This window comes from Microseira sp. BLCC-F43 (assembly GCF_041929235.1).
Lineage (GTDB): Bacteria > Cyanobacteriota > Cyanobacteriia > Cyanobacteriales > Aerosakkonemataceae > Microseira.
In genome coordinates this window covers 1-98,534 of the sequence record NZ_JBHFNP010000246.1, presented here as the reverse complement: position 1 = coordinate 98,534, position 98,534 = coordinate 1, and the positions used below count along the sequence as shown (strand labels likewise).

General features: G+C 46.5%; 85 protein-coding genes, 1 tRNA gene and 7 pseudogenes. 47 read left to right on the top strand and 46 right to left on the bottom strand.

What is annotated here, in order from left to right:
- Positions 1–123: 123 nt before the first annotated feature.
- A pseudogene (gene tnpA / locus ACE1CM_RS33525) lies at positions 124–348 on the top strand (IS200/IS605 family transposase); the annotation flags it as partial.
- Between the two features lie 343 nt (positions 349–691).
- Here the strand turns inward: tnpA and ACE1CM_RS33520 are convergent.
- On the bottom strand, positions 692–913 hold the full coding sequence (locus ACE1CM_RS33520) for a hypothetical protein (protein ID WP_226592857.1): 222 nt from the start codon (positions 911–913) through the stop codon (positions 692–694).
- Between the two features lie 361 nt (positions 914–1,274).
- Here ACE1CM_RS33520 and ACE1CM_RS33515 point away from each other — a divergent pair, with 361 nt between their 5' ends.
- The 9 genes from ACE1CM_RS33515 to ACE1CM_RS33475 all read left to right on the top strand — a co-directional run bounded on the left by ACE1CM_RS33515 (position 1,275) and on the right by ACE1CM_RS33475 (position 7,728).
- Positions 1,275–1,826, top strand: coding sequence for a shikimate kinase (locus tag ACE1CM_RS33515; RefSeq protein ID WP_374883204.1), 552 nt, complete (start codon positions 1,275–1,277; stop codon positions 1,824–1,826).
- Positions 1,827–1,890: 64 nt separating this feature from the next.
- The gene (locus tag ACE1CM_RS33510; RefSeq protein WP_374883203.1) at positions 1,891–2,469 is read left to right on the top strand and encodes a shikimate kinase; all 579 of its coding nucleotides are present in this window, start codon (positions 1,891–1,893) and stop codon (positions 2,467–2,469) included.
- A gap of 308 nt (positions 2,470–2,777) precedes the next feature.
- Entirely contained in the window at positions 2,778–3,674 is an 897-nt protein-coding gene (gene argB, locus ACE1CM_RS33505) for an acetylglutamate kinase (RefSeq protein ID WP_374883202.1), read from the top strand.
- 92 nt (positions 3,675–3,766) lie between these two features.
- Positions 3,767–4,498, top strand: a complete 732-nt coding sequence (gene ubiG, locus ACE1CM_RS33500) for a bifunctional 2-polyprenyl-6-hydroxyphenol methylase/3-demethylubiquinol 3-O-methyltransferase UbiG (protein WP_374883201.1) — start codon at positions 3,767–3,769, stop codon at positions 4,496–4,498.
- Between the two features lie 452 nt (positions 4,499–4,950).
- The gene (locus ACE1CM_RS33495) at positions 4,951–5,175 is read left to right on the top strand and encodes a hypothetical protein (protein WP_374883200.1); all 225 of its coding nucleotides are present in this window, start codon (positions 4,951–4,953) and stop codon (positions 5,173–5,175) included.
- Positions 5,176–5,257: 82 nt separating this feature from the next.
- A complete protein-coding gene (locus ACE1CM_RS33490; RefSeq protein WP_374883199.1) occupies positions 5,258–5,446 on the top strand; it encodes a hypothetical protein in 189 nt (62 codons plus the stop codon).
- Positions 5,447–5,509: 63 nt separating this feature from the next.
- Positions 5,510–6,031 (top strand): hypothetical protein, encoded by a 522-nt coding sequence (locus ACE1CM_RS33485; RefSeq protein ID WP_374883198.1) that lies wholly within the window; start codon positions 5,510–5,512, stop codon positions 6,029–6,031.
- 68 nt (positions 6,032–6,099) lie between these two features.
- Positions 6,100–6,942 carry a DUF3153 domain-containing protein gene (locus ACE1CM_RS33480; RefSeq protein ID WP_374883197.1) on the top strand — a complete coding sequence of 281 codons (843 nt, stop codon included), beginning with the start codon at positions 6,100–6,102 and terminating at the stop codon, positions 6,940–6,942.
- Positions 6,943–7,251: 309 nt separating this feature from the next.
- A complete protein-coding gene (locus ACE1CM_RS33475) occupies positions 7,252–7,728 on the top strand; it encodes a hypothetical protein (RefSeq protein WP_374883196.1) in 477 nt (158 codons plus the stop codon).
- Positions 7,729–7,797: 69 nt separating this feature from the next.
- Here ACE1CM_RS33475 and ACE1CM_RS33470 read toward each other — a convergent pair whose 3' ends face one another.
- The 3 genes from ACE1CM_RS33470 to ACE1CM_RS33460 form a co-directional block, all read right to left on the bottom strand.
- The gene (locus ACE1CM_RS33470) at positions 7,798–8,253 is read right to left on the bottom strand and encodes a DUF29 domain-containing protein (protein WP_374883195.1); all 456 of its coding nucleotides are present in this window, start codon (positions 8,251–8,253) and stop codon (positions 7,798–7,800) included.
- Between the two features lie 222 nt (positions 8,254–8,475).
- On the bottom strand, positions 8,476–9,357 hold the full coding sequence (locus tag ACE1CM_RS33465) for an alpha/beta fold hydrolase (protein WP_374883194.1): 882 nt from the start codon (positions 9,355–9,357) through the stop codon (positions 8,476–8,478).
- A 306-nt stretch (positions 9,358–9,663) separates the two neighbouring features.
- Positions 9,664–10,503, bottom strand: a complete 840-nt coding sequence (locus ACE1CM_RS33460; protein ID WP_374883193.1) for a cyclase family protein — start codon at positions 10,501–10,503, stop codon at positions 9,664–9,666.
- A 373-nt stretch (positions 10,504–10,876) separates the two neighbouring features.
- On the opposite strand from ACE1CM_RS33460, the gene ACE1CM_RS33455 reads away from it, so the two are divergent.
- A complete protein-coding gene (locus ACE1CM_RS33455) occupies positions 10,877–11,215 on the top strand; it encodes a P-II family nitrogen regulator (RefSeq protein WP_226589828.1) in 339 nt (112 codons plus the stop codon).
- Positions 11,216–11,260: 45 nt separating this feature from the next.
- Here the strand turns inward: ACE1CM_RS33455 and rdgB are convergent, their stop codons facing one another.
- From rdgB to ACE1CM_RS33420, 7 genes and pseudogenes are all read right to left on the bottom strand, one after another.
- The gene (gene rdgB / locus ACE1CM_RS33450) at positions 11,261–11,860 is read right to left on the bottom strand and encodes an RdgB/HAM1 family non-canonical purine NTP pyrophosphatase (RefSeq protein WP_374883192.1); all 600 of its coding nucleotides are present in this window, start codon (positions 11,858–11,860) and stop codon (positions 11,261–11,263) included.
- A 170-nt stretch (positions 11,861–12,030) separates the two neighbouring features.
- The gene (locus ACE1CM_RS33445; protein ID WP_374883191.1) at positions 12,031–13,491 is read right to left on the bottom strand and encodes a phosphoglucomutase/phosphomannomutase family protein; all 1,461 of its coding nucleotides are present in this window, start codon (positions 13,489–13,491) and stop codon (positions 12,031–12,033) included.
- An 82-nt stretch (positions 13,492–13,573) separates the two neighbouring features.
- Complete coding sequence (locus tag ACE1CM_RS33440; protein ID WP_374883190.1) at positions 13,574–15,100, bottom strand: RNA-guided endonuclease TnpB family protein; 1,527 nt, start codon at positions 15,098–15,100, stop codon at positions 13,574–13,576.
- Between the two features lie 438 nt (positions 15,101–15,538).
- Positions 15,539–16,039, bottom strand: coding sequence for an NAD(P)H-quinone oxidoreductase subunit J (locus tag ACE1CM_RS33435; protein ID WP_374883189.1), 501 nt, complete (start codon positions 16,037–16,039; stop codon positions 15,539–15,541).
- Positions 16,032–16,760, bottom strand: coding sequence for a photosynthetic/respiratory NAD(P)H-quinone oxidoreductase subunit K (gene ndhK, locus ACE1CM_RS33430; RefSeq protein WP_374883188.1), 729 nt, complete (start codon positions 16,758–16,760; stop codon positions 16,032–16,034). Before ndhK ends, ACE1CM_RS33435 begins: the two co-directional genes overlap by 8 nt.
- Positions 16,757–17,119 (bottom strand): photosynthetic/respiratory NAD(P)H-quinone oxidoreductase subunit C, encoded by a 363-nt coding sequence (gene ndhC / locus ACE1CM_RS33425; RefSeq protein ID WP_226589840.1) that lies wholly within the window; start codon positions 17,117–17,119, stop codon positions 16,757–16,759. The genes ndhK and ndhC overlap by 4 nt, the downstream gene beginning before the upstream one ends.
- A 432-nt stretch (positions 17,120–17,551) precedes the next feature.
- Positions 17,552–17,975: pseudogene (locus ACE1CM_RS33420) on the bottom strand (zinc ribbon domain-containing protein); the annotation flags it as partial.
- Positions 17,976–17,988: 13 nt separating this feature from the next.
- Here ACE1CM_RS33420 and ACE1CM_RS33415 point away from each other — a divergent pair.
- From ACE1CM_RS33415 to ACE1CM_RS33405, 3 genes and pseudogenes are all read left to right on the top strand, one after another.
- Positions 17,989–18,260, top strand: a pseudogene (locus ACE1CM_RS33415) (RNA-guided endonuclease TnpB family protein); the annotation flags it as partial.
- Between the two features lie 87 nt (positions 18,261–18,347).
- Positions 18,348–18,769: pseudogene (locus tag ACE1CM_RS33410) on the top strand (RNA-guided endonuclease InsQ/TnpB family protein).
- Positions 18,726–19,145 carry an RNA-guided endonuclease TnpB family protein gene (locus tag ACE1CM_RS33405; RefSeq protein WP_374883207.1) on the top strand — a complete coding sequence of 140 codons (420 nt, stop codon included), beginning with the start codon at positions 18,726–18,728 and terminating at the stop codon, positions 19,143–19,145. The pseudogene ACE1CM_RS33410 and the gene ACE1CM_RS33405 overlap by 44 nt, the downstream one beginning before the upstream one ends.
- 80 nt (positions 19,146–19,225) lie before the next feature.
- Here the strand turns inward: ACE1CM_RS33405 and ACE1CM_RS33400 are convergent, their stop codons facing one another.
- Positions 19,226–19,804, bottom strand: a complete 579-nt coding sequence (locus tag ACE1CM_RS33400; protein ID WP_374883187.1) for a DUF4360 domain-containing protein — start codon at positions 19,802–19,804, stop codon at positions 19,226–19,228.
- Positions 19,805–20,382: 578 nt separating this feature from the next.
- On the opposite strand from ACE1CM_RS33400, the gene ACE1CM_RS33395 reads away from it, so the two are divergent.
- The 7 genes from ACE1CM_RS33395 (at position 20,383) to ACE1CM_RS33365 (ending at position 24,922) form a co-directional block, all read left to right on the top strand.
- A complete protein-coding gene (locus tag ACE1CM_RS33395; protein WP_374883185.1) occupies positions 20,383–21,555 on the top strand; it encodes an RNA-guided endonuclease InsQ/TnpB family protein in 1,173 nt (390 codons plus the stop codon).
- A 229-nt stretch (positions 21,556–21,784) separates the two neighbouring features.
- Positions 21,785–22,120 (top strand): rubredoxin, encoded by a 336-nt coding sequence (locus ACE1CM_RS33390; protein ID WP_374883184.1) that lies wholly within the window; start codon positions 21,785–21,787, stop codon positions 22,118–22,120.
- 114 nt (positions 22,121–22,234) lie between these two features.
- Positions 22,235–23,242, top strand: a complete 1,008-nt coding sequence (locus ACE1CM_RS33385; RefSeq protein ID WP_374883183.1) for a photosynthesis system II assembly factor Ycf48 — start codon at positions 22,235–22,237, stop codon at positions 23,240–23,242.
- Between the two features lie 818 nt (positions 23,243–24,060).
- A complete protein-coding gene (psbE, locus tag ACE1CM_RS33380) occupies positions 24,061–24,309 on the top strand; it encodes a cytochrome b559 subunit alpha (protein ID WP_226589855.1) in 249 nt (82 codons plus the stop codon).
- 20 nt (positions 24,310–24,329) lie between these two features.
- On the top strand, positions 24,330–24,464 hold the full coding sequence (psbF, locus tag ACE1CM_RS33375) for a cytochrome b559 subunit beta (RefSeq protein ID WP_226589858.1): 135 nt from the start codon (positions 24,330–24,332) through the stop codon (positions 24,462–24,464).
- Positions 24,465–24,473: 9 nt separating this feature from the next.
- Positions 24,474–24,596: a photosystem II reaction center protein L gene (locus ACE1CM_RS33370; protein WP_226589861.1), complete on the top strand. Its 123-nt coding sequence runs from the start codon at positions 24,474–24,476 to the stop codon at positions 24,594–24,596.
- A 206-nt stretch (positions 24,597–24,802) separates the two neighbouring features.
- A complete protein-coding gene (locus ACE1CM_RS33365) occupies positions 24,803–24,922 on the top strand; it encodes a photosystem II reaction center protein J (RefSeq protein WP_226589863.1) in 120 nt (39 codons plus the stop codon).
- Positions 24,923–25,059: 137 nt separating this feature from the next.
- On the opposite strand, the gene ACE1CM_RS33360 is transcribed toward ACE1CM_RS33365, so the two are convergent.
- Both ACE1CM_RS33360 and ACE1CM_RS33355 read right to left on the bottom strand, forming a co-directional pair.
- Positions 25,060–25,179: a photosystem I reaction center subunit VIII gene (locus ACE1CM_RS33360; protein ID WP_226589866.1), complete on the bottom strand. Its 120-nt coding sequence runs from the start codon at positions 25,177–25,179 to the stop codon at positions 25,060–25,062.
- Between the two features lie 148 nt (positions 25,180–25,327).
- Positions 25,328–25,510, bottom strand: coding sequence for a hypothetical protein (locus tag ACE1CM_RS33355; protein ID WP_374883182.1), 183 nt, complete (start codon positions 25,508–25,510; stop codon positions 25,328–25,330).
- Between the two features lie 935 nt (positions 25,511–26,445).
- Between ACE1CM_RS33355 and ACE1CM_RS33350 the strand changes: the two genes are divergently transcribed.
- The 6 genes and pseudogenes from ACE1CM_RS33350 (at position 26,446) to ACE1CM_RS33325 (ending at position 35,963) form a co-directional block, all read left to right on the top strand.
- Positions 26,446–27,444, top strand: a complete 999-nt coding sequence (locus ACE1CM_RS33350) for a response regulator (RefSeq protein ID WP_374883181.1) — start codon at positions 26,446–26,448, stop codon at positions 27,442–27,444.
- A gap of 76 nt (positions 27,445–27,520) precedes the next feature.
- Positions 27,521–27,898 carry a PleD family two-component system response regulator gene (locus tag ACE1CM_RS33345; RefSeq protein WP_374883180.1) on the top strand — a complete coding sequence of 126 codons (378 nt, stop codon included), beginning with the start codon at positions 27,521–27,523 and terminating at the stop codon, positions 27,896–27,898.
- 4 nt (positions 27,899–27,902) lie between these two features.
- Entirely contained in the window at positions 27,903–28,397 is a 495-nt protein-coding gene (locus tag ACE1CM_RS33340) for a chemotaxis protein CheW (RefSeq protein WP_374883179.1), read from the top strand.
- Positions 28,398–28,457: 60 nt separating this feature from the next.
- Positions 28,458–31,349: a methyl-accepting chemotaxis protein gene (locus tag ACE1CM_RS33335; protein ID WP_374883178.1), complete on the top strand. Its 2,892-nt coding sequence runs from the start codon at positions 28,458–28,460 to the stop codon at positions 31,347–31,349.
- A gap of 15 nt (positions 31,350–31,364) precedes the next feature.
- Complete coding sequence (locus ACE1CM_RS33330; protein WP_374883177.1) at positions 31,365–34,493, top strand: response regulator; 3,129 nt, start codon at positions 31,365–31,367, stop codon at positions 34,491–34,493.
- A 260-nt stretch (positions 34,494–34,753) separates the two neighbouring features.
- Positions 34,754–35,963, top strand: a pseudogene (locus tag ACE1CM_RS33325) (RNA-guided endonuclease InsQ/TnpB family protein).
- Positions 35,964–35,981: 18 nt separating this feature from the next.
- Here the strand turns inward: ACE1CM_RS33325 and ACE1CM_RS33320 are convergent.
- Entirely contained in the window at positions 35,982–37,967 is a 1,986-nt protein-coding gene (locus tag ACE1CM_RS33320; RefSeq protein WP_374883176.1) for a hypothetical protein, read from the bottom strand.
- Positions 37,968–38,173: 206 nt separating this feature from the next.
- Between ACE1CM_RS33320 and ACE1CM_RS33315 the strand changes: the two genes are divergently transcribed.
- The 4 genes and pseudogenes from ACE1CM_RS33315 to ACE1CM_RS33300 all read left to right on the top strand — a co-directional run bounded on the left by ACE1CM_RS33315 (position 38,174) and on the right by ACE1CM_RS33300 (position 39,439).
- On the top strand, positions 38,174–38,515 hold the full coding sequence (locus tag ACE1CM_RS33315) for a type II toxin-antitoxin system RelE/ParE family toxin (RefSeq protein WP_374883175.1): 342 nt from the start codon (positions 38,174–38,176) through the stop codon (positions 38,513–38,515).
- A 2-nt stretch (positions 38,516–38,517) separates the two neighbouring features.
- The gene (locus ACE1CM_RS33310) at positions 38,518–38,832 is read left to right on the top strand and encodes a helix-turn-helix domain-containing protein (protein ID WP_374883174.1); all 315 of its coding nucleotides are present in this window, start codon (positions 38,518–38,520) and stop codon (positions 38,830–38,832) included.
- A gap of 28 nt (positions 38,833–38,860) precedes the next feature.
- Positions 38,861–39,193, top strand: a pseudogene (locus tag ACE1CM_RS33305) (DUF6883 domain-containing protein).
- 18 nt (positions 39,194–39,211) lie between these two features.
- On the top strand, positions 39,212–39,439 hold the full coding sequence (locus tag ACE1CM_RS33300) for a DUF4926 domain-containing protein (protein ID WP_374883173.1): 228 nt from the start codon (positions 39,212–39,214) through the stop codon (positions 39,437–39,439).
- Between the two features lie 119 nt (positions 39,440–39,558).
- Here the strand turns inward: ACE1CM_RS33300 and ACE1CM_RS33295 are convergent, their stop codons facing one another.
- The 9 genes from ACE1CM_RS33295 to ACE1CM_RS33255 form a co-directional block, all read right to left on the bottom strand.
- On the bottom strand, positions 39,559–40,167 hold the full coding sequence (locus ACE1CM_RS33295; RefSeq protein WP_374883172.1) for a PIN domain-containing protein: 609 nt from the start codon (positions 40,165–40,167) through the stop codon (positions 39,559–39,561).
- Complete coding sequence (locus ACE1CM_RS33290; protein ID WP_374883171.1) at positions 40,164–40,634, bottom strand: hypothetical protein; 471 nt, start codon at positions 40,632–40,634, stop codon at positions 40,164–40,166. Before ACE1CM_RS33290 ends, ACE1CM_RS33295 begins: the two co-directional genes overlap by 4 nt.
- A 66-nt stretch (positions 40,635–40,700) precedes the next feature.
- On the bottom strand, positions 40,701–41,351 hold the full coding sequence (locus ACE1CM_RS33285; protein ID WP_374883170.1) for a hypothetical protein: 651 nt from the start codon (positions 41,349–41,351) through the stop codon (positions 40,701–40,703).
- 189 nt (positions 41,352–41,540) lie between these two features.
- Positions 41,541–42,131, bottom strand: a complete 591-nt coding sequence (locus ACE1CM_RS33280) for a Uma2 family endonuclease (protein ID WP_374883169.1) — start codon at positions 42,129–42,131, stop codon at positions 41,541–41,543.
- A gap of 6 nt (positions 42,132–42,137) precedes the next feature.
- Positions 42,138–43,424, bottom strand: a complete 1,287-nt coding sequence (gene hisS, locus ACE1CM_RS33275) for a histidine--tRNA ligase (RefSeq protein ID WP_374883168.1) — start codon at positions 43,422–43,424, stop codon at positions 42,138–42,140.
- A 67-nt stretch (positions 43,425–43,491) separates the two neighbouring features.
- Positions 43,492–43,758: a hypothetical protein gene (locus ACE1CM_RS33270; protein ID WP_374883167.1), complete on the bottom strand. Its 267-nt coding sequence runs from the start codon at positions 43,756–43,758 to the stop codon at positions 43,492–43,494.
- Positions 43,759–43,904: 146 nt separating this feature from the next.
- Positions 43,905–45,557, bottom strand: a complete 1,653-nt coding sequence (locus ACE1CM_RS33265; protein WP_374883166.1) for a hypothetical protein — start codon at positions 45,555–45,557, stop codon at positions 43,905–43,907.
- A gap of 187 nt (positions 45,558–45,744) precedes the next feature.
- Entirely contained in the window at positions 45,745–46,518 is a 774-nt protein-coding gene (locus ACE1CM_RS33260; RefSeq protein ID WP_374883165.1) for an RNA polymerase sigma factor SigF, read from the bottom strand.
- A 613-nt stretch (positions 46,519–47,131) separates the two neighbouring features.
- Entirely contained in the window at positions 47,132–47,962 is an 831-nt protein-coding gene (locus ACE1CM_RS33255; RefSeq protein ID WP_374883164.1) for a photosystem II manganese-stabilizing polypeptide, read from the bottom strand.
- A 536-nt stretch (positions 47,963–48,498) separates the two neighbouring features.
- Between ACE1CM_RS33255 and ACE1CM_RS33250 the strand changes: the two genes are divergently transcribed.
- Positions 48,499–49,254, top strand: a complete 756-nt coding sequence (locus ACE1CM_RS33250; protein ID WP_374883163.1) for an MORN repeat-containing protein — start codon at positions 48,499–48,501, stop codon at positions 49,252–49,254.
- On the opposite strand, the gene ACE1CM_RS33245 is transcribed toward ACE1CM_RS33250, so the two are convergent.
- On the bottom strand, positions 49,251–50,063 hold the full coding sequence (locus tag ACE1CM_RS33245; RefSeq protein WP_374883161.1) for a hypothetical protein: 813 nt from the start codon (positions 50,061–50,063) through the stop codon (positions 49,251–49,253). The genes ACE1CM_RS33250 and ACE1CM_RS33245 overlap by 4 nt on opposite strands.
- Before the next feature lie 234 nt (positions 50,064–50,297).
- On the opposite strand from ACE1CM_RS33245, the gene ACE1CM_RS33240 reads away from it, so the two are divergent.
- Together ACE1CM_RS33240 and ACE1CM_RS33235 are read left to right on the top strand one after the other, a co-directional pair.
- Positions 50,298–54,974, top strand: coding sequence for a glycosyltransferase (locus ACE1CM_RS33240; protein WP_374883160.1), 4,677 nt, complete (start codon positions 50,298–50,300; stop codon positions 54,972–54,974).
- Entirely contained in the window at positions 54,964–56,184 is a 1,221-nt protein-coding gene (locus ACE1CM_RS33235; RefSeq protein ID WP_374883159.1) for an FkbM family methyltransferase, read from the top strand. The genes ACE1CM_RS33240 and ACE1CM_RS33235 overlap by 11 nt, the downstream gene beginning before the upstream one ends.
- A 237-nt stretch (positions 56,185–56,421) precedes the next feature.
- On the opposite strand, the gene ACE1CM_RS33230 is transcribed toward ACE1CM_RS33235, so the two are convergent.
- The 3 genes from ACE1CM_RS33230 to ACE1CM_RS33220 form a co-directional block, all read right to left on the bottom strand.
- Positions 56,422–58,641 carry an O-linked N-acetylglucosamine transferase, SPINDLY family protein gene (locus tag ACE1CM_RS33230; RefSeq protein WP_374883157.1) on the bottom strand — a complete coding sequence of 740 codons (2,220 nt, stop codon included), beginning with the start codon at positions 58,639–58,641 and terminating at the stop codon, positions 56,422–56,424.
- 499 nt (positions 58,642–59,140) lie between these two features.
- On the bottom strand, positions 59,141–59,689 hold the full coding sequence (locus ACE1CM_RS33225; RefSeq protein ID WP_374883156.1) for a type IV pilin-like G/H family protein: 549 nt from the start codon (positions 59,687–59,689) through the stop codon (positions 59,141–59,143).
- A gap of 107 nt (positions 59,690–59,796) precedes the next feature.
- On the bottom strand, positions 59,797–61,122 hold the full coding sequence (locus ACE1CM_RS33220; protein ID WP_374883155.1) for a class I SAM-dependent methyltransferase: 1,326 nt from the start codon (positions 61,120–61,122) through the stop codon (positions 59,797–59,799).
- A 352-nt stretch (positions 61,123–61,474) separates the two neighbouring features.
- On the opposite strand from ACE1CM_RS33220, the gene ACE1CM_RS33215 reads away from it, so the two are divergent.
- The 4 genes from ACE1CM_RS33215 to ACE1CM_RS33200 all read left to right on the top strand — a co-directional run bounded on the left by ACE1CM_RS33215 (position 61,475) and on the right by ACE1CM_RS33200 (position 65,817).
- The gene (locus ACE1CM_RS33215; RefSeq protein WP_374883153.1) at positions 61,475–61,693 is read left to right on the top strand and encodes a hypothetical protein; all 219 of its coding nucleotides are present in this window, start codon (positions 61,475–61,477) and stop codon (positions 61,691–61,693) included.
- Positions 61,686–63,056, top strand: a complete 1,371-nt coding sequence (trxB, locus tag ACE1CM_RS33210; RefSeq protein WP_374883151.1) for a thioredoxin-disulfide reductase — start codon at positions 61,686–61,688, stop codon at positions 63,054–63,056. Before ACE1CM_RS33215 ends, trxB begins: the two co-directional genes overlap by 8 nt.
- 897 nt (positions 63,057–63,953) lie before the next feature.
- Positions 63,954–64,943, top strand: coding sequence for a porphobilinogen synthase (hemB, locus tag ACE1CM_RS33205; RefSeq protein WP_374883149.1), 990 nt, complete (start codon positions 63,954–63,956; stop codon positions 64,941–64,943).
- Between the two features lie 370 nt (positions 64,944–65,313).
- On the top strand, positions 65,314–65,817 hold the full coding sequence (locus ACE1CM_RS33200; protein ID WP_374883147.1) for a GNAT family N-acetyltransferase: 504 nt from the start codon (positions 65,314–65,316) through the stop codon (positions 65,815–65,817).
- Here the strand turns inward: ACE1CM_RS33200 and ACE1CM_RS33195 are convergent.
- Positions 65,795–66,598 (bottom strand): sensor histidine kinase, encoded by an 804-nt coding sequence (locus tag ACE1CM_RS33195; RefSeq protein ID WP_374883145.1) that lies wholly within the window; start codon positions 66,596–66,598, stop codon positions 65,795–65,797. The two genes, ACE1CM_RS33200 and ACE1CM_RS33195, sit on opposite strands and share 23 nt — an antisense overlap.
- A 208-nt stretch (positions 66,599–66,806) precedes the next feature.
- Between ACE1CM_RS33195 and ACE1CM_RS33190 the strand changes: the two genes are divergently transcribed.
- Positions 66,807–67,589 (top strand): Uma2 family endonuclease, encoded by a 783-nt coding sequence (locus ACE1CM_RS33190; RefSeq protein WP_374883144.1) that lies wholly within the window; start codon positions 66,807–66,809, stop codon positions 67,587–67,589.
- 24 nt (positions 67,590–67,613) lie between these two features.
- Here ACE1CM_RS33190 and ACE1CM_RS33185 read toward each other — a convergent pair whose 3' ends face one another.
- The 5 genes from ACE1CM_RS33185 to ACE1CM_RS33165 all read right to left on the bottom strand — a co-directional run bounded on the left by ACE1CM_RS33185 (position 67,614) and on the right by ACE1CM_RS33165 (position 71,394).
- Positions 67,614–68,204, bottom strand: a complete 591-nt coding sequence (locus tag ACE1CM_RS33185) for an L-threonylcarbamoyladenylate synthase (protein ID WP_374883143.1) — start codon at positions 68,202–68,204, stop codon at positions 67,614–67,616.
- Positions 68,205–68,345: 141 nt separating this feature from the next.
- Complete coding sequence (locus tag ACE1CM_RS33180) at positions 68,346–68,555, bottom strand: hypothetical protein (protein ID WP_374883142.1); 210 nt, start codon at positions 68,553–68,555, stop codon at positions 68,346–68,348.
- A gap of 25 nt (positions 68,556–68,580) precedes the next feature.
- Positions 68,581–69,396: a class I SAM-dependent methyltransferase gene (locus ACE1CM_RS33175; protein ID WP_374883141.1), complete on the bottom strand. Its 816-nt coding sequence runs from the start codon at positions 69,394–69,396 to the stop codon at positions 68,581–68,583.
- Positions 69,397–69,543: 147 nt separating this feature from the next.
- Positions 69,544–70,515: a peptide chain release factor N(5)-glutamine methyltransferase gene (gene prmC / locus ACE1CM_RS33170; protein WP_374883140.1), complete on the bottom strand. Its 972-nt coding sequence runs from the start codon at positions 70,513–70,515 to the stop codon at positions 69,544–69,546.
- A 3-nt stretch (positions 70,516–70,518) separates the two neighbouring features.
- Positions 70,519–71,394: a Tic22 family protein gene (locus ACE1CM_RS33165; protein ID WP_374883139.1), complete on the bottom strand. Its 876-nt coding sequence runs from the start codon at positions 71,392–71,394 to the stop codon at positions 70,519–70,521.
- An 847-nt stretch (positions 71,395–72,241) separates the two neighbouring features.
- Here ACE1CM_RS33165 and ACE1CM_RS33160 point away from each other — a divergent pair.
- Complete coding sequence (locus tag ACE1CM_RS33160) at positions 72,242–73,579, top strand: ABC transporter substrate-binding protein (protein ID WP_374883138.1); 1,338 nt, start codon at positions 72,242–72,244, stop codon at positions 73,577–73,579.
- Between the two features lie 20 nt (positions 73,580–73,599).
- On the opposite strand, the gene ACE1CM_RS33155 is transcribed toward ACE1CM_RS33160, so the two are convergent.
- From ACE1CM_RS33155 to ACE1CM_RS33135, 5 genes and pseudogenes are all read right to left on the bottom strand, one after another.
- On the bottom strand, positions 73,600–73,728 hold the full coding sequence (locus ACE1CM_RS33155) for a hypothetical protein (protein WP_374883137.1): 129 nt from the start codon (positions 73,726–73,728) through the stop codon (positions 73,600–73,602).
- 10 nt (positions 73,729–73,738) lie between these two features.
- Positions 73,739–74,617: pseudogene (locus tag ACE1CM_RS33150) on the bottom strand (RNA-guided endonuclease InsQ/TnpB family protein); the annotation flags it as partial.
- A 451-nt stretch (positions 74,618–75,068) separates the two neighbouring features.
- Entirely contained in the window at positions 75,069–76,178 is a 1,110-nt protein-coding gene (locus tag ACE1CM_RS33145; protein WP_374883136.1) for a tyrosine-type recombinase/integrase, read from the bottom strand.
- Positions 76,179–76,426: 248 nt separating this feature from the next.
- Positions 76,427–76,500, bottom strand: a tRNA-Pro gene (locus tag ACE1CM_RS33140).
- A 50-nt stretch (positions 76,501–76,550) separates the two neighbouring features.
- A complete protein-coding gene (locus tag ACE1CM_RS33135; protein ID WP_226572474.1) occupies positions 76,551–77,078 on the bottom strand; it encodes a GNAT family N-acetyltransferase in 528 nt (175 codons plus the stop codon).
- Between the two features lie 222 nt (positions 77,079–77,300).
- Here ACE1CM_RS33135 and ACE1CM_RS33130 point away from each other — a divergent pair, with 222 nt between their 5' ends.
- The 3 genes from ACE1CM_RS33130 to ACE1CM_RS33120 all read left to right on the top strand — a co-directional run bounded on the left by ACE1CM_RS33130 (position 77,301) and on the right by ACE1CM_RS33120 (position 81,034).
- On the top strand, positions 77,301–78,020 hold the full coding sequence (locus ACE1CM_RS33130) for a hypothetical protein (protein WP_374883206.1): 720 nt from the start codon (positions 77,301–77,303) through the stop codon (positions 78,018–78,020).
- A 165-nt stretch (positions 78,021–78,185) separates the two neighbouring features.
- Positions 78,186–79,082 carry an alpha/beta fold hydrolase gene (locus ACE1CM_RS33125; protein WP_374883135.1) on the top strand — a complete coding sequence of 299 codons (897 nt, stop codon included), beginning with the start codon at positions 78,186–78,188 and terminating at the stop codon, positions 79,080–79,082.
- 230 nt (positions 79,083–79,312) lie between these two features.
- Positions 79,313–81,034: an EAL domain-containing protein gene (locus tag ACE1CM_RS33120; protein ID WP_374883133.1), complete on the top strand. Its 1,722-nt coding sequence runs from the start codon at positions 79,313–79,315 to the stop codon at positions 81,032–81,034.
- 222 nt (positions 81,035–81,256) lie between these two features.
- Here ACE1CM_RS33120 and ACE1CM_RS33115 read toward each other — a convergent pair whose 3' ends face one another.
- From ACE1CM_RS33115 to tsaD, 3 genes are all read right to left on the bottom strand, one after another.
- Positions 81,257–82,522 (bottom strand): sensor histidine kinase, encoded by a 1,266-nt coding sequence (locus tag ACE1CM_RS33115; protein WP_374883132.1) that lies wholly within the window; start codon positions 82,520–82,522, stop codon positions 81,257–81,259.
- Positions 82,523–82,525: 3 nt separating this feature from the next.
- The gene (locus tag ACE1CM_RS33110; RefSeq protein ID WP_374883131.1) at positions 82,526–90,442 is read right to left on the bottom strand and encodes a PAS domain S-box protein; all 7,917 of its coding nucleotides are present in this window, start codon (positions 90,440–90,442) and stop codon (positions 82,526–82,528) included.
- 195 nt (positions 90,443–90,637) lie between these two features.
- Entirely contained in the window at positions 90,638–91,693 is a 1,056-nt protein-coding gene (gene tsaD / locus ACE1CM_RS33105) for a tRNA (adenosine(37)-N6)-threonylcarbamoyltransferase complex transferase subunit TsaD (protein ID WP_374883130.1), read from the bottom strand.
- A gap of 180 nt (positions 91,694–91,873) precedes the next feature.
- On the opposite strand from tsaD, the gene ACE1CM_RS33100 reads away from it, so the two are divergent.
- Complete coding sequence (locus tag ACE1CM_RS33100) at positions 91,874–92,371, top strand: Photosystem I reaction center subunit III (RefSeq protein WP_374883129.1); 498 nt, start codon at positions 91,874–91,876, stop codon at positions 92,369–92,371.
- A 34-nt stretch (positions 92,372–92,405) separates the two neighbouring features.
- Positions 92,406–92,534 carry a photosystem I reaction center subunit IX gene (psaJ, locus tag ACE1CM_RS33095; RefSeq protein ID WP_374883128.1) on the top strand — a complete coding sequence of 43 codons (129 nt, stop codon included), beginning with the start codon at positions 92,406–92,408 and terminating at the stop codon, positions 92,532–92,534.
- Positions 92,535–92,563: 29 nt separating this feature from the next.
- On the opposite strand, the gene ACE1CM_RS33090 is transcribed toward psaJ, so the two are convergent.
- Positions 92,564–92,728 carry a hypothetical protein gene (locus ACE1CM_RS33090; RefSeq protein ID WP_374883127.1) on the bottom strand — a complete coding sequence of 55 codons (165 nt, stop codon included), beginning with the start codon at positions 92,726–92,728 and terminating at the stop codon, positions 92,564–92,566.
- Positions 92,729–92,974: 246 nt separating this feature from the next.
- Between ACE1CM_RS33090 and ACE1CM_RS33085 the strand changes: the two genes are divergently transcribed.
- Positions 92,975–93,109 (top strand): photosystem I reaction center subunit IX, encoded by a 135-nt coding sequence (locus ACE1CM_RS33085; RefSeq protein WP_374883126.1) that lies wholly within the window; start codon positions 92,975–92,977, stop codon positions 93,107–93,109.
- A gap of 547 nt (positions 93,110–93,656) precedes the next feature.
- Entirely contained in the window at positions 93,657–94,154 is a 498-nt protein-coding gene (locus ACE1CM_RS33080; RefSeq protein ID WP_374883125.1) for a photosystem I reaction center subunit XI, read from the top strand.
- 106 nt (positions 94,155–94,260) lie between these two features.
- Here the strand turns inward: ACE1CM_RS33080 and gmk are convergent, their stop codons facing one another.
- The 3 genes from gmk to ACE1CM_RS33065 all read right to left on the bottom strand — a co-directional run bounded on the left by gmk (position 94,261) and on the right by ACE1CM_RS33065 (position 98,308).
- The gene (gmk, locus tag ACE1CM_RS33075) at positions 94,261–94,824 is read right to left on the bottom strand and encodes a guanylate kinase (protein WP_374883124.1); all 564 of its coding nucleotides are present in this window, start codon (positions 94,822–94,824) and stop codon (positions 94,261–94,263) included.
- Between the two features lie 307 nt (positions 94,825–95,131).
- Positions 95,132–97,168: a ribonucleoside-triphosphate reductase, adenosylcobalamin-dependent gene (gene nrdJ / locus ACE1CM_RS33070; protein ID WP_374883205.1), complete on the bottom strand. Its 2,037-nt coding sequence runs from the start codon at positions 97,166–97,168 to the stop codon at positions 95,132–95,134.
- Positions 97,169–97,420: 252 nt separating this feature from the next.
- Positions 97,421–98,308: a hypothetical protein gene (locus ACE1CM_RS33065; RefSeq protein WP_374883123.1), complete on the bottom strand. Its 888-nt coding sequence runs from the start codon at positions 98,306–98,308 to the stop codon at positions 97,421–97,423.
- Between the last annotated feature and the right edge of the window lie 226 nt (positions 98,309–98,534).

The window sequence follows — 98,534 nt, the reverse complement described above, 5'->3', positions numbered from 1 at the left end:
TCCCCTAATCCTGAAACACCGGAAAGCGGTACACATGACAAGTGCCAAACAAACGAGGAGCCGATGAGGTGAAAGTCTCACGTCCGGTTTTGAAGGAGAGTTCGGGTAGGTGACTACTCGTTCGACTCTAACCATTTGTTTGTCAACGTTCCCCCTACCGTACCAGCGCACAAGGTTGCCAATGCCATTAAAGGTAGAAGCTCCAGGTATTTGCGGCAAGAGTTTCCCCATTTACTCAAGCTTCCTAGCCTTTGGACTCACTCTTATTTTGTTTCCACTGCTGGCAATGTTAGTAGCGAAACTGTGCGAAGATATATTGAGGAACAGCGTCACCACGATGTTACTTGACGGGACTTAAAAGTCAAAGTGAACACTACATCCCCCGCGTGAACGACGGGGGTTTTGTGCTTCTCGTCTTATTTGATAAAACTAACAAGAACGTTGGGCACGATGAGGTTTATCTGAGCGATCAGGTGCCTGTCTAGTTCTCTGACCACGCTGGTTGAGCAGCTGGTAACATCCCTGACCAATCCCATAATTAGTTTTTCCTCAACCGCAGTGCGATTTTTATTTAATCTGGCACCTGTTGCACTAACGTGCTAAGGGGGTCAAACCCCTTAGACTTGGGTCATGGGTCATGGGTGATGGGATTTTTCAACTCAAGTCAAGCTATAGCTTCACCACCGCATTGTCAGACAGTAGAATTGCTCAGGGAAATTTGTCCAGATATTCTTAATTCACGCGACTCTTGCTTCACCAAACCGGACATGGCAGCTTGCTGCAAGTTCACAAAGGCATCGAGATCGTCCAAGTCATACTTTTTCTGCAACAGGTGTCGCAGTTGCTCTTCTGCTTCAACAGTCAGATAGCCAGTGGTAAGAGCCTGTTGGACAACTTCACGGATTAAAAACATGGCGATCACCCACAAAAAGCGAAACATTTAAAAAGCTGATAAGTAAAACTACTGAACTCAAGTCGCTGGCGGGAACATCACTAAGTATATTTGCTGTATTTTAGCTGACTGGGGATGACCCCAGTCAAGCTCTTTTTTTGTTTGAAACTTAAATTTTGATCGAATTGTAGGCAGTTTTTCTGCAAAAATCGATTAATTTTTTATAAAGCTTCTGTAAATAACCGCTCACCAGAGGTTTATACTGAACGTAAAATTACGTAAAATTTCCGGGTTGTTACTGACCGTAAAATTACGTAAAATTAAGCTCGGCTCTAATACCAGGTAAACTAGACGCTAGTTTTGATGCAGATAGCAGATACCGATGCAGATAGCCGACACAGCTCAAAGGGATCTGCCAAGAGGATTCAATCTCTACCTAATTGGCATGATGGGATCTGGTAAAACAACCGTGGGGGGGTTCCTCGCGGCTGAAATGGGTTACGAGTTTCGCGATACAGATGCGGTTATTGAGGAAGAAGCTGGCAAATCGATTAAGGATATTTTTAACAGTGAGGGCGAAAAAGGCTTTCGGGAAAGGGAAAGCAAGGTACTGAGGAAACTGTCGGCATATACGAGATTAGCGATCGCAACAGGTGGCGGTATCATCCTGCGGGAGGAAAATTGGAACTATCTGCGACGAGGTCTGGTGGTGTGGCTGCATGTTCCTCGGGTGGAAATACTGTTATCTCGCTTAGCTGAGGATACAAACCGACCTCTGCTGCAAGTTTCCGACCGAGTGGGCGAGTTAAAAAGGCTCCGGGATCAACGAGAGCCACTTTATGCCCAAGCTGACCTCTGGATCACCGTTACCAAGAACGAAACAGCCGAACGAATTGTAGCACGAATCATAGAAGCCATCGCCAGAATTACGTAAAATTTAGAGCCGCTCTAATTCCAGGTAAACTAGATGCTAGTTTTGATGCAGATAGCAGATACCGATGCAGATAGCGGATACAGCAGAACGGGTAAGGGATCTTTTAAGAGGAATCAATCTCTACCTAATTGGCATGATGGGATCTGGTAAAACAACCGTGGGGCGGTTCCTCGCAGCTAAAATGGGTTACGGGTTTTGCGATACAGATGCGGTGATTGAGAAAGTAGCTGGTCAATCGATTAACGATATTTTTAAAAGTGACGGGGAAGAAGGCTTTCGGGAGTTAGAAAGCAAGGTACTGGGAGAACTGTCGGCATATACGAGATTAGCGATCGCAACAGGTGGCGGTATCGTCGTGCGCCGGGAAAATTGGAGCTATTTGCAACAAGGTTTGGTAGTTTGGCTCGACGTACCCGTGGAAATACTGTTATCTCGCTTGGCTGGCGATATAACCCGACCTCTGCTGCAAGTTCCCGACCCAGCGGGTGAGTTACAAACGCGCCTAGCTCAACGACAGCGACTTTATGCCCAAGCGGACCTCCGCATCACCGTTACCCACGAGGAAACACCCGCACAAATCGCAGCACGAATCATAGAAACCATTCCCACCGTGCTGAAGCCACCCATAAATCCTGAAAACTGAGCGTTTAAGAGGATAGGGCAAGACAAAGAAACCCGGTTTCTAGGAAAAACGACGATCCTAGAAACCGGGTTTCTTGCTGCGATCTTTGGTTCCAAAGCCACGATTTTTCATAGAAACCCGGTTTCTGCCCCCCCGGGCGTAAGTCCATCTCCCATGACCCACGATCAACAAACTTTATTCCTTGTCTTCCCCTCTTGTAGGGGGGTCACCCATTACCAAATCTTGAAACAAGTGGGAAAAACTTCCTCACAGCCAGATTGGTAATTTAAACTACAGTCGTGCCTTAATTATTTTTAACCGAGCTGGTCATGCTCAAAGAGTCCGATTACATCCAACAAGCTGAGGCCATGCGCGTGCGGGTACTCAGCGAAGCACTCCCCTATATCCAACAATTCGCCGGTCGCACCATCGTCGTCAAGTACGGCGGTGCGGCAATGAAAGATAGCACGCTCAAAGATAAAGTAATCCGCGACGTTGTATTCTTATCCTGCGTAGGGCTGCGTCCTGTAGTCGTACACGGCGGCGGTCCGGAAATCAATTCTTGGCTGGATAAGTTGGGAATTGAACCGCAATTTAAAGACGGTCTGCGGGTGACCGATGCCCCCACAATGGACGTGGTGGAAATGGTTTTAGTCGGTCGGGTGAATAAAGAAATTGTCTCCCTAATTAACCAAGCTGGTGGTTGTGCCGTTGGTCTTTGCGGCAAAGATGGCAATTTGATTAAAGCCCGTCCAGAAGGTCGTGAGGGCATTGGCTTTGTGGGTGAAGTCAGCAATGTCAATATCAAGCTTATAGACTCCCTGGTTAAAAGCGGCTATATTCCCGTTGTATCCAGCGTCGCGGCAGACGAAACGGGGCAAGCGTATAACATTAACGCCGATACCGTAGCTGGAGAATTGGCAGCAGCTTTAGGGGCGGAAAAGCTAATTTTGCTCACCGATACGGCAGGGATTTTGAGAAATTACAAAGACCCGTCTACCCTAATTGCCAAGGTGGATATTCAAGAAGCGCGAAATCTAATTTCTTCGGGTGTGGTGTCTGGGGGAATGATTCCGAAAGTAAATTGTTGCGTGCGGAGTCTCGCTCAAGGCGTCCGCGCTACCCACATTATCGATGGTCGAATTCCCCACGCCCTACTGTTGGAAATTTTTACCGACGCTGGGATTGGTTCGATGATCGTCGCCTCTGAGTTTATCAAGCAGTAGTCACGGATTGAGAAACCCGGTTTCTGCGGAGATATCTAGTCACAGAAACCCGGTTTCTTTGCAGAAGCGCTACTACCAAAAAATAACTAAATATGAAAAAAAATAACTTGGAATTTTATGATTTATATGCAGAGCGATGGTGGAATCCCAAGGAAAAAGTTTATACATTATATCATATAAATAAACCCCGATTTGAATTTTTTGATAGATATGTTTCTAATTGGCAAGGCTTAAAAGCCTTAGATGTCGGCTGTGGCGGGGGTTTTTCCTGTGAATTTATGGCAGCGAGGGGTGTATTGGTATCGGGGATAGACCAGTCGGCTAAATGCATTCAAGCTGCTCAAAAACACGCCGAAAGTAGTGGATTTAAAATAGATTATCGGCAGGCTGTTGCTGAAAATATTCCTTACGGCGATGCTACATTTGATGTGGTGGTATGCGTTGATGTTCTAGAACATGTAGAAAATGTAGAGCAAGTTATTTCAGAAGTTTACAGGGTATTAAAGCCAGATGGATTGTTTTTATTTGACACTATTAACAGAACTTTTAAGTCAAAATTGGTGATGATTTGGCTATTGGAAAATATTTTGAGGCAAATCGAGCGGGGCGTTCATGATTGGAATAAGTTTATTCAGCCAGAAGAGTTAACTGAATGGTTACAAGCTGCGGGATTTAAAAATATCGATATTAAAGGTTTTGATATTTTTGGTGATGGTTTGAAGTTAAAGTTATTTAATTACATAAATTATTGGAAAACTGGAGTTGTGCCAATCAAAATAAATGAGGATGATTCAATAAATTATATTGGTAAAGCGGTTAAATAAGCGCTGAAATAAATTTCAGACTGTAGGGGCACGGCACAGTATAACTTTTTGGTAAAAATCAAAAGTTATTCGACGCCGTGCCCCTGGAAAAATAGAGGATTGTAGCTTTCATTGCTCGTTTTGCCCTAACGCTCGTTAGCCTGACTTGTGTTAGGGCAAATGAACCTGAACCTATTACCCTAACAAGCGTCAGGGTAGACATTAAACAAACAATAGTGATACCATTTGACGAAATGAACGGTACAAATAAACGTGGCTTTTTTGCTAATTGCTAAGCGCTGCGAAATCCTACAATTAGCGATTAGCTGTTAGCCATTAGCCGGAAGTATTTGTATCGCGGTTAAACTGGCTTGGTATGAGCAAACTTGCTTTGGCTGGTAGGTTTGCTCACAGAACATCCTGCCATTACAAGGGTATGGCATTTGCAATTGCTGATAAAGGAGTAAAGACCGATGAACAATGAAAAAGAGATTAAAAATCTGAAAAATCAGGTAAATAGTCTGGTTTACCAGTTGCTCAAAATTAATAAAATACTGGCGCGCATGACTACGCAGCTAGAGTTGCAAGAGGTACGCCAGCTAATTGCAGAAAATCTCCAGCTATTACAGAAGCTGCGATCGCAGCAGACCTCGCCACCACCATCCGACCATAGTAAGATATTAAACACTGTTAAGTAATGTTAGGATAGGCGAGAGCTATCCCTACAACGCCGTCAGCACAATGGACTGAACTGAACCTACACAAACAAACCGGGTTTCTATGAAAAATCGTCGGTTTGGCAACGAGAGATATGCATACCCTAGCTGGCGCGAACGCATCAAGAAACCCCGCAAACACCAAAGTTTCTATGAATCGTTGAGCAAGGAAACTAGAGATATGCCTCCCTTCCGCTGCGCGAACGACGAAGAAACAAAGGTGATGGTCTTCTCGCGCGTCAGTCCTAAGTAAGCTGTTCTTCATCTAAAAACTGTTAAGAAAGGTTACGATCTTCACAGTCATTACTCTACCCAGATGAGTCAAGAAAGTTTAGAAATCGTCAAAACCGAGTACCAAGCTGGCAAAGCGGCGTTTGAACGAGGTCAGTATCGCCAGTCGGTGCAATGCTTAGAAAAGGCAGCTGCTTTGGTAGAAAGGAACTCGCGCTTGGGAGGCGAGGTGCAAATTTGGCTGGTGACGGCGTATGAAGCAGCGGGACAAAGACAGGAAGCTATTGCACTCTGCACCCAACTAGAACACCATCCCAGTTACGAAACCCGCAAGCAAGGTCGCCGCTTGCGTTATATCCTAGAAGCACCGCAGCTCAACCGCCGTCCCGAATGGCTGACTCAAATTCCAGATCTGGCGTCTTTGCCAGATAATGCGGCAGAAACTCGCTTAGGACGCGCTGCTGCGCCAGTTAAGTCGAAGCCGCGTAGCCGTCCTCAACCAGAACCTGTGGATCTCAGCCAGGTGAATACAAAGGATAATCTATTTATTTGGGTGGCGTTGGCGGCAATCGCCATAACTTTAGTTGGGTTATGGTGGCTAAGCTAAGCCAAAATCAGCCTAAAATGAACCGCAGAGACGCACGAACCGGGATGAAAAGAAGCGGAGTAAGGCAAATGCTCTTAAAACGAACTGTTTTAGCGGTAAGTCAGGCTATTTTTGGCGTGAGGCGGGGTATTCGCGGCTTTGTGGTGCAAACGCGGCTGCTGTTAATTGTATTGATAGCCTCGCTGTTGCTAGTTGGGTGTGTGGATTACGACCTGGATGTGAGTTTTGATAGTCCAAACCAGGGCGCGATCGTACAATCTATCAAACTGGGAGAACAATTCACTACGTTGAGTCCGAAAACGGCACAAGAATGGTTAAATAGTCTGGAAGTTCGGGCTAAGCAGTTACAAGGGAAAAGCCAGCGGATTTCCGATACCGAATTAACGGTGACGATTCCTTTTTATTATGGTGCCGAATTAGAGCAGAAGTTTAACCAGTTTTTCAACGCGACGGAAAAGGGAAAGAAACAACCTGCTGTCACGGCTAATACAGATTTGCCTGAAATTAAGTCTAACCTTAGCTTAAAACAGAATAACTTATTGCTGTTGCTGCGAAATCGGTTGAGTTACGACTTGGACTTGCGATCGCTTTCCCGTATTGCTTCTGATGGTAGCGTTATAGTCGATCCCGGTTCGCTTTTAGATCTGGAGTTTCACCTCAATACACCTTGGGGCGCGCGCAGCATTGCTAAAGGTGAAAAAGCTATTAAACCAGAAAGCCAAAACCAAGGACATCAGCTAATTTGGCATCTTCAACCCGGTAAAATTAATCATTTAGAGGCAATATTTTGGTTACCCAATCCTTTGGGAATTGGTGCTGTTATCATTGCCCTATTTGTCGCCGCAGGGATTTATTTAAAATACAATCGTGGGCTAGGGGTGGCTAAAAAGCCTACCCGCGCCGCAGCCTAAAATCTCATCGTTGTTGCTCAACCAAAACCCTTAAGAAAACTTAATCCAGGTTTTCACAGGGTTTTCACAACTTTCTACTAACTTGAGGAATAGAGGCTGTAACGCAAGACTAACCTATCACCTTTGTTTCTTGCTGCGATCTCTAGTTCTAAAGCGATTTTTCATAGAAACTTTGGTGTTTGCGTAAGTCCTGTCTACTAACTTGAGGAATAGAGGCTGTAACGAACATCGTGCAAAAGTTAATAGATTAACTCGTTGCACGATCTACAGCAGTGAAAGCCTGAAGAACAAGATACTTGCTGGAATAATATGAATTTGCAATTAGCGAAAACGGCGATTAAAGTGAGTGCGATCGCTCTAATTACTTTACCTATTACCGCTCACCGCACCATTGCTCAACCTTCTCGCACTACTCAACCCAATATTAATGTCCCTCGCAGCCTCACAGGTCAGTGGGTGATGGCTTCTATCGATCCCGATCCAAAAGTGCGACAAAAAAACGGTAAATATGGCATATCTGTTACCCAGAATGGCAATTTATTGAGGATACAGCCGCAAATCGGAATTCCCCTGCTAGGTCAACTATCCGGTCAACAAGTTCGGGTCAGTTATTCACCAAGTCAGTATATTTTAGGGGATATTAGTAACGACGCCAATCGTGTTTTACTGACGGCTTCTGGATCTAGTCAACCAACAGCCATTTTAATCCGAGTTGGCTCATCTGGATGTCCAGATAGAGGCAATTGGACTACCACGCTCTCTAGTTGCACCGTTAGTCAACAGTAGATATTTTTTAAATTAAATCTAAACTTTGATGGCGCGAATCTCGTAACATCTGGTGCAGGATAATTGCTTTCACGGTAACCAACCCTCAGTCAGCACATCCACTTCAGCAAAGCGGCATTCTTCAGGAAAAGTTTTGATTAACAGTCCAGTTTCGTCCCTTGCTTCTCGTCCAGCTTTGGCGTAGCAATCAGCAAAATTTTCGGTCAGGTAATTTTTCCAGCTTGGACTATCTTGTAAAACAAGAACAATTTGCCTTCGCTGTTCGTTGATTGTGGAAAGCCAACTGGTGCTGCGTTTTTCTGGCTGGTATGCGTACTTGAGTAAATGCATTAGCAACACAATCAATCGGTTTTGAATTTCTCGTTTATCACGCTTACCTAATGATTCAACTTCATCTATTAAGTTTTTTAAGTCAATTTCTGCGAACCGTTGTTCTTCCAGCAATTGGACTGTTTTGTCAATCCATTGAGCCAAGTCGGTTTCGTAAAGTTCGGCAAGTTCTTGAGCCATCTTAGTTGGGTTCATAAAAAACCTCCTGATATATTCTCCTGGTTGCCCAAGTAGGGACACGGCATTTTATAATCTTTTGGGATCAACTAAAATTGATTCTCCTGGTTGCCCAAGTAGAGACAAGGCATTTTATAATCTTTTGGTATCAACCAAAATTGATTCTCCTGGTTGCCCAAGTAGGGACACGGCATTTTATAATCTTTTGGGATCAACCAAAATTGATTCTACGCCGTGTCCCTACTTTGAATTAACCAAAAACTCATACAATGCTTGATAAGTTTCTTCTGGAACTTCTTCAGCCGGAAAATGCGCGCAGGGTAAAGCTTTACCCCTGACGTTACTAGCCCTTTCTCGCCAACTTTCCTGGACATCATAACTGCGTCCGACAAAACCTTTTCCGCCCCATAAAGCTAGCAAAGGACAGGCAATTTTTTGATTCATATCTGCTTCGTCGTGAATCAGGTCAATAGTAGCAGCAGCGCGATAATCTTCGCAGGTAGCATGAATCGTTTCTGGGTTGCTAAAACAGCGCAGGTACTCCCCTAATATTTCTGGGGGAAACGCCGATAGGTTGTTACGACTCCACGCCTCTAAAGCTTTGCTTAACCAGTATTCTGGATTAGACCCAATTAAAGTTTCTGGCAAATCGTAGGGTTGAATTAAAAAAAACCAGTGATAGTAAGCCGTGGCAAATTCTTTATTCGTGGTAGCATACATTTTATAGGTAGGCACGATATCGAGAACAGCCAATTTTTTCACTCGGTTAGGATGATCCAAAGCCATTCGGTGTGCTACCCTACCCCCGCGATCGTGTCCGACTAAGTAAAATTCTTCATAGCCTAGTTTAGACATCACCTCAACTTGGTCTTGCGCCATTGCGCGTTTTGAATAATTAATATGATTCGTCCCGCCTTCGGGTTTTGAACTATCCCCATATCCGCGCAAGTCAGGCACAATAATGGTAAAATCTCTAGCTAGGAGAGGCGCAATTTTATGCCACATTAAGTGAGTTTGGGGATAACCATGCAGCAGCAGTAGAGGAAATCCTTTCCCTCCCTTGACCAGGTTAATTGTTGCGCCGCTGGTATCGATTAGGGATTTTTCAAAATTATCAAACATAGAATTTGGTCATGGGTAATTGGTAATAGGTATGATATTATGTCCGGTTGCTTCAGTTTCCTTGGGGGCGGGTTTATTCAAGTTATCTCGCCCCTACAAAACGATAACAGGACTTACGCTTGGGCGACCTAGAAACCCGGTTTCTTTGTGTAATTCCTGGAGCAACTATACGCAACCGATGCACCCTGACTTGAGCTGAATAATCTTTCGAGCAATGTGTTTTTAAAATTAGAAAAACAAAACTTACACAGAAACTGGGTTTTTAGTATAAGTACCAATTACCAATTACCGATTACCCATTACCGATTACGGCAAAATAGCAAAAACTCGTGCTGGAAATCCAGATCCGTTTTTGGGTTTAGGAAATGATACTACTACTAACGCTCCTGCTTCCGGTACTTTATCCAAATTGGTCAGCAATTCAATCTGGTAGCGGTTTTGTTTCAGAATATAAGTTTCCAGGGAATAATCATTTCTGCTCGTTGCAATACCGGGATCTGTATCAGTGGGTTCGTGACCAGAAGCAGTAATTTTTCGCACTTCGTAGAGGTATTTAAGCACCTCCATGCTCCAACCTGGATAGTGCGCGATGCCTTGGGCATCTCGGTTTTGCATTGCTTCCCGATTAGGCCAGCGTTTCGACCAGTCGGTTCGCATTGCTACAAATGCGCCCTCTGGAATCGTACCGTGCTTTGCTTCCCAAGCCTTCACGTCTTCCATCGTAATCGTGTAATCGGGATTTTTGGCAACCTTTTCGTGGACATCGATCGCTACCAGCGGCAGGATCATTTCTTTAGGTTCAAGCTGATCGACGGTACGCAATCCCTTGATAAAATGGGCAGGCGGGTCTACGTGAGTTCCCCACTGTCCGACGTGGCAAAAATACTCAGCCCAGAAGCCAGAACCCAACTTGCCTACACCTGGTTCGTACCAATAAAGCGTTTCGCGCTTTTCGTCGGGAAAGCCTTTCCAACGGGGAATTCCCGGTTCAAAGGCGTGGGTGAGGTCAACAAATTGCTTGCTTTTGATGATTTGGTAAGCTTCTGCCAGACTGGATTGTTGGGTTTGTTTTGTCTGCGCTACAACAGCCACGCCCCCTAATCCTACTATCAGCATTCCGCCCACAGCCATTTTGACGAGTTTCATTCTGCCCTCCAATAAATGGGTTGACAAAAATCATAAGGCATGGCATTGGAGAAAAGGGTAATGCGATCGCATCGCCTTAATCTTTAGCAATCTATCACTCAGTTAAAAAAGTATTAACTGCTACAAAAAACTAACCATTTGCCGTCATACTAAAGGGCGACCCAGGATCGGGTAGTCTCAAACCGTGCGTTCAGGGAGACAAGCAGCAACAGCCAGTGTAGGCACTCGCGTCGGCTCAAAGCTAAAAATATAATATTATTTAACGTTATCTGGAGGCAATTTTTCCTAAAGTGGAAAAGAAAGCTCTCAGATTTTGCCGTTGTCAAACTGTTAAATAGAGAAACGAATAGAACCGAACTGAGGAGTCAGGAAATTGAAGAAAGTTGAAGCAATTATTCGCCCCTTTAAACTCGACGAAGTCAAAATCGCGCTAGTTAATGCTGGCATTGTGGGGATGACGGTTTCTGAAGTGCGAGGATTTGGACGCCAGAAAGGTCAAACCGAACGCTATCGCGGTTCTGAGTACACCGTTGAGTTTCTGCAAAAGCTCAAAATTGAGGTGGTAGTAGAAGACGATCAAGTCGATCTAGTAGTTGACAAAATTATCGCCGCTGCTCGCACAGGGGAAATCGGCGATGGCAAGATTTTCATCTCGCCCGTCGAGCAAGTCGTGCGGATCAGGACTGGAGAAAAGAACACCGAAGCAATCTAAGAATGGTAATTGGTAATTGGTAATTGGTTGTTCTGCCATTACCTATTACCTATTACCTATTACCCAATCTAAAATCTGCAATTGCGGTAGCAAGGCTTTAAAGGCTTGACCTCGATGGCTGATTTCATGCTTGACTTGGGGGGGCATTTCAGCAAAAGTCATTTGCGTTTCGGGTACATAAAATATAGGATCGTAGCCAAAGCCATTGCTACCGCGAGGGGCGTGCAAAATTTCCCCTTGACAAACACCTTCAGCTTGTAGGGCAATAGAACCATCGGGACTCGCGATCGCAATCGCACAAACAAACTGGGCTTGTCGGTTTAATTCGTTACCCAATTCCATCAGCAGCCTTTCGATCCGGTCTGGGTCTGTTTTACCATAACGCGCCGAATATATACCCGGTGCGCCATCTAACGCATCGACTTCTAAACCGGAGTCGTCTGCGATCGCCCACTCCCCGGTAGCCATTGCTACTTGAGACGCCTTCAAACAAGCGTTGGCTAAAAAAGTGTCACCCGTCTCCTCAATTTCCAGTTCATCGGGTTTGAGCGCCAATTCTATATCCAAACCTTCTAAATAAGCCTGGATTTCTAAGAGCTTCCCTGGATTTCCAGTCGCTACGACTAACAATTTAGAATCGGTCATTGGTAATGGGTAATGGGTAATGGGTAATGGGTAATTGGTAATTGGTAATTGTAGATTATAGAAGATTTAAGTGTAATTCTTGTATCCTGGCATCTCAAATCCAACATCACCCATTACCGATTACCTATTACCCTCGTTCCCACGGATCTGCCTGGGAACGCCATTACCAATTAAACAGAATTTGCCCAACTTTTAGCCCAATCTAAAGTCTGATGCACCTGCTCTAAAGTAGCAGCTTCGCAGTATAACCTTAAAAGCGGTTCCGTGCCGCTAAAGCGAATCATCAACCAGCTACCATCGTCTAAACGGAATTTATAGCCGTCAATTTTATTGCAATCAACGACAGCACGTCCGGCGATTTCTGTCAAGGGTTTTGTTTGGAGTTGATCGAGGAGGCGCGATCGCACGTCCATCCCTGCCAAAGGCAGATCGATGCGATCGTAGGCGGCAAAAAAGCCGGTTTGCTCCTGTAAACGGCGATACAGATCGCTCAAATCCAAGCCAGATTCAACAATAGCTTCCAGCACGTATAATGCCGACAGCAAAGCATCTCGTTCGGGAATGTGAGTGCCATAACCAATGCCGCCCGACTCCTCGCCACCGATTAAAACAGCAGTTTCGTTCATCCGATCGGCGATATATTTATAGCCAACGGGCGTCTCGTACACGGGTAGTTTGTATAACGCCGCCACTTTCGGCATCAAATCGGAACCGCTGACGGTTTTGATCACTTCGCCAGTCATACCCCGTCGCGTTGCCAGGTGTGCGATCAAAATCGGGATCAGGATTTGGGAACTGAGGAAATTAGCATTCGAGTCTACAGCGGCGATGCGATCGCTATCCCCATCAAACACAAATCCGACTGCTAGACTATCTTTGTGAGTAGTTTGATGAGTTTGAATCGTTTGGAACAACTTGGATAGGTAACGCGGCAGGGGTTCAGGTGCGCCATCCTCGAATAACGGATCGCGTAAGCTATTAATTTCCTGCACCGGCACTTCCAGAATTTGTCCCAGTCCACTCGCCGCCGCACCGTGCATCACATCTGCAAAAACAGTCAGCTGATCGGCACGAATCGCATCCCGGATCTTCTCGATATCAACCTTAGCCCGCAAACCTTCACAGTAACTAGGCCAAGGATTGAACATTTCTAAACTGCCAGGAGATGCCACAGGCGGCAATTTTTGCTCTAATAACGCTTCAATCTGATGCGTGACTTCCGGCGGCACCGATCCGCCAAATGCACCCTTAACCTTTAATCCCAAATAGATGCCGGGGTTGTGACTGGCGGTGATTACAATCGCCCCCAAAGCGTTTAATTTTTTAGCCGCCCAGCTAAAAGCCGGAGTCGGCGCATAAGTTTCTGTTAAAAGTACATCAAACCCTGCGGCTTGGATCGCCTCCGCCGCCGTGCGGGCGAACAGTTCCGCCATAAAACGCCGGTCGTGACCGACGATAATTGTACGGTTTCCGGTTGTGTCCCCGTATACTTTCAACAATACCTGTGCCGCGAGGGGTGCAACCAGAGCCACACGCTCAAATGTAAAATCTGCTGCAATAACACCTCGCCAGCCATCCGTCCCAAACTTGATCGGATTCACGGCAATTGGCACAGAGGATGGGTGAACCATGATCGGATCTGCCTCACTTGCAATTATGACACCAACGTTCCGATTGAGCCACTCCGCGCACGCTCAGATGCGCGGATTCAGGCTAAGAATTAAAGTTAACTTTTCGCTCATCCATAGCTATCTGGTTAACTGTTCTTAGCTTCATGCAGAACTGCTCCAAGGATGAATGACTCAGCCTACTTTCGGACTCGCTTACTCGTTCGCAGTTTGTTTGAAATTCCTTCCATGCCTGCATTAAGAGCGGCTCCGCCCTCTCCCACTCACTTTGAGCAAGATGCAATAGAAGGTTATCTTCGTCATTAACAAATCTACTCAAATACGCAATGAATAAATCTCGCTGCATAACAATCCCTGTTTGATCAAAATGAACTCTTTGAGACAGGTATTTTTTGATCCGTTGCCCATTCAAATGAATTTGATCCAGGGCTGTTTTTTGAGTAGAAAATTTGATGAATGAACCGCCAGCACTTTCAGCCTTGCGCTTCAATTCGGATTGAACAAAACCTGGATACTTAGCAGAAATAGCTTTACCGTAGCGTTTTTGCCAGCCTTTGACTGAAACATTCTCAGTTTTTATATGTTTTCCATATCTCAGAATCTCATTAACAATTTTCCGGTTTTGAGACTTAGCGTAAGCAACTTTTTTACGTTCAATTTCACGTTTCTTAATAGCTGCTTTTATATAACTTTTCGATTTGTTCCATTTTTGTTTACCTTTTTTAGGTTTACCCTTTTTAGCGACAACTTTACGTCCTACCTTACCAATAAAATCAGGTTCATAGTTTTCTGGATTAGTCCCACGCATTCGACGCTGCATTTGACGCTGCAACGCTTTGATTTCGCGTTCATAACTTGGTACTTTGTCAGCAAAGGGTAGTAATCCAGCTTGTCTGTCACCAACAAAAGCTATGTTACAAATATTCAAATCTAATCCAATGATGCCATCAGATACATAGTTTTTTTCTTTTTGATATGGCACTCCTTCATTTACTAGCTGTACATACCAACGTTTTTGACCGTTAAGTTCTTGCCATAACAGACGGACGTATTTAATTGGCGATTTCAATCCATGTTGTATAACCGGATTATGTTCGTCAATTATGGGATTTAACTTGAGCTTACCCCAAACTAATTGATTATCTTTCCAGCGAAGTCCTTGTTTGTTAGTTTTACCTTCAATGCTTCTGAATCTCTTTGGTGCTTTATATCGGACATTTTTAGCGTTTCCAAATAAAACTCTTTCACTTGCTCGGAAGGCGCGAGTAGCTAAAGTTTGCTGGGTATTAGAATCAATCTTATCAGCTATCCATTTTGATTTATTGCTGACAATTGTGGCATAAGCTTGGATCTCGTAGTCTGAATATCTGTAGTTTTTCCGAGCCTGAGTAAAAGCATCACTCCGTTTTTTCTTCTGTTCTTTAGTTATCTTTCTGGCTGATTGATAGATCTCGGAGTGCCGAACTAAATTCATTCTTACAATTGCTTCTGATAGACAAGCGTTATACAGTTGTCTAGCAGCTTGAAATCTAGATAGCAATTCTGATTCAGAATAGCTATCTACTTTGAGTGGCAATTCTGTAATGAAAGATGTTGTTTTGCTGCGAGGCAATTAAATCACCTCCTGAATTTATTTGTTTTTGGATGTTGGTAAGGTCGGTTGGGTATTATTGATTCTATATAATGATCTGTGTTATTACAAGTGACGGCGGTTAAAACCGCCGCGTCGTCTTTGGGCCCCGATTTAAAAATACGGGGCTACCAGACTCCCGACTTTATTTAGGTGTATCCAATTTATAGGTCGTACCTCCAGCAATAAAATGCCAAAAAACCCAGTGTTTTGGTGCTGTGAGGCAAAAAGAAAGCTTTTACTACCTTCGCCATCCCATATTGCCTCTCTCTTCTTTTCTCTTACCTCTGCGTACTCTGTGCCTGGAGTGGTTCGTTAATTACATTCATCAGCAATAAAAAACCCCCAGATGGGGGATTTGCCGAACGCATTTTTGTCTGGGTGGGGCGAATGATCGGCGATCGCTCTCCCACCCCACCCTTAATAAGCGTCTTGCAACTCGTAGAAATCGGGGGAAATGTAATCCTTTCGTAAAGGCCAACCCACCCAATCTTCCGGCATTAAAATCCGTTTCAGGTTCGGATGCCCTTCGTAAACAATCCCATACATATCGTAGGATTCCCGCTCTTGCCAATCTGCGGTTTTCCAAATCCAGTACACCGAAGGTACTACCGGGTTTTCCCTTGGCAGAAAAACCTTTACCCGCACTTCCTCTGGACGATCTGCATCATCGCTGACTTTGATCAGGTGGTAAAAACTGACCAATTGCTCTCCTGGCCCCTCATCATAACCCCCTTGACACTGGAGGCAATTAAACCCGTAGGCATAGAGAGCAGTAGAAATCGGGATCAGAAATTCAGGAGGAACTTTAATCATTTCCACCCCTAAATGGTCTGGCCCCAAAAACTCGTGTTCAAAGCCGTTTTCCGTCAACCAGCGGGAGATTTTACCCGCTTCTACAATTTGAGACTCTTCAGCCACGGTTGACTTCCTCCTTCTGGGCTGCCTCCAGGGCGGGTACGGGTAAGCCGAAAGCTTCTGCCAATTCTTGCGGCGGTGCTTCGCGAGTCGGCGCTTGTAGGTACTTACCCGTCAAAATATCCGGCACAACTTTCATTTTGTGGGTCGTGCTGTAATAGCGGTGAACTTGCTGTAATTTTGACCGCTCTTGGATCGAATCGTTGGAAATCTTCTTCCGCAGCTTGATAATCGCATCCATAATTGCTTCTGGACGCGGAGGACAGCCAGGGATATAAACATCGACGGGAATTAGTTTATCTACGCCCCGCACCGCCGTTGGCGAATCCACGCTAAACATGCCGCCAGTAATCGTGCAAGCGCCCATCGCGATTACATACTTAGGTTCGGGCATTTGCTCGTACAGGCGAACCAAAGCAGGCGCCATCTTCATCGTAATCGTCCCCGCCGTGATAATTAGATCGGCTTGCCGGGGGCTAGAACGGGGAACCAAACCAAAGCGGTCGAAATCGAATCGCGAACCAATCAAAGCTGCAAATTCAATAAAGCAGCAAGCCGTACCGAACAACAAAGGCCACAAACTCGACAGTCTCACCCAGTCGTAGAGGTCATCAACAGTTGTCAGAATCACGTTTTCCGACAACTCTTGCGTCACCGTGGGGCGTTCTACCGGATTGAAAATTTTTTCCTTCAATTGCTGCTGATAAGCAGCATCAGCGTTCATGACCATTCCAAGGCTCCTTTGCGCCAAGCGTAAACAAGGGCAACTACCAGAATCGCAATAAAGATCAGAGCTTCAATAAAAGCCAACAAACCCAGCCGATGGAAGGCCACCGCCCAGGGGTACAAGAAAACAGTCTCAACATCAAAGACAACGAAAACCAGCGCGAACATATAGTAGCGGATGTTGAACTGAATCCAAGCGCCGCCAATCGGTTCCATGCCTGATTCGTAGGTGGTGCGGCGCTCTGGGCCGCGACGACTAGGCCGGAGCAGTTTAGAAGCTGTAAGAGCAAGGGCAGGCACTAGGCTGCATACCATGAGGAAGCCTAGTAGATACTCATAGCCGCTGAGGACAAACACGTTGATTACTACCGTTTGGGCTAAATAAACTTATTCTTACTTACTTTTACATTTTATAAAAGCCCTTGATTTGCCAACTCGGTTTCGGTTTGCTCAAACTAGCTTATCAGGGGGATTGCTGGAAACGAGGCGATCGCTGCTCGAAACAAAAATAGCGCGCCCAAGCTCAATTCAGTCTCCTTGGGCTGAAAAAGCTTGCCCAAAATGAGCGATCGCCGTGGCTACAAATCTGGGGGCGATCGCCGAGCAAAAACCTTTAGGACTTACGCAAAGAAACTAAGGTGATATGAAAAATCGTTTGTTTGGGAACCAGAGATCAACTCTTCACCTTTGTTTCTGCCAACGCCCTTGCGTAAGTCCTGACCTTGAGTCCCAAACCCCGTCCTTATAGGACGGCTTTACAGCATCAGCGCGTAGTTCACAGATTAAATGCTATAGTGTGAGCTTGACATCCTCGCCGCAAGAGAAGCGCGGCGATTCCCAAACCTCACTTCGGCGCGGTTTCTGCTTCAATGCACCCGCCCTCACAGACTTACTCTGTTCGGGTCTTACGGTCGCTCCACAGACTGACACGGGCAACCCCTGCCGCCAAAATATTCTTACCTGCGTTCACATCAGAGTCATGGTGACTACCACAATTCGCGCCATCCCATTCACGCATGTTTAGGGGCATTTTTTCAACGATATGCCCGCAACAACTACAACGCTTGTTACTCGGAAACCATCGGTCTATTTCGATATAATTCCTACCGTACCAACGACATTTGTAGTTTAACTGACGGGTCATTTCTCCCCAACTCGCCTCGGATATAACCCGCGATATTTTGGGTTTTTTGACCATTTTTTTGACCGCTAAATGCTAACGAGCGTGGAAGAAAACCAAAGAATTGGATTTCCTCAACGAGGTTAGCTGCGTACCATTACAACAGGGATTGCGCCATCTACAAACCCCATTTAATAACTTCTTCGCAGGTCAAGCTAAATATCCAGCTTTTAAGAAGAAGAGAAATGGCGGCAGTGCTGAATTCACGCCTGTCGGCATTCAGGTTTAGGGATGGTCAAGTATTCTGAGCCAAATGGACTCAACCGCTGCCGATTCGCTCTTCGTCGGATGTTGCCCTCTGGCGCCCGACCATCCACTAAGCTGCGGGAGCATTTAAATCCAATAAAGAGGCGGGCAAGTCTGCCCACCCCACAAGAAGAAGGGAAAATTTGGCTCTCAAATTAGGTGCTCTTGCAGCTTATCACTGTCAAGCTTTCCGCTTCTGGTCGTGGTGCGGTGTCTTTACTGGTGAATGTTGAAATCGAAAAACTTCCCGCATCGCCCAACCAAGTTGGAATCGATTTGGGCATCACCAGCTTGCTTGCCCTAAGTACTGGCGAGAAAATTGTCAATCCCAAAGGGTTCAAGGCAAAGTACCGCAACTTAGACGGGCACAAAAAGCTATAAGCCGCAAGCAAAAAGGGTCGAACAATCGACATAAAGCACGGCTATTAGTAGCAAAAGTGCATCAGCAAATTGCTGATGCAACAATTGATTATTTTGACAAACTAACGACTCGATTGGTGCGCGAAAACCAAGTAATTGCCACCCTTGGATTTAGCTGTGAAAAACATGATGAAGAACCGGAAACTCGCTCAGGCCATTAGCGATGCTAGTTGGCGAGAGTTGGTCAGACAGCTTGAGTACAAATGCGACTGGTATCGTCGTACCTTAATCAAGATTGACCGTTGGTTTCCGAGTTCTAAACGGTGTGGCAACTGCGGTCACATCATTGAAAAAATGCCGCTAAATATTCGTGAATGGGAATGTCCGCAATGGGGAACTCACCACGACCGAGATATTAATGCGGCAAATAACATTTTGGCGGCAGAGCTTGCCGTGTCAGTCTGTGGAGCGACTGTAAGACCCCAGGAGAGCTATTCTCCCAAGGCAGGTGCGATGAAGCAGAAACCGCGCATCGTCAGGTTTAGGAATTACCGTGGGTTCACGCCGGTGAGGATGTCAACCTCTCCTGTAGCGTAAAATCCTTAGCCCCTTGACACTCCAGGGTGTGGAATGTGGGTGGAGGAGGCCCCCCACTCTCACAATCGCGTATGAGCAGCTTAGGGACGGCAGGCGCGGTATTTGATGTGATAAACCAAACCGCGGTGAGCCAAATCGAAGGAGTCAACGGTGGCACTTCCAGCGCCTCTGGCTGTCATCGCAGCATTCACGCGCATATTTATGCTGTCACCACAGCGAGACCAAACATCAGCTAAAGTCGCTAAGCTATCGCGAACGTTATAGTTAGTTTCGCCGGTGAAAGTCCGGGAAAAAACTGGGCCGCGGCTGCCTGCAAAAAAGTATTCTGCTCTTAAGTTCCCAGTGGTTCCTGGTGCTACATAACCACGATAATCAGCATCGTAGAGAGAAATTTGGAAGCCTTGGGGTACTTTGATGGGAATGGTCAGATTACAGCTTTTCCGGGTTTCTGCTGCGTTATTTCCCAGGGCTACAAACTTATCAAATAGAATGGTTAATTCTTGACCGTCGGGGCTGACGCTGACACTGGCAGAGCCATCGGGGCAACCAGTACCACCATAGGTTGCGCTTATAATTTGAACTTGCTGCGCCAAGGCGGGGGCAATCGCAGCGGAAGCGGACATTAATATCGCGGCCACTAATACTTTGGCAAACTTCATGGATGTTCTCCTGAATATAATTAAGTGTTCTGTGGAGATTACCCTGACAATAATTTTTCTGTTAAGATTACCCTGAACAATAGAAGCAAAATTGAGGCAATACTTCTCCAAATAGAAGATTGCAAAGCTAGCAAATTCAATATTACGAGCTAAATTAGAGTAACTAGCTCAGGGCTTTTTCGAGCAATGGATTTGAGCGAAAAGCTGGATAACTAAAAGCTTTATTTGCTGCTACTTTTTAAGATACATACCAGTCAAGAAAAGTTCCGCAAAATCTCTAATAAAGTTCTGCCAGATCTCTGAACTTTAGCAGTAGGTAAACGAGAGACCTGAGAAAGTCTTCTCCTACAGTAGTCCGCACACCATCAGGACAAAGGCCACAGATGGCGGGTTCGTTGATGATGAGTGGTGTTGAACCACTGTCAGTACCTGGTTATTTAACTTATACAAGACTTACGCGCATATTCCGGGTTTTTATCAAAAAAATGGGGTCTAAAACCCCGTCCTTCCAGGACGGCTTTACACGGAACTTTGCTATTAGGTGGCACGTCTTACAGGTCAGATGTTAGAATGTAAGCATGACAATAAAAGCATTCAGCTACCGATTCTACCCAACGTCAGAACAGGAAAACCTGTTGCGGCGTACATTGGGTTGCACCCGTTTGGTCTATAACCGTGCCTTAGCCGCAAGGACTGAGGGATGGTACGCAGACCAAAAACGTATCGGCTATGCTGAGACTTCTAGTATGCTGACTCAGTGGAAGAAAACCGAAGAACTCGATTTTCTCAATCAAGTTTCTTCAGTACCATTGCAGCAGTGCTTACGGCATTTGCAAACCGCTTACAACAACTTCTTTGACGGGCGGGCGAAATACCCCAAATTTAAGAAGAAACGGAATGGTGGTAGCGCTGAGTTCACCAAAGCGGCGTTTAAGTTCAAAAATGGACAGGTGTTTCTGGCAAAGTGTGCTGAACCCTTGCCGATTCGCTGGAGTCGAATGTTGCCAGAAGGGGCAGCGCCATCAACTATCACGGTGAAGCTTTCCCCGTCTGGTAGGTGGTCAGTCTCCCTGTTGGTGGATGTTGAAATCGAAGCACTACCCAAAACAGATAGTCAAGTCGGCATTGACTTGGGTATCACAAGTTTGCTTACGCTCAGCACTGGTGAAAAGATTACCAATCCCAAAGGATTCAAGGCAAAGTATCGCAAGCTCAGGAGAGTGCAAACAGCTCTAAGTCGGAAGCAGAAGGGGTCAAATAATCGCCATAAAGCACGGCTCAAAGTTGCTCGCGTGCATCAGGAAATCGCTGATGCAAGGATTGATAATCTTCACAAGCTCACAACTCAATTGGTGCGTGAAAACCAAACGATCGCCATTGAGGACTTAGCAGTGAAGAACATGGTCAAGAACCGGAAACTCGCCCAAGCCATCAGTGATGCCAGTTGGGGTGAATTGGTTAGACAGCTTGAGTACAAGTGCGGTTGGTATGGTCGTACCTTAATCAAGATTGATCGCTGGTTTCCAAGTTCTAAGCGCTGTGGCAATTGCGGTCACATCGTAGAAACGTTGCCACTTGATATCCGGGAATGGGATTGCCCCCAGTGTGGAACGCACCACGATCGAGATATCAATGCGGCAAACAACATTTTGGCGGCAGGGCTTGCCGTGTCAGTCTGTGGAGCGACCGTAAGACCCCATGAGAGCAAATCTCGTAAGGCAGGTGCTATGAAGCAGAAACCTAAATCGTGAGGTTTAGGAATCACCGTGGCGAAGAGCCCGGTGAGGATGTCAATGTTACTTACTGTTACATAGTACAACGCGAGTGCCAGAGCCAGATTGTCTCAAAGCCCCACAGCACCGACGCTTTCATCTTTCAGCAAGCATAGAAGATAACAAGGATAACCATAGGGGACAGTCCATGTCATAATCTGTAACAGAGATTTTAATAATTCGATCCAATTGTTAGTGGGCATGAGCCATGAGCAACCAAACTGTTGATGCGAAAGCGTTAGATAGGTACGAATGCGGCGCCTGTGGCTATGTTTACGAACCCGCCAAGGGAGATAGCAAGCATGACATCGCTGCGGGAACTCCGTTTGAAGAGTTGCCCCCAAATTGGCGCTGTCCGGTTTGTGGTGCGCGCGACAAGGTATTCCAGAACATTGGCCCAGTCGGCAGCGCCTCTGGATTTAAGGCCAATTTTGGCTACGGCTTGGGTGTCAACACCTTAACGCCGACCCAAAAAAATTTACTAATCTTTGGCGGCTTGGGGCTGGGATTTTTATTTTTCATCAGTCTCTATGGTTTACAATAATAAGTTTTGACCGAAACAGGATCGGTGATGGATCGAAGTTCGTTGCTTAGGTTCATCCCTCATAATTGACCCTTTTGACTGACCGTTGACGACTTACAGATAGCTTGAAAAGCAATGCACTCAATCTTAAGAGCCTTACAAAAAGTAGGAGTTTTGTTAGCAGTAGTCCTGCTGTGTATCGGTTGCAGTAAGGTACCTTCTACCAGTTTCAACCCCTGGCAAACGATTAGTTTACCAACCGAGTCGAACTTACAAGACATTGCTTTTACTGGCGATTCCATGCAGCACGGATGGGTGGTAGGCAGCGGCGCCGCCCTATTTGAAACAACCGATGGCGGTAAGACTTGGCAGGAAAAAAATTTGGAGTTAGGCGATCAAAATTACCGCTTTACTTCGGTGAGTTTTTCCGGACAAGAAGGTTGGATTGTTGGAAAACCCGGCTTGCTGTTACATACCGCTGATGAAGGAAAGTCTTGGTCGCGCATTCCCTTAAGTTCCAAGCTGCCGGGCGATCCGAATACGATACTGGCGCTTGGCGCGGATTCAGCTGAGATGACGACTGATGTGGGAGCGATTTACAAAACTTTAGATGGCGGTAAAAACTGGAAAGCGCTGGTACAGGAAGCCGTAGGGGTGGTGCGGAATATTTCGCGCTCGCCTGATGGCAAGTACGTAGCCGTTTCCGCTAAAGGTAACTTCTACTCGACTTGGGAACCAGGACAACAAGCTTGGGTACCCCACAATCGCAATAGCTCCCGCCGCGTGCAAAATATGGGGTTTACTAAAGATGGTCGGTTGTGGATGCTGGCGCGGGGCGGTCAAATTCAGTTCAGCACTCCAGAAGATCCCCAAAAGTGGGAAGAACCACAATATCCAGAACTCTCAACCAGTTGGGGTTTATTGGATTTAGCCTATCGGACGCCTGACGAAGTTTGGCTAGCTGGCGGTAGCGGTAATTTGCTCAAAAGCGGTGATGGCGGTAAAACCTGGCAAAAAGACCGGGAGATAGAAAACGTGCCTTCTAACCTTTACAAGATCGTATTTGTCCAGCCAGACCTGGGATTCATTATCGGGCAAAAAGGCACTTTGCTGCGATACGAACCACCATCTGAAGCGGCTTGAAACGATTGGTTAGATAGCTTTAAGCTATCTCATCAACAAAATCCCAGTGAAAAGTTTCCTCTTGAACTGGTAGCGCAATCGGGTAAAATACTCAATCAGGGCAAGCGCAGTTCACCAATTAAGGTGGGATGAAAAAGCCCCTGGCGACGTGCTACGCGAGACGATAAAAAGTCAAGGTTAAAAGCCTCTGTTATGGATGTCTTTTAATCATATCAATCGTAAGCAGGTAAGCAAGTAGTTCAACTGTGGTATGTTTTCCCAAGTTACGATCTCTTGGGGAAAAAGCGCCCAGTAACGGCAGGGCAACCTTGGCTTGATTGCTCCGAGCAACAACCTTAAAAATGCCCTGCCATTACCCGAATAGGGGTAAGACCCAAAAAAGAAAAACATAGATTATTTTTCTATGTTTTTTGACCAAAAAAATTAGATAAAAACTTCGCCGTTATCCGGCGGCTTTTGATACAATACCAATGGTGAATTCATCAAACCCCTCTAGGCTCAAGACACGTTGAAATAGCTACGGTGAGAGCAGTCGTAGAGAAAGCTGCAAGGGCAATGGTAAAAGTCCAACCCGGAGGCAAAAAGTAAATCATTTTTCGTTGGTTTTAGTTAGTCGCGGGAGGGCATTCCGAGACTTAAAACGGACGTGGAGAACGTGTAAGACCTGCGTGCAGGCTGTGTTCGTTGAAGCGTCAACCCCATTCAGCGATCATCCATAAGGGTGGCGTGGCGAGGAATTTCCGCTCCTTTAGGACGGAGAGGATGTCAAAATATGATATTAATTGAGCTTTTGCAATCTTTGAGAGGAGAAACAGCCAATGGCAGGTACTACTGGAGAGCGTCCGTTTTCGGATATTGTTACTAGCATCCGGTATTGGGTGATTCACAGCATCACCATTCCGGCGTTGTTCATCGCAGGCTGGCTGTTTGTTCAGACAGGTTTGGCATATGATGTATTCGGCACCCCTCGGCCCGACCAGTACTATACTCAACAGCGCCAACAGTTGCCGATCGTGACGAACCGCTACGAAGCCAGTCAACAAGTTAAAGAGTTCAATAGCAAGTAGTTAAAGAGTGGTTTTGAATTATGGATAGCAACAGAATCAATCAGCCGGTTTCTTATCCGATTTTTACCGTCAGGTGGCTGGCAGTTCATACCCTAGCTGTTCCCACCGTCTTCTTCTTAGGCGCGATCGCCGCCATGCAGTTTATTCAACGCTAGGAGTAATCGATGCCAACTCGTTCCCCCAATCCTAATAATCAGCCTGTCGAGTTAAACCGGACTTCTCTGTATCTCGGCTTACTTCTGATTTTCGTTCTCGGCGTGCTGTTCTCCAGTTATTTCTTCAACTAACTGGATAAAATTTCAGAGCTTGAGTACGTGCAAGAAGCGCGGAATTTACGCCTGCTTCCAAGACGGAGCCGACTCCCAAAGGTTGAAGCAGGAAGCTTTCCGTCGAATTAAGCTTGCATACTTGATTTGAGTAAGTTTTGTCTTGCACCGCAATTAATCTGCATATCACTGCGAATGTTTTTGTATTGTTTGAGGAGGTAAAATCTGTGAGTGGAAGCGGAAGAATTCCTTTGTGGATCGTAGCAACTATTGCTGGAATCGGCGTACTCACCGTTGTAGGAATTTTCTTCTACGGTGCTTATGCTGGTTTAGGCTCTGCTATGTAAATCAGTCTGTAGGCTATAATCCTGCAAGAAAGACCGCCTATCCTCGTTTGAGTCGGCGGTCTTTCTATTGGTCATTGGGGTAATAGCTAATAGCAATTAGCCATTAGCCATTAGCCATTAGCTAGCAAATGGATGTTTTAGATCCCGGAGGGGTCTTCCCGTTCAATGTAAATGAACAAGAAAGCCATTGCTACAGCAGGGAAAACCCAGCCGACGATGGGAATCAGGATGGTTGGTAAAAAAGAAGCTGCGTACATGAGTAAATTTCCTATCTGTATTTAGTGCAAGACTTTGAGAAAAACTTTAGCGTGAATTGGCGTCAAGTTGGTGCTTTATAAAGATTTTTAACAAATTGGGTAATTGGTAATGGGTCATGGGTGATAAGTAATGAGGCTTTTCCCCGGATCAGAATTCAAATTCATCCTCGAACGCCGGTAGATCGGGTGGGAGGAGGGTGCGATCGAGGGTGACTTTGTGACTTTCCCGTTTGGTTTGGATTTCCTGGGGGATGATCCCAAGGGAACCGTCACCTGTATCGTCGCCTCGTAGGTTCCCCAGTCGTTGGGGCGGGGTTTCTCGGGCCGACACCCAGCCGATAGGAGCCTCGATCGATCGCAACAGCAGAAGATTCTAAGCTGCTACGTATCTAATTTGACATTCAATTTTTCCCTTTTTCTTGTAGGATGGGTCGGAAATCCCGTCTTTTGATTCGATTTAAATCCATAGCAGCTTAGCAGTTGCCAGAGGCGATCGCTTAGCGTCCTCCCAGGGGAATCGATCTCCTGGTGACGTCCCATTGATTTCGGGCATTTCCACTCAGTAAAAGCACTTATTTTTTATCTGCCAAAGTTTAAGATTGTACCAAATTATTTTGAAGATTAGATAAAAATCCGCAAAAGTGCTGGTAGGGTTTGGGCAAGTATGGTAATTATAATTAAAGTAGATGCAATAAATTGTTCTGCTCTAGGTAGAATACGCAAAAGACTTCAGCTACAGGGTGTAATTGCCCTTCTGGTTGTGTCGAATTAAAGATTTAGATCGGCATATTCTCTCTAGAGTCTGGGACAACTTTTAAGCATCTTTAATTCTGTTTACATCCTGAACGAGCGAAGCCTACGTTACGCCCACGAATATACTCGCGAACCCTGTGGTATAAAGTATGGTCAAAATAGTGAACGTGGGAGTTGGTAAGGGTTGGTTCTGATCGTTGTTCAAAACTTTAACAGGCAAGAACTTTGAGGCAAACGGACATAGAGTCCAGCCACAACTGAACTACCTATAGGGTGGTGTTGTTCAAGCAAAGTCTATTCCAGTAATTGGTTTGAAGCGGAACTCAAATCTACCCAATTAGAGGCAATTGCCATCTAAAAGGATAAAGCGAAGCAACGGTGTTTTAACCTGTTGCGTAGCATCCTGCTTAGAATACCCCGTACTTCAGCCAGGGTGCGAACCGTTCGCCAGAAATCATTATATACACAAGATCTGTACTTGATCCAAACCTGATTATGACGGGCTACCAACCTATGCAGACAATATACCCTCTGAGTTTGTTGGCACAATTAGCCAATCGCCAGCTTAATGGTTGTTTGCAAATATCGAGCGGAGCAGTTACTTGGTCAATCTATCTAGAGACAGGAAAACTGGTCTACGCCTCTAATTCGCTGGAACCTTTTGAACGACTCGATCGCCACCTGACTCGTCTGAGTCATCAAGTTCCGACTCTGGTCGGTGCTGTTCGTTACCACTTGGCAACATTTCCACCTAGTCAGTCTGCTCAAAACTCTGATTACCAAGCGATCTGCTCGTTAGTTCACAACCAGTATCTCAATCCCGCGCAGGCAGCAATTCTGATTGAGGGATTGGCAAGAGAAGTTTTTGAGTCTCTTTCATTGGTTCGTCAAGGGGATTGTGAAATTATAGAGTCTGGAGAATTTACTCAATTTCCTAAATTTTGCCAGATCGATATTTCGCTGCTTACAAACCATCTTCAAAGTCAATTACAGCCGCCTAAATTTTTAGTTTCAACCCCCAAGTTGTCATTGCAGTCTCCTGGATCGCCGTGGCAAAATGAATCGGATACAATCACAAATTCAATTCAAGATACACCGATAGAATTCAATGATTCAATAAACACCAATCATGATTATCCCGTTAATAATAATTATACCATTGCCTGTATAGACGATAATCCCAGCGTTTTAAAAACTATCAATCTATTCTTAGATGCGGAGAATTATTCCGTAGTTATGATTGATAACCCGCTGAAAGCATTGATGCAAATTATTCGATACAAACCAGATCTAATTCTGCTGGATATAACAATGCCGAATATAGATGGCTATGAGTTATGTTCGCTGATGCGACGACACTCGTCATTCAAAAAGACTCCGATTATTATGGTTACCGGAAATTCCGGATTGCTCGATCGAGCCAGAGCAAAGCTAGTCAGAGCAACAGACTACTTGACAAAGCCTTTTACCAAATCAGAATTGCTTAAAATAGTGCAGAAGTACTTACCCTGATGGCAAGTTGAGATGCATCTGAGTTGGAAGATCGTGTCAACAGGAAAAGCGGAATAAATTTTGAGAAAAAACACCTATGAATATAATGTCAATGGTAACAATTTTAATCGTGGAAGATGCCCTCTCCGAACTGGAATTAATCAGTACCTACCTCAAGGAAAGCGGTTACGTAGCCATCGGCGCAGTCACAGGGCAGGAGGGACTTAATCTAGCGATAGAAAAAAAACCAGATGTAATTCTTAGTGATGTGGTTATGCCAGGAATGAGTGGTTTCGAGCTGTGTCGGAAACTCAAGCAAAACCCAGCGACTGAAAAAATTCCCATTATTCTTTGTACCTCAAAAAACCAAGAAATCGATCGCCTTTGGGGGATGAAACAAGGGGCTGATGCTTACATCACCAAACCGTTTACCCGCGAACAACTGATTCGTGCCGTCAAGTGCGTGGTGAGATGAACCGATGAATAATTCAGCTCTTGTCCCCCTAATCAATCCAGAAAACAAACCGCCAGAGGAGCCTTATCTGCGGTTGCGACTAGACCGGCAAAACGGGGCGATTTTGTCGATGCGCTATTTACTGGAGGTGCTAGTTGTTCCCGTGCAACGCCTAACACCCATGCCCAACGTGCCCAGTTGCATGGTGGGATTGTTCAATCGGCGGAGTCGGGTGCTGTGGGCGATCGACCTAGCTGGCCTACTACAGCTCTCATCATCTCGGATGCCATTGCAGCATTACAACATCATTGTTGTGCAAGTTGGCACCAGGCAGATGGGATTGGTGGTGGAAAAAATTGAAGGGATTGTGCGCTTGAGTAGCGATCGCATCCAGTCGCCGATAGAAAATATGAGCGCTGCTTTGGTTCCCTATGTGCGAGGATGCATGTTAGACCAAGCCATTTGGCTGCTGCTAGATGTCCCTGCAATCGCTCATTCCCCCGTGTTCCACAGCTACTAAACTTCTCCAGGACTCGAGGGATTTTTGTCCACCTAATTGCTCTGTTGTTGCATTTACATTATGACCACTCAATTCGAGCGACCGCTGCCAAAAAATACCAGCTCACAGGGGGAAGAAACGGCAAGTGCTGGCTGGCGCCAGAATGGGGAATTACCACAACCATCGGGCCGAACTCATGTTCCTTCATCTCCGACACGGAAGACACCCCTTTTACAGTGGTTCTCTAAACTGCCTGTTAGGAACAAACTGCTCGCTGGTCTGTTCGCCTCTGGAGTTGTCTCTATCGGCGGACTGACGGGGGTAGGCACTGGGATACTCGTGTTACACGAACTAAACCAATTGGAAAAACATGCCAAGACAGAACTGCAAGTTACCAAGATCAATTACCATATCAAAGTCGATCAAATGGCGTTCGACTTCAATGGAAAAGCCGATACTAACACGATTATTGAAGCGGCTCGAAACCATGCCGAAGGTAAACCCCTATCCCTTAAAACCCAAGAGCAGCTGAAGCGACTTCTGCGCTACGCAATCATAGAGCATAACATCGAATATTTGACCCTAGTTGGCAACGACTTGCGAATTATCGCCAACGCCAATGGGAATCGAACCGGGGAAAAGTTCGATCCCAATGGTCTGGTTAGCACCGTCCTGAAATATCCCAGCCAGATTAAGACCAATGCGATCGCTTCCTGGCAAGAGCTACAAACAGAAGCGCCCCCCTTGCCCGAAGGGTTGGGAGCGAGCGACGCCCTGATTCGCTACACCGTGACCCCCGTTCGCGATCCCGACACTGACGCTGTGATTGGGGTGTTGGTGTCCGGGGATATTGTCAATGGCAAGCTGTCCATTGTCCATAAAACGCTACAGATTCTGAATGGGGGTTACAGCGCCATCTACCAGTGGCAATCCCCAGGGAAATTTGTCTTGGCAACTTCTCTGAATCAGGAAGAGGGCAAAGCAGAATTCGCAACAGCCAATCTCGAACTTTCCAACTCATCCATCCTAAAACGAGCCGCTGCTAAGGTAGGCAATCCCGTCACAGACCGCATCAAGGTAGGGAGGCAAACCTACACCGTCGCTGCTGAAGCTTTGCCAGATTTTAACGGCGAACCGACTGCCATTTTGGTGCGGGGAACTCCAGAAGATGAACTCAATTCCATACTGAGGAAAGACTTGATATTAGAGGGAATTGTCATAGCGATCGTCGCGCTATTAAATTTCTTCTTAGCTAGGATACTGGGGCAATTGATTGCCGATCCCCTGAAGCAGCTACAGCGAATGACGGAAAAATTTGCCATTGGCGATCGCCAGGCCCGAGCAGACATTAGGGCTGGAGATGAAATTGGAATGCTGGGTGCGAGCTTTAACCACATGGCAGATAGTATCGTCGCAGCGGAAGCACAACTGGCACAGCAAGCCAGTCGCCAGGAAGCGGCGGCGGAGCGATCGCGGCTGTTGTATAAAATGGTCTTGAACGCGCGGCGAAGTCTCAACGAAGAAGAGATTCTCAATACCGCTATCACCGAACTGCGTGACGCCTTGAACACCGACCGCGTCATCGTTTACCGCTTCCACGATGACTGGAATGGCACGATCGTTGCCGAATCCGTCGGCGGTGAATGGCGCAAAATTCTAGGAGAAACCGTCAAAGACCCCTTCCGGGAAGGATTGATCGAACGCTACCGCAACGGTCGCGTGCGGGCAATGAATGACATTTACGCCGAAGGGCTAACCGACTGTCACCGCAATTTTCTCGAAAGCTTCCAAATCCGAGCCAGTATCGTCGCGCCGCTCTTGTATAACGGACAACTGATTGGCTTGCTGTGCGTCCACCACTGTTTTGCACCGCGCTGCTGGGAAGAAACAGAGATCGACCTGGTGGGTAAGCTGGCGATTCAGCTTGGCTTTGCCCTTGAGCAAGCCTCGCTCTTGCAAGAGCAAAAAATGGCTAAAGAAGCGATCCAAAAGCAGCTGATTGACCTTTTGGGCCAGATTGAAGGAGCAGCCCAGGGAGACCTGACCGTGCGGGCGGAAGTAACAGCCGGAGAAATCGGGACTGTGGCGGACTTCTTCAACTCGATTGTCGAAAGCCTGCGGCAAATTGTCACCAAAGTCAAACAATCAGCCCTGCTCGTGAATGCCTCCTTGGGAGAAAATGAAGACGGCATCCGCCAACTAGCCCAGCTCGCTCTCAAACAAACCGAAGAGACTACACGCACCCTCGAATCTGTCCAGCAGATGACTGCTTCGATTCAAGCGGTTGCTTGGAGCGCCAGTCAAGCTGCCGAGGTGGCTCGCAGTGCCTCGGTGACGGCTGAATCCGGCGAAATGGCAATGGACTTAACGGTGCAGAATATCTTGATTCTGCGCGAAACAGTAGCAGAAACAGCGAAAAAAGTGAAGCGGTTAGGCGAATCTTCCCAGCAAATTTCTAAAGTCGTTTCCTTGATCAACCAGATTGCCATGCAAACCAACTTACTCGCGATTAACGCTGGCATCGAGGCAGCGCGGGCGGGAGAAGAAGGTCACGGCTTTGCCGTAGTGGCAGAAGAGGTGGGCGCCCTGGCGAACCGCTCCGCTAACGCCACGCAAGAAATTGAACGGATTGTGGAAGGCATCCAACGCGAGACGGCTCAAGTAGTCGAAGCGATGGAGCAAAGCACCGCCCAGGTGGTGGAAGGCACGAGACTGGTAGAGGGCACGAAGCAGAGTTTGGGGCAAATTCTGGAAGTGTCGCGCCAGATCGATCGGTTGGTGCAATCGATTTTCACCGCCACCGCGTCCCAGGTGCAGACGGCTGAAGCCGTTTCCAGTTTGATGCAAGAGATCGCCCAGGTATCTGAGCTAACAGCCAACTCCTCGCGTCAGGTGTCTGACTCGCTGCGCCAGACGGTTACGATCGCTCAGGAGCTGCAAACCTCTGTCGGTACTTTTAAAGTAGCTTCTTAAGGCATAGATAAACTTATGTCACAAGAAAAGGAACTTCAAATCAAACGCCAGTTTCTGGAGGAGGCTCAGGATTACCTGGGGACCCTGGAAGCAGTAGTGCTGGGATTGGCTGAGCGTCAAGTCGAGACCGAAAAAATCAATGCCGCCTTGCGAGCTGCCCACTCGATCAAAGGCGGGGCGGGCATGATGGGATTTGGGGTGTTGAGTCATTTGGCGCATCGCTTAGAAGATTCCTTGAAGGTGTTAAAAACCCAGAAAAACTTGCAAATCGATCCCCAACTTGAGGAGTTGCTGCTGGCTGGGGTCGATTGTTTGCGCTATGCGATCGCCCACAATCGCCAAGGCCACCCCCCAGACCCAGTATGGATAGCCACCCAAGCCGACCCAGTCTTCGAGCAGCTCGGTCAGCGATTGGGGGAAGCTCTTGCGGAAGATGCCACCACCATGCTGTTTCCAGAAGATGGGCAAGATGCCATTTCCTTGCTGTTTGAAACCGAGGTGGAGGGATGCCTGCAACGTCTTGAGTCGGTTTTGGCAGACCCCCAATTGCCTTGCTTGCACGAAGAGTTAGAAATCCTGGCGCAAGAACTGGGCGGGTTGGGCGAGATGCTCCAGCTCAATCGCTTTAGCCAGTTGTGCGAGTCCGTGACGCAGCAGTTGGCAGCTGCACCAGAACAGGTGGAAGCAATTGCCCATTCAGCGGTGCAAGCATGGCGGCAATCACAAGCGTTAATCCTCACCGGACAATTCGCTCTGTTGCCCACAGCGATCGCCCTGTCTGACCAGGCGAGCAGGGTGACAGGGAATGAGGAGGCCAAAATCTGGGCAGCCACAGACACCCAGGAAGACGAACCGCTCACGGCTGCCACCAGCTCCCCTGCTCTCCCCCTGATGCGAACGCAACCAGTTGATGGCGACCATGCCCAAATAGGGAACGCAGGCGAGGCGGGGAATGAAGCGGACAGGGAGACATTTTCTCTCTCCCCCTACGGAAGTCTGCCACTCAGAGCGTCTGGCGAAGTTGAGGAAGAGTCAGTGTTGCAGTTTGATCCGTTCTGGGTCAAAGATGTGCCAAGGACGGCACAGCAATGGGGAACAACTGCACCAGAGGTTTATACTACCGACTGGCAAACGTTAGAAGTCAAGCAGGATGAACCTGCTACCCCTCCAACTTCAGCAGACTCAGATGCCACCGTCCGCGTCCCCTTGAAGTATCTCGATCAACTCAACGATTTGTTTGGGGAACTCACCATTGAACGGAATGGTCTTGCCTTGGAGCTCAAACGCTTGCGTAGTCTTTTTAGTACCCTCAGCCACCGACTGCCAAAACTCGAGCAAGCCAATAGTCAGTTGCGGTTCATCTACGACCGCTCGGCAACCGGGGGACTGGCAACTGGCAAGGGAAAAGCTGACAACTCTTCTGCCACTGCTTTTCCATCCGCGATGCCAGAGCGTATGGGGGAAACCCTCCAGGGGTTCGATCTCCTGGAAATGGATCGCTACGGCGATCTGCACTTTTTGGGACGCGAAGTCATGGAGACTATCGTCCAAATTCAAGAAGTCGTCAGCGATATCGAACTGAGCCTAGAAGATGTGGAACAAACGTCTCACAACCTGGGCAAAACGACGAAACAAATGCAAAAAAGCCTCAAGCAGGTGCGGATGCGTCCGCTTGCCGATATCCTCACCCGCTTCCCCAGAGCCTTGCGCGAACTGTCGTTGCACCACGGCAAACCCGTAGAATTGAAAATTTACGGGCAGAACACCCTAGTTGACCGCAACATCCTGGAGGTTTTGCAAGACCCGCTGATGCACCTATTACGCAATGCATTTGATCACGGCATTGAAGACCCCAAAACTCGTCTGAGTCGGGGTAAACCTGAATCGGGATTGATTGAAATCAAGGCTAGCCATCGGGGCAACCGGACGCTAATTAGTATAAAAGATGACGGTGAAGGAATTCCCTTCGGCAAAATTCGCCAGCGAGCGATCGCCATGGGTTTGGATGCTGATTTGCTGGCTAGTGCGAGCGATCGCGATTTGCTATCTCTGATTTTTGAGCCCGGGTTTACCACCAAGGAAGAGGTGAGTAACCTTTCGGGTCGTGGGGTTGGCATGGATGTGGTGCGTAACAACCTCAAACAGATTCGGGGCGAAATTCAAGTCGATACCCAACCGGGAGTGGGAACAACTTTTACAATTACATTACCGTTTACCCTCTCGGTGACGCGAGTGCTGCTAACCCAGAGCAACGGTATGTTACTGGCATTTCCCACCGACGCCATTCAACAGATCGTCTCCCTAGAACCCGAGCAGGTGTTAGCAACTGCTGGTAGCGAAGTATTGAACCTGGAAGGAAAAATGGTGCCGTTGCTCCGTCTAGATCCCTGGCTCAAGTTTGACTGCCCCCGCCACTTCCAAGAACTGGAAACCCCTCCCACTATCAGCAGACCCGTTGCCTTGATCGTCACTGGGGGTGACAAACCTGTAGGCATCTTCATCAGCTGTTGTTGGAGCGATCAGGAAGTTGCTGTGCGTCAAGTGGAAGGGGATTTACCTTTACCTTCAGGCTTTTCTAGCTGCGCCATTTTAGGGGATGGGCGAGTTGTGCCGCTGCTCGACGTGCCAGAGTTCCTGCGCTGGAGCGCCAGTCGCGTTCGCGAAGCGTCAGCACCGGGGAGTCGCTCTGGCGACCCGATCACCTTTTTGAGAGCCAGACTTGAGAATAACCGCCCCACCCCCGCCTTGCCTGCTGGGGAAAACACGATTCTGATTGTAGATGACTCGATCAATGTCCGTCGCTTCCTTGCCTTAACCCTAGAAAAAGCTGGATATCAGGTCGAACAAGCTAGAGATGGTCAAGATGCCTTAGACAAGCTCCAAGGGGGTTTAAACGTGACTGCAGCCATCTGCGACATTGAAATGCCTCACATTGATGGGTATGGCTTTTTGGCACAGGTCAAAGCCAATGCCAACTTCAAACAGATGCCCGTGATTATGCTGACCTCCCGCACGGGGGATAAGCACCGCGAGCTTGCCATGAATCTGGGTGCTGCTGCCTATTTCTCCAAGCCTTACAACGAGCAAGCCTTACTCAAAATGCTAGAAACATTGACCAGCCAGCCGCAAAGCCTCTACCCATGACTGGTAGATCACCACTATTAGGCAAAACCAAGGCTTAGCTGAAGCGTGCCGTAGCCCCACGCTCTAATCTCTGATTGAGCGTGGGATGAATGCGAGTGAGTTGAGGAGTGTTGTTCGACCGATGCCGAATGCCATGAGGCAAGCAAGAACAGCAACGACGAAACGAACAGACTCCTGGCAACGAAGCGAGTTTTCTAGAATTGGGAACTTTCCGCCTGGATTTGTTATCATAATTGTAGAAGCATGATAAAGGTCGAATCATGTTGAAGGCAGTCAAAGTCAGAATTTATCCAACTGATGCACAGGAAGCTCATCTAGCACAGGCTTTCGGGTGTGTGCGATGGGTGTGGAATCAGTCTCTTTCGGTTATGTCATTGACCTACAAAGAGACGGGTAAAGGCGTGTCTGCGCTCAACATGAAGAAACAGATTCCAATTTGGAAGCAAGAGTATGAATGGCTGAAAGAATGCTATTCCCAGTGTTTGCAGCAATCCGTTTTGAATTTGTCTCAGGCATTTATCAACTTCTTTGATGGTCGGGCGCAATATCCAACGTTCAAAAATCGCCACGGTAGACAGTCCATTCAGTATCCTCAAAACGTCAAAATTCTGAGTGATTCGGGGATCAAGTTCCCTGGCAACCTGGGAACGGTGAAAGCCAAAATCCATCGGGATTGCGTTGGGAAGCTGAAAACTGTTACTGTGTCGAGAATGACTGACGGGCGTTACTATGCTTCGTTATTGCTAGATGATGGTATCGAAAAACCGGAATCTAGCAGCGAAGGGAAAGCTATCGGCATTGATTTGGGATTGATTGATTTTGCTGTCACGTCTGACGGTTCCAAGTTCAACAATCCGAAGCATCTCAAAAAGCACGAGAAAAACCTGAAGCGCAAACAGCGCAAGCTTTCCAGAAAGAAGGATAAAACGACCGTCAAACGGCGTAAAGCAAAACGCGCACTCGCAAAAGTGCATTCTAAGATTTCACGAGTGAGAGAAGACTTCCTTCACAAGCTATCCCGCAAGATAGTGAACGAGAACCAAGTGATTGTGGTGGAAGATCTGGCAGTGAAAAACATGGTCAAAAATCACAACCTGGCAAAATCAATCAGTGATGCTGGCTGGGGAATGTTTCAAACCATGCTGAAATACAAAGCAGAACAGGACGGAAAGATTTACCTCGAAATTGGGCGATTCTTTCCGTCGTCACATCTGGAGCAATGTCACCCTGCTGTCCATTCCAAAGACGGATCTCTCTGTACGCTCATTCCTCTGTCCTCATTGCCATGTGCATCACGACAGAGATGTAAATGCAGCAATCAATATCAGAAATGAAGGCTTGCGGATATTGGCATTGGGAACCAGTGCTACTGCCCTTGGAGGCAATGTAAGACCAAAGCGGTTTGGACGTAAGTCTACGACTGTAGAGGCAGTTGCCAATGAATTGGGAAGCCCACATCGTACCGCCTAGCGGTCGGTGTGTGGTAGTTCACAAATCAAATTCATCAAGGGGTATGGTAGGGAGATCGGGGGGAAGGACGGTGCGGTCAATGGTTACTTTGTGACTTTCCCGTTTGGTTTGGATTTCCTGCGCGATCGCTTCAAACCGCATCTCCAAACAGCCAAACGGAACCGTCACCTGGGATATCGCCTCGACTTGTCCCCACCCGTTGGGTGCAAAATCACCGATCAACCGGGGTTCTTCCAACAGACTCCGCGTCTGGCGGTCAACAATCCACAATTTAACACCCAATCGCGGCAATCCATAAGGCAGCGTCACCCGGACGCGCACTTTCTGTCCAGAAGTCAGTTCGCCGCTGGGAAATACCTCCAGCTTAGGTGTCGGAATCGGTTCATCTTCTGGGACGGGGTCGAAATCCGGTTTTGCTTTTTGCTCCCTTTTCTTGCGTCTGGGTTTAATCGGTTCATCGTCTACCACAAATTCCCCCGCGGTCAGGTGAGCATCTGGTTCGGCGTGAATGTCGAAAAGCGTATCTAAGTCAATTGTCAAGGGGTCTAAACTGGGTGCCGCCTTTAACCACTCAGATAACTCGTCATCCGTCGCCAACGCCTCAAGCCGCGAGAAAAGACGCTCCTGGGGTCTAATATGTACGATGCTGCTTGTTTCCGGTATAGACGGGTGTTCGTCGCTTGCTGCTGGCGTTGTCCCGTTGTTGCTCTCTTGACTGAGATCGACTGCCAACTCTGATTCGCCAAAAGCATCTAAACTAATATCTGCTTGCGCCGTATCCTCAGCTTGATCTTGCTCCTGTTCCGTACTGACTGGTTCAGGTTTGGGTTTCGGTTTAGGGGGATACCGACTGGGAAATGTAGGAAGTTCGAGGGGTTGGCGCGGTCTTTGTTTCAGCGTAGATTTATTCAGTAGGGGCGGTATGGGTACGCCGTCCGATGGTTCAAACTGAATCGTGGGAACTTCTTTCGGAGTATCTAACGGATCGATCGGCGCGGCGGGGGTGTCGGGAGCGATGTCGAATAGATTTGTAGCGCTGTTGTTAGCGATCGCACTCAGCAATGCAGTCACATCCGCCGTAACGGTGAAAGAAGCTGTGGTTAAAACTTGTGGTGCAGGCGTCTCGCCTGCGACTTTGAGGGCAATTTCGCCCAAAATCAAACGAGTATTAACTTGAGGCGGGATATTAACCTTGCAGGTAAAGCGAACCGGCAAATTTCCTGCTAGTAACATTTGCTGCCGTTCTGCCACCACCTGGTAATTTTGCGGATCGCGCAGGTAAATTTTTAACTCCGTAACTGGCAGAGGTTGACCAACTGCATCCAAGCTCTCGACTTGTCCTGAAACTGTTAAAACCCCGTCCTGACGAGCCACATAGGTGTCGTTGTCGAGAGCGATCGCTAGCATTGGTGGAATCTCTGGGTTTTCCCGCGCTTCTGGCGAAGCAGTAGACTCGGATGTGGTTGTATCGGATGCTACAATTTCTTTGGCGTTGGCGGCAGCCTGTGGGGCAGCACGTATCGCATCTGAAATCTTGAATGAATTCTCCCCATCCAAGCTTTCCCTAATCTTTGTCTGTTTTGTTACAGTGTCTTGTTCTCGCGTCCCCTGCTCACCTGCTCCGACCCTCACCTGCTGGGTTTGGGGAGCAGAATCAGGCAATACTTGGATTTGAAGCGTATGCTGCCAGGTATCGCCGATTAAATCGGTGATTAAGTCTGGACGACAGCAAAATTCCCAGCTACCGGGTTTGAGATAGTTAAAGGGTATCACTACCATCAACCCATCTGCGTTGGTAGAGCGGGCGTGCTTCTGCATCCGTCGCTTTGGCGGATCTTCGTAGGTGGACTCGTGGGTGATGCGAACATCCACCTCAGTGTCAGTGTAACTGGAGCGGACGGCGAGGCGATATCGGCCTTCCTGAATTTCCACCTGAGCTTGTGATGCTAGGGTATGCCAGGTGACTTCGCCTTGGCGCTGGAGCAGAAATTCCCAGGTTTCCATTGGTGGGTGAGAAGATAGCAGCGATCGCACTTAATTCTAGACCAGGGAAGGGGACAGGGCAATTGGGTGGGGGAGCTTCTAGGAGTGCTTATCTAACAATCTTTGCAACAACTCGACAGCTAACCTGGATTGACTTCCCCCATTGATAGCTTCAGAGCTAACGGTTGTGAGGACAATCGTTATATCAGATATGATATAAACTGGCTATGGATAACGATGATAAACCCCTAGTCTGGTTACATGGTGAGATCAAAACTCCACCCTTCAGTCAGGAGGCGCGTATTGAAACAGGTTTTCTCCTCAGACGCTTGCAGCAAGGCGAGAACCTTGGACTTCCCCATTCACGACCAATGCCCAGTATTGGGATACATTGTCACGAGTTACGAATTCGGGATGCGGATAAAAATTGGAGAATCATCTACCGAATTGATGATGATGCCATCTTGATTATTGAGGTGTTTAATAAAACCACAAGAGGAACGCCTGATAACATAATTGATAACTGCAAAAAGCGACTGAGTAAATACGACACCGATCTACAGGATTAGTTATGGATAAACTTAAAAAAGAAAGGCTAGAAGCAAAGGGTTGGAAGGTTGGTACAGTTTCAGAATTTTTGGAACTCACACCAGAAGAAAATGCCTTGATTGAAATCAAGTTAGCACTCAGTCGGAGTCTGAAGCAACGACGACAACAAGTGATGACACAAGCTGAATTAGCAGGAAAAATTCAATCAAGCCAACCCCGTATCGCTAAGGCAGAGAATGGTGATGCTTCAGTTTCGATTGAACTGCTAATACGTGCAATGCTGGCAACAGGTGCAACCCCTAAAGAAATTGGACAAATCATTGCCGAAGTTGGATGATGTTACCGTCTAGAATATTATTGTACCTATGAAACTTCCCAATCCTGAGCAAGCTGAGATCGATATGCAAAAACTAATTGGTTATTGCTTGAATCCAGAACATTCAGATGGGCAACATAAAGCTTACGTCTTTCGGTCGGCACTAGGAATTGGGCTATAAGAAGTGGAGGAATTGCGGGATGCTTTGCTAGAAGCAGTTAAAACCTATGATGCTGTTCCAGGCAAATCCAATCAACATGGACAGAAATACGTTATTGATTTTCCCATGACTCGCTCCGAAAAACATGCAGTTGTTCGGAGTGCTGGGATTGTGGGATACGACGATAATTTTCCTCGGTTGATTACTTGTTATATTTTGTGAGAAAGGAGGATTAACAGAATGAATTCACCCTTGAAGTTGTTGGATGTTATTGCATTGGTTGAAAACCTGCCAGAACTGGGTGTTTATCGTGGACAGGTTGGAACCATCGTTGAAGTGTATGATCCTGGAGTATTTGAGGTTGAGTTTAGCGATATGCAAGGACGGACTTATGCACTAGAAACGTTAACGGACAAACAGGTAATGCTGCTACACCATCAGCCTATTGCAGAAGGAGCCTTACTCTAAAAAAGATTCAGTCCTAATTCATGAAAAGTCCCGCACAGGATTTCGAGCATCGGTGCAATGCTAGCAACAGGTGTAACCCCTAAAGAAATTGGACAAGTCATTGCCGAAGCTGGATGATGTTACGACGATAACTGCGATTGAAGAAAACTATACCCGCTATCAAATCGTGGAATCATTCTACAGTTGAATTGTCTAAGTTCATCAATAATATCAGGGCTATCAAAGTCTTTAGAATTTCGATTCAAGAAGCAAGCCTGCTGTGGCTGATCGTGTCGTAAGTGACCAATAACTGATGCATAAACAAGGGCATCTTGCGGCGTTAAATCATAAGTAGTTTCATAGGAGGCTGCCTCAATCAGGATATTGGCATTAAGCGCAACAATTTCTCCAATGTTGAGGAGCCGCTCTCGACATTGAATAAAGCGATGCCGTTCTTCCTCATTACTTTGTACAATTAAAGTAGCGATATCTTGGATACTCTTGATACGACTTACATAAGAGGCTGTACGTGAAAGTTGACGTAACTCAGCATCTAACAATTGTTGCAGTTCTCGACGTCTCCTTGCTTGACGACTCAGTTTTTCATGAGGTTCAGCAAGACTATAAGCTGGAACGATGAGCTTTGCTTGTCCTGCTTCACAAAGTTGTAGAATCTGTTCGCAACTTGCACACTGTTCTTGCTCGAAGGTTAGCTCTAAAACAAAGTTTGTCTCAACATAGATATTCACGCAGCCCCCTCATGCTCAAATTTTCCTCCAGCTAACGCAGCATAAAGCCCCGACTCAAGCAACCATCGTTGAGAAGCATCTATGTTTTCAGGCACTCTATCGGAATAAATTATCTCTCCAAGCCACGATGTAACAATTATTTCAAGGCTTTCTCCACTGATTTGGTCAGCCGTTACTCCTGCCCTTTCAAAGTAAGGTTGAAGAATTGGAGATGCATCAATAGTGTAGGTAGGTTCGCTCTGGTCCTGATCGGCCTCAGCATTAGCCCATAGGTAAAATTTGTCTGGGAAAACCATCAGAAAATACGGAGCTTTGGGAAAAGTACCGTGTGCAAGGATATTGCGTCGAAGTTTTGCTGCCCACTCCGGGGATACATTGGTGTTGCGCTTGACTTCAACCACAAGAGTTAGTTGACCGTAACGGTTGTCAACTGATAAGTCCCAGCCAGAATCAGGTCTAATAGCCATAATAGGCTCGCTTGAAAAACCAACTACCCTACCATTGTGAATCACATCAACAGGTTTTTGTCATTGTTAGGTATTTTCGGCTATAACTAACGACTTTAGGTCTTCGATCGCTTCACTAGCACTTTTCCAGTTAAGTACAGCAATTATTGCCAGAGCATTATTACGTCCTTGAATAATCTTCACACCAGAGGTTTGCAATTTCTGAAGCATATCTACTACTGGTCGGCGAGGGTTAGCTTCCTCCCAATGCATAGTGTGATTGCGACCCTCCCAAATTATTTCAACTACTAACTGGGAAGCTACCTCACGGACATTTTTCAAGTTTGGTTTTCCACCAAACCGAAATGATAATACCTGCTTACCAATTTGAAGGACTGCTGACGCTAGTACAGCCATTGACTCTTCAGTTGCACCAATGCGAGCGAGCATTTCTAAAACTCTTTTCTGCCGTTCTGGCTCGGTTGCAATCCCTTGCTTTTCTTCTGCAAGTGCTTTCATTCGATCCATATATTGGATGTAATAGGAATTTGCATTTACAGACCATTGATCTTGTTCAACAAAGTTGTCTGTAAGTAAATATTCTATTTGCTCAATCTCAGCTAAACTTCTAGAGAGATTATGAATGGCTTTTAGCCGTATATCCAATATTTGAAATAACTGATCTAAAGCATATTTGCATTCATCAATGAAGGCGAATGTTTCTGCTTCCGAGTGCATATAAATCACCTCTATATACAGTAAATTTGTGCTGCCTAACTATTAGTTGTATTTTAGTTGCGTTCTAATACATTTTATGGTCATAAATTACCGCCAACAGCTTTTTATCTTGGCTCTACCTCCAGATGGAGACTTGAACCTGTTGCACTTACAATTGCTACTCCCCGAAGGAACGCGACTCGATTGCCGTTAACGAATCGCGTTGCGAAACTCAATTACAGCATCATGTTGATCGGGCATATTGGCGCAGCGAACCAATAAATTAATATCTAAGTTTGGCAGCAGGATACTGCGTTCAATTTGCTCATACTGTCCTGCTTGCAAGCGATACAGAGAAAGCTGACCATTTTTCCAAAACCAGACTTCAGGAACTCCTAACCCTATATAGATATCCAGTAAGTCAATGCTACCGCTGGTGACAATAACTTCTATCGCTAGGTCTGGAAATTCTTTCTCTTCTCCAATACAATAACTTTCATCTGGTTCTAAACCCCGTTCTTCTGCCTGTTTTTTATAGGTTGTAGAACCACAAGCATAGAGCCTGGTATTAGTTTCTAAAGAGTAAGTTTCAATCAATCGACCGATGACTGATTTTGTTTGTTCGTGCTTAGCCCCTGGCATAAAAATTTCTAAAGTTCCTTTTAAGTAATTCATCCGTAACCCAGCAAAATCATCCAGAGTCGCGCGGAGAATTTCGTACTGTTGCCAGGAAACTCCATATAAAGTTAGTCGCTGATCTTCAGCGACTAAGCTTGTTTTTTCCAAAAGATTTGGATTCATAGAACGCTACTGTTGTGTTTTCAGGGTATCAATTTCACGGCGCAATTGTTCGGTTTTGGCAAGTAGATCGGTTTGAGCGATCGCCTCTTGCTCTTTCGTAGCCATCCACTTCAATTTGACTGTCTTGTTTGCTGCTTCTTCATCGCCCAAAATCAAGCAAGCAACAGCCCCACTCTTATCAGCGCGTGCGAATTGCTTCTTAAATGCACTTCCACTCAAATCTAATTCCACGCTAAACCCAGATTCGCGCAATTTTTGAGCCAATATCAATGCTTGCGCTTCCGCCGCATCGCCTCTAGAAACTACGTAAAAATCCAGATGCTGCTGGGGCTTTTCCTGTATCTGTTGCAACAGGATAACCAACCGTTCCAAACCAATAGCCCAACCAACCGCAGGGGTTTCCGGCCCTCCCAATTCTGCCACTAAGCCATCGTAGCGACCGCCACCGCAAACCGTGGCTTGGGAACCCAAGTTACCAGAAATAAACTCAAAGGCTGTGTGGCTGTAGTAATCCAAACCACGCACTAAACGGGGATTAATTCGGTAACTAATCCCCAAATCGCTTAATAGCTGCTGCACCCGATCGAAGTGACGCTTTGATTCAGCGCCCAGGTAATCTAATATACTTGGCGCATCTTTAGCAATTTCTTGCGTGCGATCGCTCTTACTATCCAAAATTCTCAGTGGATTGCGAGTCAGGCGATCTTGTGAATCCGGATCTAACTCTTCTTTGTACGGTGTTAAATAATCTACCAGTGCTTGCCGATACTGCTGCCGATCTTCGCGTTTTCCGAGTGAATTCAGATCCAGTTGCAGGTCTTTAAGTCCGAGGGTTTGAAGGATATTGGATGCGATCGCAATTACCTCAGCATCCGCTCTTGGGTCAGGACTCCCCAACACCTCGACGCCTATCTGATGAAATTGCCGCTGCCTTCCTGCCCCTGGACGTTCGTAGCGAAACATCGGCCCAGTATACCAAAGCCGCTGCACGCCACCTTGGGCAAATAAACCGTGTTCGATGAAAGCCCGCACCACCCCGGCTGTCCCTTCCGGACGCAAGGTAATAGAACGCTCTCCCTTATCTAAGAAAGTGTACATTTCTTTACCTACGACATCAGTAGCTTCACCGATGCCGCGTTCAAATAAAGCTGTCTCCTCAAACGTCGGCGTGCGAATTTCGGTATAAGTTGCTCTGCCTAAAATCTCCCGCGCAGTTGCTTCTACCCGCTGCCAATAAACGATTTCTTCAGGTAGGATGTCCCGCGTTCCCCGTAAAGCTTGGATGGTGCCCATTAATACGTTAATTTCCAGTTAAAATTGTTACCTCGCCCAGCTAGAACGATGGTTGAAAATCGTTTTTCTATCTAGAGCAATAGCGATTCTTATAGTATGCCAATATTTGATCGACTCGTTGGCGACAAGTGGAATCGGCATTTTCTGGAAACTGAATCCACAAGCCTTCTATTTGGCTTTGATTGTAATCAAACTCCCTGCTTTGCTGCGGTATCAAATAGGGTTCCACCCCTTCCACTTGCCGTAGATGGGCGGCTATTTCTCGATAAACTGCTAAGGGCAATCCAGGAAAGCTAATTTGATAGGGCAGTATTTCTGGTTGAGGCGTCTGCATTTTTTAAATTGGTCATGGGTAATAGGTCAATGGGGATTGCAGATTGAAAATTGCAGATTGCAGATTGAGACTCAATCTGCAATCTTAAATCTCAAATCTCAAATTCCCCATGACAATTCTTTTTTTAGCGAGCGTTGCGGGTATTATTAGACACCTTTTTGCTTGGAAAGGCGCTTTGCGAGCGCCATAGCGCCACCTGCCAGGAGAACGGTGACAGCAGCCGCAGGAGTACCCGGTTGGTTCCCTGGTTGGGCGGGTGGTATTGGTCTATCGCCGACCATTTTGGCTACTTCAATGCCGTTTTCTTCCAAAATTACCACGGGTTCGGAGCCATCATTCATTTCAATGCGTTTTACCAGCACCTGTCCCTGAGACAACCGCTGTCCAACTTTGACGTAGCGGCTGGTGGCTTCGTTGGGTGCTTTTACAATAGCTTGAGGCTCGTTACCAATTTGAATCACCCCAGAAACTTCAACTGCCCTCGCCAGAGTAGGTTCTGGAGGCGGCGGTAATGCGGGAATTTGGGGTTCGGGGGGTGTGGCTGGGGTAGGACTGACCGCTGGGGTGGGGCTAGGCGGTGTGGTTGCAGCTGGACTGGGAGTCACATTAGCGGCGGTTGTTGGACTCGGCTGACTCGCCGCTGGACTAGGTGCGGGTGAGGGTCGTACCGCCACTGTAGAAGTGGGCGCTGGGGTGCGTTGGGTTGTCCGCGCCACTGCCGTTGTGCGATTTGCTGGATGCCGTTGGGGCGTCCGTGCCACTACGTTACCCGTTGCTGGACGACCTTGGGTAGCTCTTGCAGCTACTGTGGTGCGGGGCGTTACCCGGCGTGGGGCTGTTGCCACTACTGTAGACCGCCGCGTGACTGCGGATTTTTGGGGCAATCTGGCGATGGCGCGGGCGCGATTAACAGGATTGCGTGAAGGTGTTCCTGCTGCTATCTGAGAGCTTGTATTGCGTCTAGTCGGTTGCACCGCCACCGTTGTTCGGGGTACGAAGCGCCTTGACGGTTGTACCGAGAACCGGCTAGGCGTGCTGGGGCGGCTGCGTGCTACCGGAATATTGGTACGAGGTGTTACAAAGCGTCTAGTCGGTTGCAGGGTGACGGGTTCACCAGCTTTAGGACGGCTGGGTGCTTCTACTGGGATACTGAGACGGCGTACTAGAGGACGTCTGGGCGGTTGCAGCGCAAAAGGTTCGGGAGCTTTGGGACGGCTAGGCGTTTCCACCCCAACCGCAGGGGGAATCCTGGGTCTAGGCGGTGACGCCAGAGGACGGGACGCCACAGGACGGGGGATTGTTGGTCTGGGACGACCCACTGGTGTTGCAGCTGGTCGCGGTGCGGTTCGCCTTTGGGGCAAGGCAGTCGGTACTTTTACCCCCGGTGTTGACTCTGTTCCTGGAATGCGTCTTACCTGAGGAACGGGTTGCTGAGTCGCGGTGGTAGTCGGTGTCTGAGGTTTATTTTCTTCCAGTTGAATGGGAGCTTGGGCGAAGGGGTCTGTGACTCCTTTTTGTATGCCGCCTAGGCGCTCCTTGGGATCGGTCGAGGGAATCAAGTCTGAAGGAGGAGCTGGTACCGCAGCTGTAGTTGATGGTTTTTTGGTAGCATCAGCCGTGGTAGCCGGCTTTCCAGGAATCACCGCGCCTGGAAAATCTTGTTTTGCTGGTGTTTGAGCCGCTGGCGAGTCATTAGGGCTGGGAGAACTTGTTGTTTCCCCTCCGCCACCCCCAAGATTACAGCCACCTGTAAATAGAGCCAGCGTTCCGACAAAGGCTAGGAATGAAATTTTACGCATTGCCAATTCCCCAAAAGCTGTCTTCAGCGTCCGCAACTGATTTTTTGTCTCTCGACAATATCCCTGGCGGGTTTCTGGTATTTTATATGTTACTTTGAATTATTGACTTTATTAGTCGCACTAAGAATTCTAGCCTTTGGAGGAGGACAGCGGCTCATCGATGCAGCTTCAGTCTGGGAAACAGAAGTTAATCAGATCCTCCCATCAACTGTTTGAGCGATTCCAGACCTTTTTTAACGCGGCGAGATACTGTTACCACGCTGATATCCAGGCGCTCTGCCACTTCTTTTTGCGTAAGGTCGTGTAAAAAAACAAACTCTAAAATTTCTCTAGTGCGTTTTTCTAATTGAACGAGTGCTTGTTGCAGGCGAATTTGGTCTTCTTGGGCTAGCTGAAAACTGCGATACTTGGGGTCGGGTACGATTTCTCCGAGGGAAGTAGAACCTTCTTCTTCGTCTCCTACGGGGGTATCTAGACTCAGAGGTGTTTTATTTTGACAAGCTAGCTTAATTTCCTGCCATTCTTCTGTGGAGATATTGAGAGCTGCGGCTACTTCTGCATCTGTTGGCTGGCGGTTGGATTGAGCTTGCAGCTGGCGCGCGATCCCAATACCCTGCCGTTCTAGTGTCAGCCAGCGGCGCGGAATCCGCACCGAGCCGCCTTTATCTCTTAAATAGTGTTGAATTTCACCCCTAATGTAGGGAAGGGCAAACGAACTAAAGGCATGACCCTTAGACAATTCAAATCGCTCTATTGCCCGAATCAAACCCAAGCAGCCTACTTGCAGCAAATCCTCATAGTTTTCCGTACATTGATTGCTAAAGAAATGCGCCTCTTTTCTCACCAGTCCGAAATTGAGTTTGACTAACTGATTCCGGACTAGAGCCGAGCCGGTTTTCTGGTATTCTCGCAACAATTGCAAGCTATCGTTTTTTAAGGCTTGGGTAGGAGTTGTAGACATGGCTGAGTTGATGGAGTAGATACGGTAAACCAAGATACGCCTGACTCAATTTATTATCTACGCTGCGCGGCTAAGATCGCTGCGATCTTAAACAGGCATTGCAGTGACTTACCTTAAGGAGGCTGGGTTATTTGCATCCGCATTGTGACAGTCAAGCTACACGTGCATCATTTTACGCTTTCTGGTGAATCAATCCAGCTTTTCTGCCTTAGACTGCCAACAATAGCTGTAAACTGCTCAAGCGACACTTTCACCTTAATTACCTACCGCTGTAGCCACAACCACATTTTCACTGAAGTTTGGGTTTCTGTATTCTCAATGAAAACATCGGTTGTAGGAGCTGGTTGGGATGCGTCCTTCTCGGAGGTTAGTCGTATCCTCACCTAATGGATTCTATGTCTGATTCTAAGTGACTTATGCAGCCAAGCTTAGCTGCTTGTTATTCTCAGGACTTAGGCAAAGAAACCGGGTTTCTCGCAGCAAGAAAGCCGGTTTCTAGGATCGTCGGGCGTCAGTTTGGATTCTGAGGCAAAAAAGGGGCGATACGCCCCTTTTTTGGACAAGCTTTTCCCGTAGCTGGTTTTGAATCTACCGGGAGTGTCAAAGCTAACTTTTATGCCTTTGCCGATTCAAGGCGAGCGTAGAACACGCCACGAATCTTAACTTCTTTAGCCTCAGCCGCTCCCAAATCGGTGTCGGAAGGCTGTTCGCTTTCAAAGGTACCGGCAATTTCACCAGTGCTGCTATCTACCTTGGCAATTTGGAGAGAAATCTTGCCCTTGCCAATTTCAGTGCGCTTGACGTTAGCACGAGTTAGATCTTCGCTATCAGCTTGAGCTGGGAGAGCGACTGCGTTGTCATAACCCGTTGCGGTGCCGCGACCTTTGGGATCGAGGAACGTAGCACCCCGGTAGGAGGGGACTTTAAATTCTCCTTCAAAATCCGTGGATGTATTAAGACTTTCTACACCAGGCGCTGTAGTAGCTACTAAGTTTTTGATCGAAAATAGGAAAGGCACTCGTTCGCCACCAGGCATCTGCACGGTGATGGCTTGGAAGTCAATCCCATCTTTTTCAACAAAAGTCAGACTTCCATCTTCGTTGACTTTTAGTGTACCCTCTACTTGGTCAATGCTGGAGGTGTAGCGGGTCAACAATTTGCCCGGAACAAATTCTGCTTCTTGCCGTTTGTTGAGCGGTTCTTCTTTGACGAAGAAAGTAGTCGGTTGCAAGCACAGACCCCTTAGCGTATACGACTGGTTACGGTCGAGGGGAATGCTGCCGCGAGTCGTTTCGGCTAGCTGGGGACAGTTGTTAGCTAGCCCGGTTCCCCTAATATCGTCGTAGGTCAGTTGAGCGGTCGTGTTGCTGGGAGCTTCACTACAAGCGGTTAGCACGCTTAAGCATAAGGCTAAGAGTGCTGCAATAAAAGAGCGATACCACATGGTCAACCTCAATAATTAACCTCAATCTGCGATGCAAAACCCAGATGTTATAGAACAAGCCAGATTTTGAGTGACACTTCATTAGGCGCATGGGAACTGTTGCAAGACAAAACTTACTCAGATCAAGCATTTCGCTTAAATTGACGTTTGCTTCCTGCTTCAACCAAGGGAGTCGGATCCTTCTTGTCCACAGGCGTAAATTCCGCGCTTGCCGCACGTACTAGATTGGACAGGGTATTCTCCAGTCCCGGCATAGCCGTCCGGGCATAGTTTTCGGGCATGGCAATGCCCACGTTAAAATCTCTGTCAGAGACTTTGTATTGTTAAAGGCTAAATACCATACAGATTTTACAGAAAAACCGCGCAAAAGCTAAATGGCTTTTTGCTGGCCTGCGAGCGATCCGTCATGGGCGATAGTCGGATGGGGGCGATCGCGCTATAAGTGCTGACGCACACGCTGCGCGAACGCAATTTCCCCAGTGCAGGCTCTGGAAAATGGGGATAAACGGCGGTTTGTTTGCTATAAATAGGCCATATTGACTGCCCTGCCTCAAGTTAAGGATCTGCCGATGGGTCGCTCGCTCGCTCAAACCTCGATGACGATATTGGTTGCAGCTTGCCTGTATATAGCCAATTCTATGGGTGAGGCGCTGCCTTCATTTGGGCAAAGCACGCCAGCAGAAAATCAGCTGATCTGCCGAGGTGAGGTTATCAATGGTAGGGGCACCTGCATCTACCCGGATGGCGATGCTTATCGGGGACAGTTCCGCAATGGGTTGCCCAATGGCATCGGAGTATTTATTTACAAAAATGGCGATCGCTACCAGGGACAGTTCCGCAATGGCTTGCCCAACGGTAGAGGCGAATATATCTTTAAAAACGATGACCGCTATCAAGGGCGGGTAAGCAACGGGCAATTCAACGGTACGGGGTTATTTATCTTTGCCGAAGGCGGACGCTACTACGGACAGTTCCGCAACGGTCAGTTCAACGGCAGAGGCGCATTTAGATTTCCCGATGGCAGTCTTTACGAGGGTCAGTTCGTTTTGGGCAATATCTTGGGCGGCGGCGTCTATACCCGCCCAAGGGGTCTCACCTGCCGAGGCGAGTTCTTCAATAACGAGCTTGACGGCAGGGGCAGATGCACCGATCGCCAGGGGAACCGCTACCAGGGGGAACTACGCGGCGGCAGACCCCACGGCAGAGGCACTATTGTTTATGCTGATGGCAGGCGTTATGTCGGATTGTTCCGCGATGGCAAACCTTTGCTACCTGGTCAACCGCAGGATTAAGGCAGTTTAACGGATACCCCTCCTTCCTGGGAGATCGTTACCTTTCCACCCCGCGCCTCAATTTGACGTATTACTTGGTCGCGGGTACGGCGATCGTTTGCCTGTAATGCATTTACTATCACCGATGCCCAAATCGCCGCTTGAGCATCTCTGATTCGTTCTTTATCGGGATTGCCAGCCAGAAATTGCGCTGTTGCGCGCGAGATTGCTGCTAGGTTTTGACTATCGGCATCGGGATAAACACTCGCCCACTGCCCCGCCATTGCAAACGATCGCTGAGCTGATTTAATATCTGCCAAAAAAAGTAATTCATCAATCGCTTTATATCGCCAAACATAATAAGACTGCGGCGGTATTTTGGGAGACATTGACTTTAATCCTTTTGCCATCAGCGCTACTGACTCTTCTGGCTTTCCTGCGTATAGAGAGAGACTGGCAGTGAGAGAAATATAGGAACCTAAGAAACGCGGGTCGCGATCGACTATAATTTCAAAGTAGGCTGGACTTAGTTCGTAGCCGGTTTGACCGCGTGCTAGCTCATCACCGAAGTATTGTAAAAAACCGAGATACACCCAATTAGCAATTAAGTTATCAAAGCCAAATGAGGGGAATTTTTGAATTAAGTTCAACCGCAGTCTTTCTGCCTCTACTTCTCTTTTAAACTCTTCTATAGAAGCTGTTTGTCCTCTGGTAATTAGTTTGTTTAATCTAGGAACTTGAAGACCTCCAATCCCTAGCAAACACAACAATGCTACTAAGGAAGAAACTATAGATTGATTTAATTGAATCGGGCGGGATGGGGAAATCATATTTTAGGTAACAAATATAACCAGGCATTGGGGATTTACTATTGTTCTAGCGCAATAGCAAGATTAGCTAACAAAATATTTTAATCGATTCGACAACAAGAATGTTGCAGTACATCAGTACTGATTGGTTGGATGGGAGAGTAATTGGGGCAGGAAATGGGGTAAATTAATGATTAGCGTCTCTGGGCGTTGAATACAAGGTTGGGGCAATTCTGTTAAGCTTAGGTTGGCACGATGGACAATAAATTTTTAAATTCTGGACTGAACCGTCTCATTCCTCCTGAAATTAAGAATGATGAGTTTTACGCTGCTATTCAAAGGATAGGGCGAGAAGAAAATATTAAAACAGTTTTAGAAATCGGTTCTGCTTCAGGGGAAGGAAGTACTGAAGCTTTTGTGTGTGGAATGAGGGAAAACCCAAACAAGCCTAAACTTTTTTGTATGGAGGTTTCCAAAAATCGATTTAACGAACTTGAAAAAAGGTATGCTGAGTACTCATTTGTCAAGTGCTACAACGTTTCTTCAGTTGCGGTTGAACGTTTTCCTAATGCAGATGAGGTAATTAGATTTTATAAAAATTATCATCAGGGATTAAAAAAATACCCATTACAACAAGTTTTAACTTGGTTGGAACAAGATATCGATTATATTAAACAATCCGGAGTAGAACCAGAAGGAATAAAAAAGATTAAACGAGAAAATAATATTGAAAATTTCGATTTGGTACTAATTGACGGCTCCGAATTTACGGGTCAGGCTGAAATGGAGGAGGTATACGGTGCTAAATATATCTTGCTCGACGATATCAATACATTTAAAAATTATAAAAATTATTATTTACTTAAAAATGACGATAGTTATTCATTAGTAGCCGAGAATCAATATTTACGTAACGGTTACGCCATCTTCAAAAAAACATCAGAGGAAACCGTACAACTGCGACAACCGCGTCAAATTTTATTTGCAGTTGGAGTGGGAAGATTGGAAGCAAACTATAAGGAATTTAGCAGTCCTCGGTTTCGAGAATATGCCAATTATCACGGGTTTGAATATCAAGGAATTACCCAAAACAATGCTGGGATTAACCGACAACCTCATTGGATTAAAATTCATTATGTTCTGAAACTGATAAATGAACTGCAACCTGGAGATTTGATTGCCTTTTTAGATGCAGACCTATCAATTGTACGCGGCGATATTAAGCTAAATACCTATAAAAGCGTAGCTTTCGCCCAAGATTCATCAGGGATTATTAATAGTGGAGTTTGGGTGGTTCGAGTCAATGAATTTAGCAAGCGCTTCTTTGAAGCTGTTTGGAATAGAAATGACTGCGATGAACATCCGTGGCAGGACAATTTGGCGGTTCTGAAAGTTATAGAGAGTTTATCACCAGAAGACAAAGAAACTCATATCGAAATTTTGCCTAATTGTTTAAATGTGACTTTAGTTAAAGGGGAAGTTCCGGTTTACGATATTAATATAAAAAATCCCTGCTTAGAACCAATTCGGTTTCGACATTTTGCTGGTAGACAACCTTGGCTAGGAAAGTACTTTTCACAAAGTATTGATTTTAATCCACCTAGTTTAAACGAATTACCCATTCATTTTTTTACAATTGTCCTGAACGGCGAACCGTTTATCCGCTACCACATTGAAGTTTTGAAACAATTACCTTTTAAATGGCATTGGCACATCGTTGAAGGGGTAGCCGATCTAAAACACGATACATCTTGGAGTCTTCGTATGGGTGGAAAGATTCCCGATGAACTCCACCAAAACGGACGCAGCATTGATGGCACAACAGCATATTTAGATGAACTGGCAAAATTTTATCCCGAATATGTCACCGTTTATCGGAAGCCAGAAGGTGTTTTCTGGGATGGTAAACGGGAGATGGTGAATGCACCACTTGTTAACATCCAGGAAGAATGTTTACTTTGGCAAGTTGATGTGGATGAGTTTTGGACATCCGCTCAAATTTGCAGGGGGCGAAAAATATTTATTGAGAATCCATCAAGAACGGCGGCTTTTTATTGGTGTTGGTATTTTGTTGGGGAAAATCGAGTTATTAGTACTCGTAATTGTTATGGTGCAACGCCTTCAATAGAGTGGCGGCGAACCTGGAGATATAAACCTGGGTACTTCTGGCTAAGACACGAACCTCCCGTATTAGTTGAACCTTTGCCAGATGGGGAATACAATGTTGTTTCAGATATCAATCCTTTTGGACATGACGAAACTGAAAAACAAGGATTGGTATTTCAACACTTTTCCTATGTGCTAGAAAAGCAGTTGCGATTTAAAGAACAATATTATGGGTTTAAAGATGCGATCGCATCCTGGAAGCTGTTGCAGGAAGAAAACAAATTACCAACTTTATTGCACCAATATTTCTCATGGGTTAGAGAGGAGGATAACGCTTTAGTTGATACGGCAGAATCTTGTGGAATCGTAACGCTTGCACAAAAAGATGAAAGTGGAAGTTGGCGGTTTTTATCGTCAGAGGAGTGGCAAAGAAAAACTTTAGAAATAGAGAAACTCGCTCCGAGAATCATTGTTGATGGAGTATTTTTCCAACTTTATAATACTGGCATTGCCCGTGTCTGGAAAGCCTTATTAACTGAATGGAGTGAAACTGGTTTTGGCAGGCATATCCTGGTTTTGGATCGTGCTGGAACTGCTCCTAGAATCCCAGGTATCCAGTATCTGACTGTACCACCTTACGATTACGACAAAACCGATGCAGACCGAGAAATGTTGCAGCTAGTCTGCGATGTCAAGGGTGCGGATCTATTTATTTCGACTTACTATACAACACCGATTTCGACGCCATCCGCGTTGATGGTACATGATATGATTCCAGAAGCGATCGCGGCAGATCTCAACAAACCCATGTGGCGAGAGAAGCACTATAGTATCCGTCACGCATCTGCCTATATCGCTGTTTCGGAAAATACGGCAAGAGATCTAGTAAGGTTTTTCCCTCACATTCCTCTAGAAGCTGTAACAATAGCCCATAATGGAGTTGGAAAATATTTTTCTACCTCTAATTTAGAAGAAATTGAGCAGTTTAAGACGCGGTATGGCATTTCAAAACCCTATTTTATTTTGGTAGGCGGTAGGAAAGGAAATAAAAATGCAATTTTCTTCTTTAAGGCATTTTCTAATTTTTACAGCAGACAAGGTTTTGAAATTGTCTGCGTAGGTGGAGATCCGCAGTTAGAAGCTGAATTTAGAGCTTATACATCGGGTAACATTGTCCACGTTTTGCAGCTAAGCGATCTGGAGTTAAGAGATGCTTATTCTGGTGCCGTCGCGCTAGTTTATCCTTCTCAATATGAAGGGTTTGGTTTACCCATTTTAGAGGCAATGGCTTGCGGTTGTCCGGTTATTGCTTGTCCTAATGCTTCGATTCCAGAGGTAGCAGGAACGGCAGCATTATATGTACGCAATGATGATGTTGATGGGTTAGTAAATGCACTTTGTGAGGTGCAAAAGCTGGATGTGAGAAACTCGTTAATTGCTGCGGGGATTGCACAAGCGAAAAAGTTTTCTTGGTCGAGGATGGCGAAAATTGTTAGTTTGACTTTGCTCGAAGCAAGTTTGAATCAAATTGAAGCCAGTCTGCTTGGTTTAAAGCTTAATGAGATTAATTTAATTATTTTCCCTGATTGGTCTGCCCCAGAAGAGAATCTGTTTTTAGATATAACAAATGCAATTCGAGCAGTTGTCGATCGCGAGGATAAAAGTCGCATCACTTTGTTAATAGATACGAGCAATATTTCTGATGAAGATGCGAATCTTTTTCTGTCTAGCGTAACAATGGATTTGCTGCTGCAAGAAGAGTTGGATGTGAGCGAAGGGCCAGAAATTTCTTTGGTAGGGAATTTAAGACAATCCCAGTGGGATGCGCTGCTGCGTCGCGTCCAGATGCGGATCGGTTTAGAATGGGAGAATAGATTGGCGATCGCGCACGCTTTAGCCGACAATCTTCCCGCTTGCGAAATAGACAAACTTGGTCAAATCAAGTTTGCTCCCATAGAAATACCATTTCCTGCTGAAGCTGAAAAGCCATCCGTCATTACCATGTCTTCCTTGGGAAAAAATGGACGTTTTGCTAACCAAATTTTTCAGTATGCCTTCTTAAAAATATATGCCAAACAGCATAATCTACAGGTAGAAACCCCTGAATGGATCGGACAGTATCTTTTTGGTCATAACGATTTGCCAATTGCTCAAAAGTTACCCGTAGCGAGCGAGTTAAATAACGACCTTTTAGAATGGCATATTAAAAATTCAAAACAACCCTTGACAAATGTTGACTTTTGGGGTTACTTCCAGTACAACACGAGTTTCTACGCTCCCCACAAAGAGTATTTTCGCTCGCTGTTCAAGCCAATACCAGAAATAGAAGCGAAGATGAAACAAGCTGTTAACCTTCTTCGATCCAGAGGTAAAACTGTTGTAGGTTTACATCTGCGACGCGGCGATTTTGGTTACGAATGTTTCTTTATTGCACCGAATGAATGGTACAAAGAATGGTTGAGCGGTTTGTGGGAAATTTTGGACGAACCGATATTATTTATTGCTAGCGACGAACCGGAAAAAGTTATGGGGGACTTTGCCGAGTATAATCCAATTACGGTCAAAGATTTAGGCGTAGAATTGCTGCAAGCCGAGTTTTATCCTGATTTTTACTTATTAAGCCAATGCGATGTTGTGGCAATTTCCAATAGCTCTTTTTCGTTGGCTGCTTGTATGCTAAACGAAAAAGGTAAGATTTTCTTTCGTCCAAACTTGCAGAAGCAAAAACTAATTCCTTTCGATCCGTGGGATAGCGATCCAATTTTACGCGATGGTGTAGTCAGCGATGCTGAGACTCAAAAAAGGAGCTTTGAAAATGCAGGTTGAAGAGTGTTGTCAAGCTTTATTAGAACATATTCTGCCTATCGTAGACGAAAAGAAAGAAGGAATCTGCATTGATGTTGGAGTTGGAACTTTCGCATTTTTTTGCGAAAGATTTGCCAAATTAGGATTTAAAACTGTTGCAGTAGAACCTTTGCCAGTTGATGCATTGAAACAGATTTGTAGTTCATATAACATCACTTTAATTGAAGGTTGTGTTTCGGATGTTGATGGAATTCAAACTTTATATATTGGCAAGTTTCAAGGAGTTGAAAATCTTAATCTTTGTACCTTAGATCCTGACTGGTGGGGTGCTTCAACAGAAACGCGACAAGTGCCGTCGGTAACGCTGTCTAGCTTGCTATCAAGCGTCAAGGCTATTAAGGTAACTTGTTTGAAGCTGGATGTTGAAGGAGCCGAGTATACTATTATTCGTCAGTTTATGGAATTACCAGAAGCCTTGCTACCAAGTGTGGTTTTATTTGAGTATGGTGGCGGCGATCGTAAGGAAAATAGCCAGAAGGGTTGGTCAACTAAATTTTTCAATGCTACTCTTGAATGTCTGGAAATTTTGCGAAAATGTGGTTATAGTTTCAGCGTTTTAATAGATGCCGATCCAGATGCGGATGAATGTATCTTCGATTTACAAGCATTCAATTTAGAATTAGTTAAAATTTTCGCTGATGCTGCTATTTATGGAAATCTAATTAGTTTTCGTAATTGTGAATTTTCCGAAAATGAAGTCAAACAAATTTGCGTTCCTTTTTTACAAAAGGAAAGAGGTTTAGAACTGGAATCTCAACGCCAAAAGGTGAATTTAATTATCTTTCCCAATTGGTCGCTACCAGAAAATTTGCTATGTCCGGTTTTGGAAAAAGTTCTCAGAACTTTGATTGCTCACCCAGAGCGCGAGCGCATGACTTTGTTAGTAAATAGCAGTAACATTTCTGCTGAAGAAGCAAATCTTATTTTGTCCAGCGTGGCGATGAATTTATTTATGCAAGACGAGTTAGATGTAAACGAAGAACTGCAAATTTTTTTGGTAGAACAGGGGTTAATGGAGTGTCAAGAACAGTCGCAGCAAGCGAGCGCCAGGATATCTTTTGAAAACGAAGATTTTCAAGCGATCGCTACCTCTAAAGCTAACCAAATTCCCTGCATTGAACTTGCATCCTTGCAATATTTGTCAGTAGTTGAACTAGCAAGAGGCGTCTGATACCACATCCGCTTCCATTACCCCCTTTTTAAATGAACCGCCAAGACGCCAAGAACGCCAAGAAGAAGAAGATAAGAGGGGTTGAAGAAGAAGATAAGAGGGGTTGTCGATCCGGATTTGATATGAATTCCCCATAGATATTTATGGGTGTGGTCAAAACCCCTTGGTGATATTGAAAAAATTTCCCCGCGTCAGGAGCGTCAATCTCAACCAACTACTTTTGACCGCACCCGATATTTATTGATTTTCTTCAACGTATTTCCCCCACATCTGCTCGTAAGCTTTTTCCATCTCGCGAGTAAATTTCTCGCCATTCCACAAGGGAGATGTTTGTCGCGAAGCTTTTAATTTCCAGGTAATTTCTCGCCGCAAGTTTTCATCTTTTCCTAACTTTATACCCCATTCGATATACTCTTCATCGGTCCAGGCGATACCTTCTGTTATCCCTGCATTCATCATCATCGTGTAGCTGTTGCGACTGGCAAATTGCTTGCCGACTCGCGTTACCATCGGAATCCCCATCCAAAGCGTTTCCAGCGTAGTTGTAGCACCGTTATAAGGATAGGTATCTAATACTATATCTGCAATGCCAAGATTGGCTCGGTGAACTTCTTCTGTAGCAACTTCTGGTAAAAATCGCAGGCGATCGCTGCTTACACCTTCTGCTTTTGCTATCTTGCCAAAAAACTCTTTTTGTGCTGCTTCTTCAGCAACTCCTTTAATTAGTAAATAGCTGTTGGATACTTGTTTCAGAATCTTCATTTGCAGTCTTGCTGTTTCGGGATGTTGCTTGTAACCCCGCTGAATACTGAGATACACGACTGCATCCGTTGGAATATCTAGTTTATCCCGTCTTAGAGTGGGAACGTAGACTTCAAACCCATCCACCGCGATGTAGGTTTGGGGGAGTCGCCAGATTTTTTCTGCATAGTAATCCGGTGCTGATTCTGGTAAAACGTAGGGGTCGGCGATAAAATAATCTACATTCGGGATTCCCGACGCATCTAAACCCAGCCAAGTGACTTGAATCGGAGCGGGTTTTAGTGCCATGACCTCATAGCTAGTATCTAGGGTAATGCTATCGAGTTCGATTAAAATATCTATTTCATCTTGGTGAATTTGCTCGGCAATTTCTAAGCTGTTAAATCCGCAACGATAAGCTTTTTCAACTTGATTAATATACCAGTTTTGTAAGGGGTCTTGGATGTTTGTTGCATTCACAAAATAACCGTGAACTTCAAAGCGCGAGGTGTCGTGATGCTTGAGCAACCAGCGAGCTAACCAACCCACCGAATGTTTTCTGAGAGCAAAAGATAAATAGCCAATTTTCAAGCGCGAACCGGGGGCTTTTTTTCTGTTAAGCGGTGACAATTTTTGGCGATATCCCTCGACGATTTCTTTAGCATAATTTTCGACATTGGCTTGAAAAATTTGACCGATTTGATTCTGAATTTGTCGGTTGCTTCTGGGTTCGTCTTTAAAGTAAGGCAAAAAGAACGTTGAACTAACGAGGCGAAGGTTATCGGAGCGATTGAGCGAGGTGGTGTTTTCTTCTAAGATCGACTGCAAAAGCAATTCCTGCTGCTGGAAAACTGATGTTGCTTCTTCCCAATACACGCCTGCACTCATGAGACTTCGCAGAACCATATAATTTCCATACACCTGCTCTGGTAATGTCTTGAGTAGGGAGTAACACTGTTTCGCAGCCGCGATCGCAGCGGCATGATTGCCGTTAATATCGTGAAACGCCGATAGCTGGCGTAACATTTCTGGATGGTTAGGAGCGATACTTAAATATATTTCCAGCAAACTGGCAGCGATTGCAGGCATCGCCATCGAGTAAGCAATTTCATGACTTAATTTCAGCCACACTGCTACCACTTCCGGCAGATGATAAACGTGGGGTAAACAAGCTGCTGCGAACTCTAGGGATGACTCATACCAAGGCGCATAGCTCAAGACACTCTGTAAGACGAAAAGCAATTGAGAGGGTTCTACGCCTAATGGTTGCTCCTCTCGCAGCAGTTCAACGATACCAATAGATGCCAATTCTTCATCCGTCAGCGTTTCCTGCTTGATAGCTAGGTGAATCAGATGCAATAAATTATTAATATCTGTTGGCGCAATTTCCCGCAGGTGTTGCCGAATCACCCAGGCAACGGCATTATCTGCCAGTTCCTCCCGCCGCGTCGCTTCTGTTTCGAGTACCTGAATTAGTTCTGCCGTCCACTCCTCAACTTGTTCTGCTTCTCCCTCTGCCATTGCCAGCAACCAAGTTGTTTGAGCTTCCGTTTCTTGTCCTTGCAACAGCAGCACCAACCCCAAATCCCAGTAGTGTGATTTGACATCTGGTTCCTTCTCTGCTGCCTGCTCGTAAAGTTCTGCCGCTTTGGTATAGTTACCCTGAATTAAATATTCATAAGCTTGCTGCTGCAAAAGTGTTAGATCGATATTCATAACGAGGAATAGTTAGTAACTAATCGCTAAATATAGTAGCGTTAACGCAGTGTAACGCACCGATTACTGGTGCTTCAGGCGCCAGCTGTAACCTATTGGTAAAAACTCGCCAATTGTATGTGCCTGACACATCCTACAGTTTATTTAACTCAAGTTGCTAGTTATCTATCTGGGAGCGACTCATGGCTAATGGCTAATGTCAGTAAAAATCCAAGATTAGCAATTAGCAATTAGCCATTAGCAACGGCGAAGTTTATATAGCGGTTTGCAGGCGGGTGAGGTACACCTTCGTTTGTATAGCGGCAGCATTAATGCTGCCGCTATACAAACGAAGCCAAAAGGCTGTACCTCAATGACTTGCAATCTGCTGTAACTAGCAACTTGCATTATTTATGAGAGTGCATCTGCGATCGATCAACTAATGACTAAAAAAACAAAATGGGTAGCATCTACTCACACTACCCACATCGCCAATGTTTAGCTTAGGAGCGGCAAAAAATTACTTCGCATCTACATATTCGCCGCCGTTACACTTGACCTCGTTTGCATTAAAGGTAATTGCACCAGCGGCTGGTGTGACTCCTGCCTTTGTACTCTGACACAAAGTTGTGGTCGAGGTTTTATCGCCGCCACCTACAGGTTCCACCAGACCAACACCGCCTGCATAAGCGAGCAGTGCGCCATTTTGTGGTGGAGTAGCCAAGTTGACGACGTTGGGATCTGCTGCTGTCACGCCGTAGGTATAGTTGACTGTCTTCAATTTGACACCGGCACCGCTATATTTGGCGAAATCTTCTATGGTTTTCAAGAACGTGTTGTTTTCGGTGTAGTAAGCTTGCTGAGACTTGCCCATCGCGCTCAGGGTTTGCTTAGCTTCGGTCTGTTTGGCTTTGTTGGCTTGGTTCAAGAATGAAGGCAGTGCAATAGCAGCCAGAATACCGATGATGATGATAACAACCAGCAGTTCAATTAGGGTGAAACCTTCTTCTTTATTCGTCTTCTTTTGGTTGATGTGTTGTAGTAGTTTGTATTTAATGTCAGCCTTCATGACTTGATTCTCCTTCCGGTGCGCGATAGTCGTTTGCTTGCTCTAAATAGAACTTACCCACTTCTTCCAGGTTTCATATCACCCATGGCAAAAATTTTTGCAATTTCTCAAGCCGAACGCTCCAAAAGCACGTATAGAAACACTTCCAGGCTGCTCAACAGTTGCTTGACTTCCGCGAAAGCTTTATCCTGACTCATGGGTTCCATGGTTACTGGGTCGATTGGCCTAATTTTGAGCCAGCGTTCTACTAGGGATGCAAACGGCTGCGCTTGTTCCCATAGAGGTAGCAAGCAACCCGCTTTAGTGCTGTCTATCCAGATCGGCTCGGTGGTTGTGACACACAGGTGACGGCTGATTTCAAAAGATTTGTAGCTAGCGATACAGTCAATCAGTTCAGCTTTGACCCCACTCCTTCTCAACTGGGGATGTAGGTGTACCTTTGCTCCTTGCCAGTCATCCTCCGACCATTCAGCCACTGGCACAACTGGCTTGGCTGAGTCAGGATGACCGCACCAAAAATCTAGCAAGCGGTGAACCGGATGTAACAATTCAAACAAATGCAGCCGCTCTTCTACGGAACTCTCTGGCAGGCTCATTCCCAGAAAGGCGGGCAAGTTGTTGGGTTCTTTGAACAGTTCCATCAAGTCCCAGCCGTTGAAGATCACCATGTTGATGAATTCTAAACCGGCAGCTCTCAAAATAGAGAACATTTCAGGAACTGTGTAGCCTTTATCGTTTACAAGTAGATAATTTGCTAAATATAAGTCTTCGGATTGCGCTTTCTGAGGGTGCCAAGTGTTGACTTTGAGGTGAACAGTATCCTTGAGTGAGTTCATCACCTGTTGCACCACCTCAATTTCAAATTCTCTGGGGTTTTCATCCATCAAACCCATCATTTTAAACACTTCTTGGCAACGATAATAGTTTACTCGTTGCAGCGAGCTATGCAGGTTAGACCGGATGATGCCCTCTGGTTTCAAAACCGACTTCATTGCCTGCAATCCGGCAACTGGATCGGCTAGGAGATAAAGCACGTCATCGTTGTTGATGTAGTCGAATTCCAAGCCCAAACTCGGTAAATCTTCGATGGCAATGGTATGAAATTCGGCATTTTCAAAGCCGTGGTATTCTAACCGCTGCCGCGCTAATTTAACCGATTCTTCCGAAAAGTCAATGCCAACTATTTTGGCTTTGGGGTTGGCTTCTGCTAAGGCTAAGGCTTTGTAACCCGTGCCGCACCCAGCATCTAAAATTACTTTGCCTTCTGTTTCTATAACTTTTTGATTTCTCAAATAGTAGGCCGTTACCAAGCTGTGAATAAACAGGTTGTTCGGGTCGTCTTTAGGCGTTTGATCGACGGGAATTCTGGGGTAAGGGCCGGTGTCAAATTGTTGACGCACTTTCTCTTTGATCTCGGCGGCTTGACTGTCCATTTTGAACATCTCCGGATGGTAATTTTTGGGATATTAGCTTCAGGTGATGTTATCACCTAAATTTAAGTATTCCCTGTTTAAGCCCCAGAGTACACAATTGACTGTTGATTGGCTGACCTAACCCCCCCTTCCCTACGAGTGTTGGGGGGGTGTATGGTTCACCTCGTTACCAGGCTCGAGCCTGGTAACGCCATCCCAGAGGCTCGTGCCTCTGCCTCTTTGGGGACGGGAGGCAGGAGCCTCCCTCCGTGCATTTCCAGGTAGAACCTGGAACGAGTCAAACGAGTCAACTCCATTCTCCAGTTTCACCTCGTTACCAGGCTCGAGCCTGGTAACGCCATCCCAGAGGCTCGTGCCTCTGCCTCTTTGGGGACGGGAGGCAGGAGCCTCCCTCCGTGCATTTCCAGGTAGAACCTGGAAACGAGTCACACGAGTCAACGAGTCAAAACGAGTCAACGAGTCAAAAAATGCCGATTGTGGGATGGGCATCTTGCCCGTCCGAGCGATCGCTTTCTCCAGTTATGCTATATTAGTCGTAGTCGTTATGAGTTTAACTTTAGGCGATGGCTAACCCAACAGTAGAGAATTTGGTTATTATTGGCTCCGGCCCTGCCGGTTATACTGCGGCGATTTATGCGGGGCGTGCCAACCTGAAACCCTTTGTGTTTGAAGGCTTCCAAGCTGGGGGGTTGCCGGGTGGGCAGCTGATGACGACGACGGAAGTGGAGAATTTCCCCGGCTTTCCCGAAGGGATTATGGGTCCGGATTTAATGGATCGGATGAAGGCGCAAGCGGAACGGTGGGGTGCTGAATTATACACAGAAGATGTGAGAGCGGTCGATTTGAGTCAGCGTCCGTTTACGGTGCGTTCTGAGGAACGGGAAGTTAAAGCCAACAGCATCATCATTGCTACAGGCGCGACGGCGAAACGGTTGGGACTGCCCAGCGAACATGAGTATTGGAGTCGGGGTATTTCTGCTTGTGCGATTTGCGACGGTGCTACTCCGATTTTTCACGGTGCTGAACTGGCGGTGATCGGGGCTGGCGACTCGGCGGCGGAAGAATCAATTTACCTTACTAAGTACGGTTCTCGCGTTCACATGCTGGTACGCAGCGATAAGATGCGGGCGTCGAAAGCGATGCAGGATCGGGTGCTGAACAATCCCAAGATTACGGTTCACTGGAATAGCGAGGCGGTGGATGTAATTGGGGAAGGCGATCGCATGAATGGCATTCACATCCGCAATACTAAAACTGGCGAGGAAAGTGTCTTGGCAGTTAAGGGGTTATTCTACGCCATCGGTCACAAGCCCAACACTTCTTTATTTGAAGGGCAACTAGAATTAGACGAAGTCGGTTATATCGTCACCAAGCCGGGTTCGGTAGAAACCAGTGTCGAAGGGGTGTATGCTGCTGGAGACGTACAAGACCACGAGTATCGTCAGGCAATTACGGCTGCGGGTACTGGCTGTATGGCGGCGATGTTAGCAGAAAGGTGGTTGTCGGCGAATGGCTTACTGCAAGAATTTCATCAAACGGCTGAGGCTGAAAAGCCAGATACGCCAGCAGATGTGAAGAAAACCGAAACTCTTGAACCAGCAGAGTTTGATATTGCAGACACGCGCCACAGTGGGGGTTTTGCACTGCGGAAGCTGTTTCACGAGAGCGATCGCTTACTTGTAGTCAAGTACGTTTCGCCCAGTTGCGGCCCTTGCCATACCCTCAAACCAATTTTAGACAAAGTAGTGGACGAATTTGACGATAAAATCCACTTCGTCACCATCGACATCGCCAAAGACACAGACATTGCCGAAAATGCTGGCATTACCGGAACGCCGACGATTCAGTTCTTCAAGAATAAAGAGTTGTTGACTGAAGTTAAAGGCGTTAAGCAAAAGAGTCAATATCGCCAGTTAATCGAACAAAATCTATAATCTAGAGAAACCCGGTTTCTTAAACAATACCTTCGCCAAAATCCCACCCTCTTGGGTGGGATTTTGGGTGCAGGACTTACCCACGACGAGGGCAGAAACCCGGTTTCTTCATTCTCTGGTCGCCGCCAAACCAACGATTTTTCATATTACCAAAGTTTCTTGGAGTAAGGTACTAGGGTGAAAAGCCTCTGTAGATGGCTGGTGCAAAATAGTTTGACCGCTGAGGCGGGATGGAAATGAGCTGCTGGTGTGGGTGTTTAAAATTGTTTCAATCCTGGCACAAAAAGCGAAATCGCAGCGGCGGAACACGCCAGACGACCCGGAAAGCGTCGAGCGAGACTCAGTATTATTGGCGCTTTATGCGAGGGTAAGTTTTTTGCCCCGATGGTTTATCAAGGATATTGATCGGCCAAAGTAATTGAAACTTGGCTGGAGAAATTTTTGTGGCCTCAAGTTTGAACAAGACAGGTAATTATTATGGATAATGCCCCCTTTCATAACTCACTTCTCATTAGAGAAATCATCGAAAAATCTGGGTGCGAATTACTTTTCAAAGCCCAGCTATTCTCCTGACTTAAACCCCACGCTTGCATTGGTGGCATAAAGTGAAGACAGCCCGGAGAGATGTATAGCGAAGATTTTAATGTTCACAAAGCTGTTGCAGCAGCATTTCAGTATTTGTCAATATACCAGCGCGCAGCGCTATTAGGACGAGTTCACAGGGCAAAACCCTGTGTGAACCTGGCCTAATTTGGCGAAGGTATTGTCCAAGCAACCGGGTTTCTTGTCCGGATGCTTAACAGAACTTTACCAATCGAATCATCGGGACTATCAACCAAAGCTATAAACTTGGGACTATTACCAATGACCGATTACCCATTACCAATTTAAGCATCTATGTTTCCAGTTCATCGTCCTCGTCGCCTCCGTACTTCGCCCCAGCTGCGCGGCATGGTGCGGGAAACGGTTCTGACTAAAAACGATCTGATTTATCCCCTATTCGCCGTACCGGGCGAAGGTTTTGCTAAAGAAGTAAAATCGATGCCGGGAGTCTACCAGCTATCGATCGACAAAATCGTCGAAGAAGCTAAGGAAGTCTACGATTTGGGTATCCCGTCGATTATTCTATTCGGCATTCCCGCTGATAAGGATACCGACGCGACGGGTGCGTGGCACGATTGCGGTATTGTCCAAACAGCGGCAACGGCGGTGAAGCAAGCTGTGCCGGGTTTAGTTGTAATTGCTGATACTTGCTTGTGCGAGTATACCAGTCACGGTCACTGCGGTTATTTGGAAGTCGGCGACCTCACTGGACGGGTTTTGAATGACCCGACGCTGGAATTGCTGAAGAAAACAGCGGTTTCTCAAGCAAAAGCTGGCGCAGATATTATCGCACCTTCGGGTATGATGGATGGCTTCGTGCAGGCTATCCGTGAAGCTCTGGATGAGGATGGGTATCAAGATATACCGATAATGTCTTACGCGGCTAAGTATGCGTCGGCTTATTATGGGCCGTTCCGAGATGCGGCTGAGTCGGCGCCCCAGTTTGGCGATCGCAGAACATACCAAATGGACCCGGCTAACTCCCGCGAAGCTCTGAAAGAAATTGCCCTCGATATTGCAGAAGGGGCGGATATGCTCATGGTTAAACCAGCCTTAGCATATATGGATATTATCTGGCAAGTCAAGCAAGCCTGCAATCTACCCGTTGCTGCTTACAACGTGTCTGGGGAATATTCTATGGTTAAAGCCGCTGCCCTCAACGGTTGGATTGATGAAAAACGTGTCGTGATGGAAACTTTAATCGGCTTCAAACGCGCTGGGGCTGATTTGATTTTGACCTATCACGCTAAAGATGCCGCCCGTTGGTTGGAACAAGGCAATTAAGTCTGTTTGAACCGGGTAAACTTAGGGGACTTTTGCACTAGAGATTGAGTGAGAAAATTCTTCGGGTGAAGGTAAGCCGAACGGCAACTAGCACGGCCTTTTTCTTCGCTTGTGAAGGTAGAAATATCCCCCAGGGGGGACAAGTTTCTGACTCGATACTTTAGTTCAGGAGTCCCCACATCTTTTTTGGCGCTTATCAGATCTGGTGCAAAATGGAACTAGGTATTATGCCCCCTGACGTATGAAAAATCTATCTCAAGAAAGAATTTTAACTACCCCAAACCAAATAAGTAGTAAAAGTTACAGAAATTGAGGGAGGCAAAAGTGAAATGTGGTGAAGGAGCAAACACCATAATAGATAAGGAACAGAATGACTCAGAGTAGAACGTTGGAAAAACCGATCGAAAGCCAGGAAATCCGTTTTTGCGACTTGCGAAGTCAAGTGGACATCAAGCAACTGCAAGAATTGTTTAAATTGACCGCGTTTTGGGCGCAAAACCGCACTCAAGAGGACTTAGAGATAGCGATCGCCAACAGCGATCCTGCGATCAGCGTTTGGGATGGCGATCGCTTAATCGGTTTTTCGCGGGCGACTTCAGATTGCGTCTATCGCGCCACGATTTGGGATGTGGTGATTCACCCAGACTATCGGGGATTGGGACTCGGTCGCAAGATGATCGAAACGCTGTTAAACCATCCTCGCGTTTGTCGGGTAGAGCGCGTTTACCTGATGACGACCTATCAACAAGGATTTTACACCCGCCTCGGATTTCAATATCCCAACCCCAGTACTTCAATGGTGCTGTACAACCACACCCGCAACAGTTCCCATTCGGGTCAACAAAAGGTGTCTAGCGAGTCGCTAAAGGAATAGAACATTGAACCCGAGTCAGGTTAGATTCCTGATTCGGTGAAGGAACTGCTAAAAGTTCCAAACGTCCTTTCATCAGTTCTAGGAGGGTGTGGATAGCGAGTAGATTCAATCCTGGTGAAAGGATAGAATTCCCATTGGGTTGCTCATCGGTTTTAGGGGCAGACTGTAACAAATCTATTGGTTCACTCCAGGCGCTGTAGGGACGTTGGTCTTCAATCTGGATATGAACGTAACCAGCACTTGGATCGGGATGAATCGAAACGCAAACCCTGCCCTCCCGCATTAATTTTAAAGGCGTATCTACCAAATTCATCAACACCTGTTTGAGCCAGTGGGAATCTGTCAAAACGTAAATTTCCGGAGCGGGTTTCTCGATATCTAAAGGTAAATTGCGATCCGCTGCTTGCAAGCGAGTTAATTCATCTACATGTGTGAGAACGTGGGCGAGTTGTACCGGCTGAATATTGAGACGATTGGTGCCATACTCAGTTCTGGCAACGTTGAGAATTGCATCCATAAACGCTACCATCCTCATTGCCGAGGCATTCGCCTGCGCTACGAATTCTCGTTCTTCTGCCGCATCTTCGCATAAATCCGACAAAATTAACTGTTGCAGACCGATCAAGCTATTGAGAGGCGAGCGCAATTCGTGGGAAATTCGCGCCAGAAACCCTGCCTTAAACTGGCACATTTCCGTCGCCATGCGATACGCCAGTTGCGTCCGCAATAATTCTTCTTTCAGTGCTGAGATTTCTTGGTTAGGATCTTGGAATGCAGCCATTCGATGGTTTCGATTTTGAATTTTGGATTAACTAAACATGACAGGACTGACGCAAAGAAATCGGGTTTCTCTGAAAAAAGAGATTTACGCAGAAACTTTGGTGATAAGAGCGTAGTGCGTCAGTCCTATATGAGCTAATTGTAGAATCGCCATCAGCGATTCGGAAATTGCACAAAATAAAAGTAACAGTCCCAGGGATTTTAAAACCATGACCGAGATTATATCCTCAATCGTATTACCACCGCCGTTTCCCGACCACACCCAACTACCCGAGGAGGACGGTAATTTCGTGAAGAATTTTCAAGAACATCCTCAAAGTTTAATTTTAACCGACTCGATTGGCCCAGTGTTGCAGAGGTTGCATCCAGATGGACAGTACTGCATTGGTCAAGATTGTGGCATTTACTGGCGAGAAACCGAACCCCCGGAAAAAGGTGCAGAAGCACCGGACTGGTTTTACGTTCCTCATGTACCCCCTAGACTAGGAGGTGTCATCCGACGATCTTACGTATTGTGGCGCGAATTTCTCGCCCCCAGAATTGCCTTAGAATTTGCCAGTGGAGATGGCAGTGAAGAACGGGACAAGACACCCCTATCTGTAGCTGAGGACGGTACAGTTACAAAACCTGGCAAGTTCTGGGTGTACGAGCAAATTATGCGAATTCCTTACTATGGGATTTATGAGGTTAGCAAAGGTGTTTTGGAAGTTTACCACTTTGTTGATGGGTTCTATGAAAAAATGACCCCAAACTCACGCGGTCACTATCCTATTACAACCATGGGCGTAGAATTAGGACTTTGGGAAGGAACTTATCAAAATCAAACCATGGTTTGGTTGCGCTGGTGGGATTTAGAGGGTAACTTGTTACTGACAGGTCAAGAAACCGCTGAAATAGAACGCATGAAGCGACTAAAATTAGTGGAAAAATTGCGATCGCTCACTCCCGATCAACTAGCAGCACTAGGAATTGCCCCCAACGAACTAGAATAACCATTACCAATTAGCAATTAGCAATTAGCCATTAGCCATTTCAATCACACCTTGTCGGAGAATTTCCCAACCCTTAAGAGTCCATTTTGCCACCGTAGAAGGCACGCCGGACTCTTTTGTTAATTCGGTTTCAGATATCTGTAAAGTCAGAACAGAGGGGAACTGAGCGTCTATTTCTGCCATTGTCCGCAGGGGGGGTTGACCGGATAAATTGGCGCTGGTGGTGGCGAGTGGCCCGGTTTGAGATAATATTTTTCTGGCGATCGCACTATCGGGAACTCTCACCCCTATTGTCCCAGGGTCATTGGGATTAACTTGTGGAGGGAGGCGCGAACTTGCTGGTAATACTAAGGTTAACGCTCCAGGCCAATATTTTTGGGCAACTTGCTGCCAAATTAATTTTTCTGACTCGCTCCCTTGACAAAAATGCCACAATTCCTCCGGATTTGCTGCCATTAAAATCAGCGGTTTATCCTGACTCCGCTGTTTCGCTGCAAAGATTAATCCCGACTTTTCTGGTAACGCTGCTAATGCCGGAACCGTATCCGTGGGAAAGCTGACTACAAAACCAGAAATTGCCCCAGTGACGAGGGCCTCGATTGAAACTTTTGTCATTAGTTAATTGTAATCTATCGTTGCCAGCGCTCGCGCTAATCGCTAATTGCCTTCGGATCGTAATATCCTGCCATTAGCCATTAGCTATTAGCCATTAGCCTCGTTCCCTGGATCCTGCCTGGGAACGCTGACATATGTCTTTTATTCCCAATCATTTTTGCGAGTGTGATGGGTAATCGTTCCGTCAACTTCAACCGTTGCAATGTGTTGAATTCGTTTTTTAATTGTGCCTCCTCCGCGAGATTTCAGCCAATCTACTGCGTCATTAAAAGTCGGAAAATACTTGGCTCTATGATTGAACGCATCACAATTAAAGTCTTGGGCAAAGTATCTATTTTTAGTTTTTGACATTTTTATTTTACCTCATGCATAGAAATTATTTCAATTCAGGCAATGGTTCGGCTAGGATAACTCTGGTGCGGTAGACGATGTCAACGAGGCCGTCTGGAGAATGCGACCGCGAGTACAATTGGGTTAAATCGGCAACAAGTTGCTCAAATCCTTCCCCAGAACGCGGTACGAGTCCCCGACTTTGAGCGCGACCAATTAAACCCGATAAATCTACTGCTTGCTTATTAGTAAACCTGTGGCGACCCACTTCAACAAAATAAGGCAAACAGCTATAAGGCAGAAAAAATCCCCAATTTCTTAATAACTTTAACGGCAAACGCTGCACTTTTTTTACCCATCGTCGCAATTGAGTTAAAAGCGAGCGATCGCGGTAAGGTTTTGATGCCTTTATCAGCAAGCGGAAATAATCTTTAGTAAATTTATCCTCTAATTCCCAGTAATTCCACACCAATGCCAAGCGACCGGATTTTTGCAAAATTCGGCGAAATTCTAACAAGCTTTGCTTGCGATTAAACCAGTGAAAAGCCTGAAAACAAACGACTAAATCCACCGATGCATCGGGTAAATTAGTCGCTTCTGCGGTGCCATCACAAACCTCTATTAAAGGATGGGAAATAGCAGCTTTCCTCATTTCGGCATTCGGTTCTACGGCAAAAACTTTAATCCCTTTTTCTGCTAGCTGACGAGAGGCAATACCCGTTCCCGCACCAATATCTGCTGCAACGATTTGGGACGGTAATCCTAACCCTTCTAAAACCTTGTCGATAGCAACTTCTGGATAAGTTGGGCGATATTTTGCGTAATCTGCTGCGGCGTCTGAAAAATAAGTCAGCGGGTTCATGTTTTATGGTTAGAGCGAAATTGGTAATTGGTAATTGGTAATTGGTAATTGCTAATTGCTAATTGCTAATTTAGGACTTACGCACTACTAGGTCAGAAACCTTGATTAGATTCGCTTCTTTCCCTAACCCCTAGCAACTTGAGTGAATTAGCAACGATAAGCTAAAGCGAAGCGTTCGATTCCGGCTAAATCGGGATAAATTTTAATGTCATAATAACTTCCATTCTGCCGCAATAATTCAGCCACCGCATCCGCTTGTCCTGCCATCATTTCAATCAACCAAATTCCGCCAGGACGCAAATAATTAGGGGCAGTTTCTATGAGGTGGCGAATGCAGTCTAAACCATCTTCGCCGCCATCGAGGGCGAGATGAGGTTCGTGAAAAGCAACTTCTGGTTGCAGCGTCGGTACTATGCTGCTGGGAATATAAGGCGGGTTGGAAACCATACCGCTAAGCCGCCCCTTGATCGCTTCTAGCGGCTCAAACCAAAAACCATTGTAAAACTTGATTTTTTCCGCCAAACCCTGTTGCTGGGCATTCTGGCGGGCAATGGCGAGAGCTTCGGTGCTGCGATCCACTGCATGGATGGTAGCATCAGGAAACGCGGCGGCTAAACCGATAGCGATCGCACCACTCCCAGTCCCCAAATCCGCCCAATCAGCATCAGTCATGGGAGAATTTTGCATCACCTGCTCCGAAGCACCCACAGGCGAGACGCCTGTGCTACGCTGCTCTTGAGCTCCCCTGCGGCGCACCGCTTCCACCGCCAAATCGATCAAAAGTTCTGTCTCTGGTCGAGGAATTAATACTGCTGGGGAAACAACCAAAGAAAAATTGCGCCAAGGGGTGACCCCAGCGATGTATTGTACGGGCAAGCGATCGCTAATTCGTCGCTGCCACAATTGGTCTAATTCTGGCAAACTTAGGCGCAGAGTCATGTTTTTTCGGTCGCGAAAAGACTCTAACCGCAACGCCAAGCGGTCTAAATCTGCCACCGCAAGCAACAACCAGTCTACTTCCTCTGGGGGAACATCGGCGGCGCGCGCGGCTGCTAGTGCTTGTCGCCGCCATTGCCAAAGTTCTAAACCAGATACCACCACCCCTTGCAGGTTTTCCATCGTTTAACGCCGATCTTGACGCTGTTGGGGCTGATTTTGGCGTTGTTGCGGCTGATTTTGACGTTGGTTAGCTGGTTGGTTTCGACTCGGTTGCTGAGAACCCGGTTGTGTTGGTTGGAGGGTTCGCAGGAATTCTAACGACTCCCGCGACGGTACGAGCAAAACTTTGTTCAAAACCGGATCGTTGCTAGTTTTCAACGTTTGAATTACGGTTTCCAAGTCCATCACTTGAATTTCTACGTCAGATGCCATATTTGGTTGTGACTGCTTAAAGCGATCTAGGAGTGCGATCGCTTGCTCCTTGTCAAAAAAGAAAGGTATCACGCGATCGTCGCCTTGGGGTATGGTCAGATATTTATTTTCTGACTTGAATTTGGCTACAAATAGGGGGACGCCGTTAAATTGCTGTACTTGGCGACCATTTTGTCGCAGCAAAGCTAATGCTGACTCAACTTGTTGCTGCACGGGTAAAAAGTCAACCGCGACAGAATCCTTTTTTTCTCGATTCGCTTGTTCCAATTGTTGGTAAACTTCTGCCAGCGACCTGGGAATTACCTGGAGATTTTGGCTGTCGTTGGGATTATCTGACCGCAATCGCTGTAAAACCGTCTGAGCATCCCGCTGGCTGATAAAAGCTGGCGTTACCAACACCTTTTTCTCATTATCGCAGTTAACTTGCTGACCGTTGGTGGGGTCGAGGCATTGACTAAGTACGCCACCGTCTGCTTTAGCAATCATAAACACTGGCACGGTTCGCAACCTTTGTACCACCTGTTCTTCGGGTAATGCTAGCGCCTGGGGAACGTTGGCAATCGCACCGGATACCACCGCAGTCCCCAATAACCCCAAGGTTGCCCCCCAACGAAGCAATGATTTCATAACCTCTCCTGCTATCAATCCTGTCACAGACAAAAAATTATCATTTCAAAAAACACAGAATATTATTCTATGTTTTTGTTTGTTGGGTTTGAACCCAACCAACTTACTGTCCTCCACATTTATCCCCGATGGCTTGTATGTTTGGCAATAGTTGCCGGCTAATTTGCCATGCATTTTAACTTTTTTTTGGCAATCTCGCTGCGGTCATTTCTCCCCGTGAGCTAACTTTTCCCTCTGGGTTCACAAATCGTCTCGGTCAAAAATTTTACAGAGATAGGACTTACGCAAGGGCGTTCCTATCACCAAAGTTTCAAGCTGCGATCTTTGGTTGCCAAACCGACGATTTTTCAGAGAAACCCGGTTTCTTTGCCTAAGTCCTGAGAGATATAGACTTAGTTTTTGCCAGACCAGTTCCAAGGTAATGGTATATTCTCGCTCAAAATGCTACAAATCCTGTACAAAAGCAGTCGGCTGTATTCATAGATGCTACAGTTGGAAGCAGATTAAGCTGGCAAGCTCTGAGCAATCATTTTCAGGACTTATGCTTGGGCGACCTATCACCTTTGTTTCAAACTGCTTCCGCGAGTGCGGAAGGGAGGCATATCTCTGGTTTCAAAGCGACGATTTTTCAGAGAAACCCGGTTTCTTGCTGCTTACTCTGGTTTGAGGGCGACGATTTTTGCGAGAAACCGGGTTTCTTGCTGCTTACTCTGGTGACAAAGCCACGATTTTTCCTAGAAACCCGGTTTCTTTGCCTGGGTCCTGCTTTTGAGAGCTTGGTGATTATCAATTCTGAACTACTTTTCTTCCCACCGTTGTAGCCCTTTTAAACGATTGCAATAAAAATATGAATTATTATCCCTCTGGGGAGGATACTTCCCACCCTCAATATAAACAAAGTGCGTTCGCGAAGCTTCTTCCAAGCAGAATCGCTGTTGCAAGACACCTGCTCAGACTAGGAGCTATAACCTCAATCTTACTCGTATCAGGTTGTCAAACCGCTCCCAGCGGACTCAAAATTGGCACGCTTTTACCTATCACTGGGGACTTGTCCCAGTTTGGCTCTTCGATGCAGGATAGTGCCAGTTTGCTCGTCAAAACCGTCAATAGCTGCGGTGGCGTTTTAAACAAACCCGTACAATTAATCTCAGAAGACGACCAAACCAATCCTTCTGCGGGTGCGGCGGCGATGAGCAAGTTAGCCGAAGTCGATCGGGTCGCCGGAGTCATTGGGGCAGCCGGGAGTGCTGTTTCGAGTGCTGCAATTGACATTGCAGTACGCAACCAAGTTGTGCAAATTTCCCCCTCCAGCACCAGCCCCGTTTTTACCGAACGCGCTAAAAAAGGCGATTTCAAGGGATTTTGGTTCCGCACCGCCCCGCCCGATACGTTTCAGGGTCAAGCTTTAGCTAAATTAGCTAGTACTAAAGGTTACAAATCAGTTTCAGTACTGGCGATTAATAACGACTATGGGAAAGGCTTGGTACAATCGTTTATCCCAGCTTTTGAAGCCGCTGGGGGCAAAGTGGTGAATCAGGCGAATCCGACTTATTATCCGCCCCAGAGTGCTACTTTTGACTCGGAAGTCTCAGCAGCTTTTCGGGGGAACCCAAACGCGGTTGTTTTAGTTGCTTATCCAGAAACTGGCAGTATTATCGTCAGAACAGCTTATCAACAGGGACTGCTGGGAAAACAAACGCAACTGCTGATGACAGAAGGGATGAAAGACCCCAAAATTGCCGAACTTGCGGGAAAAGATACGGCGGGCAAGTTTATTGTATCTGGAGTTATCGGGACGGCGCCGAGTACAACCGGACCGGCGGTAAAACAGTTTCGCGAAGTCTACCAAACAAATTACAATAAGCGTCAACCCGGTGTGTTTGACGCCAACACTTGGGATGCTGGCGCGCTTTTAGTTCTAGCAGCCGAAGCAGCTAAATCGACTGCTGGTGCTGAGATTAAAGACAAAATCCGCGTTGTTGCCAATCCTCCAGGACAAGAAGTTACCGATGTTTGTCAAGCACTTGCCCTAATCCGCCAAGGTAAGGAGATCAACTATCAGGGAGCGAGCGGTAAAGTAGACTTCGATGCTCAAGGCGATGTTGTCGGCAGTTACGATGTTTGGACAATTGACAATAACGGGCAACTCAAGGTGACAAATACCATCACCGTCGGCGGATTTTAAAGTCCTGAGTCAGGAAAAAGCTAGATATCAGAAGGTTTGAGGTGTTCCAGCGCTAGCTTATCAATATAATGTTTTCGTATTACTTCAGGGGTATTTCCTACCCATCTAGCAATGGTGTCGCTTGAGTTACCCTGGAGTGCTTTTGACATACTCCCCAGCCTAAAGGCGTGGGGATTCTGGGGTCAAACAGCAATTGCTGGCTTCCGCCAGTCTCACATCACCTAACCCAATGGTTGATGCCCCAACCATTGAAATATTTCTAGCGGCGTTTTCATCACGTCCATTCACTGAATTACAAGATGGACAACGCCACTGTCTCACAGATAAATCTAGATGTTCTAAAATATGCCCACAGTGAGAACAAGTTTTACTGGATGGATACCACTGGTCTATATAAATAACCTGTTTGTTTTTCGCCTTGGCTACCCATTCCAGTATTTGCAGAAATTCTCCAAAAGCTAAGTCTGATATTTTTCTACCCCAGAGACGTTGCATACCTTTGAGGTTAAGCGTCTCAAAACATAAAACATCAAACTTGTCAGTCAAAGTGTGAGCTAATTTCCAAAACCAATCACGCCTACGGTGACAAACATCTTCATGTTTGCGAACTAAATTTTTTCTAGCCCGTTCTCGATGATTTGAACCTTTTACCTTTTTGGAGTGGTTTCTACTAGCTTTCTTAATGGCGTTTAGAGATTGTTTTATAAATTCTGGTGAATCAATTTTAGTTCCATCAGAACAGGTGAGGAAAGTTTTCAAACCAAAATCAAACCCTGCTATTTTACCAGTCGTTGATTTAATTTCTGGTTCTGACTCATTACTCACCACGACAACCATAAATAACTCGCCTAATGCAGTGCGTTTTATGGTTATTGTTTTAATCTTCCCTTCTATTTCTCTGGATTTCCAAAACTGATAAACCCGATTTCCAATTTTTACTCTATTATCACCTAAGAATTTATAACCAGCTTGTTTCAGGGTGAATGATTTGTATTTCTTGACTTTCTTGAAGCCTGGTGGTCTTACTCCTTTTTTGTTGTTTTTAAAGAATAATTTCTATGCTTTATCTATTCTCTGGCAGATATCTTGTACTGCTTGAGAACCTACTAATTGCCAGAAAGAATTACGTTTTCTTAACTTAGCAATATGTGACTGAATTTTTGCACAGTTTAAGTGTTTGCCCCACATCCGGTAGTACCGTCTATGTAGAGCAATGCAATGGTTATAAATCACCCCTGCGGCGTTAATCATCCGTTTGAGGTATCTATTCCTTTTGTGTTCGTACAACTTAAACTTTAGTGTTTTCATGCTAGTATTATAGCATAATTTAACGGCAATATGACGGCCTGAAAAAATTAACCATCAGATGTTCGGAGGAGGAATATAAACTGCTTGTAGAGTATTGCTCAGAAACAAGTCGTACTCAAAATGACGTACTTAGGGAGTTGATCCGCAATTTAAAGAAAAGCCGTCCTAGAAGGACGGGGCTTTAAACCCAATTTTTTGGTAAGGTAATAAATGTATCTTGACAGTTGTAGGGTGTCGTAGGCATCCCATTTTTTTGGTTCAGGTTAACCAGTTTTGTGACTGTTTTCCAGGCTCTTCTACTAAAGTCATTGTAGTTAATTGGATTGCCTTCTCGGTTAGGGAATACTAAGGTTTCAGGGTGATAATTTTCCGTTCTAATTGATAGTAATAATTCCTGTAAATTCTTCGGGAAACAAAGCTTTCGGGTTTTCTTAGTTTTAGTAGTTTCCCGCACTAAAGCTTTCCCGCCAGCCCTGACAATTGCTTCGGAGAATGTAATCCTAGAGCAATCCTCGCTGATGTGTTTCCAGCGCAACCCTACCGCTTCAGAGGGTCTACAGCCGGTGTAAAATAGAAATTTTACAAAGTTTGTATAGTAGTTGTAGCTAATGCCTTTCTTCCCGGCATTGTGAGTCTGAAAAGCTTCGATAATCAGATCGCGCTCCTGGGCCGTGAAGGGATTTGCTTGCTCTTCTATCTTATATTTGGGTGGTGCTAAATCCCGGTACATTCCCTCAAAGGGGTTGGTATCTAGCATCCCATTCTTAACAGCCCATTTACAGGCTGCTGAGAGGTGCATGAGGCAACGTCTCGCCATGTGTTCGGTTGTCACCTCCAGCAGATAGATTTTAATCTCCAGGGACTGGTTTAGCACCTGGGGAGCGTTAGCAAAATGTTTACCCAGGGGGACGTATGTATCTAAGACGGTTTTGGGAGAACTCGTAGGAGTTTTGTAAGCTGTGTAGCTTTCCCACAGTTCAGCAAGGCTTAAGACTGGTTTGGGTTTTTCTGGTTGGGAGGAAGGGACTGCTGTCAAATGATTGAAAATTCGATATTTGTTCCCAGAAAAATCAAAGTTACTCGATTGGATGTCTAGCTCTGCCTGTCTAGCTTTTGCTTCTGCTATCTTCCTATTTTCTGGCGTGTCATCAATTTGCAACGAGATGTACTTTGCTTGTTGACCGGGATAGAGGGATCTCGGAAGTCGCAAGCGCAATCTGCCTCTGGGGGAGTCAACGACAACTGAGCCTCTAGGCGCTCTAGTTTCAAAGGCTGTTGAGTGAGTTTGCATGTTCAAATCTTGTCACAAATGTTGATCGATGATTAGGTAGGCTACCACAACCCTCAACAAACGATCAACAAAAATATAGGACTTACCCAAAGAAACCCGGTTTTGACGAAAAATCCCGAGTTGGGAAGTTAAAGATCTGCGAAAAAACCGGGTTTCTGACCCCGCGTGCCTATTTACTGGTGATTATCCGCAAATGAAAAAACCCCAAACCTTTGCTATTTAGTGGTTTCGGGGTTTTAAACTTAACATCGGGATGACAGGATTTGAACCTGCGGCATCGTGCTCCCAAAGCACGCGCGCTACCAAGCTGCGCTACATCCCGTCGCTTGTCTAGTATAACCTACTTTTTCCAGAATGGGAATTAGGGCTGGTTTAATTGGGATACCAAAACATGCCTTTGATGCCCTCCGGATCGGAAATAAACCCAAGACCGTGATAAAAATCTAGCACATGGGGGTCGGCGAATAAGGTAATGTTGCTAATGTCCTCACTGCGGAGTTTTTTGATCGTGTATTTCATCAGAGACTTACCCAGACCTTGACCTTGGAAGTCCGGGTGAACGACTACATCCCAAATCGTCGCGTTAAACGCATGGTCGGATGTAGCGCGAGAAAAGCCAATTAGCCGCCGCCGGTTTGCTCGCATTTCCCACATGGAAACGACGAGAAAACTGTGTTGAATGGCCTTTCTGACTTTACGCAGCGGACGGCGGGACCAACCCACCGCATCGCAGAGTTCTTCTAATTCGTAGAGGTCAATCTCTCGGTCAGTAGTGAAAAAGATGCGACCATTGCGGTTATTCAAGTCACCTGGACGGGCGATCGCATCTTCTTCAATTTGTGTAGCCCCAGTTGTCGAGGCAGTATCAGATTCGCTGAACCAGCTTTTCCAAAAACCCATGCAGCCGTGGTTATTGTAGTAAAAAGACGTTGGATGGCGGTAATAGTTAGTATATCTCCCGTATCCCCTTCAATGTTTGGCTTCTCGATCAAGTCAGTCCAAAGGCAGGGGAATGGGAGATGACGCGGACGCGGACGCGATCCCCACTTCCCGCATCAGCGTTGAAATTCAACCTTTAGCTAGCCTTTGACCTGGTAAGCACCAGATGCAGCACCCCCAATGATGGAAACGGGTTTGAAATCATCAACACTGGAACTCCTGAAACGCTTTAACAAGTCGTTTCCTCAGTTCTACGAGCAATTTGTCAGCAGCGAGATCCAACTGCAAAACCTGCGGCTAGCCTATAAGCTCTTTAAAACCAAGCGAGCAGTGATTGAGATGAAACCGGAGGGTAGCAAAAGTGCGTTGCATTTTGCCTACCGCAACCAGTCATTTTTGCTCAGCGATATTTTTGGCGTGCTGGCTGCCTACGGATTGACTATCCACAGCCTCAACCTGTACGGTCAAATCCAATCCCCGATGTTGGTGTTTATCAAGCTGGTGGTGTCTCGCGGTAGCAAAGCTTTAACAGAAAAAACCGCAGATAATGTCTGTCGCGCGATTCGAGAAGCGCTGGCGGGGGTGTTTGAAGTAGAAGAGATGCTGGCGGTGGAATTCAATCTCGATGCTGGTTTAGAACAGGTAGAAACCGAATTCTACGTCGATCCCGTGTTTAAACTACCCGCGCTATTGATTGAGGCCGATAACCAACCCGGTTTATTTTACAAAGTGATGTACACGATCTGGCAAGAGGATCTGCTGGTGATCAATGCCAATTTGCTCGTTTGGCGAGGGCGAACCCGCCTGATTCTTTACCTGTTGGGACCGAATGAAAACTTGATACCAGACTATCTGGGGCAAAAAATTGCCGAAAGCGTGCGTCTGAGATTGATGGGGCAGTAACAAATGGCACGCGCACTTAAAAGCCGAAAATTTATCCAGCGGGGACGCTTGACAAAAAGGAAAATATTGCCATATCTCCCATGTCTCCTCAGTCTGTCCCTATCCGCTGTGTTCCTTGTCTCCAACATTCGGTCAACAAGGGCTGTTCAAGGATAGGATCGAAATATGGCTAGCATCGATATCCTGGGAGTCCCCCACGCTTACGATTTAACCGCTCCCACAGAGGAACCCCAAGTACTCGTGTTTATTCACGGTTGGCTTTTAAGCCGCCGGTACTGGCAACCCCTAGTTGACCAACTCTCACCTACTTATCAATGTCTTTGTTATGACCTGCGCGGATTTGGTGATTCCCAGCCGATACCGATTTCTGGCTTAAACAGTCAGGAAACATCGGTAAGCTTGACGCCAGACAACAAGGCTTGCCGCTATGCCCCAGCTGCCTACGCTCGCGATCTGGGCTTGTTGCTGGAAAGACTCAATATATCCAATGCGTGGCTGATTGGTCACTCCCTGGGCGGCACGATCGCGCTGTGGGGAGCAGCACAATTACCCTACTGTGTCAAGGGAGTCATCTGCCTTAATGCCGGGGGTGGCATTTATCTAAAGGAAGGTTTTGAGCGATTTCGCGCCATAGGCGAGCGCTTGGTGCAATTCCGCCCCCGTTTGCTGTGCAATTTGCCTGGGATTGATTTGGTATTTACCCGCGACAGCGTAGCGCGTCCGATTGCACGTTCTTGGGGACGCCAGCGGGTAATTGATTTCGTGATGGCTGACCCAGAAGCCGCCAGAGGAACCCTGCTTGACTCGACTACAGAAGCCGAAGTGAATCGCTTGCCAGAGTTAGTGTCCCGACTGAAGCAGCCGGTTTATTTTATTGCCGGTGCTAAAGACACTATCATGGAACCGAAGTACGTGCGTCATTTAGCCAGCTTTCACCAACTGTTTCAAGCCTGTGGTGACAATGCGATCGAAATTCCGGACTGCGGGCATTTGGCAATGGTAGAACAACCAGAAGCCGTCGCCACTCAGATCCGCAATATTCTTTCTCATCACCCTGGATAAAAACGGGAGAAAGCTTTATTTTATCTAACTCGGTTCGGTAAACTCGTTGATTGATGTAAGAGGAGCTACTGGATTTACGCAGATAGCTGGGATTATCTATCATAGCTCTTGTTCAAGTTAAACCACCTGCACCTATAGGGCATTCTAAACCAGTAAATGCGTAAATCCTGATGTTTTTAAAGTGACATTTCATCAGGCTAGCTAACGGTCACGTCGGGGTATAGATAACCATGAGAAAAATTTTAGTAATAGAAGATGAAAGAGCTAGTCGCAAACTTATATTGAAATTGTTGCAGAATGAAGGATATGAGGCAATTGGAGCCGAAAATGGCAGCATTGGATTGCAGCTGGCAAAACAAGAATGTCCCGATCTGATTCTTTGTGATATCAGGATGCCGGAAATGGATGGTTACGAAGTGCTGTCGAGATTGCAGCAAGATCCGGTGACGGCGATGATTCCGGTGATTTGCCTGACGGCGCAAAACGATCGCGCGGATCTGCGGCGGGGGATGGAGTTGGGAGCCAACGATTATCTTACCAAGCCTTTTACCACAGAAGAATTGCTCAGCGCGATCGCCACTCAGCTGGCTAAACAAGAAATGCGCGCCAAACAGCAGCAGGAGGTACTCCAACAAGCGATCGCCAAGTTTAATAACGTCGTCTACTACGATAGTCTGACCAACCTGCCAAATCGACTCTTGTTACGCGAGCGATTTTACCAAATACTCGCGCCTAAACTCCAAACTCACCAATCGATTCCGATTGCCGTTCTCAGCTTAGACCATCTCGACCGCTTTATCCACAGTTTGGGAACCGACTACAGCGACTTATTATTGCAGGCGGTGAGCGATCGCTTGCTGCCCTATGGAGGTAAAGTAGGTACCCTCGCGCGACTCAACAGCGAACAACTAGCTCTGATTTTACCCCCTGTCTCAACTCGACCAGAAGCTGCAAACATTGCTCAAAGTATCTTGGATACTTTATCTCAACCCTTTGATTTGGAGGGATTTGAAGTTTTTCTCACCTGTAGTATTGGCATGGCGTTATATCCTGAGGATGGCAGCGATATCGATAGCCTGCTCAAAGCTGCTAATACCGCCATGAAGGTGGCTCAACAACTGGGAGGAAATCGCTTTCAGCTTTACACGGCAGATATCTCGGAAAAATCCTACGACCGCCTGATGCTGGAAATGAACCTGCATCATGCTCTAGAACGATCTGAATTTATCGTATACTATCAACCGCAGATTGACCTACGAACCGGACGTATGGTAGGAGCCGAAGCGTTAGTCCGCTGGCAACATCCAGAGCGAGGTTTAATATCGCCCTTAGAATTTATTCCCATCGCGGAAGAATCTGGTTTAATTATCCCTCTCAATGAATGGGTGCTACAGACAGCTTGTAAACAAGCAGGTATCTGGCAAAAAGCCGGGTATTCCTTAAAAGTGGCGGTAAATTTATCGGGAATTCAATTTAATCAATTGGGTTTAAGTCAAAAAATTTTGCGGATTTTAGAGGCAACTAACTTAGAGCCAAGCTGTTTGGAATTAGAATTAACTGAAAGTGCGGTGGTGAAGCATCCAGAAACAGCAATTGCTACGCTACGCGAACTCAAATCACTCGGTATTAAGTTATCTTTAGATGATTTCGGCACTGGGTACTCTTCTTTTAGCTATCTGCAACAATTCCCATTTGATGTATTAAAAATCGACCGTTCCTTTATGCGGAACGTCACCGAAGACTCCAAAAATGCTGCGATTTTGATCGCAATTATTCAACTAGCTCACAGTTTGAATTTGAAAGTAGTCGCTGAAGGAGTCGAAACCTTCGAGCAACAAGAATTTCTGCGCCAGCATCAATGCGATATGATGCAGGGTTATTATTTCAGCAGCCCCGTTCCAGCAAATGTCCTCGAACAAACTATCATTAGCTACACTAACCCAAGTTGCTAGTTGCATCCAAGGGTACTGATAATAGGTAATAGCTAATCGGTAATTGTTACGATTCCACCGTCTTTTAATATCGTGTCCGGTAGCATCGGTTGCGTTTGGCTAGCTCTTGTGCAGGTGGGATCTTGTGTAGGTGGGAGGGAAAAAAACAGTTTTTGCACAATCGACTATATACAACCGATGCTAGCAAACTTGATATAACTCAATTACCAATTACCAATTACCTTATTTATATGGGTGCAGCGGAATTTCAATGATGAACTCTGCCCCCTGTCCTGGAGAGGAAATACACCGCAAATTTCCGCCATGCTTTTCTACAATAATTTGGTAACTAATTGACAGCCCCATGCCGATCCCTTTACCTACAGGCTTAGTCGTAAAAAAAGGGTCAAACAGTTTTTGGCGGACTTTTTCTGTCATTCCCGGCCCATTATCTAAAATTTTAATTTCCACCCGATCGTTATCGATTTCTTTAGTGCGGATTTGAATCATCGGCTTGGGTGATGGGTTTTCTTTGCCATGACTTTCTGCTAAAAAATCAATCGCATTAGTAAGAATATTTAGGAATACCTGATTGAGTTGTCTGGGATAGCATTCAACCAAGGGCAAGTTGCCGTACTCTTTGACGACTTGAATGGCAAAATTGTGGCTTTCAGAATCGAGGCGATGTTGTAGAAATGCCAGGGTATTATCAATTCCTTCGTGGAGGTCAACCCGCTTTAATTCGGCTTCATCTAGACGCGAGAAGTTGCGTAAGTCCTGAACAATTTGAAAAATCCGCTGGGCGCCGGTTTTCATAGAATTTAAAAGGTTTGGCAGATCGTAGGTTATAAATTCTAAATCGATTGCACTGGCGTGCTTTTGGATTTCTGCATCGGGTTTGGGATAAGATTTTTGATACAAGTGGATTAAGTCTAGTAGGTTTTGAATATAGACGCTGGCATGGTTGAGGTTGCCGTAAATAAAGGTGACTGGGTTGTTGATTTCATGAGCCATACCCGCCACCATTTGAACCATGCTAGACATTTTTTCGCTCTGAATTAATTGAGCCTGAGTTTGTTGTAACTCCTGTAGAGTTTGGCTTAGTTGCTGATTCGCTTGACTCAATTGGCGATTTAAATTGTACTGTCGCAAGCCAGCGCGCACCCGTGCTTGTAGTTCGTTGGGGTCAATAGGTTTAGAGAGAAACTCATCAGCGCCAGCATCGAGTCCTGCTACTCGGTCGGCGATCGCTTCTCCCCGCGCAGTCAGTAAAATAAAAAATGTAGTTGCTAAATTAGGGTCGGCTTTGACCCGACGACAAACCTCCATCCCATCCATCAATGGCATTACCCAATCGCAAATAATCAGATCGGGTTGTATCTGAGTTGCTTGCAGCAGCCCTTCTTCACCATCCTTAGCCACAGTGACTTGATAGCCTTCGATCTGGAGGTCGCGTTTGAGAAATAAGCGAGTTGCCGAATCATCTTCGACTACAAGAATTTTTGACATCACTTATGGATTAATTGTGAGTGACCAATTATCTGTAAAAGTTTTAACCTGCAACAGAATAGTTTCCAACTGGTCTACGAACTCGGCAGTTTTCTCGAGGCGATTTTCTTGAGCCTGAGTTTCCAGTTGCTGAGCTAATTCTGGCATAGTTCGGATAGCTACCATCGCGCTTCCTCCTTTAAGTTGGTGAGCATGACGAGCCAGCGCTACACAATCTTCTTCTTGGATCGCTAGCTTAATTTGTGCTATGTAAGTCTGAGCATCTTCCATAAAAGTTTGCAAAAGATCGAGTTGAAATTCTGTATCGCCTCTGGTGATTTCTTGCAGGCGCTCTAAATCTACGGGTTCTGGAGGGGATGTGGCTTCTGGGATGGCAAAATTAGAGGAACTGGAGCCAGTTTTTTGTTCTAAATCTCCCCCAGAAGCGCTCTGCTTTTCGGAAGTGCTGTAGCGTTCCAAAACAGCCGCCAAGACATCGAGCTTAATCGGTTTGCTGATATAGTCGTCCATACCTAATGCTAAGCACTTTTCTCGTTCTCCTTTGAGGGCGTTGGCAGTCATGGCAATGACTACGGTATGGCGGGATTGAGCTTCCCTTTGGCGGATGGCTTGGGTGGTTTTGTAGCCATCGAGGATGGGCATGAGACAATCCATTAACACGATGTCGTAGTTGATTTGTGCGAGTCGGTCGAGGGCTTCTTGACCATTGCTGACGCAGTCTGCTTCATAACCCAGCACTTTGAGTAGATTGAGCGCGACTTTTTGGTTGACTGGGGTGTCTTCCACCAGCAGAATTTTGAGGTTTTTTGGTGATGGGTGAGAAGGTTTTTCATCCCCCATGACTGAGGATTGGTTACTAATTAATTCTGACTGAGAGTTGATTATTGAAGCAGGACTCAATACATTCATCAGGCAGTCTAACAGGCGCGAGGCTTTTACCGGCGTCGTTAAATGACCCGCAAATCCTAGCGCTTGGGGGTTGATAACTTGACTGCGCTGCCCAAGCGAAGTCATTAAAATCCATTTAGTCCCAAAAGAGCTAGGCGGGCATCCGACGAGTTGAGCGAGCAATTCCCGATTCATGCCTGGAATATTTAGGCTCAGCAAGGCGACATCGTAGGGTTGACCCTGTTGCTCTGCTTGTTGGACGATGGCAATCGCGCTGGCGCCATCTTCTGCTTCGTCCGCTTGTATTCCCCAACAGTTGACATAAGATAGCACCACCTGGCGATGGGTGGCGTTACTATCCACCACTAACAGCCTCACGTTGGGGCGCTCGAAAGGCAAGGATACTGGGGAGGGTAAGGGGTCTGGCTTTTGCGCCAACGTTGCCGTAAACCAGAAGGTTGACCCCACTCCCAGTTGACTTTCAACGCCAATTTCACCCCCCATCAGCTCGACCAATTGCTTGCAGATTGCCAATCCCAAGCCAGTACCTCCATACTGGCGCGTTGTACTGGCGTCTACTTGGGAAAACGACCGGAACAGTTTGTCCATGTCTGCCGCTGCAATGCCAATCCCTGTGTCTCGCACGCTGAATCGCAGCTTAACTGTGGTGGGGGAGAAGGGGGAAGAGGACGCGGTGACGCGGTGAGGCGGTGACGCAAAGAAGTTGATTGAAGAGTTACCCGCGTCTGCATCTCCCCATATCCTCTTGTCCTCTTCATTCCCCGCGTCACCCTGTCCCCCTGTCCCCGCGTCACCCTGTCCCCCTGTCCCCGCGTCTTCTTCTCCGTATTGGCATATCTCTACACGAACCACTACTTCTCCGGTCTGGGTGAATTTGATGGCGTTGCCGATCAGATTCATCAACACTTGGCGCAGGCGGGTGGCGTCTCCTGTTAACAATTTGGGGACGTTGCTGTCGATTAAAGAAAACAGTTCTAGTCCCTTAGATTCGGCTTGGGTGGTCAGCAAATCTACGACTTCTTCAATGCATATTTTCAAATCAAAGTCAATAGATTCTAGCCGCATTTCCCCAACTTCCAGCTTGGAGACGTCGAGAATATCGTTAATCAGCATCAGCAGACTTTGTCCGCTGACTTTGAGAGTTTGGACAAAGTCTTGCTGTTCGGGGGAGAGGGGAGTCAATAGGAGTAAATCGGTTAAACCGATGACGCCATTCATGGGGGTGCGGATTTCGTGACTCATGTTGGCGAGAAATTGGGATTTCATCCGCGAAGCTTCTAAGGCGGCTTCCCGTGCTTCTACCAATTCGTTAATTATTTGAGTCGCGATGACGATACCGCCAATTTGGGGATGGGGAGAGGGGGCGTGGGGGCTCTTGTGCAGGTGTGCAGGTGTGCAGGTGGGCATTTGAATGTGTACTCTCCCCTGATCCAGAGCTCCAGAGCTCTGGATCTCCCCTGCCCCATTGCCGATGTACCAAGGTTGGACGGCCCAACGCAGGTAAATTTTGCCGCCATTGGGTTGTTCCCAAACGTCCTCTGGTTTGGAGATTACCTCACCTTGTAAAGCGCGCTGATGAATGGCTTTAATTTCCTCTGGCAGATTGGGGAAAACGTCATAGTAGGATCGCCCGATGAGAGATTGCCCTTCGAGATGGTAATCAGTTAGCCATTGATTGCTGTGGGCGATGTAGCGCATTGAGGTATCGAACATAGCGATCGCAACGGGTGCGTTGGTAATAATTTGCCGCAATTGTTGCCGCTCTTGTTCGATGGCTTGCTCTATGCGCTTGCGGTCTGTAATGTCGTTGAGCGTGCCGGAAGATCCCAAAAATGTCCCGTCAGCGGCCTGGTTGACTCGCCCTTGCACTTCAATCCAGCGGTAGCTGCCATTTTTAGTTTGGCAGCGCACTTCGTATCGGGTGGAATCGACGTGGGAGGACATTAAAGCGTTGAATTGATTTAAAGTCAGCGAATGGTCATCGGGGTGAATAAATTCTAGGAAATGACGACCCAAGCTTTCTTTTATTTCATATCCAGTTATTTCTGTCCAAGCGGGATTGAGAAAAGTCCAGCAGCCCTGTACATCTTTTTGAAAAATAACTTCTCTTAAATTGTTCACGACATAGCGATATTTATTCTCGCTTTCAGAAAGCGCTGATAAAGCCAGCTTGCGCTCTTGACGGAGGGAAATTGCTGCTGCCGCACTCCGCAATAAATCTATTTCTAACGGCTCCCAAGTCCGGCAAGTGACGCATTCGTCGAAGCCAATAAAACCAAAAAACTGATTATTAACCAATAAAGGTAAAACTAGGATGGAAAGAATGCCCTGGGGTTCTAAAATTAAACGCTCTTCGGCGGGAAAATCGGCAATTTTGCTGGCAATAACTTCGCCTTGCGCCAATACTTGCGCCCAACGGGGGAAAAATTCGTCGTAAGGGCAGTTTTGCAAGTCTGGGTTGTCGATTTCCGCAGCAATGCCAGAGGCACACCACTCGGCGCGCTGGCTCATGTAGAGGCGTCCTGTGACGCAGGCGTGGTTTTCAAAGACGTAGACGCGGCTGGCTCCTGAAGCGCGTCCTAGGGGTTCCAATATTGACTTGTAGCAGTTGCGATCGCCCTCATCAGCTAGCAGTCGCAGTTGCACTTCCACCAAGGCAGCGAGATAGCGATCGCGTTTCGCCAAAATTTCTTGTGCCAGCTTGCGAGCGGTAATATCGCGAAAAGTCCATACCCGACCGACAATGTTTTCTCCCACTCGCTGGGGCATAGAATAGCGCTCGAATACTCTCCCATCAATAAATTCCAACAATTCGTAGGTTTCCCTATCCGGCAGGGAGTAGATTTCTTCTATTTTTTGCACAAATGCTTGGGGGTCTTGCAGTTGATCGAGGACAAACGAGATCGTCGCTGCGTTATCTCGCGTGGCGACTATTTCATCTGGAAGCTGCCACATTTGTTGGAATTTGCGATTAAATGTCGCAATTTTTCCCGCTCGGTCAATCACGAGTATCCCGTCTGTGGTAGAATCAAAAGTTGCTTGTAGCAGGGATACGGTTTTGGCTAAGTCTGATTCGGCTTGCTTGCGATCGGTGATATCTGCCCAATAACCGATGAGTTCCAGGGGATTACCGGCTTTATCTAGCACCAACTTGCTCTCGTCGCGCATCCAGCGAGTTGTGCCGTCGGCGCATTGGAAGCGGTATTCGTGGCGGTGATAACCAGGCTCGAACAAGCGGGGTAATTCGGCAAAGACTCTTTCCACATCTTCCGGGTGGATGTGGTTTTTCCAGAAACTGGCATCTTCTAGGAATTCCCGCGCTTCGTATCCCACCAGGGTTTTGACGTTATCGCTGACGAAGGTCGTACTGTAATCGTCGGATGCTTTGCGGCTATAAATGACGGCTGGGCTAGAGGTTAGCAGATATTGCAGGCGTTCTTGAGCGAGTAGTAAGTCTTTTTCTGCTTGGGCGCGATCGCGCGATTCAATCGCCAGACTCGCCATATAAGCTAAATAACTGGCAAAGTTCTGCTCTTCCAGCGCCCAGCTACGCGCCGAGCCAATCTGTTCGTGAGAGATGACGCCGATTGTCTCTCCGGCGACGCGAATCGGCACGTCTAACATCGAGGTAATACCTAAAGGCGTCAGATAAGCGGCGCTAAATTCCTGGGTTTGAGGGTCGGTGTGGGCATCGTCGGCGGCGATAATGTTATCTGACTCCAAGGCTTCAAAATATCCAGGATAGTCAACAGCAGCAATTTCCCAGCCAGATGTATGCTGGAGGGTGGTGAATTCGTAGAGGTCGGCGCAGCGGAGTTTGGAACGGTCGTCGTTGAAGAACCAGATGCTCGCCCGCTGTACTCTGAGTGCGATCGCTGCAATTTGGGTAATATTTTGCAACGCTGGTTTCAAGTCGCCGGTGTATAGCGACTCGCACTTAGACAGTGCCATCAGTCCTTCCTGATGCCTTCTGATGCGCCGTTCCCTTTCCCGCAGGGCGGCTTCAGCGGTTTTTCGCTGGGTAATGTCCTGAATTTGGGCAATTAAGTACAGCACTCGCCCCTGGGTATCCCGTAGGGTCGAGATAGTTAACTGCACCCAGACGATTTGCTCGAGTTTGTGGATGTAGCGCTTCTCCATCTGGTATGTGCCAATTTCCCCATAGAGGGCTTGGTGCAAATAGTCCAGGCTAGCTTCCACATCTTCGGGATGGGTAATATCTTGAAATGTCAGCTTGAGCAACTCTGATTCCGAGTAACCCACTATCTCGCATAAGGCTGGGTTGACCTGCAACCAATGACCCTGGGGCGATACCAATGCCATACCAATCGCCGAATACTCAAACGCGCTTCTGAACCGTTCCTGACTCTCCCGCAGTGCTGCTTCTGCTCGTTTGCGCTCGGTGATGTCAAATATCGTGGAGCGCGTCATGAGAAAATTGTCGCCGTCATCTTTAACCCTGGTTCCGGACAAGCTGACAGGAACAACTTTGCCATCCTTGCGAACTAACTCCAACTCTAAATCCTGCACCCAGCCGCGTTGTTTGAAGCGGGGGAAAATTTTGCGGAAAATTTGCCTGCTGTGGGATGTCAGCAAGTCGGCAAATCGCTTGCCAATCAACTCGTCGCGGGTATAACCCAATAATTTGAGTTCGGTATCGTTGACGCGGATAAATCTGCCATCGCTGTCGAGGGATTGATACCCACAGGGAGCGTTGTTATACAGATCGTGAATTTCGGCAGCGTTTCTTTGCAGAGCTTGTTCTGACTCAACGCGGTAGGTAATATCGGTCACGGTGCCGATGTAGCCTACGACTTGTCCGTCGTTCCCCTGCTGCGCCACTGCTTGAACAAATGCCCACAAGCAGCTGCCATCGGGACGCTGAAACCGCGTTTCGGTAGCAAAGGGTAAATTTTCTTGTGTGCAGCGATACCAGTGGGTTTGGACGCGGGAGCGATCTTCGGGATGGATGGCGTGCATCCATCCATCCCCCATTGCTGGTTTGAGGGCAATTCCGGTAATCTCGCACCAGCGATTGTTGACATATAAGCAGCGGCTTTGAGCATCGGTATGAAATATTCCTACCGGCGATAAATTAGCTAAGGTTTGATAGCGATACTCGCTGGCGCGCAATGCGGCTTCTACCTGCACGCGGGAGGCAATTTCTAACTTGAGGGATTGGTTTGCGGCGTAAAGATCGGCGGTGCGTTCTTGGACTCGAATTTCTAATTCATCGTGGGATTCACGCAAGGCTTTTAATGCTTTTTTCCGTTCCAGTTCTGCTGCTGCCCGCGCGGCAAATACGCTGATAACTGATTGGGTGCGGTCTTCATCGATCAGGGGTTTATCGTTGAGAATCCACAAATTGCCAATCACGTTTTGGGCGGTGTCTAACAGGGGAACTCCCAAGTAACAATCGGCGCGCAATCTCGTTGGTAATGATATTTCTGGGAATAATTCCTGCAAGCGGTCTGGAAAATAACAGGCTTTTTTTCCCTTGACGACGATTTCGCACGGTCCGCCAGTAATGTTGTATTCTAAAGTTTCCCCAAGAGCGTGGCTATCCCACCAGGCAATCGTCTGCCATTTCTGCTGTTGAACATCTATCAGTTCGCTCACAAAGGTATAGCGAACGCCCAGTGCCGTCGCTAAATACTGCACCAAAACTGGAAAAAATTCTTCCCCAGTGACTGAAGCTGTTCCGGCGACGATATTTTGCAGCGCAATTTCTGATAGCTTGCGTTCGGTAATATCGGTGATAATCCCATCGATGCGAATTGTTTCCCCAGTTTCATCTTTGATTGCTTGCGCCCGGTTATTCACCCACCGCACTTCTTTGTTTGGGCGGATAATCCGGTATTCCATTTCTATATTTCCTGTTTCCAAGATGGTGGGAAAAGTCGATGCAACTCGCGAGCGATCTTCCGGATGAATCACTTCTAACCAAAGATATGGATTGTAGTAAAATTCCACTACGGGGCGTTGGTACAGTGTTTCTGTGGCTGGATTGAGATAAAGTGCTTCAAACGTACTCGCTGCTACCGACCAAACCACATCTTGCAGCGAGTTGAGCAGGTTAGAAAGTCGCGATTCGCTTTCTCTCAGGGCTAATTCTATCTGTTTTCGCGAGGCTATTTCATTTTTTAATCGTTTGATAGTCTGCCTTAATTCTAGGGTTTGTTCTTCTACCCTTTGCGCCAGATCGGCATTCATTTTACCGATGGCTATTTCAGCCGCTTTTCGCTCGGTCAAATCCCGTCCAATATAAATAAAATCTTCGGCATCCTCTCCCTCAGTTTGAATTGCCGAACAAGAAAAGGAAATGTTTAGCTGTTCGCCGGTTTTTTTCAAACAAACTACTTCAACATCTTTAAACAATTCTACTTGAGATATAAATTGGTTTTCACTTGCCGTATGCTGCCATAAATTCTCGGCAATAATTTGGAAGATTGACTCTCCAATTAATTCAGATTCATGATAACCAAATAACTGTTGAGCCGCTAGATTAACTTTTTTAATTTTTCCCGTTCTTGTCGTTACTATTAATGCATCTGCAATTGAAGCAATAATTTTATTAATATAACTTCGATATCTAGATAAAGCGTTTAATAAAAGCACGGCTTCATTGCCGCGATTTAAAAAAAATTTATTTAATAATTCCTCGTTATTTGCACTTTCAAATACAATCAAAAATCTATTTAATAAAGTCTCGTCATCTGGCAATCCGACCACACAAATATCAATCGACCCAGAAGCACCATTAGCTGAAGTTTGCTCAATATCTTTTAACTCGAAACTAACCTGCCGTCCTTCCAGGACATCAATGAGGAAATCCTCAAATCCAATCATTACGGGAAAGCCTAGACGCACATCGCTGCCCATGGTAACTTGCTCGGGATAATAGGCAAATTGTTGTACGCCTAATGACATTTCTTGGATCAGTAAGTTCCGCTCCAGGATGAGATATTCTAAGCGGCGCGACGCAAAGAGTTTTTTGAGCAGCGATTTCATATGCTTGGATTTTATGGGAATATTTTTTAAGGCGGATCGCAAGTGCAAAAATGGCGCTGGTGGCGCTTTTTGTTTGCCACCTGTATTTATCACTCAATACAAAATTTAACAATTCTGTGGTGAGTTTCGCCAATAGCGGGCGGAGCCGCTAGATTCCCATGTGTAAATCGCAACCAGTAGCGCGCCCCTTTTTACCTATGCCCCGTGACCCGAATAAAGCTGCATCACGTCGGTAATTGCCAGCCGAGACTGCACGCCTAACGTTAACGGCGAAGTATGTCCCCTGTTCAAATGGTCACAAGCGGCACAACCAATCATGGCGGCGTTATCAGTACAGTATTTCAGGGGAGGAAACATCACGTGCAGGTTATGCTCAACTGCGGCAGCTTGTAGGTGCTGGCGGAGTCCGCTGTTAGCAGCGACACCACCCCCGATGGCGATCGCATGTAACCCATAATCCAAAGCACAAGCTACGGCGCGTTTGGCAAGGCTACGCGCAACTGTATCTTGAAAGCTGGCGGCGATGTCGTTCACCGGCAAGGGGTCAATGCCTTCTTGCTGTAATTTTTGCACCAACCGCAACACGGCTGTCTTTAAACCGCTAAAACTCGAATCGTAGGGATGATATCCCCCATTGGGTAAGGAAACCTTTCCTTCCGGCAGCGCAAATGCTGCGGGATTGCCTTGTTTTGCCAGTCGGTCGATGACTGGGCCACCGGGATAACCCAAATTCAACAACCTTGCCACTTTGTCGAAGGCTTCCCCGGCGGCGTCATCGCGGGTTTGTCCGAGGGTTTCGTATATACCACAATCTTTGACATAAATCAAGCTCGTGTGTCCGCCAGAAACGAGCAGGCAGAGGAAGGGGGGCTGTAAATCTGGTTGGGAGAGGTAGGAGGCGTAGATATGTCCTTCCAGGTGGTGGACGCCTAGAAACGGTTTCTGATGGACGAGGGCGAGGGTTTTGGCGGCGGTTAGCCCGACGAGGAGCGAGCCAACCAAACCAGGGGCGCAGGTGGCGGCGATGCCATCAATTTGAGACCAATTGGTGCCAAAATTTTCTAGGGCGTCTCGGATCGCCTGATTGATTGTCTCCAAATGTTGCCGCGAAGCCACTTCCGGCACCACGCCGCCATACTGCTGGTGGACTGGAATTTGGGACGCGATGACGCTGAAGATAACTTCACGATTGTTAACAATCGCCACGGCGGTTTCATCGCAACTTGTTTCTATCGCTAGCACCGTCGCCATTACAAGCTTTTCCTGGACTAGAGGGGGACTTTGAGAAACTTTAACTTTTATTAGCTCGAACTTTACTGGGATTCCCGGCAAGAGTATGATGGCTTCCTAGTTCAGCCATTTTGAATGTAACAAACGTTCTCGGCTTTTTCGACGAAAAATTTATTGTTTTGTAACACAAGGAAACAATCCATGCGACGATTGTTGGCTTTACTTGTAGCAGTCGGTCTCTGGTTTAGTTTTGCTCCCACGGCGTCTGCTCAAGAATCCGCAGTTCTAGTACCTTGCAAGGAATCCCCTGCTTTCCTGGAACGGGCACAAACCGCGCGCAACACGACGGCAGACCCAGAGTCGGGCAAGAAGCGCTTTGAGCGTTATTCTCAGGCGATGTGCGGCCCCGAAGGGTTGCCCCACCTGATCGTGGATGGTAGCTTAGACCGTGCAGGTGATTTTCTGATTCCCAGCATTCTGTTCCTTTACATCACCGGGTGGATTGGTTGGGTAGGTCGCTCTTATCTGCAAGCGATTAAGAAAGAAAAGAACCCCGAAGAAAAGGAAATCATCATCGATGTACCTTTGGCTATTTCCAAGATGCTGACAGGGTTTGCATGGCCTTTGGCAGCGGTTGGAGAACTGACCAGTGGCAAACTGACTGCTAAAGACAGCGAAATCCCCGTTTCGCCCCGCTAGTTTAGGTTGAGACTATCACCAGGAGGAAAATTTCATGAAAGATTTGCTGCGGTATCTTTCTTCAGCCCCTGTGTTGGCTGCTGCTTGGATGACCATTACGGCTGGAATTTTGATTGAATTTAATCGCTTTTTCCCAGATCTACTTTTCCACCCGATGCCATAAAAGTCATATGGATTTGAGATTGTTCTTAGTTAGGACTTCTCAGCTTCATAACTGATGAGGACAATCGCAAATCTGGGCATCCTGAGATTCAGTAACGGATGAAACTTGCGATCGCACCTAGAACAGAAGCGGGTAGCGATCGCAAGTTTCATCAATTTCACAGCACCCAGGCAAATCACCTTTGTGTCTATCAAAAATCGTTGGTTTGGCAACGAAAGATATACGTAGAAACCGGGTTTCTATGAAAAATCGTTGGTTTGGCAACGAAAAATATACGTAGAAACTTTGGTGATAAGCACGCCCTGGCGTAAGTCCTATTTCACAACCTGCGGGTGGTAAGCAGTAATAATTATCACTAAAGACATATTTACTAAGGATGAAGAAGTTGAGCGCTCGCCACGCTAGTTTGAGGAGAGAGGCGATTTTGAGAGGCTCGTTCAATGCAGCAAAAATATTTATTGAGGTATCTTTCGACTGTCCCCGTCTTAGCAACGGTTTGGCTGTCGCTACAAGCAGTTCTCTTGATTGTGTTTAACTATTATTTCCCAGACCTGCTTTTCCACCCAATGCCATAACAGGCATGACCTACCCCGTCCAAACTCGTTTGGGCGGGGTAATTAAATCATCTCTTGATATGTTTGTAAATAATTAAGTTTTTTAACGTCAATGGGAAAGCTGGTGGAAGAAGTGTACCTATCACTATAAAATAAAGCCAAAACCTGCACTAAATAGCAATTGTCAGCACCCCGCTCTAAAGAGGCGGGGCCTTTTAGCCTCAAATCTTTAGGTAGCTGACCAGCCTAAGTCCCGAAAACGGGGAAACGAAGTTATCGGTAAGCGTTCAAATTCCTACCAGGGAATACGTAGCCAGTTCCTTGCTCTAGAACTCAAGGGTTAAACAGTTTTACGAGGGGTAAGACAGTGCTTTTGAGATAGTACCGACCGATAACAATGGCCTTGGCTAACTTTACCCGAGTAATGGGTGAAATGGGGAAAACCATATCCCCAGGAGGGGCTACCATACCCCTCCACCCCCTTCCGGGGGTGGCATTTAAAAATGCCGTGTCACGTTTTATCCACCACTTAAAAGATGGTGGTTTCCACGTTCCCGTGAGGTTTTAGATGAGCGATCCAAGAAATCGAGAATTGGTTTACGCTGCTGGAGATCCCCAAACCGGAAATTTGGTAACACCGATTAATGGTTCGGGTTTTAGCAAGGCTTTCCTGGGTAACCTGCCTGCCTATCGCAAGGGTTTATCGCCCCTGCGTCGCGGTTTGGAAGTAGGCATGGCTCACGGGTATTGGCTGTTTGGGCCATTTGCCTATACGAGTCAATTCCGCCTTTCCAAAGTGGCAGATGTCGTGGGTTTAATTGAAGCCATTTTGTTGATTGTGATTGCGTCCTTAGCGATGTCGTTATACGCAAATAGCAATCCACCAAAACCTGTGGTAGTAGACCCGTTACCCGAAGCTCCCGCTTCATTCTCAACACAGGAAGGCTGGACTGATTTCTCCAGTGGTTTTCTCGTGGGCGGAATTGGCGGTGCAGCCTTCGCTTACGTACTTTGCTTAGCCTTCAAGTCTGGAGTGTTCCAAGCTTTCGGCAGTTTTGGTGCGTAAAATTCTTAGGGGTTGGTAACCGCTCCTAGAAACCGGGTTTCTGCGTATATCTGTTTTTCATAGAAACCCGGTTTCTTTGCGTAAGTCCTGCAACAGTTTTCCACCCCTAACTTGTGGAAAATATAGCCGCTTCAAGGCGGTCTAATGTTTTTTCCAAATCGTCATTGACAATCTGGATATCGAATTCATTGGCGGCAGCAATTTCTTCTTTAGCACGACGGAGACGACGCGCGATCGCTTCCTCGCTATCAGTCCCCCGACTGCGAATCCGCCGCTCTAATTCAGCTTCACTGGGCGGTAAAACAAAAATCCGCAAGGCGCTAGGAAAAGTTTGTTTAATTTGTCTTGCCCCTTCTAATTCTATTTCTAAAATCACCGATTGACCTTGAGCAATTTGTGCTTCTACAGCCTTTCTAGGCGTGCCGTAACAATTCCCGGCAAATTCAGCCCATTCTAATAATTCCCCATTTTTTATCATCTCCTGAAATTGCTCGCGGCTGGTGAAATAGTAATGCTGTCCGTAAATTTCTCCCGCACGAGGAGCGCGGGTAGTAGCAGATACAGAAAAGTATAATTCGGGGTGGCGTTGCAGGAGACTTCGCAACAAAGTTCCTTTCCCCACACCACTTGGTCCTGTTAAAACAATCAATCTACCTTGCATTTTTTGCATCGTTAATTCGTTATTTGTAGTTGCTGATCGATCCCCCCCAACCCCCCTTGGCAAGGGGGGCTTTTTGGTTGGGCCTCGATCCCCGCCAACCCCCCTTGGCAAGGGGGGCTTTTTGGTTGGGCCTCGATCCCGCCAACCCCCCTTGGCAAGGGGGGCTTTTTGGTTGGGCCTCGATCCCGCCAACCCCCCTTGGCAAGGGGGGCTTTTTGGTTGGGCCTCGATCCCGCCAACCCCCCTTGGCAAGGGGGGCTTTTTGGTTCCCAGGTTGAACCTGGGAACGAGACAAGGAGGCTCTGCCTCCAAATAGTTAAGAACCTGATGGTTGGTCAGGCATGAGACACTTATCAGAATCGCAACCTGCTGGACCTGCTTCTGCCATTTCACCTAAGTCATAGCGACTCAATGCGGCAAAAAAATCATCGGTTTTGCGGCGATTTTTTACTTCTCGCGTTAACTGTTCGTAGGTTTGTTTGTCGATGGGTTCAAACGGCAAACGCGGGAAGGTTTGGAGATCGTCAAACCGTGCCAGAAGTGCGGCTGAAATATAGCCTTGATCGTCCTTGATTGCTTCGTAGATTCGACCACCTAAAGCCTCTATTTCGTTTTCTCTTAGCTCTATAGTCGCAGAAGTGTTGTGTCGAGTATAGAATTTTTCGACTTGCATGTAAAAGTCCATTTGTGCCAAGGCTGAAAACTTGCTAATCTCAATTTCATCGGCACCCGGTAAATCAGCCCAAGGTACAGAAACCGGAATTTCCACCAGCCATTCTGTGCATCTTGGATCGAACGGATCGTTTAACAGATTGCCGTTTTCATCTTTATCAGATTGAGAGGGAACGACGTTATATCCGTATTCAATGCAAGCGAGTGCTACGGGGTCATTTTTCCGGAAAGTGACGCGACGAATAAAACGCTGTGCTTTGGGTGGGTGCCATCCGGGCGAAGCACCTGTGAGGAGGGATTTTGTACCACTTGGTTGCACGGTTGTACAGCGATTGGGGCGTTTTAGGTTATGGCGATCGCAATAATCCCACACCACCCGATGCACGATATCTTGCCAACGGGTGAGATATTCTTCTTCCCGCCGTTTAAATTCTAATCCCTGTTCGGTTGCGGGACGACCTTCTTCCCACCACCGCAACCAATCTACCCCAAAAGCCTTGACAAAAAAGTCAAATAACCCTGTAAAAGAAACGCCAACAATCGGGTCTAATTCGCGACTGTATTGGTAGCGAGGCTCAACAAATTTATGATTGAGCAAAACGGCTACAGATAATGCTCCTGCTGCGAATGCTTTCTCTTGTTCTTGATAATTGTTGGGTTCAATTTGATTGAGATGTACCTCAGAAAGATTGCAGTTTCCAGTTAGGGTATTGCCGAAAACTCCCTTATGAAACTCTGGTTCGTTAAAGCAGTAAGTGTCGTGAATTCCGGGTAATTCTTCAACACTTCTGACAACTTGCCATTGACCTTTGTGCTTAGCCTCCGTTCCTTTGCTAACATCCAAACCCTGGCAAGGGCTCTCAGCACAGTCAGTAATTTGCAAGTAATACAAATCCCGATTTCTGACACCATAGTTAGTAATTGACCCTTGGCGATCGCAAAGATTCAGCGATGAACGGATACCGCATTTTGTCAGCAGTAACTGAATTCTGTAAGCGCGATCGTAGTCAGAGATGTAAATCCTGATGCCGTTGCTCTTCGTATTTGAGCCGTCTGTATCGGCTAAACCCGCGATAAAATGCAAAATTGCTTGACGATTCCAGCTAGCGATTGCATTCAGGGTTTCTGGATTTGTTTTTAAGCTTTTGACAAACTCTCCGGAGAAACCTAAGTCGGTTACATCTGTAGAAGTGGGTAAATAGCCATAAGTTCTTTCAGGAGATTTGTTTCCCACTACAGATAAAGCTGCCTTGTTTTCATAAAGGCGAATTTTGGCATTATCATTTTGGTCTGTCGTCCCATCTGCTACCGCTACTCCCAGAGTGTAAGCGTAACTTGCAGCGACATTTAAGCCATCCTCATATTCAATCGTGAATGGTTCTGTGTGAATAGCATATTGGCTCGTATCCATCAAGTCTTTGGTTTGAACTTCTTTGTAAACTTTACCAAAGGTATCCTTGACAAAAAACCGATGATATTCTGTGGCATCCAGATAAGAACCATCGCCAAACCTGACGCGATAGAGTTTGCGTCCGCTCCCCGTCTTAAAGGGCGTTACTTTACTCCATCGTTTCCCATTCCAAATTTCAATTTCAGTTCCTACAACCTCCTTAATTTTATGCATTCCGTCTCTGGTAATTAGCAGCGTATTGCCACTTACGCAATGAAAGTTAGAGCCAATAATTTCCAGTTTTGTTACCCTAGAGGCTTTTTATCCTCTAGTTCTACAGGTTCTTATTTTCCCTGTAGCTCGGCGTACATTTTCACTTGCTATCTGCAAATGCCCCACACTCTTGCCAGGATTTTATTCTTCTGAAAAGAAGGTTCACCTAGTACGCTCTACGGTGTCAAAGACTTTTTAATTTCTTTGATTACCTCGGTATTAGCATCTCAGCTTTCACCGATTTTGCGGGGTTTTTAACGTGAGGCAAAATTACCTACCACACGGGTTTAAACCATAGCGCTGTAAGCGATGTTCTAGTTCGCTTGCAGGCATTTGAGGAAAATGCTCTTGCAGCCATTTCTGACCGTTGCCAAGGGCATAAGCTTTGATAAAATCAGCTTTAACTTCAGGGTTGCTAAAAATGTCGCTATTTGCTCTAGCAATAGCTTCACCAGCCCATTGAATAGCTCCCTCGCCGCTGTAATATTGCAAACGAACAGCATCTATACATTCTTCTAGGGTTGGCTTGTGGTGAAAAACGCGAGAGTGATTTGCCATGCGAAGTGCATCTCGTTCTGGATCGATTCTCCAGTTGCCCAAATCATCCTGTTGCCAGAGGTTTGCCTTCGCATTTGCAAACAATTCATCATCGCTCAATCCTTGCCTAATGCCAGCTGACCGGCGAACATTTCCGGCAACGACAACTACGGCTGCTTCATCAATTAACAAACAGCATTCAACTGAATTTAATTGCCGTCCGATGGCTTTATTTAAAATAGCCGCGCACCGCCCATAAAGTTCTGACAACTTGACCGGATTTGCTACCCCACCAAAGCCTTTGAGTGCTTCTCCCGCTGGACGAACATCGCTCAAATCGATGATGACTTGAACTTCTTCTGTAAACCGTTCATCTGTGGATAATTCCAGGAGGGTTTGATAAGATTTGACCCAACCTTGCCGACTGTCTCCTACCTGGATATAGACTTGATTTCCTGCAATCTTGACTTCGGTTTCTTCCCGACGTAATTCTGGTGCAGTCGAGCCAATTTCACCCTGTAAGATGACATTCAGATGATTGCGAATAGCTGGCAGTTGATTGATATATTTAGGTTCTAGAACCGCTCCTGTACCGCAGCCCATCATTGCCAGATCCATCATCAAGCCAAAGGCACGCCAATCGACGACATTGGTACTGGTGCAGTTATAGCCACCGGAGAAATTTTCGGGTTTTTCGATCCAGTCTGTATTACCCTAAGCCACATTGTCGCCAACGTGACTCGGCTTCAGAACCGTGCGTGATACTTTCGCATCACACGGCTCCTCAATGATTTGGCTCTTGTCATGAGTACCGTCTCGTTTGGTTTTGATGTCGTGGCAGTGCCTA

Coding starts and splice junctions, on each gene's coding strand:
- ACE1CM_RS33175 (WP_374883141.1), bottom strand. CDS start 69,396: ATGAACCCGCTGACTTATTTTTCAGACGCCGCAGCAGATTACGCAAAA.
- ACE1CM_RS33360 (WP_226589866.1), bottom strand. CDS start 25,179: ATGTACGCAGCTTCTTTTTTACCAACCATCCTGATTCCCATCGTCGGC.
- ACE1CM_RS33400 (WP_374883187.1), bottom strand. CDS start 19,804: ATGAAGTTTGCCAAAGTATTAGTGGCCGCGATATTAATGTCCGCTTCC.
- gmk (WP_374883124.1), bottom strand. CDS start 94,824: ATGCAAAAAATGCAAGGTAGATTGATTGTTTTAACAGGACCAAGTGGT.
- ACE1CM_RS33160 (WP_374883138.1), top strand. CDS start 72,242: ATGAATTATTATCCCTCTGGGGAGGATACTTCCCACCCTCAATATAAA.
- ACE1CM_RS33225 (WP_374883156.1), bottom strand. CDS start 59,689: ATGAAGGCTGACATTAAATACAAACTACTACAACACATCAACCAAAAG.
- ACE1CM_RS33220 (WP_374883155.1), bottom strand. CDS start 61,122: ATGGACAGTCAAGCCGCCGAGATCAAAGAGAAAGTGCGTCAACAATTT.
- ACE1CM_RS33125 (WP_374883135.1), top strand. CDS start 78,186: ATGGCTAGCATCGATATCCTGGGAGTCCCCCACGCTTACGATTTAACC.
- ACE1CM_RS33290 (WP_374883171.1), bottom strand. CDS start 40,634: ATGGCTATTAGACCTGATTCTGGCTGGGACTTATCAGTTGACAACCGT.
- ACE1CM_RS33510 (WP_374883203.1), top strand. CDS start 1,891: ATGCAGATAGCGGATACAGCAGAACGGGTAAGGGATCTTTTAAGAGGA.
- ACE1CM_RS33300 (WP_374883173.1), top strand. CDS start 39,212: ATGAATTCACCCTTGAAGTTGTTGGATGTTATTGCATTGGTTGAAAAC.
- ACE1CM_RS33485 (WP_374883198.1), top strand. CDS start 5,510: ATGAGTCAAGAAAGTTTAGAAATCGTCAAAACCGAGTACCAAGCTGGC.
- ACE1CM_RS33515 (WP_374883204.1), top strand. CDS start 1,275: ATGCAGATAGCCGACACAGCTCAAAGGGATCTGCCAAGAGGATTCAAT.
- ACE1CM_RS33345 (WP_374883180.1), top strand. CDS start 27,521: ATGAATATAATGTCAATGGTAACAATTTTAATCGTGGAAGATGCCCTC.
- ACE1CM_RS33065 (WP_374883123.1), bottom strand. CDS start 98,308: ATGATGGATCTGGCAATGATGGGCTGCGGTACAGGAGCGGTTCTAGAA.
- ACE1CM_RS33120 (WP_374883133.1), top strand. CDS start 79,313: ATGAGAAAAATTTTAGTAATAGAAGATGAAAGAGCTAGTCGCAAACTT.
- ACE1CM_RS33315 (WP_374883175.1), top strand. CDS start 38,174: ATGGATAACGATGATAAACCCCTAGTCTGGTTACATGGTGAGATCAAA.
- ACE1CM_RS33340 (WP_374883179.1), top strand. CDS start 27,903: ATGAATAATTCAGCTCTTGTCCCCCTAATCAATCCAGAAAACAAACCG.
- prmC (WP_374883140.1), bottom strand. CDS start 70,515: ATGGAAAACCTGCAAGGGGTGGTGGTATCTGGTTTAGAACTTTGGCAA.
- ACE1CM_RS33185 (WP_374883143.1), bottom strand. CDS start 68,204: ATGACAAAAGTTTCAATCGAGGCCCTCGTCACTGGGGCAATTTCTGGT.
- rdgB (WP_374883192.1), bottom strand. CDS start 11,860: ATGACCGATTCTAAATTGTTAGTCGTAGCGACTGGAAATCCAGGGAAG.
- hisS (WP_374883168.1), bottom strand. CDS start 43,424: ATGGGCACCATCCAAGCTTTACGGGGAACGCGGGACATCCTACCTGAA.
- psbF (WP_226589858.1), top strand. CDS start 24,330: ATGGATAGCAACAGAATCAATCAGCCGGTTTCTTATCCGATTTTTACC.
- tsaD (WP_374883130.1), bottom strand. CDS start 91,693: ATGGCGACGGTGCTAGCGATAGAAACAAGTTGCGATGAAACCGCCGTG.
- ACE1CM_RS33165 (WP_374883139.1), bottom strand. CDS start 71,394: ATGAAATCATTGCTTCGTTGGGGGGCAACCTTGGGGTTATTGGGGACT.
- ACE1CM_RS33190 (WP_374883144.1), top strand. CDS start 66,807: ATGACCGAGATTATATCCTCAATCGTATTACCACCGCCGTTTCCCGAC.
- ACE1CM_RS33385 (WP_374883183.1), top strand. CDS start 22,235: ATGCACTCAATCTTAAGAGCCTTACAAAAAGTAGGAGTTTTGTTAGCA.
- ACE1CM_RS33395 (WP_374883185.1), top strand. CDS start 20,383: ATGACAATAAAAGCATTCAGCTACCGATTCTACCCAACGTCAGAACAG.
- ACE1CM_RS33475 (WP_374883196.1), top strand. CDS start 7,252: ATGAATTTGCAATTAGCGAAAACGGCGATTAAAGTGAGTGCGATCGCT.
- ACE1CM_RS33465 (WP_374883194.1), bottom strand. CDS start 9,357: ATGTTTGATAATTTTGAAAAATCCCTAATCGATACCAGCGGCGCAACA.
- ACE1CM_RS33370 (WP_226589861.1), top strand. CDS start 24,474: ATGCCAACTCGTTCCCCCAATCCTAATAATCAGCCTGTCGAGTTAAAC.
- ACE1CM_RS33100 (WP_374883129.1), top strand. CDS start 91,874: ATGCGACGATTGTTGGCTTTACTTGTAGCAGTCGGTCTCTGGTTTAGT.
- ACE1CM_RS33470 (WP_374883195.1), bottom strand. CDS start 8,253: ATGAACCCAACTAAGATGGCTCAAGAACTTGCCGAACTTTACGAAACC.
- ACE1CM_RS33195 (WP_374883145.1), bottom strand. CDS start 66,598: ATGGCTGCATTCCAAGATCCTAACCAAGAAATCTCAGCACTGAAAGAA.
- hemB (WP_374883149.1), top strand. CDS start 63,954: ATGTTTCCAGTTCATCGTCCTCGTCGCCTCCGTACTTCGCCCCAGCTG.
- ACE1CM_RS33285 (WP_374883170.1), bottom strand. CDS start 41,351: ATGCACTCGGAAGCAGAAACATTCGCCTTCATTGATGAATGCAAATAT.
- ACE1CM_RS33460 (WP_374883193.1), bottom strand. CDS start 10,503: ATGAAACTCGTCAAAATGGCTGTGGGCGGAATGCTGATAGTAGGATTA.
- argB (WP_374883202.1), top strand. CDS start 2,778: ATGCTCAAAGAGTCCGATTACATCCAACAAGCTGAGGCCATGCGCGTG.
- ndhK (WP_374883188.1), bottom strand. CDS start 16,760: ATGAACGCTGATGCTGCTTATCAGCAGCAATTGAAGGAAAAAATTTTC.
- ACE1CM_RS33260 (WP_374883165.1), bottom strand. CDS start 46,518: ATGTCTACAACTCCTACCCAAGCCTTAAAAAACGATAGCTTGCAATTG.
- ACE1CM_RS33080 (WP_374883125.1), top strand. CDS start 93,657: ATGAGCGATCCAAGAAATCGAGAATTGGTTTACGCTGCTGGAGATCCC.
- trxB (WP_374883151.1), top strand. CDS start 61,686: ATGGCTAACCCAACAGTAGAGAATTTGGTTATTATTGGCTCCGGCCCT.
- ACE1CM_RS33145 (WP_374883136.1), bottom strand. CDS start 76,178: ATGCAAACTCACTCAACAGCCTTTGAAACTAGAGCGCCTAGAGGCTCA.
- ACE1CM_RS33255 (WP_374883164.1), bottom strand. CDS start 47,962: ATGTGGTATCGCTCTTTTATTGCAGCACTCTTAGCCTTATGCTTAAGC.
- ACE1CM_RS33265 (WP_374883166.1), bottom strand. CDS start 45,557: ATGCGTAAAATTTCATTCCTAGCCTTTGTCGGAACGCTGGCTCTATTT.
- ACE1CM_RS33320 (WP_374883176.1), bottom strand. CDS start 37,967: ATGGAAACCTGGGAATTTCTGCTCCAGCGCCAAGGCGAAGTCACCTGG.
- psaJ (WP_374883128.1), top strand. CDS start 92,406: ATGAAAGATTTGCTGCGGTATCTTTCTTCAGCCCCTGTGTTGGCTGCT.
- ACE1CM_RS33085 (WP_374883126.1), top strand. CDS start 92,975: ATGCAGCAAAAATATTTATTGAGGTATCTTTCGACTGTCCCCGTCTTA.
- ACE1CM_RS33280 (WP_374883169.1), bottom strand. CDS start 42,131: ATGAATCCAAATCTTTTGGAAAAAACAAGCTTAGTCGCTGAAGATCAG.
- ACE1CM_RS33180 (WP_374883142.1), bottom strand. CDS start 68,555: ATGTCAAAAACTAAAAATAGATACTTTGCCCAAGACTTTAATTGTGAT.
- ACE1CM_RS33445 (WP_374883191.1), bottom strand. CDS start 13,491: ATGGTTCACCCATCCTCTGTGCCAATTGCCGTGAATCCGATCAAGTTT.
- ACE1CM_RS33495 (WP_374883200.1), top strand. CDS start 4,951: ATGAACAATGAAAAAGAGATTAAAAATCTGAAAAATCAGGTAAATAGT.
- ACE1CM_RS33350 (WP_374883181.1), top strand. CDS start 26,446: ATGCAGACAATATACCCTCTGAGTTTGTTGGCACAATTAGCCAATCGC.
- ACE1CM_RS33490 (WP_374883199.1), top strand. CDS start 5,258: ATGAAAAATCGTCGGTTTGGCAACGAGAGATATGCATACCCTAGCTGG.
- ACE1CM_RS33240 (WP_374883160.1), top strand. CDS start 50,298: ATGGACAATAAATTTTTAAATTCTGGACTGAACCGTCTCATTCCTCCT.
- ACE1CM_RS33110 (WP_374883131.1), bottom strand. CDS start 90,442: ATGAAATCGCTGCTCAAAAAACTCTTTGCGTCGCGCCGCTTAGAATAT.
- ACE1CM_RS33480 (WP_374883197.1), top strand. CDS start 6,100: ATGCTCTTAAAACGAACTGTTTTAGCGGTAAGTCAGGCTATTTTTGGC.
- ACE1CM_RS33200 (WP_374883147.1), top strand. CDS start 65,314: ATGACTCAGAGTAGAACGTTGGAAAAACCGATCGAAAGCCAGGAAATC.
- ACE1CM_RS33330 (WP_374883177.1), top strand. CDS start 31,365: ATGTCACAAGAAAAGGAACTTCAAATCAAACGCCAGTTTCTGGAGGAG.
- ACE1CM_RS33245 (WP_374883161.1), bottom strand. CDS start 50,063: ATGATTTCCCCATCCCGCCCGATTCAATTAAATCAATCTATAGTTTCT.
- ACE1CM_RS33130 (WP_374883206.1), top strand. CDS start 77,301: ATGGAAACGGGTTTGAAATCATCAACACTGGAACTCCTGAAACGCTTT.
- ACE1CM_RS33270 (WP_374883167.1), bottom strand. CDS start 43,758: ATGCAGACGCCTCAACCAGAAATACTGCCCTATCAAATTAGCTTTCCT.
- ubiG (WP_374883201.1), top strand. CDS start 3,767: ATGAAAAAAAATAACTTGGAATTTTATGATTTATATGCAGAGCGATGG.
- ACE1CM_RS33155 (WP_374883137.1), bottom strand. CDS start 73,728: ATGTCAAAAGCACTCCAGGGTAACTCAAGCGACACCATTGCTAGATGG.
- ACE1CM_RS33390 (WP_374883184.1), top strand. CDS start 21,785: ATGAGCAACCAAACTGTTGATGCGAAAGCGTTAGATAGGTACGAATGC.
- ACE1CM_RS33335 (WP_374883178.1), top strand. CDS start 28,458: ATGACCACTCAATTCGAGCGACCGCTGCCAAAAAATACCAGCTCACAG.
- ACE1CM_RS33135 (WP_226572474.1), bottom strand. CDS start 77,078: ATGGGTTTTTGGAAAAGCTGGTTCAGCGAATCTGATACTGCCTCGACA.
- ACE1CM_RS33235 (WP_374883159.1), top strand. CDS start 54,964: ATGCAGGTTGAAGAGTGTTGTCAAGCTTTATTAGAACATATTCTGCCT.
- psbE (WP_226589855.1), top strand. CDS start 24,061: ATGGCAGGTACTACTGGAGAGCGTCCGTTTTCGGATATTGTTACTAGC.
- ACE1CM_RS33520 (WP_226592857.1), bottom strand. CDS start 913: ATGTTTTTAATCCGTGAAGTTGTCCAACAGGCTCTTACCACTGGCTAT.
- ACE1CM_RS33230 (WP_374883157.1), bottom strand. CDS start 58,641: ATGAATATCGATCTAACACTTTTGCAGCAGCAAGCTTATGAATATTTA.
- ACE1CM_RS33115 (WP_374883132.1), bottom strand. CDS start 82,522: ATGTCAAAAATTCTTGTAGTCGAAGATGATTCGGCAACTCGCTTATTT.
- ACE1CM_RS33310 (WP_374883174.1), top strand. CDS start 38,518: ATGGATAAACTTAAAAAAGAAAGGCTAGAAGCAAAGGGTTGGAAGGTT.